This window comes from Maribacter luteus (assembly GCF_009674825.1).
In the GTDB taxonomy this organism is placed as follows: Bacteria; Bacteroidota; Bacteroidia; order Flavobacteriales; family Flavobacteriaceae; genus Maribacter_A; species Maribacter_A luteus.
The window spans coordinates 403699-519041 of sequence record NZ_WKJH01000002.1 but is presented as its reverse complement, the minus strand read 5'-3'; the positions used below and the strand labels follow the sequence as shown (position 1 = coordinate 519041).

Genomic DNA, 115343 nt, shown 5'->3' with positions numbered 1-115343 from the left:
ATCGTAATGTGGAGTACCGGGAATGAAGTACCCGACCAATATGGCCTAATTGGGGTAAAAAGGGCAAAATGGATACAGGACATTTTTCATCGTGAGGATCCAACGCGACCGGTTACGGTGGGTATGGATCAAGTACAGAATTCGATGGAATCCGGCTTTGGTGCCATTCTCGATATCCCAGGACTTAATTATCGTTTGCCGTTATACGAGGAAGCCTATGAAAAATTTCCCCAAGGGTTCATTTTGGGGTCAGAGACAGCTTCAACGGTAAGTTCACGTGGAATTTACAAATTTCCCGTGGTCGAGGCTAAAATGAAACAATACAAGGACTATCAAAGTTCTTCCTATGATTTGGAAACCTGTAGTTGGTCGAATATACCGGATGACGATTTTGTTTGGCAAGATGATAAGTCTTGGGTCATTGGTGAGTTCGTATGGACAGGTTTTGATTATTTGGGAGAGCCTACACCATATGACGAAAAGTGGCCATCGCGCAGTTCATATTTTGGCATCAATGATTTGGCAGGGCTACCAAAAGACCGTTATTATTTGTATCGTAGTCGATGGAATACCGAGGAGGAAACATTACATATACTGCCCCATTGGAACTGGGAAGGGCGTGAAGGGGAAAACACACCGGTTTTCGTTTATACTAGTTATGACAGCGCAGAGTTGTTCATAAATGGGAAAAGTATGGGTGTTCGGAAAAAGCATTCTGGAACAGCGAAGAATAGATATCGCCTTATGTGGATGGATGTTCAATACGAACCCGGCTCTTTAAAAGTCGTTGCTTTTGACGGCCAGGGTAAAGTAGCGGCGGAGAAAGAGATGGTCACTGCAGGTAAGCCTTATAGAATAATACTTGACCCCGACAGGACCGAATTGAATGCCGATGGCGAAGATTTGGCATTCGTTACCGTTTCTGTAGTAGATAAACATGGGATTTTATGCCCGACTGCTACAAACCAATTAAAGTTTAAGGTCAAGGGCGAAGGTAAGTATAGGGCTGCGTGCAACGGTGATCCTACATCCTTAGAGATGTTCCATCATCCGACCATGAAATTGTTTAGTGGAAAACTGGTCGTTTTGGTAACAACTACCGAAAAGGCCGGTTCAATTGAATTATCCGTAACAGGTAAAGGATTGAAAAGTGCTAAAATCGGTTTGTCTTCTAAAAAGCCTTTGTAATCCAAGGCCCTAACATATAGAAAGGTGTTAAACTAAAAAGAGTCCGATCAATAAAGACCGGACTCTTTTACGAGAACACTATATGAAAATGAAAAATTTTATTTCGTTTTTATTACATGGTAAATGTACCCTAAGCAACACATCATTGAAAACAAATGATGTGTACCTAGTGAAAGTTGTGGTGTATACCTGCTATTTTGTGTTTTAAGTGTAAAATTAGGTTCTAATGTGGTGTTAAAATATACCAAAACGAACCGTTTACTTATAAAACTGATAGATTCGATTGTGTTAGAACGCGGATAGTCCTGTGATATCGGCCCCTGTAATCAAAAGGTGAATGTCATGGGTGCCTTCGTATGTGATAACACTCTCAAGGTTCATCATATGCCGCATAATACTGTAGTCACCCGTTATCCCCATCGCCCCCAATACTTGTCTTGCTTCCCTGGCTATATGTAAGGCCATGTCCACATTGTTACGTTTGGCCATGGAAATTTGCGCTGAAGTTGCGCAGTCTTCATTTTTCAATTGTCCCAAGCGAAAAGTCAATAATTGAGCTTTTGTGATCTCAGTGATCATTTCGGCCAATTTTTTCTGTTGTAATTGTTTGGCGGCTATAGGTTTACCAAATTGAATACGTTCCTTGGCGTAACGCAAGGCGGTATCGTAACAATCCATCGCAGCTCCGATTGCACCCCATGCAATGCCATAACGGGCAGAATCCAAACATCCTAAAGGTGCACCAAGACCATTTTTGCCCGGTAAAAGATTTTCTTTGGGCACTTTTACATTGTCAAAAATGAGTTCTCCGGTTGCCGATGCCCTCAAAGACCACTTGCCATGGGTTTCAGGGGTGGAAAAACCTTCCATACCACGCTCAACGATCAAACCGTGTATACGGCCTTCTTCATTTTTGGCCCATACTACGGCAATGTCGGCGAAAGGGGAGTTAGATATCCATAATTTCGCCCCATTTAAAAGGAAATGATCGCCCATATCCTTGAATTTGGTTTCCATTCCCCCTGGATTGGATCCATGGTTGGGTTCAGTAAGTCCAAAACAGCCCATAAATTCGCCAGAGGCCAATTTTGGTAAGTACTTTTTACGTTGTTCTTCCGTCCCATATTTGAAAATAGGATACATCACCAATGAAGATTGTACAGAGGCCGTAGAGCGCACGCCACTATCCCCACGTTCTATTTCCTGCATAATGAGTCCGTAACTGATCTGATCCAAACCAGCCCCACCATATTCCTCAGGAATATAAGGGCCAAAAGCCCCGATTTCTGCCAAACCACCTAAGATTTGCTTGGGAAACTCTGCTTTTTGGGCATATTCTTCAATAATCGGGGTAATATCACGCTTTACCCATTGGCGGGCTGCGTCGCGAACCAACAGATGTTCTTCAGAGAAAAGTTCATCTAAATTATAGTAATCGGGAGCTTCAAATAGGTCAGGTTTCATAGCGCTTGTTTTTCTCAAATATAGATAAAGAAATATAACATATCAAAAGCATATTGTTACATATTTAAATAAAAATCTTTTGTCAGGGCAATATAATCATCAGTATACTGGTGTCTTTCCTTCTCAATTACCAGTTCATTGATTTCAATTTTTTGTTCAGAAAATGAAAACTGTAAAAGGCTCCTTTTTACATCGGTTGTTGAATTTCCTTTAACACGGGTGATTCGTGAAGGGTAAAGTCCGTTTTGCCTGGTCAAGTTTAAAAATTGGCTTTCTTCTTTAAAAGGGATAATCGTAGAAAATGAACCGTCTTTTGTTAATAATTTGGTAACACCCTCTACTAATTCATTAAAGGGTAGGGATGTATTCTGTCTTGCTGAATCCCTAGCATAATCCCCGCTGGTAACTTCTTCTTTATAGAAAGGAGGATTCGATACAATCAGGTTGTATAGTTCAGATTCATCAGGTTTTTCTTCTGTGTATTCATCAACAAATTCATCAAAACCGGCATGAAAACAAAACAACCGGTCTCCCCAAGGCGAATTTTCGAAATTCTCCGTGCATTGTTCAAAAGCGTCTCCATCTAATTCTATGGCTTCAATGTTCTCCGCGAAACTACGTTGTGCCAGCATCAATGCTATTATCCCTGTGCCAGCGCCAATATCCAAAATGTTATAAGTGTTGTTATTTATTGCTGTCCAAGCCCCTAATAGTACACCGTCAGTGCCTATTTTCATGGCACAACGATCTTGTTTTATTGTGAATTGTTTGAATTTAAAAGGCTTCATGATTTCATTGTGTTAGGTGATTCTATAAGACCTGTTTAGAGGTTTGGGTTTACCGTGATTTTAGTCAAGCCTTCCAGGTTGCCGTGTCTCGCTACCTTCCAATTCCAATAATGAGTCTCCCAATCTTGACCGCATATCATTGGCAAGTAATTTTATTTCGGTTACGATGTTAGGGTGCTGATCGGCAATATTTTGGGTCTCACTCTCATCGTTCTCCACATTGTACAACTCAATTTCTTCCAAGTCGACCATTCGGTATTCGCCGGGTTGACCATCTTTTCCGGGGTCCTGTCCTTCCATGGTTCTATAGCGATGGGGAAAGTACATTTTCCATTTGCCATAACGTACCCCGAAAAGTTCATTGACCCGATAATAAAAGAAATAGGCTTTTTGAGGACTTTTAGTTGTTTGTCCTGAAATAACCTGCCAGACATCCTTGCCATCAATGGTCAATTCTGGAAGTTTGGATTGTGTAAGTGAGGCTAGGGTAGGTAACATGTCGATGGCCATCACGGGAACGTCAACAACCTTTCCTGCCGGCAGTTTATCCGGATATTTAATTATGAAAGGTTCGCGCTGACCGCCTTCCCAGGCAGTTCCTTTGCCTTCACGGTGCGGCAATGCACTGCCCGCATGATTACCATAAGATAGCCAAGGACCATTGTCAGAGGTGAAAATTACGATAGTGTTATCTTCCAGTCCATTCTTTTTTAAAGCATCCATTATTTGCCCCACTGACCAATCAATTTCCATAATCACATCACCATATAAACCCCTTTTTGATTTCCCTTTGAATTTGTCCGATACGAACAAAGGTACATGGGGTTGCGGATGGGGTACATATAAAAAGAATGGATTTTCTTTGTTTCTGTTAATGAAATCAACGCTGCGCTCAGTAATTTGGGTAGTTAATTGTGACTGCTCGGTCAAGGTATCAATGACCGTTTCATTTTCATAAAGGGGAAGGTCCGGAAAATTGAAAATAGGACCTTGTTGGGGATGGTAAGGCCACATATCGTTGGAATACGGAATACCGAAATATTCATCAAAACCATGGCGATTTGGCATAAATTCTGGATAATGGCCTAAATGCCACTTTCCGAAAATTGCAGTTTTATACCCTTTGGTCTTTAGCATTTCCGCAATGGTGGTTTCTTCACTATTTATGCCATGGGTATTGTCTGGTCCCAAAGCATTGTGTATTCCTATTCGGTTGGGATAGCACCCTGTCAATAAACCGGCCCGTGATGCCGAGCATACGGCTTGGGCGGCATAGTAATTCGTTAATTTTACACCTTCTGAGGCCATTTGGTCCAAATGGGGTGTTTCTATATTCGGAGACCCGAATACGCCCACATCTTGGTAGCCTTGGTCGTCTGTGAGAATCAAAACAATATTTGGTGGAGTGTTGGGCCCGGATTTTTTTGTTGCCTTATTTTGGCACGAGCAAAAGCATAAAAACAGTAGAGGGAGTAGTATTCTGTACATAAGGGTTTTGGTTCGATTATACCCTAAAGATAACACTAATAAAAGCCAAACCTGATTTTTGAATTTAGTTTTAGGGTTGAATATTGACTTACCCTAAATAGAGGTCTACCAAACCTTCCGGAGTACTTACATGAATGGTCTTGTTTTCCCGATCTACTTGGGTAATGATTTCGTCATTGATGGGGATCAACAATTCCTTTCCCTCCTTATCTACTTCAAAAAGGGCCTGGGAAGTGTTGTCATTAACGCTTTTGATAATTCCGATATCTCCATGCACACTATCTATAAGTGTAAAACCGATTACTTCATGAAAATAGAATTTATCCCCGCTAAGTTTGGGAAGAAAAGAAAGGGGAAGGTAAAGTTCGGAACCCATGATACGGTCCGCATCACTTTCGGTTTTTACCTCTTCAAAATCTATACGCAGAAGACTGCTCTTGTGCAGGCGGCATTTGTCAATAAAAAATGGAACCAGATTGTTTCCTAATGAAACAAAAACTGATTCCATGTTTTCGTAAATCTCAGGCTCATCGGTATCGAGTTTAACGAGTACCTCACCTTTGAAACTATATTTTGAAACGATCTTACCTAAGTAGAAACAAGAAGACTTGTCCATCGTTTCGGGTTATTTTACTTTTCTTCTTTAGGAGCTTCTCCTTTTGCTTCTTCTACAGCAGCATCAAGGGCGGAAACTTCTTCAACTGGTGCTTCGTCAACTACAGGTGCTTCCTCAACTATTTCTTCTGGTTCAGGTAAAGCGGCAGCGGCTGCTTCAGCAGCACGTTTTTCGTTGATTTCTTTTTCAGCAGCCAATGCTTTAGATTTAGCATCTGCTTTTTCTTTATCCAATCCACTTACTTTAGATGCAACGGCCTGTTCTTTTTCAGCGATCCAAGCATTGAATTTTTCTTCAGCTTGCTCTTCTGTCAAGGCTCCTTTACGAACACCACCTAATAAATGGTGCTTTAAAAGAACACCTTTATAAGAAAGTATTGCTCTGGCGGTATCAGTGGGTTGTGCCCCATTGTTCAACCACTCTACGGAATTGTCTATTTTTAATTCAATGGTTGCTGGGTTGGTGTTGGGATTGTAGATTCCTAGTTTTTCCAAGAATTTACCATCTCTCTTTGCACGGGAATCAGCGGCTACGATCCAATAGAAAGGTTTTCCTTTTTTTCCGTGTCTTTGTAATCTAATCTTTACTGGCATATCACATTAATTTTGTAGGGTGCCCGACCCTCGGTTATTAATTCTTTTTTATTTGTCCCTTAAAATGGGCTGCAAATATACTTCAATTCTTGAAATGCACAATAGGTTTTGTTGTTATTTGTATTGAATTGGGGTGAGGTTAATAACTCATGATAACTAGATATTTGCCTAAAGCCCCTTTTTGTATATTTTTATAAGCTATTTTCTTGTTACTAAAACACACTGAATGTACCTTATTTTTGATACTGAGACTACTGGTTTGCCCAAGCGATGGGATGCACCCATTACCGACACTGATAACTGGCCACGCTGTATTCAGATTGCTTGGCAATTGCATGATGCCATGGGTAATTTGGTCGAAAGTCAGGATTATTTGGTGAAACCCGACGGATTCAACATACCCTATGATGCAGAGCAGATCCATGGTATTTCTACCGAGCTTGCCGCCCAAAAAGGGATTCCGTTGGCCGAGGTTTTGGAAAAGTTCAATGTTGCCATGTCCAAAACAAAATTCATTGTGGGGCAGAATGTAGGGTTCGATGTGAATATCATGGGGGCTGAGTATCACCGACTGGATGTTGCGAACCCCTTACAAGAACTACCGGTTTTGGATACCTGTACCGAGGAGACGGCATTACTATGCAAGATACCGGGAGGTCGTGGGGGAAAATTCAAGTTGCCTACACTGACAGAACTCCATGAGTATCTTTTTAACCAGCCATTTGCAGAGGCGCATAATGCCACTGCCGATGTGGAGGCAACTACACGGTGTTTCTTGGAATTGGTGCGCCAAGGGCATTATACCCAAGAGCAACTCGATGTGCAACCCGATTATTTTCGACAATTCTCCGAAGCCAACCCTAAGGAGATAGAGCTTATTGGGCTAAAACACATCAATCTAAAGAAGGCTTCCAAGAAAATTGCCGATGCCCTTTGGAAAAAAGATACTGGTGGTGCAACACATGAAGAAATTCAGGAAAACCTTGCATCATTGGAGTCGGCGGAGTTCGTACACCTTCACAACCATACCCAGTTCTCCATATTGCAATCAACAATCAGTGTGCCCGATTTGATCCAGGCGACAGCGAAGAACAATATGCCCGCCGTTGCCATGACCGATCATGCGAATATGATGGGTGCCTTTCATTTTGTGAACGGGGTCATTAACCACAATAAGGGGGTCGTTTCAAGAAATAAGGAGCTGAAAAGAAGGTTTGAGGCGACCCAAAACGACACTTTGGAAGAAGGGGAAGAGCCTTTGAATGAGTTGCCGAAATTGGAAAAAGAAATAACCCCTATTGTAGGATGCGAGTTCCAGGTCTGTGAAAATCACGCTGATAAAACCCAAAAAGATAACGGGTATCAAATCGTGATGCTGGCCAAGAACAAAAATGGCTACCATAATTTGGCTAAAATGTCTTCCATCGCATTTGTAGACGGGAAATACTATGTTCCGAGGATTGATAAAAAAATTGTTGAACAGTACAAGGAAGACATCATTGTACTTACCGGTAACTTGTATGGCGAGGTGCCGAGCAAGGTGCTGAATGTTGGTGAGAAACAGGCAGAAGAAGCTTTGTTATGGTGGAAAGGGACATTCGGCGATGATCTTTACATTGAGCTGATGCGCCATGGTCAAGAAGATGAAAACCGTGTTAATCAGGTATTGATCCAATTTGCCAAAAAACACGACATTAAATTAATAGCGTCGAACAATACCTATTACGCCAAAAAAGAAAATGCCAATGCGCATGATATTCTTTTGTGTGTAAAAGATGGTGAAAAGCAAGCAACACCTATAGGTCGTGGGCGTGGATATAGATACGGACTACCCAATCAGGAGTATTACTTTAAGTCCTCCGAAGAGATGAAAGAGCTCTTTAAGGATATTCCTGAAGCTATTATTAATATACAGGAAGTAATAGATAAGATTGAAACCTATACCCTGGCCCGGGACGTATTGTTACCTGCTTTTGATATTCCCGAGGAATTTCAGTTCGAAGAGGATAAAGTGGATGGAGGTAAACGCGGGGAAAATAAATTCTTGCGACATATAACGTATGAGGGTGCTAAAAAACGATATGGTGAAATTACACCTGAAATCGCGGAACGCATAGATTTTGAGTTGGAGGTCATTGAGAAAACCGGATATCCCGGCTATTTCTTGATTGTTGAGGATTTTATTCGTGCGGCCCGTAAAATGGATGTATCAGTAGGTCCGGGCCGTGGATCGGCAGCAGGTTCGGTAGTTGCCTATTGTTTATGGATCACGAATTTGGATCCTATTAAGTACGATCTGCTTTTTGAGCGTTTCTTGAATCCGGATCGTGTGTCAATGCCCGATATCGATATCGATTTTGATGATGAAGGTCGTGGGCGTGTCATGGATTATGTGATCGATAAATATGGCGCCAATCAGGTGGCGCAGATCATCACCTATGGTACTATGGCGGCAAAATCATCTATTCGGGATACCGCCCGTGCCTTGGACTTACCTTTGGGAGATGCCGATCGTATGGCTAAGTTGATTCCCAACATGTCCAAACTCAAAAAGATCATTGGGGTCGATGAAGCTGTTTTAAAGAAAAAATTCAACAGTGAAGAACTGCTCAAGATCAATGAGTTGTTGAACATATCGGAAGGTCAGGGCTTGGAGTCGGAAACCTTGAACCAAGCATTTGTATTGGAAGGCTCGGTTCGTAATACGGGAATCCATGCCTGTGGGGTGATCATTACCCCTGATGATATAACCAAGTTCGTACCCGTGGCTTTGGCCAAGGATTCTGACATGTATTGCACGCAGTTCGACAACTCGGTCGTTGAAAGTGCCGGACTGTTGAAGATGGATTTCTTGGGATTGAAGACCTTGACCCTTATTAAGGATACGGTTAAGATCGTAAAAGCCAAACATGGTATTGAGCTAGATCCGGAGAACTTTCCTTTGGATGATGAAAAAACCTACGAACTTTTCCAACGGGGTGAAACGGTAGGGGTGTTCCAGTATGAATCCCCTGGTATGCAAAAACACATGCGGTCGTTAAAGCCTACCGTATTTGCCGACCTTATTGCCATGAACGCTTTGTACCGTCCAGGTCCGATGGAATACATACCTAGTTTCATTGCCCGTAAACACGGTACCGAAGAAATTATCTATGACCTTGATGCCTGTGAGGAATATTTGGCCGAAACGTATGGTATTACGGTTTATCAAGAGCAGGTGATGCTACTTTCCCAGAAACTGGCGGACTTTACCAAAGGTGAGGCCGATGTTTTGAGGAAAGCGATGGGGAAAAAGCAGAAGCATGTGCTTGATAAGATGAAGCCTAAGTTCATTAAGCAAGCTGCGGCCAAAGGGCACCCTGAAGATGTTCTCGAAAAAATCTGGAAAGACTGGGAAGCCTTTGCTTCCTATGCATTCAACAAGAGTCACTCTACGTGTTATGCATGGATTGCCTACCAGACAGCTTATTGTAAGGCACATTACCCTGCTGAATACATGGCGGCGGTACTTTCTAACAACATGAACGACATTAAGCAGGTTACCTTCTTTATGGAAGAGTGTAAGCGAATGGGCTTGGATGTTTTAGGTCCTGATGTGAATGAATCTTACTATAAATTCGCCGTGAACAAAGAGGGGGCCGTTCGTTTTGGAATGGGTGCTATCAAGGGCGTCGGTAGGGGAGCTGTTGAAACCATAGTGGAAAACAGGAAAGAAGAAGGGCCTTACAAATCGGTTTTCGATATGGCCAAGCGAATAGACTTAAGGGCCTCGAATAAAAAGGCTTTCGAGAGTTTGGCCGTTGCCGGTGGATTCGATTCTTTCGGTACCACCCATAGGGCACAATATTTTCATCATGACGGTGATGGGGTTACCTTTCTGGAAAAGGTAATCAAGTATGGTTCAAAATTTCAGGAAAACCAGAACTCTTCACAAGTAAGTCTGTTCGGTGAAGCCAGTGAGGTGCAGATTCCCGAACCTGAGGTTCCGCCATGTGAAGAATGGGGGACCATGGAAAAACTCCGTAGGGAAAAAGAAGTGGTGGGAATCTATATTTCCGGTCATCTTTTAGATGATTTCAAGACCGAGATCAATGCATTCTGTAATGCCAGTGTGGCCAATGTCCAGAATTTAGAGGAAATCGTAAACCGTGAAATCTCAATAGCAGGGGTAGTGTCCGATGTACAGCACCGTGTATCGAAGAACGGGAAAGGATGGGCCATGTTCACCATTGAAGATTATACCGATTCTTTTGAGTTTAGGATTTTCGGGGAAGAGTACCTCAAGTTCAGGCATTTTCTTATGATCAATTCCTTTGTATATATCAAAATATTCATTCGTGAAGGATGGGTCAATAGGGATACGGGGAAAAAAGGCGATCCGAGGATGCAGTTCAATAATTTCATGTTGCTTCAAGATGTAATGGAAACCTTTGCCAAGAAACTGACCATTAAATTGAACATAGACGAGTTACGGGAGGAAAGTATAGAGGATCTAAAGAATACCTTGGTCGCACATAAAGGAAACCATCCATTGAATTTTGTCGTATATGAAATGGAGGAGGAAATAAAGGTGAACCTATCCAGCAGAAAACAAAAAGTACAGATAACCAGTGACTTGTTACATCGGTTGGAAGCCCAAGAAGTACATTATAAGTTAAATTAACGATAAATTCCTTCGATACGGCAATAGGTAAAATGTATATTACGTTAGTAAGGTTAAGGCAAAATAATTGACTAAATTTGCATAATAATTAAACATACAGACATGGCATTAGAAATAACAGATGCTACTTTTGATGAAGTAGTCTTAAAAAGTGATAAACCAGTAGTAGTGGATTTTTGGGCAGCTTGGTGTGGTCCTTGTAGAATGGTAGGTCCTATCATCGATGAGGTAAGTACCGAATATGAAGGAAAAGCCGTTATCGGCAAAGTGGATGTTGATGCTAATCAAGAGTTCGCAGCAAAATATGGGGTACGTAATATCCCGACCGTATTAGTGTTCAAAGATGGTGAGATCGTAAATAGACAAGTAGGTGTTTCACCTAAGAAAGTCTATACCGATGCTATTGATGCACTATTGTAAAAAGAAAATTTCTTGTATTTAAAGGACCCTGACGACATCGTCAGGGTCTTTTTGTTTTATATTAGAGGTACAAAAATCAAGTATGGATCTAAGATCGGAGTTAGACAAGGCAAGCTTATTCCAGAATTTGGAACTTTTGGCGCAACAAGTCGTTGAGGGGTTTATCAGTGGTATACATAAGAGTCCGTTTCACGGTTTCTCGGCCGAGTTTGCCGAACATAAGATCTATAACAAAGGGGAAAGTACAAAGCATATAGATTGGAAGCTGTTCGCCAAGACCGATAAGTTGTATACCAAGCGATATGAAGAAGAGACCAATCTACGGTGCCATATGATCTTGGATAACTCCGCCTCAATGTATTATCCAGAAATCGCGAACCCGACCATTGATAATCTGAACAAAATAGGGTTCGGGGTATTGGCCATTGCAGCGATCATGAATATACTTAAAAGGCAGCGTGATGCAGTTGGGCTCAGTGTTTTCTCAGATAGCTATAGTTTTTATTCCACGGAAAAGGGAAGCGAGCGCCACCATCAAATGCTCCTATCCAAATTAAGTGAGATCAGTTTGGATACCAAACCGGCAAAACAAACCGATATTTATACCTATTTGCATTTAATCGCCGAAAAGATAAAACGTAGGAGCCTTATTTTTTTATTTACCGATATGTTCCAGACCACTACGGATGATGAACGTATATTCGATGCGCTAAGGCATTTAAAGTACAATAAGCACGAGGTGGTTTTATTTCATCTGTTGGATGCGGATAAGGAATTGCATTTCGATTTCAGTAATGCCCCCAAGCGTTTTTTGGATGTAGAGACCGGGGAACATATAGATTTGTTTTCCGACACAGTGAAAGAAGGGTACGAAAAAGCCATAAAAACCTATTTCGATAGCTTAAAATTAAAATGTGCCCAATATAAGATAAAGTATGTTGAGGTCGATGTACGGGGCGATTTCTCAAAGGTCTTGAACACTTTTATGGGAGAACGGCAGAAATTCCTTTAATGTTGCAAAATATTTTTTAAAAAAATGTTTGTGCAATTGAATAAGCAATGTATATTTGCACTCGCTAAACGCCACGGTCTGGTAGTTCAGTTGGTTAGAATACCTGCCTGTCACGCAGGGGGTCGCGGGTTCGAGTCCCGTCCAGACCGCAAAGCTCTCAAGAAATTGGGGGCTTTTTTTATTTTGGACAAAAGAAGAAATATTACGAATGGTTCATAGATAGGGACAGTAAATCGCACTACGAAGTCTGTGACTTCGTAGTGTAGATTGTTTATGCTTTCTTTTTCCAATTTACTAACAACGTCTGGGTTGGTCCCATTTATTTATCCTCCCGGGGCGTATTTCACATCGGTATTCATCGAATTTTATGTTTCGTGCATACAGCATGGTCAAAGTGGGAAAATGGTATCAAAAATCACATATAGAGGGAGTAATACAATGGGGTGTTCATGTTCAAAAAAAGATTCTTTTTATTAAGGGAGAACTAGGTTGGTTTTCTAACCTATGAAAAATAAACGATCACCATTTAAATTGGGTAAACGGCCATTGAAACAGTGGTAGTGGTCATTCATACAAAGAGGGTGAAGTATGCTTTATTTTCTAAGTACCTTTAAATAGAATATCTTATACCAGATCTTGCTTCAATCAATAGTAACTTTGAATACAATGGCTACTTAAAAATGTATGCGTTTTAATACTAAGATTTGTATAGTACTCTTTATGCTTTCCCTCTGTGGTATAGGAGCCCAGAATAAGCCAAGGGTTTGGGATACCCGTGATGGACTTTCCAATAATTGGATTTCTGATATTTCACAGGATGATAAAGGCTACATCTGGTTGGCAACCCAATATGGTCTTAACCGTTTTGACGGCTATACCTTTGAAAGTATAACCCACAACCCTGAAGATAGCAATAGTCCCGTTGCCAATTGGGTGAAACGGATTGCCAAAAAATCTAAAAATGAACTATGGTTAGGGGTTGACTATGGGGGTCTTGATTCATACGATATAGCAAAAAATGAATTCGAACATCTGGCAATTGTTTATCAAAACGATACGATTACATCGATCAATAAACTGCTTACCGACCAAAATGGGAGTTTGTATGTAGCGACTGATGGTGGACTTTTCAAAAAAACAAGCGACACGAATGGTTTTGAAAGGGTATTTGGCGGAAAGGTCATCGACCTTTTAAAAAATACCGATGGGGATATTTTCTTTCTTTCTTCCTCGGGCATATTTGCTTTTAATGCCCAAAGGGGCAGTTTTAAAAAGGTTATCGATAATTCCAAAGAACGGATAAATAATATTTTTATCGATTCAGGGAATCGGATTTTCGGTCTGGAAAATGAGATACTCTCAATCTACGGTAATTCTAATGGTACCTACACGATTTCCAGAAAACTTGAACTTAATGCCTTGGTTTCATTGCGTTTTGCCGATAACCCGATCATTGAGGATTCGGAAAACAGAATTTGGATCGGTGGTGAAAAGGGTATTTCCATTGTGGATAAAAATAGAAATGCTATTGAATTCCACTCCTACGTTAACTTGTTTGAAAAAGATTTAGAAGGCGTTCAGGCCCTTAGTTTTTTTGAGGATATACATAAAAATATGTGGATTGGGACTAACAAGGGGTTGGCGCTGATCTCCACTTTTTCAAATCGGTTCCAATCAAAAAATATACCCCCTATTGGCACTGATTTGCATGATATCAGGGAATTTAACCAAGTGAACGGCACCTTATTGATAGCCGCCAATGAAGGTCTATTTCGCGTCAATGAAGAAAAACAGGTGCAAAGCATCCTTACTAAAAAAATCTATGGCATGCACTTATCCGATTCGGGTCATATTTATGCCATCGGGAATGGTTTTTATGAGATAGACACCACTTCTTTCAAGGTGAAAGTATTATCGTCTTCCTATTTTAAGGGAGGTTGGTCCATAGCGGAGGACGCCATCGGTGATTTATGGATGGTCACTGCAGGAAACCTGATTTGTTATCGAAAAGAGTCAGGGGTGTTCCAAACCTTTGACATCACGAAGATGCCAGCATTGCACGATGTACCGCGAATTGATCTATTGATCGATACCCAAGGCCGGCTTTGGCTGTGTACCTTGTCCTCTGGGGTGTACGTTTTGGAAAATCCGGAAGAACTAAAATCGGGGGGGGAGCCCCAATTCCGTAATATCAATTACATATCGGGAGATAAAAAAAGTCTTTCGCATCGCTTGGCCACATCGCTATTGGAAGCTTCCGATGGAACTATTTGGGTCGGTACCGATGCAGGCTTGAATGCCGTAGATCCTTTGACTTTTGAAGTCAAGAGATATCTTAAGAAAGACGGACTCAAAGATGAAAAAATTATGGCGCTGGCCGAAGATGATTTTGGAAATATCTGGGGCAGTACTGTGGGCAATGGTATCTTTCAATTGGATAATAACACGGGCGCCTTTAATTTTTTTGGACAAGAGGATGGCTTGAATAGCAGTAATTTCCTATTGTCTTCTGCCTATAAGAATGCCGAGGGGCTGCTTTTTTTTGGGACTGATGCCGGAATGGAGGTAGTCAACCCCAAACTTTTTAAGGATTTCGTTAAGCCAAAAATCGATTTTTTCTTCACCCATGCCCAATTGGTTCCACAGGCAAGTGAAGAAACGGTACGAAAAATAAATCCACAACAAGATGAAATTATTCTGGATTATGAACACAACTCATTCATTATCAATTATACAACCCTTAATTACCATTTGGCGGAAAAAACAAAGTACCAATATAGGGTCGAAAACCTTAGCGATGCATGGCAAAATAACGGTAGTGAACGTTGGGTGACCTTTAATAGTCTGCCCCCGGGAGGCTACGAACTCGAAGTTGTTGCCATGAATCCCGATCTCGATTTCATTACCGATAGACTTTGTTTGAAAATAACCATTACCCCACCTTGGTGGCAAACAAAGCTGGCCTATAGTTGTTATTTCTTGTTACTGTTATCCCTATTCTTTGGTGTACATAAATATATACTCCGTAGAAATCTCGATATCGCTGAAAAAAGAAGGCTTCAAGAACTTGATGTTTTTAAGACGACTTTTTTCAACAATGTGGCCCATGAGTTTAAAACACCCTTGGCCGTTATTTCAGGTATGGCCAATACCCTTCGGAAAAAAGGAAATAAAGAGATCGACCATTCGGCAAAAACCATAATCAGGAATAGTGATGAGCTGAATGATCTTGTGAACCAGATACTGGATCTTTCCAAACTCGATGTTGGTGCATTGAACCTTACCCTCGCCCATGGCGATATCATTGTTTATCTAAAATATATATTGGGTTCATTTGGTTCTTTGGCCGCTGCAAAAGAAATACGCCTGCATTTTCTAAGCAGCGTAGAAACACTTTATATGGATTTCGATGCCCAAAAAATAAAATATATCTTCTCCAATCTTCTTTCGAATGCCATTAAAAATACACCTGTAAAGGGGGATATTTACCTACAGATATCACATCGTGATTTGCAGGCCGAATTTGTTGTTAAGGATAATGGTATCGGTATTTCAAAAGAAGATTTAAAATTGGTTTTTGAACGCTACCATCAGGTTAAGGGGCACATGGGGGGCACGGGTATCGGTCTGTCCTTCACAAAGGAATTGGTACATCTGATGAACGGTACGATCAGCGCTAAAAGTACGGTTGGACAGGGGTCTAGCTTTAAAGTGATTCTCCCCATAGTACATAAAGCTACGGAACAGATCCTATTTGATAAGGAATACCAAACTATTCATCTGGATAGAAGGGAGCTTCGACCGAACAGTAATGAAATGGCCATCACACTTCCTATCGTTCAGATTATTGAGGACAATTTGGATATCTGTTCTTATCTGGAATCTATTTTAAAACATGAGTACCACCTGAATTTCGACCACAATGGCGATAGTGGGGTGAAAAACGTTTTTGAAACTGTGCCGGACTTGGTTTTAACTGATTTGATGATGCCTGGTAAAGATGGATTTGAGGTATGTAATGAAATAAAATCCAATCCAATTACCGACCATATTCCCATAATCATGCTTACCGCAAAATCGGATTCCGAATCGAAACTGGAAGGATTGAAGCTTGGTGCCGATGCGTATTTGGAAAAGCCCTTTGATGAAAAGGAGCTTACCATCCGCATAGCCAAATTGCTGGAACAGAGGGAAACTTTGCGTAAAAAATATCGAAATCCTGACTTTTGGAAACAGAATGATGCCAAGGTCACCCAGGAAACCGATGCGTTCATTATCAAAGCTCGGGCAATCATCGAGGATAATATCGGTGATAGCAGGTTTGGAATTCTTGAACTTTGTAGGGCTTTAGGTGTTAGTCGAAGCAACCTTCACCGCAAGTTAAAAGCCCTAACTGATTTGTCTACTAGCGCATTCATACAGATGGTTAAACTTCAAAAAGCGCGGCAACTATTGAAAATCACCGAAAAGAATGTCTCGGAAGTAGCTTATGAGGTCGGATATGACGATCCCGCCTACTTTTCACGTTTGTTTTCGAAGACGTTCGGGTATCCGCCTAGTGAAACACGTAAAAATCAGTAAAACAGCCTGTTATATTGATTTGTTTTAGGCCAAATGCAACAATACTCCAAGAATTAAAAGATCGCCGAAGGGAATAGTCCAAACATCGGCAACAATTCTACCCACCCGTTTTTTGTAATCCCAATAGTTTTGTCAACGACCGTGACAGATAGGTATTTCCCCGACCTTATCTGACCGGTTAATTGGAGTCAAATCCAACCCATACCCAGTAGGTGCCCCTTACACCTTTAATTTAAAACCAATTGGTTATGCAAGATTACAATACCTTAAGTACCCTAGAGGAAATTAGGGCTATTAGTTTTTTTTCAACCTCATTAAGCACTAAGGAATCCATTGACGAGATCCTTTGGGGCATTACCAAAAATGTGATTCACCGTTTAGGGTTTGTCGACTGTGTTATATATACTTATGACCCTAGCAAATTTGAATTGGTACAACATGCCGCTTATGGCACTAAAAACCCAAGCGATGAGCGCATTTATAATCAAATAAGACTGGACCTGGGCGAGGGTATCGTTGGTAGTGTCGCCATCTCAAAATGTGCGGAAATAATTAACGACACTTCCAAAGACCCTAGGTACATTGTGGATGACGAGCCCCGCCTCTCAGAAATATGTGTCCCCATTCTAATCAATAGCAATCTTTTTGGTATTATCGACTCCGAACATCCCGAGGCAGGCTTTTTTACGGAGAAACACTTGTGTTTATTGAATATTATAGCGGCCCTATGCGCGCAACGAATCAAAGAACTACATACGAAGTCAAAAATACAGTTCAGTACAGCCCATAAGTATTTTAAGAAATTGGAAGAGTTGATGCGTTTTAAAAAACTATATCGAAACCCATGCCTGAGCCTTTCATCGGTTGCGGACGTTTTGGGTATTTCGGCCTGTTACCTATCAAGTATGATAAATAGCCTTTTAAATAAAAGTTTTATCGATTTTATCAATGAATATAGAATCGCCGATGTAAAGCGAAACTTAAGCTCCAATGCTTTTGACCACTACACCGTTGTTTCCGTAGGTCTAGAAGCAGGGTTCAATTCCAAATCGGCCTTTTATTCCGCTTTTAAAAAACATACGGGCCTCACCCCGGTGCAATACAAGAACAGTTTATACACGATGTCTTAATTGCTTTAAGGCTAAAAAAGGCTACTGGTCCTGTTTTTTGTCCTGATTCTTTAAAATCAAAATATCTAGGACTTCCACACTTCACATAACAATTAGGTTTGCACTAATAATATTTCTAAAAAAATACAATTATGAAAACTTTTAAATTTACAAATCAATTACTTGGCTTACTGTTTATCGCAAGTCTGTTTGTCGCCTGTTCCAAGGATGATGGTGAAGATGGGGCTATAGGACCCCAAGGGCCACAAGGGGAACAGGGCATTCAAGGTGAAGCCGGTGCAGACGGGGAAGATGGTGCACAAGGGGAGCAAGGGGAAACAGGTACCGCAAATGTTATTTATTCGGAATGGTTAGACTCTCCACTAGCAGAAAATATTGCACTCGAATCAACCAATGCAGACATTGCAGCACCCAGTTTAAGCCAAGAAATAGTTGATCAAGGAGTTGTGCTTCTTTATGGAAGAATTGAAACTAACGGCAATGTATATTCTTTGCCCTATATTGGCAATCAAGGCGTTTCCTACTATTACTATCATAACCTTGAAGTTATCAATATAAGATTGACAACTATAGATGGATCGGATATTGGGAGTCCTCTTTTTTCTTCCTACAGATATATACTTATTCCTGGTGGTGTTCAAGCTAGTAATGGAATTGGGGGTATTACCGGAAAATCCTCAACGGACTATTCAAAAATGAGCTACGAAGAAATAACGGCACTGTTTAATATTCCTGAATAGTTGCATTACATCTAAGAGGCCGTCTAGAAAGTTAAGACAAGTGGTCATTACGAACGAAGTGAAGTGATCCATTACGTGATGACCATCAACTTGGAGATTGCTTCCTACCAAGCAAAGATAGCCATTAAGGACTTTTTAGACAGCCTCTTTTTTACATTATCAACCCTATATATCAAGTATGAAAACAATTAAATACATCGTTTGTCTGACTTTATGTGGCTTACTGGTATTGGCATGCTCCAAAGACGGGGACCCAGGGCCAATAGGACCACAAGGAGAACAGGGTGAACCTGGAACTGACGGGGTAGATGGAACCGACGGGGTAGACGGTCAAAATGGAGAACAGGGTCCCCAAGGTGAACAAGGGGAAACCGGTACCGCTAATGTGATTTATTCTGATTGGTTTTCTTCTCTATTTCCTGATGATATCACATCTACGAATTATACTTTTAGCGTAAATGCTCCTGATCTAACCGATGAAATTGTTGAAAATGGTGTGGTTATCGGGTATGGTCGTTACACCTCGCCCACGTCAGCCGATATTCGTGTAGTTGAACAATTACCCTTTAGTTTTTTTGAAAGAAATCAATTTTACAGCCTTAGCTTTTCAACTCCTCCGGCTACAAATTCTGAGAGAGCTTTTATTAGTCTACGGTCTATGGACGGCAGTCCTATTGGCGAACCTTTTTTTGAAGAGTATAGATATGTCATTATCCCAGGGGGTATTCCAGCGAGTGGAAAATCGTCTATGGATTATAGCACCATGAGCTATAAAGAAATCTGTACCCATTTTAATATTCCACAATAACACAATCCATGGTTCCTAATTGTTACAAACAAATTAAAACAATGCTATGAAAACATCAACCATAACAGCACTCTTTTTATATACTTGCTTATTGACCTGCTTCCCATTAATTGCACAGCAAATGCCCAATACGATCAAGGTAACCTCTAGGATAATTTATATAGACCCCGATCCCACATACAAAGCAACCATTTCCTTAAGCAATCCCTCAAATTATGATTATGACTCCGTGAGTCTTACCGAATTAAAGGAGCGTTTTAAGAAAAGAGTTGAGGAAAGTGGACTTTCATGGAGCAGTATAAAGGAACACCCCTTTACTTTTGGTTATGAAACCATGAGGTATAACAAAGAGGGAATCCTGTATCTATACGAAACAAAATCTGTAGAAGAGATGAAACAGTTCCTTACCATTAAACTGCCTATTCTTCAAGTTTTAGATATGAGTTCGGCCATTGTAATCGATGATAAAGAAGTGGAAGAAATTACTCAAATGGCGCTTGACAAATCTTTTAAACAAGCTACGTTACTGGCAAAAAATGCAAAAAAGAAATTAGGTGACATTGTTGCAATAAAAGAGAATGGGGCACTTTTTAATAAGCCTTATAAGGTGAGCCTATATTACGACAGACCACCGGGCGAATTTTATTATGACATGGAAGTGACCTATGAAATCCAATAAAGGAAATCATATGAAAAAGAAGTCAAAACATATCGTTATCATACTGCTGGCGGCCATATTGCTAGTGGCATGCTCTAAGGACAAGGATAGTCCGGCCCCTGAGGTACCGGTCAAAACCCTTACACCCATGCCCACTATTGTTTCTTTGGTATACAGTTATGGCCGAACGGTAGTGTATACCATGGATTATAATGATTCCCTTCAATTAACAACAATAGATATATCATATAAGACGGATGATGGGGAAAATGCTTTGGAAACGGAAATACACTATAATGAAACAGGCTTGATCTCAACAATAAATGTAGGGGATGTAAGTAACGATTTAAATTTTGCAACCACTTTTGACTACGACCCAAATAATGATATTTCTGATATAGAGTTCATGATAAATGGAGATGTGCAACCCACCATGTATGAATTTGACTCCGACAACCATATTTATAAACTTGACGGGGATTTAGGTAACTTTCCAATGGGTTGGGGGTTTGACTCCGATAACCAACTAACGGAAATGGTTATCAGTGACAATTATTTCCAATTGACCTCTTCAGGAAACGAAAAAGGCGTTTTCCAAAATCTAGACCCACAACCGGCATTGACCATATGGTATGGATTGCTTTTCTATTTGTCCCCCTATGAGCTTTATTTTTTCCACCAAAAAGACCTGGACCGTTTTGAGACCATCGACTTCTATTACGATTATGGGGAGAAGGTACGTGATGGCGACGGAAACCTGATCGCATTCAAAATGATTGCCGACGACCCTCTGGCCGGTACCATTAGCTACACCATTAGCTACAAGGAATATTGAGCAAAGACCCCTTTTAAACAGTAAATACAAACGTTATTACATAACTCAAATGAAAACGATAAAAACCCACCACATACTAAAAGTCAATTATGCTTTTTTTATCCTTATAGCTTCGCTACAATCTTGTAACAAGGATGATGCCCCCGTTGTTGAGGCGCCCGTACTTAGTGTTACACCAAATCTCACTGCCAGTTATTTCCAACATGGTGAAAGCCCTATACCAGAAGTACAATGGAATGGTGACCGAGGCAAGTTTGGATTGGAAAATACGATCCAAGGACTTTCAATTGATTCAGAAACCGGACAATTATCGTGGGACCCTTCATTGCCCATTGGCGTACATACCGTAATACTATTTGCATACAACGAGGCTGGTAAAGATTTGGCATCGCTCACCATCAATAACCCATTTCAAGGAACCTTTAAGGGGACCTATCTACCAAGTACTACTTTTAGCAATATAGTTAATAGAACAATGGAAATAAATTTTAATATTGATGGTACCCTAAGCGGCTATACCCAATCAGAATTGGACGATGGCACCCTATTGGGACCTAATTATTTTAGTGGCAATTATGTGCTTTTGGAAACTAAAATGGAGGGCACGTTCGAATACGAGGATGGTGAATCTACCTACCCCTTTGACGCGGACCTGGATCAACAAGGAAAACTCACAGGACAATATCCTGCCGAATTCCTAACTGTTGCATTTGAACTTAATGTTCTCATACAACAATAGATTATGCCACGGCATCGACCATTGTTCACCAAGACAAAATTTTGACATCTTCCATACCGGAAATAAAGCTCTAAAGAAAACCGCCCAAGCAAGTCCAGATTCTTTGAAACCCAAACTTTCGGGACACTAAAACGATTCCCCACTTCTATTTTTATAACACCCCGAACAAATACCTGCGGGTAAAAAATATCGACTATGAAAAAGACACTTTTTTTATCCGCTTTAACCCTTATTGGCATTCTCGTTATTGGGTGTAACAATGATGACGACAATAGAACTACAGAACCAAAAAATGAAAAGCCCGGGAATTTCACGGTGCAAGTCACTCAAATTACCGCTAATAGCGCAGTACTGACCTGGAATGCAGCCGTAGACCCCGACAAGGACAAAGTAACCTATACCGTATTTCTGGGAGACAACGAAGTGCAGGCAAATCTGGAGACCACCGAATTTCTTTTAGAAAACCTAACCGCCCAAACCGATTATAACGGTAAAGTAACTGCTTCCGACGGTAATGGAAACACCTCTGAAAACACATTTGATTTTACAACGGAAGAAGAAGATGAAGAGGGGGCCGCCGATGGCGTCTCCATAGCCTGGGAAAAATCCTTCGGGGGTTCTAAAATTGACATGGCCAATTCCTTGCAACTAACGGTCGATGGCGGGTATATCATAGCAGGCACTTCCGACTCCGATGATGGCGATGTAGGCGGCAACAATGACGCTGAAGGATATCTAGGAGGTGATTTTTGGATCATTAAATTGAACCATTCAGGGGATTTAATGTGGGAAACCAACCTTGGTGGATCAAGTGACGAGGGCGGAAATGATATACAACAAACCGCAGATGGCGGATATATCGTAGTAGGAATGACCGATTCCAATGATCAGGATATTAGTGGAGACACCTCTTCTGCCGATGTTTGGATCGTTAAACTTGATGGATCTGGAAATTTGGTTTGGGAAACCAATTATGGGGGCGGATCCGGTGACGAAGCCAATGCTGTTAGGCAAACTGTAGATGGCGGATATATTGTTGCAGGTTTCACAGGCTCTTCAGATGGTGATGTAGAAGACAATAATGGAGGATTGGATTATTGGATACTTAAGCTGGACGCTAACGGAACCTTGGTGTGGGAAACAACCCTTGGAGGCAGCGGGTTCGACATTGCAAAATCGATAGAGCAAACATCGGACGGAGGCTATATTGTTGCAGGATATTCAGAGTCTCCAGATGGTGATGTGGGAGGTAATTATGGCGAAAGGGACTATTGGGCGGTAAAGTTAGATGCCTCAGGAAATTTAGCATGGGAAACCCATCTTGGAGGTTCATTGGATGACTACGCCTATGACATTCACCAAACTTCGGACCTAGGGTATATTGTGGCCGGGTATTCAGAATCTTCAGATTTTGATGTTAGTGACAATTACGGGAATAGGGATTATTGGGTCGTTAAACTGAATACGACCGGAGAGATTACTTGGGAAGTGAATCTGGGGAGTTCATCGGTAGACGGTGCGCGTTCTATTCAACAAACAACAGACGGGGGCTATATTGTTGCAGGAAATGCGGGAGAGACCGATTTTGATGTAAGCGGTTCCGTTAACGGAGGATTTCTCGATTATTGGGTCGTTAAATTGACTCCAGAGGGGGTACTGTCTTGGGAAATAAGCATGGGAGGTCCGGAAAACGATTATGCGACCGCTATTCAACAAACAAATGACGGGTACATTGTATCGGGCTATGTTTCGGGTCCTGGCGGAGATATCAGTGGGTCGGGTAAAGGCCAGTGGGATTACTGGGTCGTAAAACTGGAGTGATCTAGATATCAAAAATGTTCGGTATAAATAGAGGTGTGTCATGTTAAATGTAGCTTGCGAAGAATACCCCATAAAATAGAAATAACGGATGGATTTTCCTTAAATCAAAGAACCGATAATCTGACCTAGATGTTTCAAGATAAATTTTGGACCTACGGGTGACCCCTGCTCGGCCGGGATACAGTTTTCAAAGCTCCACGAAAGTTGGGCTTTTTTTATGGTTTATGTTGAAAAGTCCGGTTCAAAAAAGGGGAGGCCATGGAATTTTCAGGACAAAAACGGTTTTAAGATACGGTTGGCCCGGTAAGGGCATGAACGCCATGGGAATGCAATTAATCCTGACAAACTGCACAATTCGATTCCCCAGTTAAGCGGCCATTTTTATCGAGTTCGTATTTACAGCATTCGTTGAAGTTTTTCTTTAGGATGTCTTTGGCCCTACGTATCCTTGCCTTTACATTCACATGGCTAATGTCTAATATTTCGGCTGCGTCATGCTGTTTTTTTCCTTGGATATAAACAAGTTCGATCACGTCTCTGTAGATTTTTGGCAAATCGGTTATAAACTTATCAAAACAACAGATATGTTGGTAATTTTGCAGGGGTGTGTCGGTATCGGTATGGGTTTTTGCCACATATAACGATTCTTTATTGAAATGGTTCGCTATTTCGTTCCGGGCAATCTGAAAGACCCACGCCCTTAGTTTCGTTTCGTCTTGAAGCTGCGACCGGTTTTTATGGACCTTTAGGAAAGTGTTCTGGAAAATATCGCCGGTAGCGGTTTTATCATTCACCTTTTTAAGAATGAAGAAATAGACTTCATTGTTGAAACGATCCCATATTTCTTGTGTTTCCATGATTAAAAATAACAAAAGGTTAGCTTTTGGGGCTAACCTTTATGGGGTTTAACAACAGTCACATTTGTCGCATTCGCATTTGTCACAAGGACAGTTGTTTGTTGAACAATTGCCGCAATTGCATTTGGTGCAATCACAGTTGGTGCATGTACATGTATTCATAGATGTATGATTTTATGGTTCATTAGGTAGACCCATAAAGAGGGAAAAAGATACATGAAATCCTGTTTTTTTTGATTATGAGTGGCACTAAAAAAGTCCAACCAAAGCAAGACGAAAGGTTTTCTGGAGTAATTGGGCGCTATGCGCATAACGCTATGCGGTTTTTATTTGTTTTTGAAATACTTATCAAGTTTCATTTCTATAGATTCTTCCCTACGTAAAAGATAGATTGCCGCCCATAATCTGTTTTTAGGAATATCGAAATCAAATTTCTTATGGTTTCTGACAAACCATTCCGATGAATCTTGCATCAGGTTTCCAACTCTTTCAAACTCCTGCTGCAGGAATTTGTAATATGGATCATCTTTCCCTATTTCCTTTAAGTAATCCATGTATTTACTAAATGGTTTTAATTCCAGTATGGTTATAAAGTCAGGATTTCTATAAATACTATCTCGATATTTAATGACTCCAGCGTTTTGGCTGAAATTCCATAGCATGGCGAATTGTGTAGAATCCAAACTTTTTAAGAACCGATACTTGACATTTTCTTCAAACGGAACCATGTATTCTGGAGTTTTTGAAATTTTTTCAAAATACAGATGGTAAGCTTTGTTGGGGTTGTCTTCATTCGTGCTTTTCTCCACCATGTTGTCCACAAATTGAACCATCGATTTTAAACCTTCGATTTCTTTTTGGTTAAAAATTTTATTCAGTGATTTATCACTATTAAAATCGATCTCTTTTTGACCTGAAATATGCGGAGTTGCCACTAAAAACATGACGATAACCATAAATTTATTCATGACGATATTCTTATTTAAGTGTCTTGACTTATGATACGGCTACGGATTACCATTGAATGTAACCGGCATCTAGATGCCCGTAATTAAGGGTTTTGTAATCTAAAGATAAAAGTAATCGTATACTGTTGTACGGCTTGATTGCATTTTTTGTTCGCTTTTTTAGCAGGATCCACGCCCGTAAATATAATACCGCCCGTTATTTATTCTTTTACATAGGTCAGAAAGAACAGGATTCTTACACGGTCATTATTAGCTATAATTCTAAGAGGGTAGTACTTTTGCAGTAGAAATAAATAGTTATGATCAGACAATTGTTCTTGATACTCGTATGTCTTGCCCTGGGCGAGGTCGTGGTCTATTTTACGGGTATTAAGATTCCCTCGAGTATCATAGGCATGCTGTTGTTGACGGCAGGCCTTCATTTTAAAATCATCAAACTTAAATGGATCCAAGGTATTGCCGATTTCCTTTTGGATAATATGGTGTTCTTCTTTATTCCACCGGGCATCGCCATTATGTGTTATTTGGATTTGATCTCCAAAGAATGGATACCCATACTGGCATCGGTTATCGGAAGCACGGTCTTGGTATTGATAAGCACGAGTTTTACCCATCAGGTATTGCGAAAAACAAGATCCAAGAAACCAAATACCGATAAATAATGAAACTGATTTCAGAACCTTATATCCTATTGACCATCACAATTGGGATTTATTGGTTGACAAAGTATCTCCAAAATAAAACCAACTCGGTTTTTCTAAATCCCATATTGATCACCATAATCGCGGTAATAGCCATTTTAAAAGCTGCCGGAATCTCTTATGACACCTACCACGAAGCGGGAAAGTATATCGAGTTTTTTCTAAAACCTTCGATTGTGGCCTTAGGTGTGCCATTATACCTTCAAATAAATAAAATAAAGAAACAGGTGATACCTATTGTTATTTCGCAATTGGTGGGTGCCGTGGTAGGCATAATTTCGGGGGTGTTTATCGCGAAATGGTTGGGCGCTTCCGATGCGGTCATCATTTCAATAGCACCCAAGTCGGTAACAACGCCCCTGGCTATTGATATTTCTACCTCAATAGGGGGTATACCATCACTTACGGCCTCAATGGTCGTAATGGTAGGGATCTTTGGGTCTGTAGCGGGTTTTAAGATCTTGCAACTCTTTAAAGTGAAAAACCCCATGTCTAAAAGTCTATCTATGGGCACCGCAAGCCATGGTCTTGGAACTGCCCAAGCTATGGCCATAAGTCAACGGTTTGGTGCATATTCCAGTATGGGACTTATTTTGAACGGACTGTTTACGGCCCTATTTACGCCTATTATCTTGGCGCTTCTTGGGTTTATTTAGCGGTTGTTTATTTCATTTTTGATGTAAATATATTCTTAATTGTATCTAATTCTTTTTTGTATTTCAAATCTGTTCTTGATGCAAAATATAAGGTGTTTTCCGTTTTAACTTTTCCTTCCCAAACTAAATTTATTTCCTTTCTTAAAATTTGTTCTTGACATAAAAAATCCGGAACTAATGCAAGTCCGTTCCCATTGTTTAAACATCTTATAATAGAAGTAATATTCGGTAAAATATAGTTGGGTTTAAAAGCAGGTTTCTTATTAAAATTCTCAAACCAAAAACGTCTAAAATGTTCCATTTCGTTTGATGAACTATACCAAACATTTTGAAGCAATTCTTCTTCTAACTTACTTAAATCTTTTGATTTTAGGTGTTCTTGTATTTTGGTTGTATCTGTTTTATTGCCAGCTATTAAAACGATTCTTTCTTTTGAAAACGGAATATACTCAACCAATGATTTTTTTTCATTCTGTTTTTTAGGTGTTATTACTAAATCTAAAATGCCATTGTTTAGGTCTTTTATTAAATCTGTATGTGCTCCAAATCTAGCGACTAGGTCAAAGTCTAGTTTAGGGATTTCGGGTTCAATAATGAGTTGAAACATTTCTGAACACATTCCAATGTTCAGGGATGGATTTTTTTCTTGCGTTGTTTTTTTAAAATGCTGTTCTGCTATTTCAAGTTTTTTTAAAGAGTCAATAATATATTCATATAAAAATTTCCCATCTTCTGTTGGTATCATTTTTCTCGAAGTACGTTCAAATAGTTTTTTGCCAACATAAGCTTCCAAAGCATTTAAGTGTACACTAACTCCGGGTTGGGAAGCATATAAAGCAATAGAAGCTTTTGTTAAGGTTCCGTTTTCATAAATTTCCTTAAATGTTCTGTACCATTCTAAATTTACCATAGCTATTAAAATATTGATACAAAGGTATGATTAGTATTATTTTTACAATAACAAATATCGATTTAATTTTGTCTCAAATAAAATAAGGGATAAATGAAAAATATATTTATAATTAATGGAAGTCATCCATTTGCACATTCTGGTGGAAGATTTAACGAAACACTTTTTACTAATACGATTTCATATTTTGAATCTTTAAAAGGATTTGAAGTTAAGGCTACACAAGTAGGTGACAATTATAATACAAAGGAAGAAGTTGAAAAATTTAAGTGGGCCGATATCGTGATTTACCATACTCCGATTTGGTGGTTTCAAATACCTTTTGGATTTAAAAAATACATAGATGAAGTTTTTACCGAAGGTCATCAAAATGGAATTTATGCAAGTGATGGAAGAAGCAGAAAAAATCCAGACATCAATTACGGGACTGGTGGTTTAATGCACGGAAAAAAATACATACTTACTACAAGTTGGAATGCTCCTAAAACCGCATTTACTTTAGAAAATGAATTTTTTAATCAAAAAAGTGTAGATGAAGGTGCTATGTTCGGGTTTCACAGAATGAATGCTTTTACAGGAATGGAATTATTGGCAACACATCATTTTCACGATATGGAAAAAAATGCGGATGTTCCTTTTGAGTTGAATAATTACAATACTTTTTTAAATGATTTAGTGATTAATTTGTAATTATCTGGTTTCTTTTCGAAAATGCAGTATAACGCAGCACTTTATAAAGCGCACATTATTTAAAGGAAATATAGTAAAAATCATCAAATGTTTTCGGCGATATGGTAATAAATCTCCTGTACCACCGAACAAAACGACCGATGAACACCCGTAAATAAACAAGCAACGGCGCATACATTGCATATAGCGGGTTCATATGCTACATTGTTGAGCCGTAGCGGTGAGTAGGATGCACGGGCCAGCGGGGGATTGCCTACAGCCTGAAGAAATACCTGAATTTCATTGGAAAACACTCAAAAAGCTGGGCGGGAATACTTGTTTCGGCATCATTGGTGGGGATTGTCTTCTACGACTTTTTTTAGCCTTGGTTCGGTCTCGATAACGACTTTTCAATACTGAAACACAATAAAAAAGCCCCTTGAAGAGGCTTATATGAATCCGCTTGTCTAGGAATTAAGGGCTTGTGCAACGGTAACCGTTGTTGGCAATTGTTATTTATATTTCCAGTTGGTTAAAATATGAGTAACTTCTTTTCCAACTTCTTTTTCCAATCGAGTTGATAATTCCGAGTCAGTAAGGGCTTTTGTATTACTTAAGTCCGTATTTATTAAAAACTCTCGAAGTTTTATTAAAATGTCAGTTTTATTTGAATCTAATATTGACTTTGCGTTTTTATAGAATTGCATTTGAAACCATTCATAGTTTTGAGGTGTTAGCTTCTGAACATATTTTTCTTCAAAATCTTTGAGAGTTTTAAATTCGGCCATTCTATCTCCAGATTGTATTACAAATTCGGGATACGTATTCATCAACTGGTAAGATAGATTTGCTTTTTCTTTTATGAAAGAATACATACTCATTGTCGCAAATAATTCTTGTAACCACTTTCTTTGAGGTTTAGTTCCTTCTTTAAAATGATAAAGATGTGCTAATTCGTGAATTGATAAAGTCTCTCGATAAAATAAGTCTAAATTTATTTTTGCCCCATAAACAGGTTTTAATGAAGCCAAATATTGTTCAGGTAATTGGGAAATCATTTTTTCCACTTCCATTGAAACTATTGATTTATCCAGTCCAAGTATTACATTTCCTTTTCCAGCTTGAGGTAAACCAGGGGGTGGAAAATAAGCATGTTTATACCACTCTCTATTTTCTATGAATAGGACAGCAAAATCTAAATCAGTCTGAAAAATTTTGTCAAAATATAGTTTAGCCGTATTAAGGTTCTTAAGAGTTTCTGTTGTGGTTTTAATTGAATCATTAGAAACCAAGGTTTTAAAAGTGTAGTCTGTTTTCAATTCTATTAATCCACTATGGATAGAAGTGTCAATCCAAGATTCTTGACCTTGTACATGGGTTGTTAAACAACATAGTAAAATTGCAATCAGATTCGTTAAAGTCGATTTTTTCATAGTTCTGTTTAATTGTTGTAAACGTTGCGCTATGTAAAGTCCATATTATTTAAAGGAAATATAGTAAAAATCATCGAAGGTTTTCGATGATATTGGGAATAAATCTCCTGTACCACCGAGCAAAGCGACCGATTAATACTCAATAAACAAGCAACGTTGCATACATTGTATATAGCGGGTTGATATGCTAGATTGTTGAGCGTTGCAACGAGCAGGATGCTCGCGCCAGCGGGGGGTTACTGTTGTTGACTACAGTATTTTTAAAAGGAAGTCTAGATTATGCTATTTAAATCTTGCCTTCCTATGACTGCCATAATTTCAACGGTCTCTTCATTTATTCGGTAGTAAATGCTGTCTGACCCGCAAACACATCTTCGATATCCGTTTTTTATAAAATCCACTGACTCGAATGAAAATGGTCTTTGCGCAATGATTTCAAAATACTTGAAAAAGGAGTCGAAATATTTGTCCGCTTGGGCCAACCCAAATTTTTTAACTCCGTAGTGATGAATCCTTATTAGGTCTTCTTTTGCTGAATTGCTTAATCTGTATTTAGCCATTAAGAGTGGCTTTAGACTGCTTTAGGATTTCAGATTTGGTATCGTTTGTAAATCCACTTTTTTCGGCTTTTTCCAATTTCGCCTTGATCCAGTCGATTTGAACTTGCTGGTTTCGCGCCTGTCTGATTAAATCGTTTACAAGCTCACTTTTGCTGGAGTACTCTTGATTGTCCACTTGTGATTTTAACCATTCGTCATTTGGTTGTGTGAAAGAAATGCTCTGTCGTGCCATGATATATTTTGGTGCTAAAATACACCAAAAACGAATCAACTGCAAATTTCCTTGATATTGTTATCAACGCTACAGCTATAGTTAGTGCGGGATAAAGGAAACATTTTTGTTTCCGGCTTCGCACATAGCCGAAGCTTTTTGTTTGTATTTATTTTTTTTCATTTTAAAAGCCAGATTCAAAAGAATTGACCGCCTCAATAAATACAACCAAGCCATTAAGCATAACACTTTTTGCCCTATTTGCTATAACCATTTCTAGCCTACGTATATTTCCATTCCTTTATTGTACGTATAATGATTTCAATGTAAGTCTCCCTGGTTTGAGAATGACCTAAAGGTTTGTCTGAATCAGTTATGCGTTTTATTATTGTTTGTTTTAAATTCGGATTCATATGTTTTCCTTTTCCCCCTAATAACTGATGAATTTCATCCAAATAACGTGATAAAGTATCAAGTCTGGTATGGACTGCATACTTCATTAATTCTTCCGTAACTTTCTCGTAATCTTGAGGTTCTATTCCGTATATACTTTCCGAACTAAAACATGTATTAAAGTATGCTTTTTTTTTAAATTGTTCTGTGTTATAAAAATTTAGGCTAATACCTTTTAGATGATTTTTCTTGAAATAAAAGAAAAGTAAATATTCATCTATAATAAGTGAATATGGACGTTCATATGTTGGAGACCAATGTAACCAAGTTCCTTTTTTTTGAGAGAAATTCGGTGCTCTTAATAGTTTGTAACCAATGTTAAGTAAATCTGAATCCAGCGAATCAGGTTGAATTTGGTCTGACTCCAATTTTAAATATTTGTTTAATATCCGTCCTAGTTTGTTTTCTTCTTTTTGTTTTAGTTTAAAACCGCTTTCTTCTTGAATAGAAAGACGCCAAATGATTGACGCCCAGAATAAAAAACATAAAAAAGGTCTTTTTTCACTTATGTAATTCGATTTTGTAGAAGTTGATTGGGTTAAGGTTTTTGCATATTCACTTTCTATTGTTCCGAAACGCTTTTCACAATTAGTACAGAAATAATTGTCAACAATTGCATCATCGGTATTGTTTTCTATTAAGTCCTCTGTAACCTCTCCATAAATTTCTTTTAGCTTTTCTGGTTGCACCGCTCTTCCAAAATGTGAAGTTGTAACATCCTTTTTTAAAATAAAGGCAACTTCTTTATCTCTTCCTTTTTCTCCAAGATCATTTAATATTCTTTTTAAAAGGAAGTGAGGAACAATGTGCGAGCCTTTTTTATCCGCTACATTTATCTTACAAAGTTGACAGTTTTTCATTTGTAGGCTAACAATCGGCTAAACGTACCAAGGTACGTTTATTCCTTTTTTACTAGTATAAATTTAATGGGTTCTTGATTTTTTCAAAGTTTTTGCTGAGAGGTATTTATACTCCTAAATTTAAAAAACAATTATTAAATAGAGATGGTCTTTAGGCTTTTTAATAGGGTTTGTTTGCCGTTATATAAATAAAATGTTATGGGCTGTTTGTATTAATCCGTGAATTCTACAATATGTCCCGAAACCGTTACTTTATAAAGTCTTACGAAAGGAAAAAAGGAGTGTTTTACTTCAACTGTCTCGTTAATAATTGCTTTTGAACTGCCAATAATATCAGCATTAGAAAGCATCTTCGCTTTAGCTTCGGCTACTAAAGCTTTTTTCGATAACCCTCCAATTCCTAGGATATATCTTGTTTGGGCCTCTCCTTGTACACGTTCGATAATTTTGTAGTTCTTTTTAGATAAAACGACTTCCGTGGTATGATTGTTCCTGTTTGTCGTTAATCCGTTGTGTGAAGCACAACTTGTAAAAAGAAGTGTTGCTAAGAATATTAAGCTTATTGATTTTTTCATTTTTTATGTATTATTTTCTTATTTATTTGGCTTTTTTGTTTTGCCGTGTTTGGTATAGTGGTAACTGGTACCACATTTAATTTTTTGTAAGTTGAAATTGTATTTCAAGAAGTGTCGTGGAGCATTGGTTTTTTTTCTTTTGTTTCATTTTTCAGTTCTTAATCTCGCCCATAACATTTAGACAATATGTTTCTAAATTGATGTTTTGCAATTAGTTTTTTGTGACTACGATGAATAGTTTTTTGGAGCATGGTCATTCGATAGAAATGGCTACATTTTCATCCCATTATACCAGCATTATACTTCCTCAAAAAAGAACTCGTGCAGTTCAATAAGGCTGCCCCGTTTGATCTGTACCAGGTCTTTGGTGGCTTTTAAGAATATACCAAGGGAGCGTTCGTTGTAGATAAACTTCATGTCATCGGAATAGTCGGTTACCACGTACATATCGCCAGAGAGTTTGTAAAAGGGTATCGCCATCTTACTTTTTACCTTTACCCCTTTGTTTACTATTTTGCCTTGGGTCAATGTTTCCTCGACATGTGTGTTCACCCATTCCCCGGAGGCCACCCGTACGTAGGCGACCATCATTCTCGTCCATTCGGGTTTGTCGATCAAGAACCATTTGATCTTATTGAAATCGATACCGTATTCATTGATCCAACCATGACTGGTAAAGCCCAATAACACCTGTTTTTTGCCATCCAATTCCGGATTGTCGGCGGGTACGAACTCCTGTATTTTAAAGGTAATGACAGAGGTTGAGGACATGTCTTTCAATTTTTTGCCATCAAAATCCATGGTTTTTAGGGAAAAACTGTTCATTTCAGGATTGTTGGCCAATAACCATTCGGTAGCGGTAAGTTCAGCGCGCTCTTTCATCTGTTCTATCGCCGCAACACCGGCACCAATGGCCGCCAAGGCACCAACAGCGCCTGCGACCACGGCACCTTTGTCCTGGGCATGGTTGTGTTTAGGTAGCAATAGAAATAAAATCGTAAGTAGTATAATCGGTTTTTTCATGGGTTGGGTATTTGGTTTTAATATGTTTTAATCGGTACTGTCCCGGTGGTCTATATAATCTATCATTTCCTTGTTTCGCTTTATTTGTTGCTCGATCTTCCACCTTTTGCCCAGTTCCAATATTTCGGCATAGGTCATGGTTTCCAATTCCTTTTCCTCGATCTTTAATCGTACCAAAGAACCGCCGAGTAGTCGAAAATCTGCGGAATCAAGATGTTTTTCTATGGCTTTTAAGTCCTTATGGGAGGTGTTTTCATTGAATTTCCGGTCTAATGGGGAGGTGCAGGACAATAGCAGTGCGGCAAAGGCACTTGTTAAAATATGTGCTTTCATAGGGGGTCAATGTAAATTCCAGTATAAAGCTATGGCCATAAAAAATGAATTCCTTACAGATTTCCGTAAGGGATTTAACTTTTTTTGTTTTTGGACTTTTAAAAGGGGATCGGTTTATGGTCTTTTTGGTTCTTTGCCCATGGCCAGGAAGCAAATACAGGGCCGCATTACGGAAAACCGTAAAGCGTTATGGCAGACATTGGTTAAATTTGCGATGTTGGTAAACCATGGGTATGTATAGAAAGGCGATTCTCTTATTATTTCTGTTTTTTTCAATGGCAACCTTTTCACAAAAAGAGGGCCTGGAACTTATTTCATGGAATATCCAGGATTTTGGGAGAACCAAAAATTCGGCGGAATTGGAACAGATTGCCGAAATTGTCAGGGATGCCGATATTTTGGTGATACAAGAGGTGGTTGCGGGTTATGGTGGTGCCCAGGCCGTGGCCAAACTTAGCGATATCCTTAACCGAAAAGGGAGCAAATGGGATTATGTGATCAGTAACCCCACGAACAGTCCCAAATATGTTACCGAACGTTATGCCCTAATCTGGAAAACCAAGCATATAAAAATAAAAAACAGGGGTTACCTGATTCAGGAGTTGGATGCCCTTATAGATCGGGAACCTTTTTTGTTGGATGTCTTTATAGATGGAAAAAAAGTTACTTTGATCAACTTCCATTCCAGACCGCACGACCATGACCCGGAGACGGAAATTGCCGCCCTGACCGATTATATTGTTAGTAATGACACTACGCCCATTATTCTGGCGGGCGATTTTAATGTTAATGAGAACCATCCCGTTTTTGATGGTTTTAAACATAAAGGGTTCATGGCGGCCCTAACCGACCAAAAAACGACCTTGAAAAAGGCATGTAATGGGGAAGGCTATTTAAACCACGCCATTGACAATATCTTTTACTCTAAAGATATTCGAAAGGTCGATAGTGGGGTGTTGGATTTTGTGCGTTTTTGTGATGATTTGGATACGGCCAGGAAACTCTCGGATCATTTACCCGTTTATTTAAGGTTTGGGTTGTGATAGTGAACTAAATATACCTTTTGTACTTTGAAAAAAGGCCATGCTTACCAAATTGATGAAACCCCCTATTACCTTTTCGGTAAGCCGGCCAGTATAACTTTCGTTGTTTATCGTTTTACAAATTGAATGAACATTTATTCTGCCCCCGCTATCCATATGCAATCCGCACTTAAGACGAATGACATTTTTTTGAGCAGGATCTACAACCATTTGCAGAACTTGGATAATAGTCCATCGCTTTTACAACGGCCGCATGGCAATCTGTAAACACCCCTAATTCTTTAGTATCCAAAGCAAGGGAAAGCCAATAGCAGCCTTCTTTATGAACCTCATGGTCCCCATTGGGCTGGGCGGTCATGTTTACGAAGTACTTTGTCATTCCGTTAGTATTGAAATTAACCATGCCAAACTTATGACCATTAAAAAAGAATCCCTTACAGATTTCCGTAAGGGATTTAAAATTTTTTGTTGTTGGGGATGATAGTGAGGGGTGTAGTTTTAGATCCTACCCTGTTTAATGAGCTTGGCGATCAGGTGGTGGGTGTTCTTGGCCCCGAATTCATCGAACAACCGACTTATTTTTTTATCTATGGTACTTTCGCTATTGGGTGAGATTTTGTTCTTCTTCAATCTTTTTGAAATCTCTTTCTTGGTAAGTCCGTCGGCAAGGTCTTTAAGGATCATAATGTCGTACTTGTCCATCTCAATAACATTATTGGCACTGTTCAAGTTGATCTGGGGAGAAACAAAGGTTCTGTTCTGCCGAACTTCCTCCATGGCCATTATCAGTTCATTAAGGCTATTACGGCCCTTGCATACATAACCATTTATCTTGAATTCAGTAAACAACGGATTTATTTCTATGGGGTTGTCTATCATGGAGTTTACGATGATCTTAATATCGGGGTCTATACTCCTGACGGCCTGGATAAGTTCTTTGCCAGAAGTAAGCCTTCGCTCTACATGGCTTTCCTTAAACGAAAGGTCGGTAATAAGAAGATCGTACGGTTCCCCTTGGGCATGGGCTACCTTAAAACGGTTAAAAGCCTTGTCGCAATACAATTCTTCTTGAATGTTCTCTATTTGGAATCTATTTTCCAGGGCATCTACGATTCCTTTATTGGTATCTTGAAAATCTTCGGCAAGCAGTATTTTTTTGAACATGGTCTGTACTTTTTAATTCGGAATTTCGATTAGGGCCTTAAAACCATCACCCTTCTCCGATTCAAAATTAATACTTCCATTTATGGCATCAATACGCTTTTCTGTATTCCAAAGTCCATTTTTATTTTGTATGGCCTCTTTTGATGCACCGACGCCATTATCCATATATTCGACCCGGAATATCTTCTTGGTCTGTTCAAAATCTATAGAGACCATGGTGGCCGAACTATGTTTTTGCATATTGGTCATTAACTCCTGAAGTACCTTGTACAGGGTTTTCTTGGTCAGTGCCGAAATTTGGTCCCAGTTGATTTCCTTGCTGCCCGTAACGATCAATTGGGCATTTTTACAATAGGTGCCCAACATTCCGAATAAAGATTCCTTAAAAAGTGGTCCGGTATCCACATCATTGATCTTTCTAGAGAAATTTCGACTTTGGTTGTATAAAACCTCTACGATATCGAGGACTTTATCGGGGTCGGACCCATTTTGGAGCAAAAGCATGGCGTGGTTGAGTTTACCCCCAAAATCGTCATGTAATTTTCTGGAGAGTGCAGCTTCGGTTTCATAAGTGGCCTGTAAAACGGCGATTTTGTTTTTCTGTTGTATACGTCTGCCCCGTTGTATTAAAAAATAACCTATAAACGTTGAGGATAGTAGAACGAATATCAACCCCGCATAGGACATGATCTTTTTGTTCCGTTCTTCGGCAACCTCCAAGGCACGTTCCGCATTTTCCTTTTCCAGACGTAAGATGGATTCCTGTTTTAAGGTATCATCGTACTTGTATTTGGCAAATTGGGTTTTTACCTTAAGTTCCTGTTCATAAAGACTGTCCTGTAGAAAAACATAGCGGTCCCGAAAGTTTACGTTATCGGGTTGTAGCTGTATTAAATGTTTTAAGGCATCCTGTTCCGCCCTGGGAATGTTCATGGTCTTCGACAATTGAATAAGGGAATCAAAATACAGGCTTGCTTTTTGACGGTCAATCGGGAGATAATATTCCCCTAAATGGGTGTAACTGGCCAATTGTCCCCTATGGTCCTTGTTTTTCTTGCGTATACCCAACGGATGAGTGAATGCCTCCGCCGTTACCTCTTCCTTGGCCAACCAACGGGCATAGGCAAGATTGTCGAGTACCCGGGCATATTCGGTTTTGTTCTTTTGCAATTCGGGGACGTTCAAAATTTCGTTCAGTAAACCAATGGCCTCCTTGGGTTTGTTGAAATCGATATAAGTAGCGGCCAAATTGTTTTGATAGATCAATCTGTCCTTGTCCGATTGCGTGCTGGAAATGGCCTTTAAATGATATTTTATCGCTTCCTCATGGTTCAATAACTTCCGGTGATCAGTGGCAAGCACATCATAGGATGAAGAAATATATTTGGTGTCCTTATTTTCATTTAAATATTGAAGTGCCTCGGTAATGGTTTCCTTACTCCCAAAAAAGTCGTTGTGGGTCTTTTGGATGATGGCCATATTATACAGGTTTTTACCTACCCAACTGCTATCGTTGATCCGTTTCTTATAGTTTTTGGCGTTATTGTATTCGTAAAATGCCTTTTGTGGCTTTTGGGCGATATAATCATAATAATAGCCCATTAAATAGTATTGCCTGCTTAGGATGGCATCGTCATTGGTTTTTAAGGCATGGTCGATAAGTAGATCGCTGTATACCTGGAGGCTATCAAATTCTTTCAATGAAAGGTGAATCAGGTTTTTTTGATATAGGGTCAAGGTGTATAACGTGTCTTTTTCGCGCTCTTTTTGGAACCCCAAAGATTTGTTTATGGCCGTATATCGCTTCTTCAAAGGATTGTTCTTAGCCTTTGCTGAGATATAGTAAAAAAGGGCGCTATCGTTGGCCACTTCTGTATTCGAAGTGTTTTTCCCGTGATCGGTAGTACAGGAAATAAAAAGTGAGATACAAGCTAAAATCAATACCCTATTCAAAAGAAATACTTTTGCGATAAAAGTATTCAAAAATGGGCTATACCCGAAGGTATGGCCCAAATAAAAATTGAATCTTTCTACTCGTCTTCTGGTGGCGGTGGTGGAACATTACCATCATCACCTTCGACTGCCTGTAGATTGTAAAGGGCATCCGATTCGGCAACGGAATCAGGGTTACAGGAAAACAAGACGGTATTCATTACGATGACCAGTACGGCTATTAAGATTTTTTTCATGATTATTGTTTTAAAATCGGGCATACCAATGGCTGTCCGAATTATTGTTTCAGTGAATTTTGCGATGATCGGTCGCTCTTGATTTTAAAGGGGATATCCCTTCTGTCCAGGAAGGGGAAATCTAGATGCGGCAGGTTTCAACCTACTTCCCGGTCGGGTCGAACCCTGTCCACATTGTCGATTTCCATAAGAATGGTTTTCTAGAATTACGATGTTAGCAAAGCATCGCTGTAACCATTCGTTGAACAAAGTAAATAGAAGGGCGGCTTTTGATTATAGACAAAGGGCCGACTTGTGTTAGACAGTTTTTCGACACCCATAAAATCAACGGTTCAGAGCTCTTATCCCGGTAATTTGTCGACAGGAAATTTGTACTTTTAAGGCGATGGATGAGATAAGGATAGAGGAAATTGTTCGTAGGGTATTCGATAAGGCGAAATTCGGATGTGTTTCGCATTCCCGATATGCGTTGTCAAAGTATGTAAGCGATGCAACCGGACTCAGTTCCAAAACCTTGGAAAGGGCCTATGATCGCTATATAAACGGGGATTTGGAACAGGGTAGTCCAAATGCGGACAGTGTTGATCTTTTATGCCGGTACCTAGACTATGAAAACTATGCCGAATATGTGAGCAAGAATGCTTTACCGACCAAGGAAGAGGACAGAGGGGTATCTGATAAGGGTGGCGTTCAAATGAAATGGATACTGTACTTGATCGGTATGACCATCGGGGTATTCTCAATAACATCCTTAGTGCGGATGAACCAAGAACCGAAGTGTATGGTATGGGACCAAACCCATTATAAGGAAGTATCATGCAGTGCGGAACCCTCCTCCCTAAACGGAATGGCCGTAGTACCTTATGACAAATCAAAATTCGTGAATTTGAAAAAGGTTGAGGTAACCATGTCAACCCCATTTTTTTCCGAAGTAAACCAACGGCCCCTAATCTGGTACCATAAAACCAAAGAAGGCGAAATAGAATATTTTACGGCTCCCGGACTTCATCCTGTAACCGGGAAAACGCTCGATGAGATTACACCTTATATTATCCAGAAATATGTGCCCATGCATACGAATCATGAGGATTCTTTTTTAAAGTAAGATGCATCACTAGATGGGTAACGCTATTAGGCACAAGATTTTGGCCTGTGAATGGCGAGGCCACCTCTGGGGCATATTTTTTTGGTGTCTACGGCTTTTTTTGAATAGCAGTCAATTCTATTTGGGATGCTTTTAATCCATCGGATTCCATCGTCACTGTGATTTTCCCGGTTTTCCCGGCAATGGAACGTACGACAACCAAGGCCAAACCATTAAAGGCCTTGCGTTGGGTTGAAGGGAATTCGGTCATATCGGTTGGATCTCCATTATCAGTGGCAATGATCTCTCCTGGTCCTTCCACCTCAAATACTATGGTATTATCGGCTGTCGGTACGATTAAGCCATCGGTATCGGTTAGTTGTATGGTGATAAAGGAGAGGTCTTTTCCATCGGCATAGATTTCATTCCTATCGGCAAGAGCGGCTATTTGGGCAGGTTCCCCTGTGGTTTTTACGGTTGTCTGGGACCAAAAACTCCCTTTTTTATAGGCAACTGCTTTTAATTCCCCCGGCTGGTAGATGACATCGTCCCATCGTAAGCGATAGGTAAAAGCTTCTTTTTTCTTACGTCCCAACGATATTCCATTCAGGAACAGCTCAACTTCATCCCCTGAGGTAAAAACATGTACAGGGGTGGTCTTACCGATACGATCAGGCCAATTCCAATGGGGTAATATATGCACCATGGGCAGATCGGGACGCCATCTAGATTGGTATAGGTAATAGCGGTCTTTGGGAAAGCCTGCCAAATCAATGATCCCATTATACGAATTCCTGGATTCATAATAGGGGGTAGGTTCGCCGAGGTAGTCAAAACCGGTCCATACAAATTCACCCGCAGAGTAGGGGTGCTTGTCCAGGGAGGCAAAGACTTTGTCGGCACTTGAACCGAAATCAACGGCATAAAGTTCGTAGGCACTGACCTGTTTGATGTTGGAGTCACCTCCCATACCATCGCGGATCGGGGAACTGGTCATGTCCGACACGGGAAACAAGTATACCCCACGACTACTCGCGGCAGAAGCTGTTTCGCTACTTAGAATGACTTTGTTGGGGAATTTTTCGTGAAATGGTCCGTATTGGGGTTTGGTCTTTATCCGATCGGTTACGGTGTCAAAAATAGGGTCTTGCCGAATGCCCTCCCCTTGGTAATTGAGACTGATGACATGCATCGCCGAGGCGAACGGCATATCTGATTTTGCCCAATTCATGGCACTGGTCGTTGGCCGGGTGGGGTCCTCGTCCTTGATGATAGCTGACAAGGTTTTTCCAATTGTAGCACCTTCAACATCGGTATATTGCTCTCCCACTTCATTGCCGTAACTCCAAATTACAATGGAAGGGTGGTTTTTATCCCTGCGTACCATGGCCCGGGCATCTGCTTCGTACCAATCGGGGAAAATCAAATGGAAATCGTGGGGTGTCTTTTTTCTCTTCCAGGAGTCGAACACTTCATCAATCACCAAAAACCCCATTTTATCGGTTAATTCCAACAGCTCTGGCGCTGGAGGATTGTGGGCCATTCTGATGGCATTGACCCCCATATCCTTTAAAATACGGAGTTTACGTGCTGCGGCACTGACATTGAAGGCGGCACCGAGGGCACCTAGGTCGTGATGCTCATTGACCCCTTGAAGCTTGATTAATTCGTTATTGACCATAATCCCTTGATTGGGGTCAAATTTTATGTCCCTTATGCCGAAATCGGTTGTATAGGTGTCAATGTCGACCCCATTATGGGAGATATGGGTAATGGCCCTGTAAAGATGGGGTGTCTGTGTAGGTAAAGGCCCCCAAAGTTTTGGGTTTTCCAAGGTGGTAGTAGTGTTTATCGTCGCAGTGTTTCCTGCCTGGATCTTGGTCGTTACCTTTTCCATGACAGCCATTTGCTTCCCAACGGTTCCGTGGTTAATGGTGTATATTTTGGTTATGGTCTCGATTTCGGTATCGAAACCCGAACGATTCTCTACTTGAACCTTTAACCCTATTCTTGCTGATGCCTTGGAAACCTTTGAAGTGGTTACCGTAGTTCCCCAGTGGGCAACATGCACTTTGCTCGTTTTGGTCAGCCATACATTGCGATATAGGCCACCGCCAGGATACCAACGGGCGGAGTGGTTGGGATTGTCCAATCGTATGGCCAATTGATTGATGCCTTCGAAATTGATATGGGGTGTTAGGTCTAATCGAAAGGAATTATAACCATAGGGCCAGCCGCCCACTAAATGTCCGTTTAACCAGACCATGGCATAGGACATGGCTCCGTCGATGTCTAAGTAAATAATTTTGTCCTTATCTGTCTTGTAAATGTCTATTTGTCGTCTATACCAAGCAATGCCGTTACTGGGCAAACGCCCCATGCCACCACCGACCTCGGTGTTAGGGCCCTCTTGAAACGGACCTGCAATGGCCCAATCGTGGGGTAGGGTTACGTTTTCCCATCCATTGTCATCAAAATTGGATTGCAGCAAGGGGAAATCGGTACCGGGATGTCCTTCGGGGCGTGTATGATGTTTTGATGGGTCTTTTATAAAAGCGTTGGCCGTGGGTAAGATGTAAGGTTTTAAGGCTTTTTTAGAGGCTTGAAGTTTCTCGGCTTCCGTGGCAGGGGTATCCGCTGCTTTGCTGTCATTCACAGTGAGAACTTCAGGGCGCAAATCATAAAATAGGCTATCCGCAATTTCCGGTGAGTCATACTTCATGAATTTCCAACCTTCATTTATAGAAATGCGCTCACGATTGAACGATTCGGTAGAGTCTTTACAGCTCATGAACAAAAAACCTATGAGGAATAATAGGACTAAGGGTTTTCTGTTAGGTTTATATCGGTTTTTCATCTTTCTTTTATGCTTATGTATTCTTTTTTCCTTTTCTATGAAGAATATTTAGAAATCAAGTTCCACTAAGATATTGTTTCCCGACCATTTGTAACAATCGGTTGCTTAAAGAATTAAATTTTTTTATATTAAGAAATGGAACCCCGTCATATAATATTGAATGTAACCTAAGCGCAGCCCTGACTTTTGTAGTGGATAGGACGTTTAAAGTTAAATTATAATTTGTTTTAAAGCTGTATATTTGGATTTTACTTTAATCATTTATGGCTTGGTTTTGATTCGAAAAAGAATGACTTTCCAAAAAAAATACTGCATTGCCTAAATTGAATTATTGAATACGATGAAAAAGCCAAAGAAGGAAGTTACCATATATGATATTGCCGAAAAATTGGGTCTAGCCACATCAACAATTTCCAGGGCGTTGAAAGACCATCATAGTATCGGTAAGAAAACTACTGAGAAAGTAAAAAGAACTGCGGAGGAAATGGGTTTTCGTCCCAATATAATGGCCGCTAGTTTGCGTAACAAAAAAACAAGGACCATCGGCGTTCTGATTCCTAGGATCAATAGACCGTTTATGGCATCATTGGTTAGTGGCATCGAAGGGGCCTTACAGAAACAGGGTTATAATGTGATCATCATCCAATCCAACGATTCTTATGAAAATGAGGTAGAGATGATGAAAGTCCTCTATAACAATAGGGTGAGCGGAGTTATTTGTTCCGTAGCCATGGAGACCCAAGAGAATGACCATTTTCAACAATTTTTGGAAAATGGGGTTCCGATAATTTTTGTGGATAGGACACCTAAGGATATTGCTTGTACCCATATCACCATTGATAATTATGCGGCGGGGTACGAGGCTACCGAACACTTAATTGAACAAGGGTGCAAACGCATCGCCCATTTTTCGGGATCTAAATTCAGAATGGTGTACAGCGAACGGGAAAGGGGATATATAGATGCCTTAAAGGATCATGGTTTGAAGGTCGATGCCGATTTGATAATACCCTTTAAAACCTTGAGTTACGAGGAAGCCGAAACGATAACCAGTGACTTGCTTGATTCCAAAAATCCGCCAGACGGAATTTTCGCATCCAATGATACAACGGCAGTGGCTGCGATTCAAGTGGCTAAGAAAAAAAACGTGAAAATACCTCAAGATCTGGCAGTCATCGGCTTCAACAACGATCCTATTTCGAAAATCGTTGATCCCGCCTTATCAACGATTGACCACCCTGCATTTAAAATGGGGGAAACAGCGGCAGAGAAAATCCTAAATCAGCTACAAACCAAGGTGAAGAGTGATTTGAAGGAGTTCACGGTATTGAATACCAAATTGATCATACGGGAATCCTCAAAGCGCAAATAACCCCCCCTATATATTTAAATGATCTCTGTTATTTGGGCACAATGGTCACAATGATCCTTTTGTACCGTGTTAGGGCCGGAGTTCCCTTATCGGTCAACTTAAGGATAAAATGTGCTGTCTCTTTCTTGTCCACTACAGGGGCCGTGATATATGCTCCATGTGCATTTTCTGCCCCATTGATCTTAATCTCTTTCTTGTAAGATCCAGCCTCTGGATAGTTGAACCACAGGAAACTGAGATTGTCCCCATCGGGATCGGTTGACTGACTGGCATCCAAACCAAAACCTTCGCCGGATTTTACCGTTATGCGATCGGGATGGCTTAGTACAGGTACCGGTGCATGGTTGGCTTCGTTGTAAGAACTTAAGCACCAATCCATACGTGCGGCAAAATCATTCTGGAAGTCCTCACGCCAGCGGGCAAGGGTTATTTTAAAATCGTCGAATGTAACGGTATCCTTTTTTACCGCCCTACCATATGCGCTGGGTATATATGGGGTGTAATGGTCGTTGGCATTCGTATATATCTCCCTTGTCTCCGGTGCAATTGGGACAATGGAGCCCCCTTTTTTCGTTTTTGAGAAATCGGGTTTATACAATTCGTATCGTCCTCCCCAAGCCCCCCATTCCGGATGTTCCGGACTGTTGAGTCCGTTCGGTATCAACGATAGGAATGAAGGTGTGTCACCTTCAACACCCCAAGATACATCTGGATATTCAGTACCTAGGGGGCCATGACCCTGTTGTATGTTATCGGCTATCCAAGTGTTGGTAATCACCTCATTGTTCAAACCCTTGAAGAAGCTATTGATGCCCGTCCATGTGGCACTGGCATAATGATCGCCCGGACTTACAACAAAGAAGAGATCGGGAAAATTGTCGCGGATCCAAATACCACTGTCGTCCTGGTCGGAAATTGTGTAAACCCTCAGTTTTGAGATCAGTTTGGCAGCTTGCTTTTTAGACTTTGTCTTTTGGATCTTGTAAAGCGATTGTGCTAGGGTGTTCGCACCGCCCCACGCTGATATCCATAGGGGTCGATCATCATCTTCCTCTAAGACTTTAATGATCCAATCCGACCCTTCGGAATCTTGGTCTTTGCCAACGCCGAGCATTCCATATTTGGGCAGGCCACTTTTTACTAGGGATAGGAGTTCTTTCTCCGACGGAAATCCCTTTTCGTGTTTTTCAAGGTTGGGGTGCACTTTTCCGTAAGCGTGTATGACCTTTTCAATAAATTTTGGGTCAACACTTGTTTTATGCCAGCAGGATGTTGTGGCGACCATCCCTTTGATATCTATTTGGTTCGAATACAATAATAAGCGAACAAAAGATTGGGTATCATCGGGGTCAGCTTCGATATCCGATAGAATAATGACCCTATTTTTCTGAGGGGTCTGGGCCGTAAGGGATTGTACGAAAGACAATCCAATGATTGCGGTAAAAACGAAAAGAATTCTCATGAATATGGTATTTGTTTTATTATTTCCTTATTGTTCCTTAATGCAAAATGGTGATGCCGGTAAGCCTTCCTTGTTATATAAATTAGGATTGTCCGGATTGTCTGCCCAAGCATAGCGAACGTACTTCGGTGTGGGAATGTCATCATTCCACACTACGACCTTATCGCCTTCTATTTTGGCCTTTGCCCAAATAAATTGCCCGTCTTCTCCGGCTATGGCGAATTCACTCAAGGCTTTGTTGTCATTCGTGGTTAACCCACTGCCGGTATGATCGAATGTAATGATTACTTTATTTTCTTTAATTTCATGTTCCTTGTACAGAGGACCCGAGTATACAAGGTCTTCGTTGTAGGCCAATTTTAATCCGGCTAATGCCATGCGCTCCCCGACATCCTTTTTATTGTCCGGGTGGATATCGTTCCATTCCCCTAAATCGATATTGACCGTCATGGCCGTGTTGGGAACCGAAAGCGCCTTGAATTGTGATTCCCTCAGCTCGGCCCAATCGCTTTCACAAGGCAAGTAGGATACCTCCATGAAATTTGGAAGCTGTGCATAGATAAAGGGTAGGTCAGGGGAATCGAAGACCTGTCGCCAACTTCCTATCAAAGCGCGCATATAACCTTCGTATCTTTCGGGTTGTCCGGCATTACTTTCTCCCTGATACCAAAGAACACCTTTTAGGGGGGATTGAGTAAAGGGCGCCACCATGGCATTGAATAGGGCAGTAGGTTCGTTCTGTGGGTTTATTTTTCTAATCGTAGGGTCCTCTGTATTTTTTGGAAAGGTAGATTCTTGGGGTTTGAATACCTCCCCAACTTTATAATCCCAATACCCTTTTAGGTCTACCGTATCCTTGTCAGTGAAAATACAGTAAGGTTTAACGGTAACAAAACCGCCTTTATGATTATAGTTGGTTACTCGGATCACAAACGTATTTTTACCGGCTTTCAGAAGGTTTTCAGGAACGGTATAGCGTCTTTGCGGATATTGATAGGTCGTTTTTCCGACCATTGTGCCATTAATGTACAGCTCATCCGCATCAACGATCCGACCTAGAAATACACGTGCTTTTTTCCCTACCATGGATGGGGGAATCTCGATTTCCCTGCGATACCAGACCACGCCATTCAGGTCTTTGATACCTTGGTCTTCCCAATAACCGGGAATATTGATCTTTCGCCAGTTTTTGGGTGTAAAAGTAACATCGTACCAGGTTTTCTCCCCGCTTAAACCCTTGTCCAATGGTATTGGGGATGATTCCTTGTCCTGTTTAGGGAATGCTATTTTTTGACGATTAACAAAGGCCGTATCCTTATTTTCCGCAATTATTTTCTGGATATCGGGGTAGGTCTTGAATCCCTCTTCAGCGATCCAGGCTTCAATAGGTGTGCCCCCTACACTGGCGTTGATCAACCCAATCGGAATATGGTATTTTTCATATATTTTTTTGGCAAAAAAGTAGGCAACTGCCGAGAAAGGCCGTACTTCCTTTCCAAAGGCCTTTTGCCAATTACCGCCTTCCAGATCATCCTGAACCCCCGATAAACTGGTTGCCCTAGGTACTGCGTAATGCCGTATTTCTGGATAATTGGCCGTCTTTATTTCATCGGCATATCGCACATCATGGATATTCAATTGATGTACCATGTTCGATTGCCCAGAGCACAACCAAACATCCCCGATCAGGATATCCTTGATTTCTATACGGTTCTTACCGGAAACGATCATGGTATATGGTCCGCCAGCTTTCATTTTGGGCAATTTCAAATTCCATGTGCCATCATTCGTAGTCTTGGTCTTATATTGCCTGTTGTTGAAATGAACGGTTACTTTTTCATTGGGACTGGCCCAACCCCATACCGGGATTTTTGTATCCCTTTGTAATACCACGCCATCACTTATTAATTTAGGGAGTTTGATCTGGGCAATTAGCGTATGGGATAGTAAGAATGTCAATGCGACAATAAAAACCTGTAATCTGTTCATTATACTATAATTAGTTTATGGTAATTGTTGTTTTGGCCATTGTTGGGGCACCCAATTCAGAACTTCGTTCCATCGGACTTGAACCCCCGATGAATATGTTGAACTCACCCGATTCTATACTGCGTGAGCCATCATTATGAACGATCATGAAATCTTCCGGGGTCAATTCAAATGTCAGGTTGGTAGATATGCCGGGTTCCAATTTGATTCGCTTGGTATGTATAAGTTGAAAATTGGGAACGGCGACCGTTGCTTCCAAATCCGATATATATACCTGAACCACTTCATCGGATGCTATGTTGCCTGAATTGGTAACCTTGACCTCGACAGTAAGGTTTTCCGTTTTGACGATTGAAGGGGACGACGCTTTTATGCCATCATAGGTGAATGTTGTATAGCTTAAGCCAAATCCGAACGGGTACATGGGATCCTCATCCATATATTTATACGTTCTTCCCTTCATGGAATAATCATCAAAAGCAGGTATCTGGTCCAAGGATTTAGGGAATGTAATAGGGAGTCTTCCTGAAGGGGATATCTTTCCGAAAAGAATATCCGCAACCGCCGTACCTCCCTCTTCACCGGGGTACCAGGCAAATAGGACAGCATCGGATAAAGCCTCCACTTCTTGAAGGTTTATGGGACTTCCGCTTGTTATTACCGTTACGATCGGCTTTTTGTCCTCAGGATTTTGGTCTGCTCTTTCCCTTAATTCCCTTAAATACGCAATCTGGTTCTCCGGGAGGTCATAATCCAATCTATCTCCGGCGGTGTTGGAATCCAAGGAATCCCCTTCTTCACCCTCGATTTGACTGGAAACTCCCAAGACCACTATGGTCACATCACTGTTCCCTGCATGTCCGGTAGCGTAGTTAATGGGGTTTATCGATGGTTTATTGAGCATGGCCCCCAGGCGATACTGCAATTGACTGGTGGGACGTATCGCGGCGCTAATTCCCTCTAAAATGGTAACCATATTGGGGTTGACACCATAATAATTACCTAAAAGTATTTCCACACTTGCGGCATTGGGACCTGTTACGAAATATTTTGATAGGTCGTTTCGTAAAGGCAGCACACCATTATTTTTTAAAAGCACCATGCTTTTTTGGGCAACTTCCTTGGACAAGGCCCTATGGGCTTCACTATTGACCACATCAAATGGGATGTTATCATAAGGATTGCTTCCTTTGGGATCGAACAAGCCCAGTTTAAACCTTGTTTTTAAAACGATGGCCAATTGCGCATCAATGTCCGCTTCGGTTATCAATCCTTCCTTAACGGCATCACCCAAAGAGGAATAGGTACTTCCACAGTTAAGGCTAATACCGCTTTTTATGGCCAAGGCGGCGGCTTCGGCGGGTGTTTTAACCCGGCCATGCCCCCCTTCGTTGGGTTGTTTGTATAAATCGACCAAAGCACCACAATCAGTGAGCACATGTCCTTTAAAATTCCATTCATTCCGTAAAACATCGGTAATGAGATAGTTGTTTGAACAGCAAGGTTCACCGTTTGTACTGTTATACGCGCACATAACTGCTTCAACATCAACATCGACCAATGCCTTAAAGGCCGGTAGATACGTTTCCCATAAATCTCTCGGACCCACTTCCGCATTGAATTGATGCCTCATTTTTTCCGGACCACTGTGTACGGCAAAATGTTTGGCACAGGCAGCGGTTTTTAAATAATTCGGGTTGTCACCCTGTAGCCCTTTTACAAAGGCTTGTCCTAATATTGCCGTCAAATAGGGGTCTTCCCCGTACGTTTCTTGGCCGCGCCCCCATCTAGGATCCCTAAAAATATTGATGTTGGGGGTCCAAAAGGTTAATCCATTATATTGTATGTTGTATCCTTTTTCGTTCGTGGCATTGTATATGGCCCTCGCTTCATCAGAAATGGCCGAAGACACCCTAAAGGCTAAATCGGTATCAAAAGTGGCCCCTAGGCCAATGGCTTGCGGAAAAACCGTTGCAGCCGTAGAGCGGCCGACACCATGGAGGGCTTCATTCCAATAGTCATATGCCGGAATACCCAAGCGCTTTATTTCAGGTGTACCATTCATCATTTGGCCGATCTTTTCTTCAAGCGTTAATCTTGACAGTAAATCCTGTACCCGTTCATCCAAGGAAAGCGAAGTATTGCGAAAGGCAAGGGTGTCACTTTGTAAAACATCTGCGTCTGGGGTTGTTGCCGAGGGATTGTTCTTTTTATTCCCACAAGCGCCCATACCTAAAATGAGTAGGGCATAAAATATGGTTGTTGCGATTTGTTTTTTCATGATTGTTGGTTGTTTTGGTTACGATGTGATCTTGATTTATAAAGTTAATTCACTCAAATATTTTTAATTTTAAATGGATTGTTATAGTTTTACGCAACCGATTGCAAATTATGTATTATTTCTTATTTCCACAATTATTATGGAAAATATTATGAAATAATCATTTATGGTCAGAATTTGTTTAAAATTGGTAATAGGTATAAAATTAGCTGAATTGGTTGTTATGAAGAAATTGGATTTTATAAAGTATTGTTTCGTTTCATTATTCTTGCTTTTATCTGTTTTAAATACCTATGCCAATGATGGTTATAAATTGTGGTTGCAGTATCGTTTGATAGAGGGCGAGGGCTTGAGAGAATCGTATCGATCCAATATTCAGGAATTGGTTCCGTTAGGGGATTCCAAAACCATAGAAATCGCTTTGAATGAATTGCAGGTGGGATTAAAGGGTATGTTGGGGCAGGAGTATTTGTCCGTCGAAAGGGAATCTATAAAAAACAGTCTGGTATTCGGACGAAAGGAAAATCTACCCCAAACGATCATCGGTTTCTTTGATAAGGGGTACCATCAAATAAACCAGGAAGGTTTTATCATTAGATCCATTACTGTAAAAGGGAAGAAACAGCTAGTGATTACAGGGAAAACCGATGTGGGCGTATTATATGGGGTGCATCATTTTTTAAGGTTGTTACAGACAAATCAGGCTATTGGAAAACTAAACATCGTGGATTCCCCAAAACTTAAGGTCAGGGTACTGAATCATTGGGATAATCTGGATAGAACCGTAGAAAGGGGGTATTCCGGTGGCTCCATTTGGGATTGGCATCGCTTACCCGATTTTATCGACCAGCGTTATATCGATTATGCACGGGCCAATGCATCAATAGGTATCAATGGAACCGTTTTAACGAATGTGAACGCCAATGCACTCATTTTAACGCCCCAGTATATAGAAAAAGTAAAGGTCTTGGCCGATGTGTTTCGGCCCTACGGTATCAAGGTGTACCTTACGGCCCGGTTTTCGGCCCCTATCGAGATTGGTGGGCTGAAAACGGCGGACCCCTTGGATGCCGAGGTTATTTCCTGGTGGAAGGGTAAAGCAGCGCGTATTTATGCTGAAATTCCCGACTTTGGTGGATTTTTGGTAAAGGCAAATTCAGAAGGACAACCAGGACCCCAAAATTATGGGAGAAATCACGTTGATGGGGCCAATATGTTGGCCGATGCCGTAGCCCCCTTTGGAGGGATTATTATGTGGAGGGCCTTTGTATATGCCGAAAATTCATCGGATGATAGGGCCAAGGAAGCTTATTCCGAATTTGTCCCGTATGATGGTCAGTTTAAGGATAATGTTCTTGTGCAAGTAAAAAATGGTCCCATCGATTTCCAACCTCGGGAGCCTTTTCACCCCATGTTCGGGGCCATGCCCAAAACGCCTTTAATGATCGAGTTTCAAATCACACAGGAGTATTTAGGTTGTAGTACACATTCCGTGTTTCTTTCCACCCTGTTTGAGGAGGTGTTAGCATCGGATACGGACAGAAAATGTAAAGGTTCTACGGTAGCCAAGGTTATTGATGGGTCACTTTCTAATAAGAAATTAACGGGAATGGCCGGAGTGAGCAATATCGGTACGGATAGAAACTGGACCGGGAATGTGTTTTTACAGGCCAATTGGTATAGCTTTGGCCGTTTGGCATGGAACCCATATATGAAATCCGCCGACATAGCGGATGAATGGATAAGAGCTACTTTTTCTAATGACAAAGCCTTTGTGCAGCCCGTAAAAGCCTTTATGCTGCAATCAAGGGAAGCCACGGTAAATTATATGACGCCATTGGGCTTACACCATATTATGGCGGCAGGGCACCATTATGGCCCGGGACCATGGGTCGATATTTTCGAGAGGGCGGAATGGAATTCGGTTTATTTTCATAAGGCCGACACTTTGGGTGTTGGATTTGATAGAAGTACTACAGGAAGTAATGCCGTAGGCCAATATGCCCCTGAAGTGGCCCGTATGTTCAATGATATCAATACCTGTCCGGAAGAATATTTATTGTGGTTCCACCATGTACCTTGGAATTATAGATTAAAGAACGGGCAATCGCTCTGGAATGGGATGGCATTAAAATACCAAGAGGGTGTTGATACGGTGGCGGCTATGGTCAAAACATGGAGTAGCCTAGAGGGTTATGTGGATTCCCAACGTTTTAACGAAATGAATATGTTATTGGACATTCAATATAAAGAGGCAAAATGGTGGCGGGATTCCTGCTTGTTGTATTTTCAGCGATTTTCCAAAATGGAATTGCCCGAAGGGGTCGAAAAACCAACCCGGACATTGGAATATTTTCAATCCCTGGAGTTTCCTTTTGCACCAGGACATCACTAAAAAAATAAAGTTTACAATAGAATAATTTATAGAATAGATGGGTAAAACAGCAATAGTCACCGGAGGAGGTTCTGGTTTAGGTTTTGCAACTGCAACAAAATTTTGCAAGAATGGTATTAAGACGTATATCGTTGGTATGAATGAGGAACAAACCAAGGAAGCTTGTCTTGAACTTGGTAAGAACGCCGTTCCTGTAATTTTCGATTTAACGAATCTGGAAGGTATTCCTGCGATGATCCAGGAAATAGCCACGGATGGTGCCATAGATATATTGGTGAACAATGCGGGTATTAATATGAAAAAAGAATTCATTGATGTAACCGATGAGGAGTTTTTTAAAATCATCCAATTGAATGTCTTGAGCATTTTTGCCGTAAGTAGGGAGGTTGTCAAGGTGATGAAAGAACATAGTGGCGGGTGTATCGTTAATATTAGCTCTATGGCCTCACAGTACGGCATTCCAAAAGTAATCGCCTATACCGCAAGTAAGGGCGCCATTGAGGCAATGACCAGGGCCATGGCCGTTGATTTGGCAAAATATGGTGTACGGGTGAATTGTGTGGCACCTGGATTTATAAAAACCAAAATGTCAGAGAAGGCATTCAGTGATGAACCCCAAAGGAGGGATAAAGTATTGGATAGGACACCGATGGGCATTTTAGGGACCCCATGCGATATTGCGGATGCCGTCTATTTTTATGCCAATAATGAATCAAAATTCGTTACCGGTACCATTCTTCCTGTAGATGGGGGAAATAGTATCGGATTCTAAATAGCGGAAAAATGAAACACATGCAACAAACAATGCGCTGGTTTGGTCCTAATGACGCTATATCCCTAACGGATATTCGGCAATGTGGTGTTTCAGGAATCGTAACGGCCTTACATGAAATCCCTGTTGGGGATATTTGGACGGTAGATGCGATTCAAGAACGCCAGCAGACCATAAGGAATGCAGGTATGGAATGGACGGTAGTCGAGAGCCTGCCGGTGCACGAAGACATTAAAAAAGCAAATGGGGCAAGTTTAAGGTATATCGAAAATTATAAAATCAGCTTAAACAACCTGGCCGCTTGTGGCATTAAGGTGGTGACCTACAACTTTATGCCCATTTTGGATTGGGTGCGTACCGATCATGCGTTTAAGAATCCCGATGGCAGTAAAGCGTTGCGCTATGATCAAGTTGCTTTTAACTACTTTGATCTCTTTTTGTTAAAAAGGCCCGGGGTTGAAAACGATTATTCCGATGAGGAAAAACAAATGGCCCTTGACTACGGAAATACCCTTTCACAAGATGACAAGGATTTGTTGTTTAAAAATGTACTTCTTGGGTTGCCAGGCAGTAAAGTGAATTTTACTAGGGATCAAATTTTGGAATTGCTCGAAAATTACAAGGATATTGACAACCATGCGCTAAGGACCAACTTAATCCATTTTTTGTCCGAAGTTGCCCCAGTTGCCGAGGTGTTGGGTATAAAACTGGCCATTCACCCAGACGACCCACCATTTTCGGTTATGGGACTACCTAGGGTCGTTAGTACCCAGGAGGACTTAAATCGTATTTTTAATGCTGTTCCCTTGAATGCGAACGGACTATGTTATTGTACAGGTTCTTTGGGTGCGGAACCCCATAATGATTTGGAGAAGATCATTGATGACCATGGAGACCGAATTCATTTCTTGCATCTGAGAAACGTAAAAAGGGATTCCAAGGATATTTTTAGGGAGGCCGAACATCTCAATGGGGATAATCCGATTGAAAGCATCATGGAAAAATTGGTGCTACTGATGCAAAAAAGGAATGTTGCCTTGCCACTTCGCCCCGATCATGGATTTCTGCATACCATAGAGGAAGGAAAAGAACAATACCCCGGCTACTCACTAGTGGGAAGACTTAAAGGACTTGCTGAATTGAGAGGTTTGGAAATGGGGATTCAATATAGATTGAAACACACGCAAAATTAGATTGAAAACTACAAATGATGGCTTTAAAAAATACATGGATTTCCGTCTCGGCATTCTTACTACTTGTTGTAACACTAGGTAATGCCCAAACCATTGATTCCCAAAAATATGTTGTCAACACAGCTTCCTCGGAACGTTTTCCATTGGCGTCCAACGAAAACGTAGCATCAATAGTGGTCGATCAAGATGATTTCCCAGGGGTAGTACGTGTTGCCGGTCATCTTCAGAATGACCTTCAAAAAGTCACAGGTATTTTACCTACGGTCTTTAACGGTATGGCACAAACCGAAGATTATTTGGTCATTATCGGGACACTGGGAAAAAGTGCTATCATCGATCAATGGGCAAAAGAAGGTAAAATAGATGCCGCCCGACTTCAGGGAAAACGGGAAAAATTCACCACCCAAATTGTTGACAATCCTATGGCCGGTGTGCAAAAAGCCTTGGTTATTGCCGGTTCGGACAAACGGGGAACCATTTATGGCATATATGATCTTTCTTCCCAAATTGGGGTCTCACCCTGGTATTTTTGGGCGGACGTTCCTGTTCGAAAGCAATCGGAATTACACGTGCTTCCCGGTGTGCACACCTTAGGGGAGCCTAAAGTCAAGTATAGGGGGTTCTTTATCAATGACGAGGCACCTGCATTGACAGGGTGGGTCTATGAACGCTATGGGGACTTTAATGCCAAATTCTATGAAAAGGTTTTTGAACTTATTCTTAGGATGAAAGGGAATTATTTGTGGCCGGCCATGTGGCCCCCAAGAAAGTTTAATGTGGATGATCCCCAAAATGCCATTTTAGCGGATGAATACGGCATTGTTATGGGAACATCCCACCACGAACCTTTAACACGTGCCCATGCTGAATGGAATACATCTTTAGGGAAATGGGACTATGCTTCCAATGCCAAAGGATTACAGGAATTCTGGAAAGGCGGTATGGAACGTATGGGGGATAAGGAGACCCTTGTGACCATTGGAATGCGCGGTGATGGTGATGAGGCTTTAAGTGAGGAAACGGCAACAGATCTACTGGAAACGATCGTCAAAGACCAGCGTAAGATCATTGCTGAGGTTACCGGGAAACCCGCAGAGGAAACACCCCAGATATGGGCGCTATATAAAGAGGTCCAGGATTATTATGATAAGGGGATGCGGGTGCCAGACGATGTAACATTGCTACTTTGTGATGATAACTGGGGAAATCTCAGAAAACTTCCGGGGTTGGATGATGCACCGCGTAAAGGGGGTTATGGTATTTATTATCATTTCGATTATGTGGGGGGTCCCAGAAATTATAAATGGTTGAACACCAACCAAATTGAACGCACCTGGGAGCAGATGCACCTAGCTTATGAACATGGGGTGGATAAGGTCTGGATCGTAAATGTGGGGGATATCAAGCCCATGGAATTTCCAATACAATTCTTCTTTGACTATGCTTGGGACCCTGATCGATGGAATGCCGATAACCTACAGGATTATTACCGTATTTGGGCAAATGATGTATTCGGGGGAATTGAGACCGATGCTATTGCCGATATCATGAAAAAATACACCAAATACAATGCTAGACGAAAGCATGAGTTGATCGATCCCTCGACCTATAGTTTAATCGATTATCGAGAGGCCGATGCCATTGTTGAAAATTATAAGACACTTGGAAGGAAAGCACAAGGCATATACGATCAACTTCCCGAGGAATATAAGGACGCCTATTACCAGTTAGTGCTTTTTCAGGTTTTGGCAAGTGCCAATCTTAACGAACTTTACGTAGCAGCTGCCAAGAACAATTGGTATGCCGAACAGGGTAGGGCATTGACAAATGAGTATGCGAATAAGGTAAAAGCGTTGTTTGATAAGGATATGGAACTGACCGACTATTACCATAATGAAATGGCGGATGGTAAATGGAACCACATGATGTCACAAACCCATATCGGTTATAAAATTTGGCAAGAACCGAAAACCAATGCGATTCCGGAGACCAAGACGATTGACATACCCAAAACATCGGATATGGGTGTGGCTGTGGAAGGTTCTAAAGAATGGTGGCCAAATGCATCCGATGAAGCGATTCTGCCCACTTTTACTTCCTTTGAAAACAACACTTTTTATGTCGATGTCTTTAATCGGGGAACTGAGCCTTTCAATTATAAAATCAAGTCCAAATCGGATTGGATTGTCTTTTCCCAAACAAAGGGTAGTGTTGATAAACAGCAAAGGATAGAAGTAAACATAGATTGGGAAAAAGCACCAAAGGGAACCAACAAAACATTCTTTACGATAAAGGCGAATAAAAAATCCATCCCGGTTTATGTGCAAACAAATAATGTGGATATCGATGGAGCAAAAGGTTTTATCGAGGGTAATGGTTTTATAGCTATCGATGCGGATCATTTTTCAACTACCTATGAGCCTGAACCTTTCTCGTGGAAAGTGGTCGATAATTTAGGTAAGACCGGGTCGTCTATAATTTCGTTGCCCATTAAAAAAGGAAGGGTTGTTTTAAGTGAAACCTCCCCTAGGGTGTCTTATGACGTGCACTTTAGGACGAAGGGAAAAGTGAAGGTGCATGTGCTGTTTTCACCGACCATCAATTATGCCACACGGGAAGGTATGTATTATGGCCTGTCATTCGATGGGGAAGATCCCGTGCGTATCAATTACGACTCAGATCCTAATATTTTTAATTATAACGGGAAGGTCCCCAGCAATTGGCATGCGAATGTCGCTGATAATATTAAAGTGATTACCACGGAATTTGAAATCAATGATGCGGGTAACCATACTTTGAATTACTTTAGGGTTGACGAAGGCTTGGTACTTCAAAGGATTATTATAGAAACAGAGAACAGTCAATTGAAAGAGACTTATTTAGGTCCACCTGAAAGTTTCAGGGCTCAATAAAGCTATTATAGGTTGGGAGCCTATAAAAACACACAGGAATATAAACAGCACTGTAAAAGCCACTTATGTTGAATAAGAAAACAGTATTTAAAATCATTGCTATTTTACTTCCCTTGTTTCTGATTCTAATTGTAGAATTGATGCTGAGGTTTTTTGGATACGGTGATACTTACCGGCTTTTCAATAAAGTTACTTCAGAAAACAATACGGAGTATCTGGTCATGAATTCCAGTATTTCCAAAAAATACTTTAAGCATACAGGCTTCCATTCCGATAATCAATCGGACTTGTTTCTAAAGAAAAAAACCGACAATACTTTTAGGGTTTTTGTCCAAGGTGCGTCAACGGTAGTTGGTTTTCCTTTTTACAAAAACGGTTCTTTTCCTCGAATGCTAAAACATAGACTGGCCTTAACCTTTCCGGATAAGAATATTGAAATAGTAAACACGGGAATTACGGCTGTTAATTCATATACCCTGTGGGATTTATCCGAAAAAATAATAGAACAGGAGCCCGATCTTGTCATTATCTATGCAGGACACAATGAATATTATGGGGCATTGGGTGTAGGGTCCACGGTTTCTATCGGTAATTATCCATCCTTGGTAAGGACTTATTTAAAGTTGAAGGATTCACGCTTTTTTCAATTATTGGAAAATGGGTATTCCATGGTTTTTAAATCAAAGGCAAAAACAAACTATACCGTTGAGGAAACAACCTTAATGGAGGTAATGGCCAAGGAACAGCAAATCCCTATGGACTCCGAGGTATATAATGCCGGGATTGATCAATTTAAAGACAATCTTGATAAAATCCTGAAAAGATATCAAGACAAAGGCATTCCCGTGATTATTTCCACTGTTGTGTCAAACGAAAGGGATATCAAACCCTTCATAAGTGCTGATTTGAATGAAGATGGATTTGAAGACGCATTGAAAAACAATAGAACAGAAGTTTATAAAATTGCAAATGAAAATGCCCTTGCGGCTTATAAATTGGGACAATTTTATAGGGACCACCAACAAGATTCAGCATGCAAGTACTTTCATATTGCAAAGGAATTGGATTTTCTTAGGTTTCGGGCTCCGGAGAAAATCAATGATGTAATTATTGAATCATCACAAAGGGAAGGTGTTCATCTGGTAGATGCCAAGAAAGCATTGCGTGCACATTCCAACAGTGGTTTTATCGATAGTGGATTGCTGACCGAGCATGTACATCCAAATGTAAAAGGTAATTTTATTTTAGCCGATGCTCTTTATAACAAAATCAAAGAACTGCAATTATTGGATGATTGGGATAATTTCATTGCTTATGAGGAAGCAATCAATGATATTCCCATAACACGTATAGATTCCATTAAAGGGAAGTTGATCATAGATGATTTAAAACAATCATGGCCATACAATTTAAAAATGTCCGGAACCAATCCGGTTGCACTGTATAATTCAATCAAAAGTCCGACCTACGAAGAGAGGAAGGCGATTGACCTCTATGCGGGCAGGGAAAAATGGCAGGATGTTATGCGGGAAGCTTACCATACCTACGAACGTGATGGTGATTTTGAGAATGCCCTTAAAGTGGCGCAATCTTTAATTTCTGAATTTCCCGAGCAACCAAAAGTATATGAAATGGCGGGGAATATTTGCTTGAAAATGAATAGGGTTGCTTATGCGGATTATTATTTTGAAAAAGGGAAACAACTTAATTGAAAATAGCTACCAAGGGTTTTTGATATCCTCTTTGGTGAAAACGTGGTCTCTTTTTTGAAAATAGGAATTTGATTTTTCCTTTTTGAGGATTTGATTTGCACCGAACAATCGTTGAAAAAAAGATAAGGGAACCAAGAAAAGAAAAAAACAAATGAACAGTAAGGCATGGTTCATTACCAATCCAAGATAATTGGAGAAGGTGTGCCAAATTTTAGCTATGGCTAAAGCAATTTTCATCGAGATCAACGGAACGATCAAGAACACCATAGAAAGGTAAATAAGCCACTCGGTATGGAATAAAACATATAAAACCAGTGGTGCCAACGCTAAAACGACAAGGGTCTCTAAGACTTTTTCTTTTCTCATTAGAACAAACTGTAAATAAATGGCGCCAAGGCAGAGCCATTGGTTAAGAATATCAAACCACCTAAAATCACGAAAATTATAATCAATGGGATTAACCACCATTTTTTACGTTCCTTCAAAAAAAGGAAAAACTCTCTAATAAATTCCATCTACTTTACAATTAAATAATTTTCCAAAACCAATATATCAATTCCTGAGTTTATAAAACAACGGTAGGCATTTTCAGGCGTATTGACAATAGGTTCATCCTTAACATTGAAACTTGTATTGATAAGCACACCGATTCCTGTAAGCTTCTTATAGGTTTGTATTAGGTTCCAGAACCTAGGGTTCATTTCCTTTTTTACCACCTGAACCCTTGCGGAATAGTCGATGTGTGTAACAGCCGGTAATTCCGATTTGGGAATATTCCGTTTTTCTTCAAGACTGAGTTCATTGAAATTGCTTGGCAATTCATGTCTTAAGGATTGTTTTACTTGGTTGGTAAACAACATATAATGGGAATGTTTTCCTAGCTCAAAATAAGTGTCATAATCTTCTTCACATACGGCAGGGGCAAAAGGCCTAAAACTTTCCCTGAACTTGATCTTTAAATTTAGTTGGGACTGCATATCCGTATCAGTGGCATCTGCTAGGATACTTCTATTCCCCAATGCCCTTGGGCCAAACTCTGTTCTTCCATTAAACCAGCCAACCACCTTTTTATTGGCAATATAATTGGCTGTGATTTTCAACAATTCTTCCGTGGATTCAATATATCGGAAACTACATTTATTTTTTCGCAGTGTCCTTTCAATTTCAAGATTTGAAAAATTAGGTCCCAAAAAATTATTAAAAGGTTGTTTTAAGCCGGAAAAGGATAGATCTGACTCTAGATAATCGGTAATCAGTGCGGCTCCTATGGCGCCACCAGCATCACCTGCAGCAGGTTGAATGTAAATATCCTTAAAGATGTTCTGATTGTATAACACCGAATTCGCCACACAATTTAGGGCTACGCCACCTGCCAAACATAAATAATCTGCATGGGTGACCTGCTTTACATGCGTAATCATCCTCACCAAAATTTCTTCTGAGACTTTTTGGGCGGCCAAAGCCAGATCGGCATGCAGCTGTGTCAATTTTTCGGCAGGATCTCTTTTTTCAAAACCAAATAGTTTTTGCCATTTTCTTGGATTTACCATTCGTAAGCCTACGGCATATTCAAAATAGTCCTTGTTTAGCTTAATGGAACCATCTTCCCTTATATCCAGTAATCTTTCTTTGATCGTTTGTATGAATTGGGTTACTTGTTCCGATTGCATAGTGCCGTATGGTGCAAGGCCCATCATTTTGTATTCCCCTTTATTCACTTCAAATCCCAAGAAATAAGTGAATGAAGAATAAAACAAACCTAATGAATCAGGAAAATGTAATTCCCCCAACACTTTTATTCCTTTTTCGCCACAAGCGGTACCATACGAGGTGGTGGTCCATTCCCCGACACCATCAACCGTTAAAAAAGCACTTTTTTTAAATGGCGAAGTGTAGAAGGCGCTGGCAACATGGGATAAGTGATGCTCTGGGAAGACAATAGGGACTTTCGACAGTTTTCTATCTTCATTTAGTTCTTTCAATCTTTTCCTTATGATCTGCTTTGTGAATAGTTTTTCCTTAAGCCAAACAGGCATGGCCTTGGCGAATGATTTAAACCCTTTTGGGGCAAAGGCATAATAAGTTTCCAAAAGTCTTTCAAATTTCAGGAAAGGCTTGTCATAAAATGCAATTGTGTCGATATCCTCAAGATTGAATCCAGATTCCCGCAGACAGTATTTTATGGCTTCTTCAGGAAAGGAAGCATCATTTTTTATTCTGGTAAAACGTTCTTCCTGAGCGGCGTACATGACTTTTCCGTCTAAAATAATTGCGGCGGCCGAATCGTGATAATATGCGGAAATACCAAGTACTTTCATTTGGGTTAGGGTATTCTTTATCAAGGTTGAATTTATAAATAAAAAGGTTGTCTAATGTTTCAAGACAACCTTTTTAAATAAACTAAACTAACTCAACTTTTCACATAATGCCGATTGTCTGCAATAAGTATTATGTTAAATGTTTTGATCTATTAATATCCGGGATTTTGATAGGCTGTTTTTTCAGCTTCGGTCATATCCAATCCGTCTATTTGAGATTGAGGTATCGGTCTTAAATAATGGTAGGCTTGAATGGTCCTGGTTGTTGTTACTGGACTATGGTCAGAAGCGTCATTACCCGCAATTTCATATGAAGCTGCGTATTCAGCCCATTTTTGGGTACGAACCAAATCAAACCATCTAATGCCTTCACCAAAGTACTCTCTGGATCGCTCTGCCAATACATAGTCTATGTCAATAACACTTGGGGTAGCAGCTACCAATGCGGCACTGTTGTCCTCAATTCGTTCTACCTGTTCGCCATTATCAAAGCGCCATTTACCTGCACGTGCACGGATAACATTGATTAAATCACGGGCAGTATAACTACCTGATGCACCTTTCACGGCCGCTTCAGCTGCAACTAAGTAGAATTCGGAAAATTTAGCTATTGGAAAAGGACGTGTAATAGCTCCATTTGGCGATCCCAATTCGGTTTCTACATCATGATCGGTACGGTAGGTTCCTATTTTCCATAATCCTGGGTAGAATCTTCTGTTTATTTCATTTAGGTTTATAACATAGTCAGATCTTCCTGCTACTTCACCGCCGCCAAGATTACCGCCATTCACACTATAATCAACGCTTGAATCGTATTCATCCAAGAATGTGATAACAGCATCACCGGGCGCTATTTGCATACCATTTGCCGCGGTCAAAGTCGGTGTGGTATTTCCACCCTTGTTCCAGTTGCCCCTATAACTGGTTACGAAAGTACCATCATAACGGGAATCCAATTCTTTTTCGGCAAACGTTTCTTCAAAAACATTGATGGTGGGAGCCATACGTGTCCAAGGACGGCCATAACTTTGGGCTGCCTCACGCAATACGGCTGAAGTACCGTCTACACTAATACTTGTATAATTTGATGTTACCATCCATGCAGCAGTATTGGCACTATTATCCGTACTGCTCCATCCTAAACTGGCTTCATTGTAAATTTCACTTTCCTCGGTACGATCGGCATACAACATCATTTCGCTATGTCGGTCGTTGGAGCCTTCATGAACATCATAAAAATAATCAAGTAACTTATAGGGTCCTGGATTATCAATACCCTCTACAGCTAAATTGTAAGCTTGCTGATAGTAATAGCTAGCCCCATTGCCATCAGGGTCTGTTCTGTTGGTGTCTGGATACGTTGGGATATTGTTGGGGTTCTCTAACCACCACGCATACGTCAAATAAGCTTTAGCTAAATGTAAACGAGCTACATTCTTGGTTGCGGAACCTGTTAAACGGGGGGAATCGGGTAGGTTATTAACGGCATCAATCAAATCAGGAAATATGGCTTTTGTATAAACCTCTGGTACTGTATTACGTACTGAGGCCCTTACAGCGGAATTATTGAATGCTAATTCCCCTGAACCTAGATCCAATGGTACTCCACCATAGGTTTGAACTAACAGGAAGTAGTAAAATGCCCTAAAAAACCTGGCCTCGGCAATTACGGAATCGTCCAAGCCTACAGCGGCGGCATTTTCAATAATGCCACTAGCGGTGTTGATGGCAGGGAAGCAGGTATTCCATGCAATACTTGTGGTATAGGTGTCCGGTATTATTTGACCTTCACCAGATAAATCGGCATCCTTAAAGTTATTATCTGCACTTTGGGCAAAGGCATATTCATCTGTCCCTGTTTCTAGGGAGTTGTAATAATATGCTTGTCCATATAAGTATCTTAAATGTTCATACAAATAGGTTAAACCTCCTTCAACACCAAGTTCGGTTTGAAAGAAATCTGGCGTGAATACACCCCTTGTTTCCTCTTCCAGTATATCTTCTGTACAAGAGCCTATTAACAATGCAATAGAGAGAATTGCTATTGATATAGATTTTATTTTAATTTTTCTCATTATGATCTTTTAAAATGTTATGTTTAGTCCTATCATATAATTCCTTGTTGTAGGAGCATTAGCCCCGACTGTTGGAATTCCGTCGGAGATATTGGTGGTATTTACGGCAACGTTTTGACGATTTCCATTGGAATCGACTCCAGAGTTGGTTTCTGGATCTAAACCGGATTCCCTATGAAATGATGAAAACATTACGAATGGGTTCTGTGCAGTTGCATAGATTCGAAGTCTTTCAACCCCAAGATCCTCAATGATTTTTTGATTAAAGTTATATCCTAATGTTATGGCACGTATCTTAAGGTATGAGCCGTCAAAATAACCCAAAGTACTTCCGTATTTTGGATTGTCACCACTTTGTATTCCTCCTGGTGCGGGATATCTGGCATCTGTATTATCCGGTGTCCAATAATCCACGTCCACATTGTTTCTTCTACCGGTCAGTAGATTAACATACCCATTGGAAGAATGTAAGGTGCTTACTATCGTACCACCACTTTGGAAAGTACCAACCATGCTTAAATCTAAATCCCTATAAGCTAAACGAGTGTTGAAACCACCTTGGAAATCAGGGGTGGGATCCTGTATAACCCTATCATCTGAATTTATGGATCTTGTTGGTGATCCATCAGCATTGTAGTCTCCGGTGTACTTTACCTTAATCATACCCACATTGCCTCCTGGCTCATAATCTTGTAGATATTGGTAATCCGGATCGGATTCATTCCAAAGCCCGATTCTTTCGTAATCATAGATAACATTGATCGGTGAGCCTACGAACCATAGTTGTCCAACATTTTCATCCTCTCCGGTCGCTAAAGAAACGATTTTGTTCTTGTTGGAGTAAAGGTTGATTCCAGCGTCCCATGTTAGACCATCTGGATTGTCTAAAATAGTAGCATTTAAGGCCACTTCTATACCTTTGTTCTCTGTTTCGCCAATGTTACTGGTTACACTGCTAACCCCTGAAGATGCTGGAAGACTAAGGTCGTATAATATATCGTTGGTTTTGGTAACATAGTATTCTACAGTACCAGACAAACGATTGTTGAACAACCCAAAATCAAGACCATAGTTAAAGGTTTGTGAAAACTCCCATCCCAATTCCGGATTCGGCAATTCGCTCACATAATAACCTGTGGCAAAGGTGCTGCCGTAGTTGTAGTTTACTGTGGATAACCTTCCTTGTGTCGAATAAGGGTCAATCGCCTGATTTGAAGTTTCACCATAACCTACACGTAGTTTTAATTGGTTGATGAACTCTTGCGTCTCCATAAACGATTCATTGGCAATATTCCATCCAACGGAAACAGCAGGGTATGTTACCCATTTATGGCCCTCGGCCAATCTAGACGAACCATCAGAACGTATTGTACCTGTTATTAAATAGCGGTCATCATATTGATACATGACCCTCCCCATGTATGATAGTAACCCAGTAGCGGAATAACCGGTGTTGTAACCAGTAATGTCTTCCGAAAGGGCAGAGTCCAGATTGTACCATAAGGAGTTTTCATCCGGAACATTTCGAACCTGTAAATAAGAGCTGTCATAATTGGTTTCTTGGGATGAGAACAAGCCCACAAAATTAACTCGGTGCTTATCGGCAAATGTTCGATCAAAGATCAATTGGTTTTCAATAATATAATCCCTTGTTATTGAAGTACCGTAACTGGCGGAAGACGGATTACTTTCGTTATAGCTGAATACGCCTTCACCTGTAAAATTCCCATCTCTACTTGAACGAAAGTTCAGACCAACATTAAGTCGGTATTTTAGCCCTTCGACCCATGGAATTTTAACTTCACCGTAGATGTTATTATAAGTACCAAAATCCAGTTCCTCATTTTTTTTACGGTCCCCGATTCGGCTAATCTCATTTCTAGTAGGAATCCAACTGTCGTCAGCTATAGTTTGAAGACGAACGGACTCAAGGAAATTTCCGGCATCATCATATGGACTCAAAAGAGGTGATGCGGCCAAGGCATCATAAATACCGACAATACTAGAGGTTTTGTTGAAGTTTGTTACTGAATTAATTCCAAATCGGAACAATTCGCCCACTTCTTGATCAACTTGGGCTCTAATTGAATATCTCTGAAAGGAATCTCCAGGTATAACGGAAGTTTCCTTAAAGTATCCCATTCCGATATTGTAGGTTCCTTTTTCAGTACCCCCTTGAACACTCACATCATGGGAGGTCTGGAGACCTGTACCAAAAAGTAGGTCTTGCCAATCCGTGTCATTGGCCAAATCTTCATCACCACCTATGGCGTAAAGAGGTGTGCCACCATTATTGGCGGCAACATCGGCACGTAATTGGGTAAGTTGGGCCGCATTCATCATAGGAAACTTGGAAAAGACTTCCTTGGTCGCGTAGTACGAATTATAGGTGAATTTGGCCTTTTGACCTTTTTTACCACTCTTGGTCGTAATGATGATTACACCATTTGCACCTCTGGAGCCGTAAATTGCGGTAGCGGATGCATCTTTTAATATGTCTAGGCTTTCTATATCATTTTGATTGATATCACTTAGACCACCAGAAAAAGGAATACCGTTAAGTACGATTAGAGGGTCATTACTTCCCGAAAGGGAACGTGTGCCACGAATACGAATGGTTGGGGCGGCTCCAGGCCTGGTGCTTGTCGTTGAAATGTTGACACCGGCTGCCCGTCCTTGAAGGGCCTGTTGGAAGTTACTTGCTTGTACTTCCTGTAAATCATCGGCCTTAATGGAAACAACCGATCCTGTCACCGATTCTTTACTTTGGGTACCATAACCGATAACCACAACCTCTTCCAATGCATTTTCATCGGTTTGCATTATTACATTGATGGTGGTTTGACTATTTACCGAAACTTCCAAGGTTTTGTAGCCTATATAGCTAAAAACCAATATACCATCGGATGGTACATTACTGAGAACAAAATTGCCATCAAAATCAGTGGCCGCTCCATTCTGGGTTCCTTTGAGGACAACATTGGCACCAGGAATCGGGCCATTGGTATCTGATACATTTCCAGATACGGTTACTTGGGCACTTGCCCCTGCAAAGAACAAAAGAAGCATGACCGTAGCCCACTTCGTTTTGTAATATTTGCTTTTGAAAAATAAAAAATTCATCATATTGATTAAGGTTAGAAATAATGTGAGTTATAAATGAGTGTTTGATTACTTACTTGATTTGAGTTCTGTTCTATATTGTCTATAAAGTGTGTTATTTTATCAAAAGTATAAAATACAATTGTACAAAACAACCGATTGTGTTAATAATTTACTAAAATCAATAAAATATGTTTACAATGCGTTTTTTGTATTAAGGTGTGGATAGGCTTTTTTCTTCTTTGATCATATGTGTTTGCGGCAGTGTTGTCCCTTTAATGTGTATAGAGATTTAAGAATAGTGTGTTTTAAATATGTGGTAAATAGTGTAGTATGTAGGTGTGTTGTAGTGTATTTTTGATAATTGGGGTTCTATGATGAAAATTGCATTTTCGATTTATGTTTGCTGATTAATGGGGCTATTATTGTTTTTAAATAGTTTTAGTGGTTTGTTTTGTTCACAAACGGTTGTTTTAAAAAATTTTTAAATGTGGTTAGGGTTGATAAAAGTCGGCACCAATGAATATGGGGATTAGCTTATTTGATCAATGAATGTTCTGGGCTTCAATTACCCTTGATTCCTTAATTGTGCAAATCCTATTTTTCCGGAAATAGTTTGGTGATTGAATGATACGCTCAAGAACTCCAAAAGTCCCTAAATGGTCGGGCAGTGGTTTTATATTTAATTAGGGAATAATGAAGGTTAAAGGTAATACCCTAACCGTTGAGGAGCCCTATATTTTCATATGGGCAGTAGTGACGTATACCCCTTGCTACTGCTTGGAATAATGAACGTCTGAAAGAGCCTTGATGGTATTTGCAGCTTGTTCGGCGGTAATATCCCTTTGTGGATTGGCGAACATCTCATACCCGACCATGAACTTTTTCACCGTTGCGTAACGAAGTAATGGCGGGTAAAAGGACATATGAAAATGCCATTCAGGATGTTCCTTACCGTCTGTTGGTGCTTGGTGTATTCCCGCGGAATATGGGAATGAAGTTTCAAAAATATTGTCTAGACGTATAGTGGTTTTTCGTAATATTTCTGCAAATGCCTTTTTCTCTTCGGTTGAAAGTTTCCCGATATGGGCAATCTTTCTTTTGGGAGCGATTATGGTTTCATAAGGCCATACAGCCCAATAAGGTACTAAGGAAACAAAATGTTCATTTTCGATAATAATGCGTTCATCCAATGCCAGCTCTTGTTTAATATAATCCTCTAGGATACTTTTTTGGTGTTTGTTCCAATAATCCAATAACCTATCCGATTTTTTCTGTACCTCTTGGGGTATACTCCGCTGCGCCCATATTTGTCCATGCGGATGCGGATTGCTGCACCCCATGATGTCACCTTTGTTCTCAAAAATCTGAACATGGTTTATCCCATCCATAGCCCCAAGTTCATTATACTCCTGTTGCCATAGTGAAATGACATCGGTTATTTCTTCCTTTGACATTAAAGGTAGGGTGAGGGAGTGGTCCGGGGAAAAGCATACGACCTTACATATGCCCGACTCGGATTGCGCATGTAAAAGTCCGTTTGTATAGGTTTCCTCCTTAACATCTTTCAATAGGGCCGAAAAATCGTTCACGAAAGAAAATGGTTTTTTATAATCCGGATTTACCGCTCCACCCATTCTCCCGTTGGTCGGACACAAATAACAATTAGGGTCGTACTTTGGTTTGGTATCCAAGGATTGTTTTTCGGTCTTTCCCTGCCAAGGTCTTTTGGTTCTATGCGGAGAAACCAATATCCATTCCCCTGTTAAAATATTGAACCTTCTATGTGGATTTTCGTTGAATTCGGTATTCATTTTATTCGTTTAGGATAGACGTTCCTTTACTTGGACTGGCCTCGAACCAGGTTAATTCTAAATTACAGGCTTTTTTATAGGCTTTTGATGCTGCTGCAACAAAATCGTCAATAGCATCTTCGTGTATTAAATTAATGGTACACCCGCCAAAACCACCACCCATCATTCGGGCTCCCAAGACAGCTTCGTGGTTTTTTGTGAACTCTACCAGGAAGTCGAGTTCCGGGCAACTTACCTCATACATGGTGCTCAACCCTTCATGGGTTTCATAGAGTAGTTCGCCCACCCTTTTCAGATTGTTGGCCTTTAGGGCTTCAACGGCTTCTAAAACCCTATCTTTTTCTTGAATGACATAGGCACATCTATTGTAGACAGTGCTATCGAGGGTGTCCTTGATGTCATTCAACATATCCATAGTGGCATCTCGCAACGATTTTACCCCTGGATGGTTCTTTTTTAGGGCGGAAACCCCCGTCTCGCATTGGGCCCTTCTTTTGTTGTATTCCCCAGAAGCGAGGTTGTGGGATACATTGGTGTTCAGGAGTAGAATCTTGTAAGGTTGTATTTGAATGGGAATATAGGAATACTCCAAAGACTCGCAATCCAATAGGATCACATGTCCTTCCTTACTCATTACCGAGGCAAATTGATCCATAATACCACATTTGGTGCCCGCATAGGTATGCTCAGCGGCTTGTGATAGCTCCACGATATCCATACGGCTGAGCCCAAGCCCGAACATTTCGTTGAGACCGAATGCCAAACCACATTCCAGTGCAGCGGAGGAACTAACTCCCGAACCAATGGGTACGTGGCTTTCCAAGACACAATCGAACCCCCTAAGTTTATCGGTTCGTTTGGAAATTTCATTCAATACACCTAAGATGTAATTTTCCCATTCTACATTACTTATCGCAATGTTATCCAACGATAGTTCAAATCCGGTATCATATCCTTTACTGTGCACATGACAGATTTTGTCCGATCCGTTTTTTTGAAATTTAAAGGTGATTTTCTTTTCTATGGCCGTGGGGAGTACGAATCCCATATTATAATCGGTATGTTCACCGATGATGTTAATCCTACCTGGTGATTCAATCGTAAGTTCAGGTTTGAAATAATTTAAAAATTGCATGCCTTTTCGGTGTTTATGCGATGATTTCCAGTCGTTTTCATTTTACTTTTGATGACAAACGAAAGGCCTCCAAATTGGAACTATAAAGGTAGTGATATTGAAAATGATTTATCTAAGTTGATTTTAACCAAAGCATAACTTTTTTTACCCTATTGACTGTTCTGATTAGGTGTTTATGGTTGAATTTTCTAAGTATGGATTTTAAGGTTTTACTTCGAAATTTCCCTTGATGAATCGTATTACAGACCAACTAAGCGATTATTCATATCGCAAAGCATCGATTGGGTTTAGTTTCGCTGCTTTTTTTGCTGGGAAGTATCCAAATGCCACACCTACCAAGGCTGCGAATCCAAAACCAATGGCGATAGAGTAAAAGGCCGTTGGAATGAAGAAATCGGTCACTTTATAGATTATCTGGTTTCCGATGACACCAAAAACGATTCCCAGCAATCCACCTACTAAACTCAATACTATAGCTTCAATCAAAAACTGGGTAAGAATATCACTTTCCCTTGCCCCAATGGCCAGTCGGGTTCCAATTTCCCGTGTACGCTCGGTTACCGAGACCAACATGATGTTCATAATTCCGATACCGCCGACGATCAAGGAGATACTGGCAATGGCGCCCAATAGAATGGTTAAGATACCCGTGATATTTCCTGTGATTTCCTGAAGTTCAATTTGGGTCATGATCTCGAAATCATCTTCTTCCCCATCTTTGATCCGATGTGATTCGCGCAATAGTTCGGTAGCCTCAACCTTGGCATTGGTTATATGGTCTTCACTCAAGGCGCTGGCCATGATCATGGTATAACCTCTATGGTGACCATAGAGTCTATTTTGTATGGTCGTGTATGGTGCCAGGATAATATCGTCCATATCCTGCATGCCACCGGTACCTTCTTCGGTCAAAAGTCCCATAACGGTAAAAGGGACCTTATCTATGCGAATTTGTCTACCTATGGGATCTTGCCCTGGAAAAAGTTCTTCTCGAATGGTCTCTCCGATAACGCAATATTTTTTTGCGGTACGTACGTCTTCCTCGGTAAAGAAATTACCTGCCTGTAGCTCTCGACTGGTTATATAAAAATAGTCATAGGAAACACCATATACCATTGTAGATTTATATCCGCTGGGACCAATGGCTTGTGCCCCAATGGCCAAGAGGGGGGAGAGATTGGGCATGTACACGGAGTTTTTCTGCAGTACATCAAAATCTTTCTTGTCCATGGGTCTGCCCATGCGAACGTTGATTCCGGCTTTATGCTCCGATTTCGTTTGGATCATCAATAAATTTGTGCCTAATCCCGAAATTTGGTTCTCTACCGCCATAGTGGCCCCTTCACCTGCTGAAATGGTCATGATGACCGCACCTACCCCAATGATGATGCCCAGCATGGTCAGTAGGCTACGTGTCCTATTTTTATAAATGGAATGGAAAGCGACCTTGAATATTTTTAGGAATCTTCTCATAATGCCCAATTAGGTAGTTACCGGATTTTCCAATGCCTTAATGGCCGATTCTTTTGTACTCCTGTCTTCGATTAAGGAATCGGTAAGTACGCGGCCATCCCTTAAATAGACCATTCGTTTCGCGAACTGGGCAATATCCGGCTCATGGGTGATCATGAGTATGGTCTTGCCTTCATTGTTCAATTGTACAAAAAGGTCAGCTATTTCAATACTGGTGGTACTATCCAAATTTCCGGTAGGCTCATCCGCAAGTATAAGTGCAGGATTGTTTACCAAAGCCCGTGCTATGGCCACCCGTTGTTGTTGACCTCCCGAAAGCTCATTTGTTCTATGGTAAATACGATCGGCCAATCCCACTTGTTCCAATGCTTTTTGGGCAAGCTCTTTCGAATTTGTAAATTGTCCGGTCCTGTTATAAATGAGGGGAAGTTCTACATTTTCCAAGGCCGTGGTACGCGATAACAGGTTATAACTTTGGAATATGAATCCGATTTTTTGATTTCGTATATCGGCCAATTGGTTTTTATTCAATCCATTGACGTCGACACCGTCCAAATAGTACTCACCTGAGGTAGGCCTATCCAAACAACCGATAATATGGAGTAAGGTTGATTTGCCCGATCCCGATGCACCCATTATGGCCACGAACTCACCTTCTTCAATGACCAAATCTATATCGGTGAGCGCACGCACTTCTATTTCGCCGTTTTTGAATATGCGGCCAAGTTGTTTAGTCTCTATGACTTTTTTAAGGGGCATATCTTTTATTTTTTTGTTTTTATTCCGTTGATGACCCTTGTGTTTTCCGTTACAGGGGAACCATCTAAATGGCGTTTGATCTCTGAATAGATGCCAGATTTGATTCCTATTTCAATAAATCGGAAATCTAACTTACCCTGGTTATCCTTAAAGAAATAACCATCTATGTGCGAAGGCAAAGTTTTCTTGAAATTGGCCGGAGTATAAAGTTCTTCGTGATTGATGGTATTGATGAACTTGTTTTTTATGGAATCGGGAAGCACGGTTTGGGCCTTGTTTTCCAAAATAGGTTTTATTTCTTTCAACATGGTTTCGTTTGGTCGGAAGCGTAATGCTGAATTGTTGATCAAGATCACATCCTTGGCGGCATTTATGATGAACTCCAGATTAGCGGTCATACCTGGTAACAACAACCCTTTTTCATTGTCTACATCGACCACTACTTGGTAGTTGACCACATTGTTTATCTCTATGGGTTGTAGTCTTATCTGACTTACCGAGCCATAAAATTGTTTATCGGGATAGGTCTGTACGGTAAAGCGCACTTGCATCTGGTTTTTGATGTATCCGATGTCACTTTCATCCATATCTGCCAGGATCTGCATTTTCGATAGGTCTTCGGCAATAATGAACATGGTCGGTGTGGCGAATGAAGCGGCTACGGTTTGCCCTTCCTCCACGCTACGTTCAATTACGGTACCATCTATTGGGGAGGTAATGTGGGCATATCCAATGCTCACTTCAATATTTTCCACCGCAGCTTTGGCGGCTTTTTGTGAACTCAATGCTTGGTTGTAGGAATATTTGGAATCGTTGAATTCTTTGGTGGAAATGACGTTTTTTTCATAGAGTGACTTGTTACGGTCGAACTCATCCTTGGCTTGGTATAATTGGGCCTCGCTAACCCCTAAATTGGCTTTTGCACTGGTAAGGCTGGTACTTAACAGTTTTAGGTCCATCTCCGCCAATATCTGTCCGGCTTTGACCTTATCATTATAATCCACATATATCTTTTTTATGGTTCCCGAGATTTGGGTGCCTATTTCTACCGTATTTATGGCTTCCACAGTACCAGTGCTTGATACATCGGCCTCAATATTACCTTTTTCCAAAAGTGTATAGTTGAAATCCAGTTTTTTTGTGCTGAGTTTAGGCCTTAAAAACAGATAGCCTATAACGGCGATAGCCAAAATCACGATAACCACCCATTTGTATTTTTTCATCGGTATTGTATTTTAAAGACAGATCCATTGCTTTAAAATTAGGGTGTAATACCCATAATCCTAATGATTTATATCAGTAGGGAAATAGGTTGGCCGATAAGGGGTCAAAAAATAACGAAGTCATGACCTAGGTCATTTAGAAAGGGCGAAGGCCTACTTAATTTAGCCCCGAATAAAAAAAAGGATTGTTTAACCTAATTACACATTGTTATGTCACTTGTAAAATTTAAAAGAAGGCCTTTCGGAAATCTTGTAGGACATGATTTCTTTGACATGGATGATTTTTTCGATAATCGTTCTTGGGTCAGGGATATGTTGCCCGACACCTTCTGGAATGGCAAAACCACCGAACCTGCGTTAAACATTAAAGAGACCGAGGATAAGTTTGAAATTGAGCTTGCTGCACCCGGTTTCGCCAAGAAAGATTTTGAAATAACCATAGAAGATGGTTGCTTGAACATTTCTGCTGAAAAAACGAAATCAGAAGAAGAAAAAGAAGAAAACTATTCCCGTCGTGAATTCAGCTATAATGCTTTTGAGCGTTCATTGCAATTACCCAAAAGTGTAAAAGAAGAAGCAATCAAAGCCAGGTATAATGATGGTATACTAAGTTTTGATCTAATGAAAAAGGAAGAGGCTAAGAAAAAACCACCAAAAGTGGTAGAGATAGCCTAAAGACCATCGAAAAACGCAAAGCCCTTTCGCCTTAACCGAAAATACGTCCATGTGATTAGGTTTGGCCTTAGGGCTTTTTCGTTTAAAGAACTTCATAAAAACATAGTGTGAATTATCCAATTGGGAATTCTTTATGGGGATACTATTGGGGTCTTGGTCCTCGAAATTGCCTCCCCTGTTTTTTAAAAATTGTCAGCGATATTTTGTAAACGCTCTTTGTCCAAAAGCATTATTCTTCTGGCATGCCCCATGGTAATTAGTCCTTCTTCCCTAAAATCTGACAATGTTCGTATGGCGGTTTCCGTGGCCGTACCGATCATACCGGCAAAGTCTTCCCTAGGTATATCCAATCCTTCATAATACGAGTCTTTTATAACCCCTTTCTTGTGTAGGCTTAAAAGTGCTTTAGCCACACGTTGTCGTACGGTAGAATAGGCCATATTAACCAGTTGGTCCTGAACCTCGATCAGGTTGGTCGAAATGATATCCATGAATTTATGGGAAACGTCCTTGTTGTCATTGATCAGATGGATAAAATCCGATTTAGGAATCGCATAGGCCTCGGTATTATCAATTGCTACGGCTGTTTCCAAGTAGGTTCCCTCAGGGTTCAATAAGGATAACTGCCCTACGAAATCGCCGACTTTATGTATGCCCGTAACGAATTCCTTACCGGATTCGGTCGATTTATAGGTCTTTACACTGCCCTTTTCAATGAAAAACAGGGTATGGGCACCATCCCCTTCCCTAAAAATGAAATCTTTTTTGTCAAACAGTTTGGGGCGATATTCTTTTTCGATATGTTCCAAGTTCAAATAATTGTAGGCTTCTTGGAAAAATTCGTTGATACCCTCAATGTTCTTGGAAAATTCTTTTCTTAGAAAATCATTTTTCCTGACACGCGTTTTAATGGCCTCGATCAGTTCGTGTTCTTCGAAGGGTTTGGTAAGGTAATCGTCAGCACCAAGATTCATTCCTTTTCTAAAATCGGTGCGATCGGATTTTGCCGTTAGGAAGATAAAAGGTATCCCTTTTGTTTTCGTTGTATTGCCAAGGTCTTCCAGCACATCATATCCATCTTTTAAGGGCATCATAATATCACAGAGGATAAGATCGGGTAGGTGCTTTTTGGCCATTTCTATACCTGTAAGACCATTTTCTGCGGTAAGTACTTCAAAGTTATGAAGTTCAAGAATATCCGCCGTGTTCTCGCGAACATCTTTGTTGTCTTCGATCAATAGTATTTTTTTCATGGCTTTTCAGGGTTACATTGTTAGTGTACAATCTTACGGTAAAAGCCTAAAGTAGGATAGACCTTGTTCAGTTCATTTTATGGGCCTTCGCATTCTTGTTATTGATGTTTAAGGCCTATGTATCTTGGTTTTTTCTTATATCATTGCTATTCGTGTTATGTTGACTTAATTATTTACAGGAGTTCTCGATGTTTTTTTGTTTTAAAAGTAACCCAGAATGTGGCGCCTTTGTCTTGCTCGCTGTCCAACCCGATCGTTCCGCCCATTAATTCGGTGTATTGTTTTACGATGTTAAGACCGAGCCCCGTTCCTTGAATGTTTGTACTGTTCTGCGCTCTGAAGAACCTTTGGAAGAGCTGGTCCTGTTCCTCTTTGGGAATACCAATACCATGATCCAAAACTTGTATGGTCACCTTTTCTTTTTCTTTGGTCAGGGTCACCAATATTTCTTGTCCTTCTGTCGAGTATTTAATGGCATTACTTAATAGATTGGTCAGTATATGGTGCATGAGTTTAGGGTCGAGATAAGCCTCTATGGGTTTTTCATTTGTATGAACCTTGATATGTTGCCCTCTTTTTCGGTTGGGTTCAAATTCCGTTACGATATTTTTAGTGAAAGAAACCAAGTCCATGATTTCGGGATTGGGTCGTACCCGGCCTTCCTCTAATTTGCCCAAAGAGAGAAAATCGTTTAGGATCACTACTAAGGCCTTTACATTTTGTTTGATCTGTTTTACATATTTTTCCCGCTTGGCCTCTTTGCCCGGCATATTCTGTTTTTCAATAAGTATGGCCGAAGAGTGAATGGCACTTAGTGGGGTCCTGAATTCGTGTGAAGCCATTGATATAAAGCGCGATTTCAACTCGTTGAGCTCTTGCTCTCGTACGAGTGCCTTGCGCATTTCGGTTTCTGCTTGCTTAAGTTTGGTAATATCGTTGTAAACAAAAAGGGTCCATTTAGCTTCATCGTTTCCATCCATCAGAGGAGAGGTATTTACGGTAAAATACTTATTCCTGAACCGGGTTTCAAAAGAAAGGAACTCACCTCCTATAGTCCTTTTTATATCTTCTTTGACACGGTGTAGGCGTTGTTTGGAGAAAATATCGATATCATCAATGCATTTTCCTTCAAATCTATTTTTGTCCATTCCCATCCTATGCATTTCCCCTCCATCTATATAAACGATTTCAAAAGCACTGTTAAAAACGATTATGACCCCTTTGGGAAAATTTTTTGCTATGGCCGTAAACATGGCCTGACTCTCCAGTGCCCTGTTCTCCGCAGCTTTGGTTTCCTTGATCTGGTCTTCAAGGTTAAGGTTGGCTTCCACCATTTTTTGAACAGTTGCCTTCAACTCATTGGTACGTTCATTAACGGTTTGCTCGAGCTCTTTGGCATAATCTTCCAATAACCAATGGCTTTTTGCCAATTGTTGACGGGTTTGGTGTTCTTCAAATGCAATGCTGATCAGTTGGGTTAAATCAGTAATAATATCCCTATCGGCTTTATTCGGTTTTTTTGGTTTTTTACAGTACACACCGAATATGCCCAATACTTTTTGGTCAGATGAAAATATGGGATAGGCCCAACATGAATTCAGTCCGTGTTCAAGTGCTGCGGCGTTGTACTCTTTCCAAAGAGGGTTGGTGGTTAGATCGGTAATGATCACTTCCTTTTTTAAATAGGCCGCAATCCCGCAAGAACCCATATCCGGTCCTATGGGAACATCTTCGATGATGTCGCAAAAGCCTTTGGGAAGGTTGGGTGCCGCCATTTTATGTAGTGTTTTCTTTTTGGGATCCAATGCATAGATCGTGGCAACACAGCAAGGTAAATTACTCTCAAGTACCCCAACGATCGTTTTGCTTATTTCTTCTATGGAATCTTGTTTGGCGATCCTCTCGAGTACCTGGCGTATCTGATCTTTTATCTGCACTTCCCTGATACGTTCGGTCACATTGTTCTGGACGCCTATAAAATGCGTCAATTGGCCATTTTGGTTTCGAACGGGCGTAATAGTAAGTTCGTTGTAAAAAAGTGTGCCGTCCTTTTTGTAATTGCGTAGTACGGTCTGGGCCGTTTCTTGGGCTTCAATGGCCTTTCTTATGATTTTGACCCCTTCTTGCTCCCGATCATCTTTTTGTAAAAACCGACAATTTTTACCTAAAACCTCGCTACGGTCATATCCTGTAAGGGAACAGAATGCATCATTGCAATAAATAACGGGGAGGTCCGGTAGTTGGGCATTTACGATGATGATACTGTTACGGGCAGCTTCCAAAGCACTGTTGCGGATATTCAATACATCTTGTATGGCCTTGGTCTTGGTAATATCACGTAAAACGCATAGGAAGGTCTCGTTATCAAGAGGTACGAAGCGTATTTCAAAATCGGTAGGGACATCATCAATAGGTAAGGTAATGATCTTTAAAACCGTGTTTTTGGTTTCCTGCACCTCTGTAAGGGCATTTAAAATCAAGACGCTGGTCTTTGGGGGTAAAATGTCTTTGAAATTCTTGCCTATAAGACTCTCTATAGGCCCAACTATGGGGGAAAAATCAGAAGCGTTCACCTGAAGAATGTTGCCCATTTTATCATGTACGAAAATAAGATCGGGCAGTGCTTCCAAAATCGACCTGTTTTTGGCCTCACTGTTTTTCAATTCTTCTTCGGCTCTTTTCTTGGAGGTAATATCGCGTACGATTGTCAATAGCTTATTTCCATTTAGCAGAACGGTCCTAGACTCAAAATCAACCATCTTGCCATCTAGTTTCAAGGAATATTCCCTTATTTGGATTTTCTTGGTTCTAATAGCCTCGTTATGGGTTTTCAGTATCTTTTCCGATATTTCCGGAGGAACTATTTCCTTTATGTTCTTACCTATGATTTCCGATTTATCAACTTTTACCACAGTCTCTTCGGGAGCGAAGAAATCAACGATGTTTCCTTCGTAATCCTGTATAACCGTAATATCTGGTAAGGCATTTAAAAGGGCTTTGTTCTTGGCTTCTTTGGCTTTTAGTTTATGTTCTGTTTTTTTTTTGTTTATAGTATCCCTAATAAAGGCGATGGTTACTTGTTCATCATTGAATGATACAGGATTCAGACTAATTTTCAATGGGAATTCAGTTGCATCTTTCTTTATACCCCATAGGTCCATTTCATGATCAATAGGTCGTTTTATGGGCTTTTTTGTAAATTCTAAAAAGTGTGTTTTGTGGGCTTTTCTGAATTTCTGTGGGAGTAAGACCTCGATTTTTTTACCCAGTAGTTCATTATGGTCATAGCCGAACATCTCTTCACAGGCTGAGTTTACTTTAATGATTTTTTCGTTTTGGTCAACTACGAGAATGCCTTCGAGGGAAATATCGAATATTCGTTCAAAAAGGGTAAGGTCTTTCAAGGTGTTTTTCATTATGGATCATTGATGCTTGGTCGACTAAATTTAAATATAAATCACCAACATGTTTTTTCAAATGACATTTATCATATCGAATTTAGGCTTGATAAAACGGGAGGCTTGAGAAATAGTCGTATAAATTTTGATATTATCATTCCGGATTGATGTATATCATTTCAACAATTTGTGTTTAGGGCTACATTCATGCCCGGACAAGGTAGATTGTCTCTTTTTACCTAGAATATTATTATGTACGGATTATGATATCGAAGACTATTGAAAAAGATAAACCCTCTATTTTCTTTAAAACAACCGCCCAATTATCACATGTTGAAAAATGGGTTGAATTCATACAGGAAAATTCAAGGAATACCCAATTGACCGTAATGTTCAAACTTGGGAAATATTACCAAGGGGAAGGGGATTTAGAGGTGTTGAGACCTGGATTCAAGGATTATTGGAAGAACTTATTGGGGCCAAAGGCTCTATTCGGATTATTCTTTAATCAAGATATCGGAACTGTTTTTGTCGCCGGACCATATTCGCCGGTGTTTTTACAAGAAGTTGACGGGAAAAAACTTGGGGCAATGTCCGAGGGGATTTATGGTATTCTAAGGGGCTTGGGGCTCAATGATAATGAAACTACCCTGGCCATAACTAAATTAGCCGAGGGTAGGTTTCTTCTTTTATGTAAAACATGGGTTACAAAAGAAGATCACACAAAATATTTTAATGTTAATCCAAATAGGATCTTATAGTAAAAAGCCTTTAATCCTCGGTCCCAATCAGATTCTGCATTTTCTTTTTGGGACTGCTCAAGATCACTGCATTTTGTTGAAAGTCTTTCCAAGGGTCTTCGACTTTCATAATTCTTTTAAAAATGGATTTGATGGTAAAAGCTTGGGAGCTTTTTATTACTTGTAATTCGGCCCATGAAACCGGGAGGGCTATAGGGGCATTTTCAAAAGCACGTACTGAAAAAGGACATATAGCGGTTTGTGCATAGGAATTTCGGAGGTAATCTATAAATAATCGCCCTTGGCGTTGGTCTTTTCTCATGGCAATGGTGAAGTCTTCAGGATACTTTTCTGCCAAATAAAACGCTATTTGTTTTGTAAAGGCACGAACTTCATCAAAATTTTCAACACACATCAAAGGAACTACCACATGCACTCCTTTGGATCCCGTTAGCATAAAATAGGTTGGGAGGTTTAGGGTTTCGCCCAACAATTTTCTAAGAACCTGTGCACCATTCATTACTTGTTCAAAATCATTTCCCGAAGGGTCAAGGTCAAAAATCAATCTGTCCGGGTAGTCAAGCTTGCCCAATCTACTTAAGGTAATATGAAAACTTATAGTGCCTTGGTAGGCCAAATACGTCAGGGTGTCTTGGTCATTACAAAGAACATGGTTTACCCAACCATCTTTCTTTTTGATCTTCACGGTTTTTATCCAATCGGGAAAATAATCCGAGGCATGTTTTTGAAAGAACCCTTTTTGTGCTATGCCATCAGGGAAACGATGCAAGGTCAATGGCCGATCTATTAGGTAAGGGAGCATAAAGGGAGCTATACGTTCGTAGTATTGGATCAGCTCTCTTTTCGTAATGCCGGATTTCGGAAAGAAAACTTTGTCCTTATAGCCTGTTTCTGAAAATACCATGCTTTTAATAGTTTGGGACCGTATATTTTGATTTTTATCCTCAATTATCGACGTTAAGTAAAATCTGCTTATGTTCTAAAGAGAGCAAAAAAAGTAGGTAAAAATACCCTGTTGTGATTGTTTCGACAATGATATGTATCATTGATGTTAATTACGTTTGTAAAGACCCACAGCCTGATGCAGATCATTTTGCGACCAAGTGTAAGTTCGCATTTTTGTGGTAGCGAAAAAACACTGATTGCGATATTAAAATTAATTACCATGAATACGATTATATCAAATCCCAAAACAGAATTATTGTTGGGTGCAAGTCTTACTGTATTACATCAAGAAAGTCGAGAATGGTTGGATACTGTTGATTTTTGGAGGGATGAAGTCAAGTTTTTTGCCACAATCCTCGATAAGCGGGAAGTTAAAAAGTCGGAATATGGACGAATGTTGAACCATCTGGATAAAGTGCACGAAAACCTATTCGATTACCTGACCGAAGATATAAAAAGACATGAAAATCTATTGGCTCGTTTAGAGAGAGGGGAAAAGGGAATTTCCGATGGGGAATATAGGGAAGAGCACAGAAGATTGCATGACAGTATGGTTCTTTTCGAAAATGACATCAAAGAATTCAAAAAGATGGTCTTCGGGTATGTAAAGAAACTATGAAGTAGTGAGGTACATTACCGTTTTATACCTCAATCTCCAACCCGACCGGACAGTGATCGGAACCGAATATATCGGAATAAATCCGTACATCCTTAATTTTGTCCACCAACGAATCACTTACCAGAAAATAATCGATACGCCAACCGGTATTCCGTTCCCTTGATTTAAAACGGTAACTCCAATAGGTATAAGCAACCTCTTCCGGGTATAAATGCCTATAGGCATCTACGAACCCTGAATTGATGAAATTATCCATGCCATCGATTTCCGTTTGGGTGTATCCTGCGGTTTTATTGTAGTTGGATTTGTCGTTCTTTAAATCTATCGCCCTATGCGCCACATTGAAATCCCCACAGGCGATCACCGGTTTTTTCTTTTCTAGATTCTTAAGATAGGCCAGAAAATCGGCATCCCATTGTTTGCGATAATCCAACCGGTCTAATTTTTGGCCTGAGTTGGGAACATATACGTTCACTAAATAAAATGCTTCAAATTCCGCACATTCGATCCTGCCTTCGGTATCGTGTTCCGGGATTCCCATATTCAAGGCAAAGCTTTTTGGTTCGGTCTTGCTTATGATAGCCGTACCCGAATATCCTTTTTTCTCTGCGGAATTATAGGCTTTATTGTACCCTTCCATCGGAGATAATGCTTTCTTTACCTCATTATCTTGCGCTTTGGTTTCTTGAATACAGAGAATATCCGGATTCATTTTTTCGATAGATTCAAAAAAATCTTTTTTGACCACGGCCCGTATGCCGTTCACGTTCCAAGAGATAATGTTCATTGTCTGGGTTTTATTGATTCAAATATAAGATTTATATATCTCGGGGACCAATTCTTCGCTTATACACTTTAACGAATTCATACCAGATCACTGCTAAAAAACCAATTCCGGAACTTATGAAAACCTGGTTCAGTGTCAACGTTGAAAAATCGAAAAACCGGGTAAGGGGAGGAATTAATAATAGAAGTGAGGTTACTATAATCGTAATCGTGATAATCAAAGGAACCAGTTTATTCGTGTACTTTAAGGTGGTAAAGACGGAAAAGTAGAAAGACCGGTTTACAAGGGTCAATATAATATTAGCAGAAATCAATGTTACGAAAACCATGGTCCGGGTCGTAGCCTCGTTAAAACCGGAATGAACCGAAATCTGATAGGTGGCCAAAGTACCCACTGTGATCATTAAACCTTGAATGACACTTGTGGCCAATTCTGACCAATTAAAAAAAGTGGATGTCAGTGGTCGTGGCTTCATGATCATGGTGTTTTTTTCCATAGGTTCGTTTTCATAGATGATACTGCAGGTGGGGCCCATGATCAATTCTAAAAAGATAATATGCACTGGAGTAAAGATATTGGGGTACACCCAGCCTAAGACCAAAGGGAAAAATACGGTTAAAATTATGGGGATATGGATCGAGATGATGTACTGGATGGCTTTTTTCAAGTTAGTGTAGATTCGCCGGCCCATGGCTATGGCATCCAACATTCGGGATAGGTCATCTTCGAGTAATATGACCGAAGCGGCTTCTTTAGCGGTTTCCGTTCCCTTTTTTCCCATGGCAACACCAATATTTGCTGCCTTAAGTGCCGGTGCATCATTTACACCATCACCGGTCATGGCCACAATTTCCCCATTTGATTTAAGCGCATTGATGATTTTTAACTTGGCGTCAGGGAACATTCGGGTGAATACACGTTTTGAACTTACGGCCGTGCTAAGTTGTGACTCGTTCAAAGTCATTAGGTCCGAACCTGAAATACTTTTTTGGTAACCCTTAAAACCGATTTCCTTGGCAATGGCAGCAGTGGTCAATGCATTGTCGCCTGTAACGATCTTTACTTTTATACCAGCAGAATCAAAACCATGTAAAACCGCTTGGATATTCTTTTTCGGAGGGTCATAAAAAGCCACAAGCCCCATAAATTCAAAATTGAATTCCTGTTGTTTTTTAGGATAGGAGGTGCCGTGAAAATCAGATTTCCCCACACCCAAGATGCGATACCCTTTATTGGCCAGTGCGGTGATAGCGGAATTTATACGTTGTATATCCGTTTCTGAAATAGAGGAAACAGCAATCAAAGCTTCAGCTGCCCCTTTCGCGGCAATGATTCGATTACCTTTACTATTCTCGAAAATATGGGTCATCATGGGTGGTTTTCCCCCCAACGGATATTCGTGAACCATTTTATATGTGGGTCGAGCATCAAAGGAAAAATTTTCCCGGTAAGATGCGTGTAGGGCTATTTCCATAGCGTCGAAGGGTATGGGCTCACTGGCCCACATAGCTGTTTCTATAAGTTCTTTCTCAAAAGGATCCAAAAGGCCTTTTGCATCGGTTACTTTTTTTGAAGATAAAGCAAAGATCTTGGCCAAGGTCATTTTGTTTTCGGTAATGGTACCTGTTTTGTCCGAGCAGATTACGGTGGCACTACCTAGGGTTTCAACGGTTTTCATCTGTTTAACGATAATTCCCAGTTTCATTAATCGATACGAGCCCAAGGCCATAAAAGTGGTGAAGGCCACGGGAATTTCTTCTGGAAGAATAGACATGGCTAAGGTCAATGCCTTTAGAAGGCTGTCCAAAATATCACGGGAGTTATAAAAATTAATTCCCCATACAATGATGAAAACGATGGCACCGACAATGACCATCTTCTTAACGAAATTGTTTATTTGCCGTTCAAGAGGGGTTTTCTCCTCTTGAATACTTTCTAAGCTTTTACCTATTTTCCCCAATTGGGTTTTGTTGCCGATCGCCGTAACAGTTGCGATGGCAAGGCCGCTAGCAACGGTAGTGCCTTTATAAACAGTGTTGTCTTTGTTTTGCGGGTCTTTATAGACGGATAACGATTCCCCGGTCAGCAGGGATTCGTCCACAGAAAAATCATTGGAGTGAACAATTGTACCGTCAGCCGCAATGGTAGTACCTTCCTCGACCATTAAACTATCGCCCAATACAACATCCTCACTATTTATTTCTACGACAACCCCATTTCTGATAACGTTGCATTTGGGTTGTGTAAAAGAACGTAGTTTTTCAATGGCATTGCGACTACGCCCATCTTGGTAAAGGGAAATAGCGGCGACCAGTATGATTGCCGCAGCGAGGAAGATACCATCCCCATAATTTCCTGAAACGAAATAGATGATCGATGCAACCAGTAGTAAAAGGACCATGGGTTCTTGTACCAAACTCTTAAGGGCTTTAAGAATACCGATGTCCTTTTTTTCTTCCAAGGTGTTTTTTCCATATGCGGACCTGGCTTTATTTACTTCCTCCGAAGTCAATCCCTTTATGTCGAAATGGTCTATGGACATAGGCGTTTTTGAATAAGAAATTAAAAGTTGCAACAATTTACGAATTGCATTCGGCACTGATTCAATACACAAAGAGCAGCATCAAAATTGTTTGTTTCTAAATATGGATATGACCACATAGAATCCTAAAAGGGCCGATATAACAAACCCAATGGCACCCAAAAGTGGAACACCATTGATCAAAGGGGGCATTTGGGCCAAGACTAAAATGGAACTACCAATTGATAAGGCGGCGATGATAACTGCGAATACCAATCTATTGATAGCTTTGTTCGATGCTACCTGAAATTCCTTTAGACCCTTGTGTTCATGTATGACCACAAGTTTCCCTTCTTTGATTTTTTTTAGGATGGCATTGAGGTCCTCGGGAAGATTGTCTATAAGCGTGTTATAGTCCTTAAAACGTAGCATATTTTTTTTGACCAACCGTTTTAGACTATATTTTTTTCGGGCCAATTGGGATACGTAAGGTTTAAGGTTTTCCGTAATATTGAATTCAGGATCCAGTTTCAGTCCGACTCCCTCAATAATAATCAATGCCCTGATTAGTAAGTAAAGGTTATGGGAGAGAATAATGTTATTTCGAAATAAAACACTTTTGAATTGTGAAAGGGTCTCACCCAATTTTATATTTCTAATGGAGGTATCACTTATACTTTGTACCAGGTCGTAAAGGTCATCTTCCAATTTAGTGTAGTCCGGAATCTCGGTTTTGACCGCTATTTTTTCCAGAACAGGTATCAGTTTTTTTATGTCCTTTTGTGTAAAATAGAGTAATAGTTCTTCCAGGGCCTCCTTGTCTTTGGGCAATAGATAGCCCATCATCCCATAATCGATAAAGCAGATGCGGCCTTGTTCCGGTAGTACGAAAATATTACCGGGATGTGGGTCTGCATGAAAGAATCCGTGTTCCAATACCTGTTGCAAATAAAGGTCAACTCCTACTTGGCCAACCGATTTGCAGTCTATATTCCATTTTTTTAACGTGTCTGTTTCGGATATTTTTATGCCACTGATGAATTCCATACAGATGATACTGTCGGTCGAGTATTCACGGTACACCTTGGGAACATACATAATTCCATTGTTTTCGAAATTCTTGGCAAAGCGTTCCATATTGTCTATCTCGCGCAAGAAATGGAGCTCTTGGTGAATACTCTTTTCAAATGTGGTGATGATACGCATTGGTTGAAAGGCCTTTGCTTGGGCACTGTATTTTTCCAAGCTTTTGGCTACCTGTTTCATTACCGCAATGTCCGCATTTATGGTTTCCAGGATATTGGGCCGTTGTATTTTAAGTGCGACCAGTTTCCCGTTCAGCAACTGTGCTTTATGTACCTGTGCCAATGAAGCTGCTGCTATGGGTTCGGCCTCTATGAATATGAAATGGTCCATGCCTTTGATCTTAAGGCCATTTTCTATGGCTTCGTAGACGTCAAAATCCTTAAGTTTAGGTACATGATCTTGTAGTTTTTCGAGCTCTTTGATAAGTGCGGGCGGCAACATATCTTCCCTATTGCTGAAAATCTGTCCAAGTTTAACATAGGTAGGTCCCAGTTCCTCCAAAACCATGCGTATACGCTCATATGCGGAAAGGGATTCGGTTTTGATGGTTTTTTCGTTTCTTTTTTTGAAATATGCTTCTGGAAACATTCGTCTAATTCCGCTATTGGCCAATACTTGATCAAAGCCATATTTGGCCAATACATTAAAAAGTCTGTTATATCTTTTTAATTTACGGTTCTTTGAAAGTTTCAAGTCTTGCATTTTCTACATGTATTCAGAAAGGAACCGGAAGAATTCTTTCTTCAGGTCGGCATATTTCTGTCTCTGTTTTTCCATTTTCTCCCTAAGTTGCATATGTGTTTTTACAAGTGTTACGTTCAAAGATTCCGAATTCATTTTACTTCGATTGGCAAGCTTGGTTTCATGCTTATCTATAGTTTCCATGAAATCATCGATTACCGCTCCGTGCAATACGAATTCATTCTGAAAATGTTCCAATTGTTCTAGTATCTCATCATTGGTCCATCGGGTAACCAGTTCACTCAAACGGTTGGTAAAGGTTTTTAGTTCATCGTCCCAAAAATCCAATTCCGATTTCCAGTTTTCATGTTCAAAATGTAGATTTTCATCATACAATATTTCCTTGATCTTTTCCATTTGAAATAATTTTATATGTATATTATTGAGTTTTAAGTTTCAACCGTTTGGGAAGGGGTGGTTGGGTAATGAGGTTTCCTTTTTCCCAATAGTTCTTCCAATTCCTCTTTTTCAACAACCTCTTGTGTAAGGAGTAATTGGGCCAGTTTTTTCAATTCCGTAAGATGATCGGTCAAAAGTTTTCGGGTCCTTTCATAAGCGGTATTTATTAAATTCTGAACTTCTTTATCTATTAATTGTGCCATGTGTTCACTATAGGGTTTGCCCAACAATCGTTCATTTTGGCCAGAAGAGTCATAGAAACTTAATGGGCCTATTTCTTTATCCAGCCCATAGTATGAAACCATGGAATAAGCTTGTTTGGTAACCTTTTCAAGATCGTCCAAAGCGCCGGATGATGCTTCGTTGAATATGATTTCTTCTGCGACACGCCCACCTAATGAGGCACATATTTGATCCATAAACTGCGATTTGGTCACGATTTGCCTTTCTTCGGGCAGGTACCAAGCAGAACCCAAAGATTTACCCCTAGGGATGATGGATACTTTTACCAAAGAATCTACATGTTCAAGATACCAGCTAACAACTGCATGCCCTGCTTCATGGTGTGCTACGATTTCTTTTTCCTTGATTGAAATGATTTTGCTTTTTCGTTCCATACCACCGATTACGCGGTCGCGGGCTTCCATAAAGTCTTCTTGTTCCACTTTGTTCTTCTTCTTTCGTGCAGCGATTAGGGCAGCCTCGTTACAAATATTGGCAATGTCGGCTCCCGAGAATCCAGGACTCAATCTTGCCAATACCTCTTTATCAACATTTTTCGAAAGTTTAAGTGGGCGTAAGTGTACTCCGAAAATCTCTACGCGTTCTTCTTTGGTAGGTAGTTCCAGATAAATATGGCGATCAAACCTTCCTGGACGCAAAAGGGCCTTGTCCAATACATCGGGGCGGTTGGTAGCCGCAAGAACTATGACTCCGGTATTGGGCCCGAATCCGTCCAATTCGGTCAATAATTGGTTTAAGGTACTTTCCCTTTCATCATTGGCCTGGAAGGCGTTTACCTTGCCACGGGAACGACCTACGGCATCTATCTCGTCAATAAATATTATACTGGGCGATTTCTCCTTGGCCCTCTTGAACAGGTCACGTACCCGTGAGGCCCCAACACCTACGAACATTTCTACGAATTCTGAACCAGACATGGAGAAAAACGGTACATGTGCCTCACCGGCAACGGCTTTTGCCATTAATGTTTTTCCTGTGCCTGGAGGACCGACCAGCATAACGCCCTTGGGGATCTTGGCTCCTAGTTTGGTGTAGCGTTCAGGGTTTTTAAGAAAATCAACAACCTCCATAACTTCGGCCTTCGCCTCTTTGAGACCTGCGATATCGTTGAAGCTTACGGGACTTTTGGTGCCCTTTTCGGTAAGAACGGCCGTAGATTTCCCAAAATTGAACAACGGATTTGAGCCTTTACCGCCCCCTCCAAGTTTACCGAGCATATACATCCAAAATAGGATGATGAGCCCAAAAGGTAAAAGCCACGAAAGAATACCGAGCCAACTCCCTCGGTTTTGATATTGTACGTTAATTTTTTCTGAAGAGGTAATATCTTGTTGGGCACGGTCTAATTTGGACTCAAAGTTGTCAACAGACCCAATGGTAATACTATATTCGGGTGCTCTTGCTAATTGAAACCATTTCTCCGAAAAATCTTTGTTACGCTCGTTATTGGTATCTTCGGGAGTTAGGAATATCTCTGCATATTCCTTGTTGACCACAATGATTTTTTGGATTTTATTTTGTGTGATAAGGGAATCCTGGATAAATGCCCAACTTATTTCTTTAGTAGTGGTAGTAGGGTTGGAAAAAAAAGTAAATAGCAATAAAAAGGCCAATAAAAGAAGGTATAACCAATTGAAACCAGATCCCCCGGAGGGTGGTTTTTGAATCTTATCTTCTTTAAGGCCTTTTTTATCCTCTGTATTAGAAGGTTGCTTCATTTTCCTCAAGTATTCCGAATTGTTTTAGGGCATCCATGGCTTCACATCCATAAACCACTGATGGTCCGCCGCCCATAAGAACGGCTACACCGATAGTTTCCATGATTTCCTCAGATTTTGCCCCAGCTTGTAAAGAGTCATGTACATGGCAGGCAATACAACCTTCACAACGTACGGTTATGGCAATGCCCAAGGCTATCAATTCCTTGGTTTTTGAAGAAAGGGCACCATCGGCAATACTGGCATGGTGTAAATCTGAAAAGCCTTTCATGGTATCGGGTATTTCAATGCCCAATTCTTTCATTTTTTCGTTTAAATCGTTGAATTTTTTTGAATAATCCTGTAACATTTTCTTAGAATTTAGATTATAATTGGTTTTTAGAATACATTCTATCATTTTGGGAATATCAAAGCTAAATGACCTAGATATGAATTCGAATGATTTAGATCATGCCCATACGAAATTAGTGGGGTTAAAGTCATGTTTTCTAAGCTTTTGGCATGGTGAGCCCATGATGTAGATCATTGGCAAAAAGAAGTGGGCTATGTAGCTTTGGTTTAAACCAAAACATAGCATTACATTGAAAACTATCCTATACGTTACCGATTATTCGACCAATTCAGTGGCTGCCTTAAAATATGCCTATAATATGTCGATTCATATGGGAACCCGTTTAGTGGTTGCCCATGTTTTCGATTACCCTACCGTACTTGGTACAGAGGGGTTGGATGAACCTTTTCCCCATCTAGAGGAAAATGCCCATAAGATGCACCGTTCCAAGTTAGAGGCATTTTGTGAAGAGCATTTGGGAAGAGGGTACGAAAAACCAAATGTACAATTAGAGCCCGTAGAAAGTAATTCAGTGATTAAAGGGATTATGGCCGTAGCTTCTGAATGGCATGCCTATTTGATCGTAATGGGAATGAAAGGCGGAAGTGCCTTTCGGGAAATACTTATGGGAAGTACCACAAAACAACTGATAGAGAAGGCCCCTTGTCCAGTACTTTCCATTCCCGCAGGAACAAGTTATAGGTTGCCCAAAACTATTGTTTATGCAACGGCTTATGAAGAGGAGGATGTATATGCGATACGTAAGCTTGCCGAAATGGCCGAACGGTTTAAGGCCGAAATCAAGGTGGTCCATATTGCAGCAAAAGCAGAGAGCAAAGGTGAAACACAGATGGAGTGGTTCAAGGAAATGCTACAGGAGAAAGTGACATACGGGGATATGGATTTTGAAGTCCTTTATTCCGAGAATATTTTTGAATCCCTTAGAATTTACCTCGGAAAAACCAATGCCGATTTGGTGGTGATGCTAGAGAGGGAAAAGGTAGGTTTTGTTAAAAAATGGTTCGGTCAGGACTTGGTTAAAAAAATGGAATCTTATGGTAAGGTACCTCTATTGAGTATGAGGGGAAGCAACCATCAACTATTTTATTTTAAAAAAGCATTGTAAAATTCATCACCATGTCTAAAAGGGTTTATAGTATTTTGATCATTGTGGCTTTAGGGTTGGGATTTTATCTTTACGGTATTAGGGAAACACAGACCAATGTGTTTTTGATTATTTCCTCTGGGTTGATTTTTACTTTTTTAAGTATGGGAATCCACGGTTTGATCGCACATTCACTTAACCCGAAAGTTAAAGGTGGAATTATTTTGTATCCGCTTTTAATGGGGGTACTTTGGGCATTCCTGTTCTTCTTGTTCGTGTTTTTCATATTGCCCATATTTTGTCCGGACTTTATGCTGGGCTAGGAATGTAAAATGGTTTTCTGTTAAGATTATCATATTTCCACTTTTTTTTTCACAAGAATGACGTAGGTCATTTTCATGGATAACCTGCTATGTTATATTGTTTTTGAACCCTAAAAACATATCAATGAAAGCTTTGGCAAATATCAAAAACCTAAAATGTGAGAAAGGTAAAAACACAATCTTAAGAAATCTTAGTAGGATAATGGACATCTGTGTTATCGATATAGATGTAGAAAATGGGATGTTGAATTTTCTATATATAGATTCCATGGGATTGAACAATGTAAAACAAGAAATGGCCCGTATAGGGTTCCCTATTCAATCCTTTACTGCACCGACTTCACCTCCTTTGAGGAGCGAGCAAGATTCTATGTACACCACGGCGTTTTAAAGAACTAGCTACTTTGCGGAAATACCATAAATGGGACTTCTGTATTGAATACGATCTTGCGAATTACCGGTTCGCTCAATAATTTATGTAGGAAACCGTGTTTTGTCTTTAGTAAGGCCACCATATCCATTTTTGAATGCTCTTTTTCGAACCTGACCAAAGAGGATGTAACAGAGACATCCATTTGAACCTCATGGAAAACCGTTTTTATTTCCTTCAAGATGTTTATTAGCACTTCTTTGTTCAGTTTTTGGTCTTCATCGAGTTCTTTCTTCGAGTATATATGGATAATGGATACTGTAGCATTCCATAGTTTCGCCATTTTTATTAAGGGAGATAATTCCTCAGGGATAAAGCGATGTCTAAAATTGTTCGCAAAAGCTATTTGTTTTGGCGTGGTATTATCAAAATCTAAAGGAATGGCTATGATCGGGCAGGCGTGTACCTGTTTAATGGCCCTAACGGTATTACTTCCCATGAAAACATTCATAAGGGAAGTTGAACCTTTGGTGCCCATAAAAATATAATCAATGGCGTTGTCGATCGCAGTAACGTTCAAGGCGTTCACAACGGAGTCGACCATAAAAACAGATTTAAAACGGTGTTTCGGATGCTGTTCGTTTATACGCATGTTCTCGACCAATTGCTCCAGTTCCTTTTCCAGGTCGGTTCGGCTTTTAGGGGCCGATGGGGCATCATGATAGGCATGCAGCACGTAAAATGTACATTCTTCCTTTTTGAATAACTGAAACGCATAGTCAATCGCCTTTTGGGCATTGGCAGAGAAGTCGGTGGGAAGTAGGATTTTCAACATCTATCAATCTATTTATTCATCAAAATTAATGGGAATGCCATTCAATTTACATGATGTATGTCAGGTTCAATAAGACCGATTGTTTTTGGCCATGCACTTTGGTGTTCGGTATAGTATAAGATCTAGTCCAATAAACCAAATAATGTAAAGGACGAATGTGATTTTTTGGATAACCGGTAGCCAAGAAATATATCTGCCGGACTCATAAATGTAGTAGTTCGTAAGAAAGACAAAAAGACAAATTAGGCCTAGAAAGAAAATTTTGCCGTAACCCGCCTTAAAAAGTTCGATTAAAGTTGAGGTAAAGGCAATAACACCAAAAAAACCGGCTATTCTAACAATGGTATCATGGCTGCCCAAGGCCAAGAAAAATATCGTGGCTAAGGCCAATAGGCCAGATACCTTCATTACTCGTAGGTTCGGGCTTTTTCTTATGAACAACGCAGGTAGACGAATCCATAATGTGAATAAACCAAGACATAAAGCCAATAAGGCTGATATAGCATAGGGTCTAGCTGAATTTTCTTCGCCATTTATAGCTTGGCTATCCAATAGATCACATAAGTAATTATGCCATATGCTAAAACTTTCATGATCGGGTGAACTCCAATTGCCACCAGGGTAATTTAATGTAGCCAGAACATAACAGATGACGAAAACGCCAATCCCTATCAAAGGGGTCAGTGCCGGTATACCGATCTTTGTTTTATGATTGGTTTTTTGGTTCATTTTTTCACATAAAAAAAGACTGGTATATCGAAACACGCCAGTCCTTTTCTGATATCACTTTATTTTTGGCCGATAGCCTAACTGAAACATAATACATGTCCTTGGGGTTTTAACCCAAGATTTTCAAGTGACATCACTCTATAGCTGCTAAGACATCACTACTTAGCGGTCTTAATGATTAGTGTCAAAGAGAAAAAAACAGGTAAACATTATGTTTACCTGTTCTTCCATAGAGAACTTGAATTCATCAATACTGTTCTTCAACCTGTTAAATCACTTTATCGCTAAAATGGCCTAAGCGATTGTCAACAGCTCAATTTCATTCTCATCCCTACTATGACCATCTTTATCTTACGATATTGATGATCGTTTTTTTAAAAGAATCCGGAATACCCAAATATCCCGGATTCCTTGAAGATGTTTTTTTGTATCGATTTTTTCCTAACACTGACCTTTACTGAAATTTAAACCTAAATCTTTTCATGGTTCTAATAGTCTATCGCTACGCAAAAAACTCTTCTTTTATGTTGGATTTTCGTATCCCCACGACCCAAAAACCCAAATTTTATTTTCAATGAACTTATTCTTTGACAAAAGTAAACTGTTCAATTACGTTTTGAAATGATCTGTATCAGTTTGATACTTTTTTTTAAGGAAAAAGAACCGGAACACCTAAATGCCCCGGTTCCTCAGAAGATGCTTTCTTATTTGATCTACACTTACACTGACCCTCTTTAAAATTTATTTCTAAACCCCTATTAGGATTCAAATGGTCTATCAAATGTTTTGCCTCTCCTTTTTTTTAAGGGTCTTAAATTCCCCCCGAAAAAGACCCGATTTCCTTGTCAATGAACTAACTCTCTTTTAAACTTGGGGCTAAAGTAAAGTATATGTAACGTACTGGAAATGACCTAGGTCAGTTTGGAGGTTTTTATTCTTTTTTAACAGAATGGTGTTTTACCCATTCAAAGAGTCGGTCCGCATCTTTTTTGGTACAGAGTTGTGTTCCAGGGTGCAAAGTGGCGGCCGTACCACAGGCTACACCATATTTAATGGCCTCGCTTAGCGGTTTTCCCAAAGTAAGGTAAAGTACCATGCCCGCGACCATACTGTCTCCTGCCCCAATTGTGCTTTTTTGTAGTACTGTTGGTGCGGGTATATGTTCAAAACTATCCTTATGGGCCCAAAAAGCCCCTTTGGCACCTAAAGATACCACGAGGATCTTACATTGGAATGTTTTCAGGAATTTTTTGGCAAGGGTTTCAAGTTCCGTGGCAGCTATAGAGGTGATGCCCATAATGGTACTAAGTTCCCCCAAATTGGGTTTCATTAAATATATGTTCGATCGCATACTGGGAAGCAAGGCGGTACCAGAGGTGTCCAGAATGAATTTCGCATTTTTCCTGTCAGTGATTTTAGATATTTCAACATAAAAATCGGGAGCCACATCTTGGGGTAGTTTACCACTAACGATCATAAAATCATCAGTAGCCAAAGTTTCTTCCAAATAGGTGAGTACCTCTTGTAATTCTTCTTCTTTGACTTTTGGGCCGGGAACCCCGAACCTATATTGTAATTGGGTGTTGGTGTCGGTAACGGATAAGTTTTCGCGTGTCCAACCTTCAATAGGTATAACCTTTTGTGCCATATGTTCCTCGGTAACCAATTGTTGTAAATGGGTGCCTGGTGGTCCGCCCGCCAAGTACATGCAAAGCGACTGGCCACCAAGTTTTTTCAAGGCGCGGGAAACATTGATGCCACCTCCACCTGCATAATAGTTGGGGGTGGCACAACGGAGTTTTTTATTGGGTACTATACCGGCGACATGGGTGTCCTTGTCAACAACAGGATTCATCGTCAAGGTGATGGTCTTTTGCATTTGATATAAATTTTAATGTCATTTTTTTATATGAGGATGATAGGGTTAAAAGTTCCTGGGCATGAATCAAAGTTCTTGGCATTTTATGTTTTTCACAATGATGCTTATCAGTTGTTGGGCTTCGAAGGTATTTGGTGTCAAGGCCTTACTAAGTTGTATTGCTGATTCATATCATTCCGGATTTATGGTGATATGGATATCTTAATCCATCTTAAAAAAGGAGAAATGAGAGGAGTATTGAAACTTGGTAAGGTATTCGGTATTAGTATCGTGGTACATTGGACATTTTTGTTCATTCTATTTTGGGTGGCCTTTTTGGAAATTCAGAGAGGAGGGAATATGGAATCCGTTTTGTTCAATATTGCCTATGTGTTGGTTATTTTTATCTGTGTGGTGCTACATGAACTGGGGCATGGGTTAATGGCCAAACGTTTTGGGATAAAGACCAAGAAGATAACCTTGTTGCCTATTGGCGGAGTTGCCAGTTTAGATGAGATTCCGGAAAATCCTAGACAAGAACTAATAGTGGCCATTGCGGGTCCAATGGTGAATTTGATCATAGCCGGGATTCTATATTTTTCAATTCCCGTTCACGGACTATTGAGATTGCATATCGTTGAATTGCTCCAAGAGCTCAGTAAACTAACCTTGGGTAATTTTTTATTCTACCTTTTTTTGGCAAATTCAGCACTGGTGGTCTTTAATCTTATCCCCGCATTTCCTATGGATGGCGGACGTGTACTAAGGGCTTTACTTGCGATGAGTACCGATCGGGTAAAGGCAACGCAGATTGCTGCGGGTATAGGGCAGTCCATCGCTATCGTTTTCTTATTATTGGGTATGCTCTTCAACCCATTCTTGGTTTTGATAGCCTTGTTCATTTTTATCGGGGCTTATGGGGAAAATAAGATGGTACAACAATCAGAACTTTTAAGAGGGCATATCGTAAAAGAAGCCATGTTGACTGATATTAACCTTTTACATCCCGAGGATACCATGGAAAAGGTGGTTGAGCTGATCCTTTCAGGTACGGAAAAGGATTTCGTTGTTGTCAACGCAGGTAAACCCGTAGGAATTTTGAAAAATGCCGATATCATTAAAAATTCAAAAAATAGGACTTTGGAAGTAAGGACAATCATGAAAACTTCCTTCAAGGAAATATATGGGCATACACCACTTAAAGAGGTATTGCGGTCTGTTGAGGTTCACAAGGAATACTTTTTTCCTGTGGTAAACCATAATGGCGTTTTGTTGGGCGCAATTGATATGGCCAATATAAATGAATTTGTTCTGTTGCAATCCAAATTGGAATATTGATTTAGGTTTCGATTCATTCAATCTGGATAAAAATAAAACGGGTGATGTAGATCATTTGAAATACTATGCTTTCAAAGTACATTGTCAGATGTAATTAATCATAAAATATAAATATCATGGCAGTATTGAAAGTTATCGAGATTTTAGGGAATTCTACAGTTAGTTTTGAAGATGCCGTACAGAACGTTGTCGAAGAAGCTTCAAAAACGGTAAAGGACATCAAATCTGTTTATATCCAAGATATGCAGGTTTCCGTAAAGGACAATCAAGTCACCGAATATAGGGTGAATACGAAAGTTAGTTTCGGTATTATGCAAGGTTGATGATCCGGTCTTATTTGTACAATTGTTTTTCAAAGGCATGTTTCAGTTCTGAATATGCCTTTTTTCTATCTTCTACTTATTTGTGATTTACATGAGCCTTTACTTGTTTTTTTGGTTTCTGGTTTGTTCTAGCCATTGTATGGCTTGCTTATCCGAAACCTGCGGAAACGTTTCATAAAATTGACCTACTGCCCTAAAATTCATTGGGGCCAATAGGCAAATGATTTTATCTACACCGGGCGTTGTCTCCAAAACTTTTAGTGTGGAATTCGGGGCAACGGGAATGGCCACAATTATTTTTTTCGGTTTTTGTTTTTTCACCAATGCAATGGTAACCAAAAGGGTATTACCCGTGGCGATACCATCATCAATGATAATGACGGTCTTGTCCTTTAGGTCGGTCGGCACCTTATTCCTGTAATACTGCTTGTATCTGTCATTAAGTATTTTCCGAATACGGGAGGTTTCATTATCGATGTATTCTTGGGAAATTCCGTTGGTTTCGGTGAGCACTATGTTTTCAAGGCTTACGGCACCAATGGCGTATTCTTTCTGGTTGGGGTGTCCTATTTTTTTGGTCAAAACAATATCCAACGGGGCATTCAATGCCTTTGCCACTATGGCTCCAATGGGCAGTCCGCCACGGGGAATGGCCAAAATGACCAAGTTCTCTTTTTTAAATTGCATTAATCTGCTCGCTAATTGAATGGCGGCATCGATTCTATTTTTAAACACTATGTTTCATTTTTTGGGGTACTAGGTATTTGGCAAACCAATTTGTGGTTAAGAGGGCAACTTCCTGTAATTTGCCTGTTTCTTCAAATAAATGTGTGGCCTGCGGAATTATTTCCAATTTTCGTTCACAGGTCAATTTTTCAAATGCTTTTTCATTTTTTCCAATAACCGCTTCATCCCGACCACCAACGATCAAAAGAGTCGGGGCCATAACCTTGCTTAGGTCTTGTATGGCCATATCCGGCCTTCCTCCTCTTGATACAACAGCGGCTATTTTTGGACCTAAAAATGCAGCGGCCCTTAAGGCAGAGGCAGCTCCCGTACTTGCTCCAAAATACCCTGTCGGCAAGTTGCGGGTTTCTTTTTGTTGCCCTACCCATAGGGTTACTTGAACAAGGCGTGTGGTCAGTAATTCAATATTGAACCGATTTTCATAATCCCGGTCTTCTTCCTCGGTCAAAAGGTCGAAAAGAAGAGTGGCCAAACCTTTTTGCTGAAGTAATACCGATACGAAGTTGTTTCGGGGACTGAGTCGGCTGCTTCCACTGCCATGTGAGAAAATAACCAACCCGATCGCATTTTCCGGTATGGTAAGGTTTCCTTTTAAATTGGTGTCTTTTAACTCGATGGTCACCGATTTGTTTGTTTTGATCTTGTTTAACATTGTGTATTGTTTTATTACAATGGCTATATGGATTCGGGTAAAATGATCAAGACAATCACATGGGTAAATCCATGATAACCAGGATTCTTTTTTAGAATTAGTCCATGATGTTTTTTTTGTGATAACTAAGAAGGGGAAAATGGCCTTCCGACCTCATTCTTTTTACCAAATCCCTGTGGGTGAGATTTTTGATAAGACTAAGTCCTTCGCGCTCTAACATCGCTACCAAATCGGGTTCTACTTCATGAACGTACTGTTGTAGTGTTGAGAATACGTCTTCCCCATAGCGCAGGTCAAAATGTATGTTTTCGTGTTTTACCTTATGCCGTAGCATGTTTTTGAACCATTCCAATTGGTTCTCACTGGTTTGAACGTCTCTTGAAGAAACATGAACCAGGTGCAAATCGATATTCAGTGGTTTGGAAAGGTGAATCAGTTTCTCGATGGTGAAAATATCGGCTCCCTCGAAATCTGTCGCGTAGACCATTTTGTTTAAACCATGAAAATCTACATCACTGGGTATGGCCAGGACAGGACAAGGGGCACTGTCGATCAAGGCCGTTGTGGTGCTTCCTAAGAACGTTTCCTTGATTTTATTGCCGCCTTTTGCCCCAACAATAATAAGGTCTGCCTTATATTCTATGGCATTTTTAACGATGATTTCATCCGCAGGTTTTCCTTCGTCTATGCTATAGGTTATATTCAAAGATTCAGATTGTCCCCTTAAATATTCGGAACAAAAGGCAAGTAGCCTTTCGCGTTGGTCTGCAAAAGCCCTTACTTCCCTTCGGGAATAGGTATGCGAAACCGTACTGGCCAATGTTATCGGCAATTCAAAAACATGCAATACCACAAGTTTGGCCTTAAGTTCTTGGCTAAGCGCACTTGCAAAATGTAATGCAGCAACTGAATTTTCAGAATAATCCGTGGCATATAAAAAAGTTTTCATCGGTAATTTATTACGACTCTAAAATAGTATGATCTAAAGGCCAGCGAAATGATATGCATCAGTCAGCCTTAAAACCTCAGGATGATCTAGGTCATTTAGCAAATAAGAAGGTCGCGATATATTTGTTCACGGCATGAAAATCATCTCTTTGTGAATATTTAGTTGCTAAAAGAAATAACATGCTCCGATTTTGAATAATTAAATCTTGAACGATGAACAATCCACAGAACATACTTACTCGAATTGCTGAATTGACTACAAAAATAGAAACAGAATATCCGGAACTATATCATTTTTTGGATGAGAACCCGGTCACCTTGCCGTCAGAAATACATCCGGAAGTACATATGAAAGAACTTCAGGATTATTTGGACAGTTTACAACAGCTTTTGGACAAGCATATGAAAACACATACCAAGACTAACTTAATCACGTAATATAATGGGAGAGATAGCCACATCGGAAAGACAGATTACCTTATTCATACATCCACATTCCAGCAGGGCAAAACAGACCATGGCTTTTGCCAAGGCAGAAGGGTTGCCCATTTTAGCCGTTGATATATTGAAAACACGTTTAACGGGTATGCAAATTGTGGAATTGGCCGATAGGTTGGGTATTATGGTAGAAGAATTGGTGAACCAAGAGCACCCGTCATATAAGGTGAAATTTGAACAACACGATTTTTCCTCCGAAGATTGGATAAAGATGATTGTTAAAAATCCTGAAATAATGAAGCAGCCTATTGCCCTACGAGGTAATATAACAATACTCGTAGAAACTCCATCGGACATTATTAGGATTTAAGCCCAAGTATTTGCCAAATGTCATGAGTAATGAAGTTAAACTTGAAAGGGTATTTACTGATTTAGGTCATTGGGTAAATGAATAATATAACATAGCTTGTTCTGTCAAATTTAATTTAAAACCAGTGATTATGACCATTTTAGAAGCCTATGAATCTGGGGAACATGAAAGTAATATATCGCACTTTGCCGCCATGGTGAAATTAGCAAGTATTGACGGGCCAATTAATGAGGAAGAACATATGGTCTTGAAACGTTTGGCCTTTAAACTCGATGTGTCCGATGAGGAGGTAATGGTTGTTTTGAAATCGCCAATGAACTATCCTTTAATGCCCCCGTATGCTTTGGAAGATCGTATTGAAAGGTTGCAGGATCTGTTCCAGATCATTTATGCAGACCATATAATAGATGGGGAAGAGCGCGCGTTGATCTATAAATATGCCATAGGTCTCGGTTTTTCTTCCCAAGATGCACATGCTGAAATTGAAAAATGTATGTCGTGCTTCACTAGTGAGAACGTTGATTGATCTTGTCTTCAACAATTACAGCGTTTTATTCATTAGATTTTAAAATGCTTATTTTGATGCTACTTATTGGAAGTGTTTTGTACTTTCTTTTTTGATCCTTTTATGTCTTTAACTTCGTTATTGATTATAGAATCGGTATTTTTCGTAAGGTGCTTCTACCTGTGTGATATGCCATTGCCTATTTATATATGGGGTCTTTGGGTAGATAGGTCATGGAATTATTTTGTACGTACGAAGGAAGTCATGCCTTTTGTGTTACTAAAATTTTCGTAGGTCACATTGTGTATTTGAATGCTTTTTGCTTCCAAATACAGGAATAACATAAAAATAGGATTGTTTTTTTTATGATTATGTCATTTATGGTCTTATTTCTAAATTATTTACGAAATCGCTTTCGAAAATTTTAGTAAGTTGGGGTTAACCTCAAAACCCCAATAAAACGGAGCTTTTCCAAAGTACTTCGCAATTAGTCAAAACTATCGGAAAAGTGTGGTGGAGATTTCAATTTCGAATAGGTTTCGTTTCGAATGTACTTTGTAATACATTTGATAAAAGGAGGTCGTCATTTGCCGTCTTTCTGAAATAAAAACCTCATTAACATAAACTTACTATGTATTATTTAGGATTGGATATCGGTAGTTCTTCGATAAAGGCAGCTTTGGTCAATATGGACACTGGAAAGAGTGTCGGCGTTGTACAGGAGCCCGAAACGGAAATGGGTATGTTGGCCGTAAAAAACGGTTGGGCGGAACAAGAGCCCAATGATTGGTGGAAACACATCTGTGCTGCAATTACAAAACTGAAGGATATTCATAAAATAGCACAATCGGAAATCAAGGGTATCGGGATTTCTTATCAAATGCACGGACTTGTACTGGTAGATGAAAAGGGCAATCCCCTTAGACCTTCGATTATTTGGTGCGATAGTCGTGCCGTGGGGATCGGAAATGATGCTTTTGAGTCCATTGGGGAGGATAAATGTAATGCCCATCTCTTGAACTCGCCTTCTAATTTTACCGCTTCAAAATTAAAATGGGTCAAGGATAACGAACCGGAAATTTATGAAAAGGTTCATAAGTTCATGCTTCCCGGTGATTATGCCGCCTTTAAGCTTTCCAATAAAATGACCACAACCATATCGGGACTTTCAGAAGGTATTTTCTGGGATTTCAAAAACGATGAAATCGCCGATTTTCTGCTAGGGGAGTACGGTATCGAAAAATCAATGGTTCCCGAAATCGTTGAGACCTTTGGTCTTCAGGGCAGTGTAAGTGAACAGGGAGGTAAGGAAAGTGGCTTGGATGTTGGTACGCCCATTTATTATAGGGCCGGTGACCAACCCAATAATGCACTTTCCTTAAATGTGTTCAACCCAGGGGAAGTAGCGGGGACCGGAGGTACTTCTGGGGTGTTTTATGCGGTAACCGACAGTCTATCGGTAAAGGAAAGTTCACGTGTGAATAATTTCGCCCACGTAAATTATGTAAAAGGAGAGGCCCCTAGGATTGGGAAGTTGTTGTGCATTAACGGTGCAGGTATACAGTATCGTTGGTTGTTGAATAATCTTGCCGTTGGGTCTTATGCTGAAATGAACGACTTGGCATCTGAAATTCCTGTAGGTTCGGACGGCGTTTGTCTAATTCCGTTTGGAAATGGTGCAGAGCGAATGTTGAACAACAAAGAAGTTGGGTCAAGAATCCTGAATATAAATCTTAATAACCACGGTATTGCCCATATGTGCAGGGCCGCTTTGGAAGGAATCGCTTTTTCATTCGTTTATGGCATGGAGATCCTCATATCCGACGGAATAAAAATCGATGTGCTAAGGGTGGGGAACGACAATTTGTTCCGTTCAGAGATTTTTTCGAATACCATAGCTACATTGATAGAGCATGATATTGAAATATACAATACCACTGGGGCGATCGGTGCCGCTAGGGCAGCCGGACTGCATGATGGTGATTTCGAAAAATTCGGGTCTTACATCATGGAGAACGATTATGTAAAGACCTTTAAGCCGGTTAAGGATAAAGCCCCTTATTTAAAGGCATATCAAGAATGGAAAAAAGAATTGGAACTAATAATTAATAAATAAATTAAATAGTATCATGGCGTTGATAGGTAATAAAGAATACTTTAAAGGAATCGGGGAAATCAAATTCGAAGGAAAAGAATCTGATAACCCACTAGCTTTCAAATATTACAATCCTGACCAAGTAGTGGCTGGGAAAACCATGCGCGAGCATTTTAAATTTGCCATTGCATATTGGCATACCTTCTGTGGACAAGGTTCGGATCCCTTTGGTCCAGGAACCCAGAATTTCGCATGGGACCAGTCGAATGACCCCATTCAGGCCGCTAAGGACAAAGCAGATGCGGCTTTTGAATTCATAACCAAAATGGGGTTTGATTACTTCTGTTTCCATGATTTTGATTTGGTTCAAGAAGCACCTACTTTTTCCGAATCGGAAAAAAGATTGGTAACCATAACTGAATATCTTAAAGAAAAGAAAGCGGAGTCAGGCGTTAAACTTCTTTGGGGAACGGCGAATTGCTTTTCAAATCCAAGATATATGAACGGTGCATCCACAAATCCTGATTTTGATGTAGTCGCAAGAGCTGGCGGACAAATAAAATTGGCCATGGACGCCACTATTGCCCTAGATGGTGAAAATTACGTATTTTGGGGTGGTCGTGAAGGTTATATGTCTTTGTTGAATACCGATATGGGCCGTGAGTTGGATCATTTGGGACAATTCTTGACCATGGCGAGGGACTATGCACGTAGCCAAGGATTCAAAGGAACGTTCTTTATTGAGCCAAAACCTATGGAGCCAATGAAACACCAATATGATTTTGATTCGGCTACAGCTATCGGTTTTTTAAAGGAATATGGATTGGATAAGGATTTTAAAATCAATATAGAGGTGAACCATGCAACCCTTGCGCAACACACTTTTCAACATGAAATGGCAGTGGCCGCAAAAGCAGGTATGTTAGGTAGTTTGGATGCCAACCGAGGTGATTATCAAAACGGATGGGATACCGATCAATTCCCTAACAACGTTCTTGAAACGACTGAGGCTATGTTGGTGTTCCTTGCTGCAGGTGGTTTACAAGGTGGTGGAGTTAATTTTGATGCCAAAATCAGAAGGAATTCTACTGATTTGGATGATGTTTTCCATGCGCATATCGGTGGGGCAGATACCTTTGCCAGGGCACTTATGGCCGCTGACAGGATCATGACTTCCTCTGATTACACCAAACTTCGTCAAGAAAGATATAGCTCTTTTGATGCAGGTAAAGGGAAAGAATTTGAGAATGGTAAATTGAGCCTTACCGATCTTTATGATTTGGCCCAGAAGAATGGAGAGCTTAAATTGCAAAGTGGTAAGCAAGAATTATTAGAGAATATTGTAAATCAGTATATCTAGTTTTCTTGATTCTGGCTACTACCAATGGATTTTTAACTAAATTTTTGTGAATTGAAAAAGATAACCTTAAAAGATATAGCTGCCGAGTTCGGTGTTTCCGTTTCGACAGTTTCGAAGGCGATCCATGATAGTCACGAAATTAGTACGGAAGTAAAAAGTAAGATTCAAAAATTCGCGAAAGCGCATCATTATAGGCCTAATAAAGTAGCCTTGAATCTTCTGAACCGAAGTACAAAATCCATTGGTGTAGTTATACCCGATATACTGAATTATTTCTTCGTTCAAGTCCTATACGGCATTGAAAAGGTGGCCAATGAGCGTGGTTACAGCATAATAAGTTGTGTTACCGACCATTCCCTTAAAAAGGAGGCTATGACCTTGGAAATGCTAAGTAGTGGTTCTGTTGATGGACTTATTATTTCTTCGGTTGCCTCAGAACGGCAAACAAAAAAGCATTTGGAGAACATTAATAATGTTGTCGACTATCAAATTCCTCTGGTCATGTTCGATCGCGTCATGGATGCTATTGAATGCGATAAGGTCATCGTAGATGATTTTGAGGCGGGGTATAAGGCTACCAAATATTTGTTGGATACCGGTTGTAAGACCATTGCAATAATAAATCCTATGAGCAAGACCAAAATTGGTAGGTTGCGAATAGGGGGCTATAAACGGGCCTTAAAAGAAAGGGATATTGATTTTGACGAAAAATTGATTACCCCCATAGAGCCCCAGGATGATCTCGACTTTATCTTATCGTTCATTTTAAATGATAAGAATATCGATGGAATTTTGGCCTTGGATGAAATTACTGCAGTGAAAACCATGGGAATCATAAAAGCAAGAGGGTACCATGTACCTAATGATATTGCCATTATCGGGTTTACGAATGGTCAATTGTCAAAATATGTCACACCGGCTTTGACCATGGTAAGTCAGCATGGTTCCTATATTGGGGAAACCTGTGCCAATCGACTGATCGATCGCATAGAAAGTATCAGTTCCCCTGGTATTTTCGAGGCCAAAGTGGTGAAGACCAGTTTAATAGTTCGTGATTCTACCCGTAAGATAACTTTGGGTTAGATTGTCTGTTATTGGGTCAACCCCATAAAATGGCCATATTTTAAAGTTTCAATTGGTCTATTGAATATTTGAATAAGGATTTTGCTCCTTTAAAACCGAACAAAAAAAATCTGGAATGTTCTACGAAGTGTAGGGTATTCCAGATTCTTTTTTTTAAACGGCAGTAAATATTAATTACTTTGGTTTAATTCCATAATGGGGATTTGTACCCACCTTCTTTGGCCATTTTCTTTAAATCTGCCATGGCTTTTTCTTTATCACTGGCATATGTAATTCCAAACCATTCACCACCTGAAGGAATGACTTTTACACCTATTTTATTGTTTTCCAACATTTCTTGGATAACAAAAGGTAAATAGATTTCACCACTGGCGATATTGGAATCATCTTTAAGGAATGCTTTAAAATCCTCTTCGATACTTGTAAAGATAGAAGGGTTGCATACCCAGAAATTCATGCTGGCTAGTTCATCTCCGGTAAATTCAAGTCCGGAGTCCGCATCTTTGATCGTGTCCGATATTCTTTCTATTTTGGTGCGTTCATTTACGGATAATAAGTTGTTGGCATCATCCATTTTACAAACCCCTCTAGAGACCGATCCATGCTCCGATAAGGTGTCTTTTAAGGTGTAACCGGCCAAAGCATAATCAGTGGTGTTTGCCTTGATGAAATCAGCAGCTTTTTTATAGGCCGATTTACCGTAATAGTCATCGGCATTGATAACCACGAAAGAGTCGTCGATAACTTCTCGGGCAGACCAAACGGCATGGGCCGTGCCCCAAGGCTTTTCCCTTTCGCCATTGAAAGTGCTTCCTTTAGGTAGGTCGTTCAATTCTTGGGCAACAACGTCCAATTTAATGTTATTTGGTAGTCTTGTCGAAAGATGGTCGGTCAAGAACCCGACATTGGTTTTTTGGGTAATGACCACAATGTGGTCAAAACCGTTTTCGATAGCATCGTACATACTGAATTCCATTAGGAATTCCCCATTAGGGCCCAATGCATCGAATTGTTTTAGTTTTCCATATCTGCTTCCTCGGCCAGCGGCCATCAATAGTAGTGTCATGATTAAATTTTTAATTGGGATAAAAATAAGTCTTTTGGGTGCGAAATTTGGTCAATTTTCGATATAACCTTGATTTTTAGGGTTTAGTTAATGGCGTAAGGTCCGGTTTGCTTTCCTGTTAAATGTATACTTGAAAATAGGTTGGTCCAGTATTATTCGGTGTTGGATGTTTATGGGATATCGGCCTAAAAAACATTAAAAAACGACCGTAAGCGCAAGAGCCCATTCTGATAATTGTCATGTGTTTTTGACCCTATACATCGTATATTTGCGGTACACAAATTTTTTACATGAGCCATTTGATCCAGAAATATAATATTCCAGGACCGCGATATACCAGCTACCCAACAGTGCCTTATTGGGATCAGGAAACCTTTTCCAACGCGGAATGGATGAATACCCTCAAGAAAAGTTTTGACGAGAGTAACGAAGAGGAGGGGATAAGCCTCTATATTCATTTGCCGTATTGTGAAAGCCTTTGTACGTTTTGTGGATGCCACAAGCGCATAACGAAAAGACACGATGTAGAATCACCCTATATTAGTGCTGTGTTGAAAGAGTGGGCACTGTATTGCGATTTCTTAGGTTCAAGACCCAAGATTAAAGAAATGCATTTGGGTGGCGGTACCCCTACATTTTTCTCCCCTCAAAATCTTAAAAGATTGATCAACGGAATATTCGAATTGGCCGATAAGGCCGATGCGTACGAATATAGTTTTGAAGGTCACCCGAATAATACGACAAAAGAACATTTGCAGGCATTGTTTGATGTAGGTTTCCGTAGGGTTAGTTACGGGGTGCAGGATTATAATGAAAGGGTTCAAAAGGCAATTCATAGGATTCAACCTTTTGAGAATGTAAAAAAAGCGACCGAAGCTGCCCGGGAAATCGGGTATACATCCGTAAGCCATGATCTTATTTTTGGTCTACCACACCAAACGTTGGAGCATGTTGAGGAAACCATTTTAAAGACCAAATCCTTGCGACCCGACCGATTGGCGTTTTATAGTTATGCCCATGTGCCTTGGATAAAAGGGAACGGTCAACGTGGTTTTAAGGACGAGGACTTGCCAAGTCCCAATGCAAAGCGTCAGCAATATGAGGAAGGTAAGAAATTGTTGACCAAAGTCGGCTATAAGGAAATCGGAATGGATCACTTTGCTCTGGAAAGTGATAGTCTTTACCAATCTATGGTATATGGTAAGCTTCACAGGAATTTTATGGGTTATACGGCTTCCAAAACACAGGTTATGGTCGGTTTGGGCGCATCCAGTATTAGTGATAGTTGGTATAGTTTCGCGCAAAATGTCAAGAGTTTGGAAGAATATGAGCGATTGGTCGTGGATAATGTTATTCCGATATATAGGGGCCATATCCTAACGGAAGAAGATAGGGTCATAAGAAAGCATATATTGAATTTAATGTGTCGTTTTAAAACCGTATGGGGGACTGAAGAAAGTTATTTTCCCGAGATTTCATTGGCCAAGGACAAGCTTGCCGAAATGGAACAGGACGGTTTGGTGGTATTTGGAATAGATGAATTAAGGGTCACAGAAAAAGGCCAGCCCTTTATTCGTAATATTTGTATGGCTTTTGACGTTCTATTACATAGAAAAGAACCTGGAACAAGGTTGTTTTCTATGACAATTTAAAATTTGAACTAAGTTATTAAACCTACATTATGAAAAAAATAGTAGTACCCGTTGATTTTTCCGAACAATCAGAGTATGCTTTAAGAGTGGCAGCATCATTGGCTGAAGAACATGGAGCTGAGATTTTGGCTCTGCATATGTTAGAATTGAACCAAGCTATTGTCACCTCATCAGAAGCTTTTCATCCCGAACAGACCGTTTTTCTGATAAAATTGGCAGAAAAAAGGTTTACTGAATTTCTGGATAAACCGTATCTCGATGGAATAAAGATAACACCAATCGTAAAGCATTTCAAAGTGTTTAGCGAGGTAAACGATGTGGCTACTTCCAATGAAGCCGATTTGATCGTAATGGGTTCCCATGGGACTGATGGTTTAAAAGAGATTTTTGTCGGTTCCAATGCCGAGCGTGTGGTTCGTAATTCTGACATACCTGTATTGGTGATCAAAAAAGAGCAAATTAATTTCAAGGCACGTAAGTTCTTATTTGCAAGTGGCTTTAAAGAAGAAAGTATTGAAGCCTTTCATAAAGCCAAAAATTTTGCAGGTTTGCTTTCAGCAGAATTGAAATTAGTTTATATCAATACGCCAGGTGATGATTTCTTGAGTACCAGCGATGCGAATGAAAGAATTTCGAAGTTTTTAAGTAAAGCCGGTGTAGATATCAAAGTTGATATTTACAATGATTATAGTGTCGAAAACGGAATCTTGAATTATGGGGATGAAATAGCCGCGGATATCATTGGTATTCCTACACATGGTAGGCAAGGCCTGTCCCATTTCTTTATGGGTAGTATCGGTGAGGATATTGCCAATCATTCCAATGTGCCCGTTGTTACCTTTAAAATATAGAGAATTCTTCAATTTATTGAAATAAATACGGGGAAATCAAGTTATTGGTTTCCCCCCTTTTTTTTATTCCTTTTTTTCAGCCTTTGAATAGTTATGAATCGGTGTTTCAGGTTTCGGGACAAAGCTTGTTATATTTCTATTTGAGTAATTAAACACATTAAAGATATAAATATCTTTAATTATGACATTTATCATATGTTTTGATTGATGTCTTCAATTATCTTTGGCCACATGAAAGCCCATATAATTGTTTTCGTTGCTTTGATAATGTTGGCCAAACCTATATGGCCAATAGCCGAGTACGTAATCGATTATGATTATATCGCCAACGTTCTTTGTGAAAATAAAGAGAAGCCTCAATTGCATTGCGATGGTAAATGTTATTTGGCCAAGCAATTGGCAAAGGAGATGGATCGTAATGAGGATAATCCGTTCGGGGAAAAACAGTCAAAGGCCGAAGTTCAGCCTATTCTGTTTTTTCAATCTTTCTTGCAGATTAACCTAAAAATGAATACGTTCATAGTTCGGCAAGAAAATTATAGTGCGGCGCAGACTTTTATTTCAAACCTTTTTACCATTGATATAGCACAACCACCGGAATTCTGCTGATTTTGTCTTACATATCTACTTATTGAAACTTCTTTTCAATAGAGTATCGGTATCCTTCAATCAATCAGTTAGTTTAAAACAAATCAAATGCGAATTGTAATTGGTGGTGGGTCGCATTGTCAAATGCCGACCTTTCAGAAACGGTTTCCATATTCCATTGGCATATTATTCTATGCGCTATTTATGGCCATTGGGTATTCCCAGGATGTGAAAGTGGAAACTATAAGTGACAGTATTTTGCTTATTAATTTGGGAGAGGTCATTGTGATTTCTTCCTTTAACAAGGCCCTTGAGCACAATGCCCAGAACAAACCTTTGTCTACCTTGGATGAGTATCTGGAATCTTCAAGTGTGGTGAATATGATTAAAAGAGGGGCTTATGCTTGGGAGCCTGTGCTGAATGACATGTCTTCAGAACGCCTGTCGGTCACTATTGATGGTATGAGGGTTTTTGGTGCATGTACCGATAAAATGGATCCAGTTACGTCCTATGTTGATGTTTCCAACTTATCAGAAGCCCATGTAACAAGTGGGCAACAAGGTGCGGAGCAGGGTTCAACCATCGGTGGGGCTATCGATTTAAAATTGGAAAAAAGCAATTTTAAACCAAAGGGCTGGTATGGTTCTGTTGAAGCAGGAGGTGAAAGTAGCAACGCAGCAAGAATTTTCGGTGGAGAACTCAATTATTCAAATTCCGAATTCTATTTGGATACCGATATTATTTATAGAAAGGCAGATAATTATACTGCTGGGGGAGGGGGAGAAATTGAATATTCCCAATTTGAGAAGTATAATGTTTCTGCTAATGTTGGCTTTAGGGTAAGTGACGATAGAAAATTGACCGCTACCTTTATTTTTGACGAAGCCCGCGATGTTGGTTATCCTGCCTTACCTATGGATGTATCTTTGGCCCAAGCTTATATTGGCTCGGTCGGTTGGTTTCAGGATACGCTTTTTGGCTCATTTACTGATTGGGAAACCAAATTATATGCCAACAAGGTTACGCATGTGATGGACGATTCCAAAAGACCCGATGTGCCCATACGGATGGATATGCCCGGATGGAGCGATACCTATGGGTATTTTTCCCGAGTGAACCTAAGGCAGGGGGCACATAGGTTGTTGCTTAAATTGGACGGTTATTACAACCGTTCATTGGCCGAGATGACCATGTATCCGAATGATCCTGATGAAAGCCCTATGTTCATGCTTACTTGGCCTGATATACGAACATTGAATTCCGCCATTTATGCCGAAGATGTTATCGATTTTAAAGGAAGTTCCTTAAAACTCTCTACACGTTTGGCCGTTCAAAACAGCAATGTGGCCGATGAATTCGGGTTGAGCAGTTTAAGGATATTTTATCCCGATATGTCACGGCATAAGACACGATTCCTTAAAAGTGTTGCCTTGCAATATAATACTGATATGGGTGCGTATCAATTTAACGGCGGAATATCTTATGGGGATAGGGCTCCTTCGGTTTCTGAGGCCTTTGGGTTTTATCTGTTCAATAGCTTTGATAACCATGACTATATAGGTAATCCCAATCTAGAGAATGAGAAGGCCTTAGAGGCGAATGCCAAGATTTCGTTTAAGGATGAAAAGTTAACGATCGACTTGGAAGGAAACTATTTCTATATGATTGATTATATCATTGGGGAGGTAGATCCAACGCTTAGTGCAATGACCATTGGTGCCGACGGGGTAAAAATCTATAAGAACTTGGATCATGCCCATTTATATAATATTTCTTGTAATGCGGAATACGATATTCTTCCTGAGCTAAAATGGACAGGAGTTTTGACTTACCATAGAGGTGTGGATGGTGATGGGCGTAATTTACCTTTTATCAGCCCGTTGGCATATGGTTCCAGTATTCGATATGTAGATGGTAAATTTTCCGGTTCCATATCAATGAGGGGGGCAGGAAAGCAAGTGGATTATAATCCGGATTTCGGAGAAGATCAAACCGATGCTTATACGGTTTTCTCCCTTTCATTGGGAAGAACATTTTCAATCAACTCAAATGAGCTTTACCTTAAACTGGGTGTTGAGAATGTTTTTGATGAATACTACTCAACCTATACCGATTGGAAGAATATCCCCCGAATGGGCCGTAATTTTTTCATGACCGTTTCTTATTCTATCAATTAATTATATGCTTACTAACACTATTATTTCAACAACAATTAAAAACAATACAATGAAAACTTTCAAATTACTATTAGCGATAATAATTATAACCTCAAGTTTTTTTTCATGCAGCGACGATAATGATGATGTTATCATGGATGAAAATCCATTGGCAGAATTTACTATGCTGACTACCTTAACGGCCAATTCCCATGCCATTGAAATATATGCTGAACAGGATCAGTTTACGGTCGGTTATAATGAGTTGTCCTTAAGAATCAAGGATAATGACACCAATAGTTATATTTCAGGTGCGGAAGTTTCTTGGATGCCATTGATGCATATGGCCGAAATGCAACATTCTTGCCCAAGGTCAAGTGTACTCCAAGGAGGGGATGATGCGGTTTATACCGGTTTTGTCATATTCCAAATGGCAGGGAACGAAACGGAGTATTGGGAGATGACCATTAATTATACCATTGGCGGTGTTGAATACTCTGCAAGTAAGGAATTGGAGGTAAACATGCCTTCCGACAATAAAAGAAGGGTGAATGTCTTTACAGGTAGTGATGATTCCCGTTATATTTTGGCCATGATGCCTATGGAGCCTGAAGTTGCAGTAAATGATTTTTCTGCCATGCTTTATAAAATGGATAGTATGAAGGCTTTTTCCCCTGTTAGGGATTACGGAATATTGATCGATCCCAGAATGCCCAGTATGGGAAACCATACTTCCCCGAACAACGTAGATTTAACTTATGACGAAGTTTCTACCATGTACACAGGCAAGTTGTCATTGACCATGACAGGGTATTGGGTGGTGAATCTGCAAGTATTGAATGCCACAAGTGAGGTATTAAAAGGGGAAGAAGTTACCGATGAAAATGAGGCTAGTAGCCTGTTTTTTGAAATGGAGTTTTAGAAGAAGCATTGAAAAATATGCAATAAAAAAGGGAAGTCCGTAGTGGCTTCCCTTTTTTTAAAACACAATTATGAACAGCAATAAGAATTAAGGAGGTATTGGGGTAATAAAACTGGTTGGTTAATTGGTACTTAAGTTTATTGGTTTATTAAAAAAAGGTTTTTTTTACATAATCGTGTTATAATATTTGTGATAAAGCCGTTGGTTTTATTTTTGTTTATTAGTTATTCTCGTTGGAAGGTATTACCGAAAAATTTTCTATTTTTTTTCCCTTTTTGATCGATTTTAATTTTCTATAAAGAACGGGTGCGAATGATACGGCGACCATCATGGAACCCAATAGAACCAAGTTCAAAGCTGGAAGGAAAAAATCACTGAAAGAGAAAACCCCGATAATGAGCAACGTTGAAAAAGGTAAAGAACAAGCCAGTATATTCACGCCAAAGTTAATATCGAAAGTCGGTTCTTTCTGTTCGTCTTTATCCTCCATTGCACTTACCGTACTCATATGGGCATAAGGCCAAAAACTGCATGAGCTCTGTGGAAACACCACCAAGAGTAAAATCATGGCAGGGGCAAGGCTCGGCACTAATAGAACAAAGATTCCTGATAATAAAAATGCGATTCCGGCGCGCCTGACCAATAAAGATAAGATCATACCGAATTCCCCTGGGTTGATGCGCACGGCCATACCAATGAACAATAATACCAAAGGCGTCATCAAAACTTTCATACTCAGTACGGTATTTTGAAGAAAACCGGGTAATGAGGTCAGGTTTAACCCAAAGCTTAACATTATCAATCCTAAGATGATCACTATGTTGATCGGTTCGTTTATCAAGGACATCACTAAACTTTTAAGTTTACCACCCGTAGAGGAATCAGCTTCTTTTATGGATCGTTTGTGGTACCAATGCATTGCCAGCAGATACAGGAGAATAAGGCCAAATACCTTATTGCCTACATCTGCAAGGGCAGCCAAAGCAAGGGAGTCTTCCCCAATATAAACAACAAGAAATGGGAAACATGATAATCCGGGTGCTAAGGAGGGCAATAGCATCATTAAAGTTCTTTTTTTGGCATTTTCCTCTGTAGGCAATGTGCTCGCAAGAACATATTTTGAAGCCAGTAACATTAAAAGGTTAAAACAGAGCGCCAGTAAAGGAAATACCAGTAGTGTTCCCTTTAATTCAATTTTAAGTAAAGCGGCGAAAATTGTTGCAGGTAAGGCAACGCTAAGAACTAGGACTTTAACTCCCTTTAAATCCTGTTTTGCGACTTTTTTCTGCAAAAATATTCCCAAACCTATTATAATAAGGAGTTCCAGGGTTTTTTGTAAGGCAAAATTCATATCTAATTAAGTTGTGTTTTAAATTTTTTCATCAATTGCCGGTAATAAAGGCCCGAAGCTAGATTTAATGTTCATCTAGCTTCAAGCACTTATGGCTACGAGCATTTTAAACTTAATCTAGACTAGAACTTTGTCCAACGCAGCTGTAAATAGTTTCATTTCGTCCATGGTACCCATACTTACACGACACCAGGTTTTGTCCATGAATTCGAAAGCCCTGACGCCTACTTTTTCAGCGGTCATTTTTTCTAAAAAGGCCTTGCCTTCCATTTCAATAGGGAAAATCATGAAGCTTGTATAGGATTCAACTGGTTTATGTCCCATTTCCTTCAGTGCTTCAAAGACATATTTTCTAGAAGCGGTATTCAGGTCTCTCGATTTTTTTTGGAATTCAATGTCGTCCATACTGGCCAACGCGGCAAAGATCGAAGTGAACGATATTCCCATACCACCTCTTGTTATTTTTTCGATTCTTGCCAAGGTTTCAGGTGTTGCCAAACCGTATCCTACCCTAAGGCCGGCCATACCGTGTATTTTTGAGAAGGTTCTAGCTACGATAACATTCTTGCCTTCTTTTACCAGTGGCGCCATGCTATGTACTTTATGTCCGTCTTCCAAAAAGCCTAAATAAGCTTCGTCTACGAAAACCGGGACTTTTTCAGAAACCCGAGAACAGAAATCCATTAACTTTTTAGAATCCGTGATGGTTCCTGTTGGATTGTTGGGGTTACATATATATACCAGTTTGGTGTCTGCGTCAATGGCCTTTTCCATGGCGTCCAAATCGTGGGACCAATCATCTTTTAAGGGAATGGCTTTCCATGTACCGCCTGTTGCCTGTGCAACTTTGATCAACGACATATATGAGGGATCGGCAGAAACCACATTGCCTCCATCCTTGAAAAATACCATGGCTGTTTTTTCCAAGATATCCGATGAACCGGGACCCATGATAATGTTCTTGGATTCCAGGCCTTCATACTTGGCTATTTTATCCATAAGGTCGAAGAGTTCTTGCCAAGCATAACGATTACCTTTATAGGCCACTTTCTGTAATGCCTCAACGGCCATTGGTGATGGTCCGTAGGGATTTTCATTGGCATTCAGTTTTGCGGCAAGATCTACGGAATTGGTTACGTTATAGGGTAGGTACTCTTTGAAAAAAGGAGTGTAAGGAATATTGCCTTCTGCATCTATCGTTATGGGGCGGGAGGAAAATGCACCATGTGATAAGTAAGGTGCGGCCATTACACCGGCTGCGGTTAGCATGCCTTTTTTTAACCATTCTCTTCGGTTCACTGTTGTAGTTTTCATAATATGTGTGTTTTAATTTATTATTCTGTTAATTCGATTCCACGGGGTCTGCATTGCTGCCAATGTCGCCCGCTGCTAAAATCGTACCTGTGCTGTCATATATATTGATATGGGCATCCAACGTCATTAGGGAATCATAAAAAGAATCATCGGTGACCACATAGAATTTACTTTCACCAAGTTCACCCGTACTTCCATCTACATCATAAGTAGAGAATGATACTGAAGATTCATCACCGATTGCACCATTGAGTATACTGACGGGAAGCATTTCCGAATCAGGTGTATTGTATAGGGAAACCTGGATAAAGGTTTGTGAAAGGGTTGGTTCGTTCCAGAAAACCACTCGCCCGTAAACATCGGAATCGACATCGACCGAGCTAATGGTGTAGGCCATGTAGCTCGTTAAAGTTCCGCCACCTTCAGCAGCTTCCAATTCGGGCTCCAAACGGTCTTGTTCGCAAGAAAAAAGACCAACACCAAGGAGTATTATAAATATATTTCTTAAGGATATTTTCATAGTTGTGATATTTAAATTCATTTATTGACAAATCTTATAGGCTAAAAGTTAACCTTCCAAAGTAGTAGGCTCCGTTAGATCCTTGCTGATAGTTGGAGTATAGATAAAACCCTCTATTTTCATTCCTTTGAATTTCTGGATATTGGTTGAAGATGTTATTTCCACCAACGGTTAAACTAAGTTTGTCCGAAAACGCATAGGTGACACCAAGGTCAACTGTGAACTCAGGTGTATAAAATTGATCGGCATAACCATAGCTGCCATCTGACAAAGTACCTTCGTAGGAATCCAGGGCGGTAACACCTCCCCAACGAACACCTGTAAGCATGGTAGACCATTTTCCTATTTTGTAAGTCAAGGTTCCCAAGTATTTGGAACTTGGCGTTCCTTTTTCGAATTGGCCAATGGAACCTCTGGTAATATACTTGTCAATAAGTTCTTCTTCTGTCAATACGGTATTCAATTCAGGAACAACGGCTTGGTCAAACTTATTCTCCCTTAATGTTGCTGATAAAGTAAAATCCAATTTACCGGTCCCTATTTTGGTATCGTAGTTTGCCACTATTTCAACACCTTTGGTGCTAATGTCTCCTCCATTGATTCTGAAACTGGCTTGCCCAGCGCCGATAATCGGTTCTAAAACAGGGGCATCGCTTGAAGTGAATTGGGAGGTTGTGAAAATCCTATCCTTTATCTTGATTGAATAAGCATCGACTGTCAAGTTGAAGTTATTGGTAATCTTTGCCGTAAAACCAACACTGAGGTTTCCTGAGGTTTCTTGATCCAATATGTCCAATCCTATCGCTTTGGCGGCAGCACTACCATTACGATAAAGAACGGCATCGTAGGGGATCTCATCAATAAAATAGGTATAACCTTGAGAGTAGTTAAGCTCTTGTAAAGAAGGGGCCCTATAACCAGAGCTATAAGAACCTCTTATAGAAAAGTTATCTCCGATTGAATATCTTGTAGCTATTTTTCCTGTCATTACATTTCCAAAATCAGAGTAGTTTTCTATACGCAACGCGCCACCTACGAAGAAATCTTCGGTAACATCAAGTTCTACATCTAAATAACCAGCAATGACCGAACGCCATGTGTCACTTTCATTTATTGGTGAAAAACCATTGAAACACTGGCATCCCGGAGAATATCCTTTTACTTGGTATTGGCTTATACCGGCGTACTCCAACTCTATCGGGTCACCGTTTACATCAACAATCTGGTTTCCTCCAAGATCTTCCAAAGGAAAACCATCAGGACCGATTAATGCTTGGTTATCTTCAGTTGCAGTGGTAAAACCTGCATCTCCTGAGGTGTAACTTTCAACCTGTCCGGCTTCGATGGCATAGTTTTCAACCCTGAATTCTATTCCTCCGGCAACGTTTAGTCCTTCTAAAACATCATCATAAAACTTTGAAACATCAAAATTGCCCGTATTCTGTAAGAAGCTGTGTTTACCTACGTTCATATCAGTAGGTGAACTATCCCCGAGACTTGCATTCCAAGTGTTGAACATTCCTATGTTCATAGTGTTCTTTCCGAATGTGTTACTAAAATCAAAATCGTAATCACCTATTTTACCTGAAACCCCTGCGGTTAGGCCTAAGTTGGTCTGGTTGGTGTACATTTGAGGTCTGAAACCATTTGGGTACAAGTAATAACTTGTTCTATCTGATTGGTTTGCCCTTCTGTAGTAGCAACTGAAACCTTCGGTATATTTAAAACCTAAATCACCATAAGAATAGAAATTTACATCATCGTTTACCGGGATTTCAAGATTGAATCCTAGTCCGCCTTGGTTGATCAATGGGTTACCGGCATAGGTTGCAACATCATATTGCTCCAGTCCCCTGGCATCCATTAAACCAGACACGGTTCTGAGCTCATCGGCCAAAGCGGTGTTACCAGCGGCAAGTGCACTTACCAATTCTGGGTTAGTTATGATTACATTACCATCGGTAGAGGTGGTTTGGTTATTCAAATAATCATCGCTATATAGTGTAAACCTGTCTTCTGGGAGTACACTGGCCCTAATGGTTCTGTCCGCTTGTTTAAACATTCCGGTAATATTCAAGTACCCTCCATTGTCAAAGGAAAATCCGTAATTGCCATCGAATTGGTAATTAAGTCCGTCTGGATCACCCGTACCGGCTTCAATAAGGCCAATTTCTTCGTCTGAAAGATCGGAATAGCTAAAATCTGGAGATTGGTTGGTGTACCCGCCAGCGGTTAAGGTTCCGGTAAATTTGTCGGTTCCTTTCTTAAGGATAATGTTAATAACCCCTG

Annotated in this window: 95 protein-coding genes and 1 tRNA gene (2 of these 96 only partly in view); 43 read left to right on the top strand and 53 right to left on the bottom strand. The window is 40.2% G+C overall.

Annotation, left to right across the window (positions count from 1 at the left end; translation table 11 throughout):
* Positions 1 to 1188, top strand: partial view of a glycoside hydrolase family 2 TIM barrel-domain containing protein gene (locus tag GJ691_RS05445; protein WP_154364575.1) — the 3' end only. It extends 1254 nt beyond the left edge of the window; only the last 1188 of its 2442 coding nucleotides appear in the window; its start codon lies beyond the left edge, outside the window; it ends in the stop codon at positions 1186 to 1188.
* A 288-nt stretch (positions 1189 to 1476) separates the two neighbouring features.
* On the opposite strand, the gene GJ691_RS05440 is transcribed toward GJ691_RS05445, so the two are convergent.
* The 5 genes from GJ691_RS05440 to GJ691_RS05420 form a co-directional block, all read right to left on the bottom strand.
* Positions 1477 to 2652 (bottom strand): acyl-CoA dehydrogenase family protein, encoded by a 1176-nt coding sequence (locus GJ691_RS05440; protein WP_154364572.1) that lies wholly within the window; start codon positions 2650 to 2652, stop codon positions 1477 to 1479.
* Positions 2653 to 2708: 56 nt separating this feature from the next.
* A complete protein-coding gene (locus GJ691_RS05435) occupies positions 2709 to 3443 on the bottom strand; it encodes a tRNA1(Val) (adenine(37)-N6)-methyltransferase (protein ID WP_282055621.1) in 735 nt (244 codons plus the stop codon).
* A 57-nt stretch (positions 3444 to 3500) separates the two neighbouring features.
* A complete protein-coding gene (locus GJ691_RS05430) occupies positions 3501 to 4829 on the bottom strand; it encodes a sulfatase family protein (protein WP_246200121.1) in 1329 nt (442 codons plus the stop codon).
* Between the two features lie 187 nt (positions 4830 to 5016).
* On the bottom strand, positions 5017 to 5544 hold the full coding sequence (gene rimM / locus GJ691_RS05425; protein WP_154364566.1) for a ribosome maturation factor RimM: 528 nt from the start codon (positions 5542 to 5544) through the stop codon (positions 5017 to 5019).
* Between the two features lie 14 nt (positions 5545 to 5558).
* Entirely contained in the window at positions 5559 to 6137 is a 579-nt protein-coding gene (locus GJ691_RS05420; protein ID WP_154364564.1) for a 30S ribosomal protein S16, read from the bottom strand.
* 226 nt (positions 6138 to 6363) lie between these two features.
* Between GJ691_RS05420 and dnaE the strand changes: the two genes are divergently transcribed.
* The 12 genes from dnaE (at position 6364) to GJ691_RS05360 (ending at position 23544) form a co-directional block, all read left to right on the top strand.
* A complete protein-coding gene (gene dnaE / locus GJ691_RS05415; protein ID WP_154364562.1) occupies positions 6364 to 10800 on the top strand; it encodes a DNA polymerase III subunit alpha in 4437 nt (1478 codons plus the stop codon).
* 102 nt (positions 10801 to 10902) lie between these two features.
* On the top strand, positions 10903 to 11220 hold the full coding sequence (gene trxA, locus GJ691_RS05410) for a thioredoxin (RefSeq protein WP_109651383.1): 318 nt from the start codon (positions 10903 to 10905) through the stop codon (positions 11218 to 11220).
* A gap of 82 nt (positions 11221 to 11302) precedes the next feature.
* Complete coding sequence (locus tag GJ691_RS05405; RefSeq protein WP_154364560.1) at positions 11303 to 12232, top strand: DUF58 domain-containing protein; 930 nt, start codon at positions 11303 to 11305, stop codon at positions 12230 to 12232.
* A gap of 75 nt (positions 12233 to 12307) precedes the next feature.
* A tRNA-Asp gene (locus tag GJ691_RS05400) sits at positions 12308 to 12381 on the top strand.
* 535 nt (positions 12382 to 12916) lie between these two features.
* Positions 12917 to 16813, top strand: coding sequence for a hybrid sensor histidine kinase/response regulator transcription factor (locus GJ691_RS05395; RefSeq protein WP_154364557.1), 3897 nt, complete (start codon positions 12917 to 12919; stop codon positions 16811 to 16813).
* A gap of 248 nt (positions 16814 to 17061) precedes the next feature.
* Positions 17062 to 17943, top strand: a complete 882-nt coding sequence (locus GJ691_RS05390; RefSeq protein WP_154364556.1) for a helix-turn-helix domain-containing protein — start codon at positions 17062 to 17064, stop codon at positions 17941 to 17943.
* A 131-nt stretch (positions 17944 to 18074) separates the two neighbouring features.
* Entirely contained in the window at positions 18075 to 18683 is a 609-nt protein-coding gene (locus tag GJ691_RS19475; RefSeq protein ID WP_179955032.1) for a collagen-like protein, read from the top strand.
* A 178-nt stretch (positions 18684 to 18861) separates the two neighbouring features.
* On the top strand, positions 18862 to 19491 hold the full coding sequence (locus GJ691_RS05380) for a collagen-like protein (RefSeq protein WP_154364554.1): 630 nt from the start codon (positions 18862 to 18864) through the stop codon (positions 19489 to 19491).
* A 46-nt stretch (positions 19492 to 19537) separates the two neighbouring features.
* On the top strand, positions 19538 to 20170 hold the full coding sequence (locus tag GJ691_RS05375; protein ID WP_154364552.1) for a hypothetical protein: 633 nt from the start codon (positions 19538 to 19540) through the stop codon (positions 20168 to 20170).
* A 10-nt stretch (positions 20171 to 20180) separates the two neighbouring features.
* Positions 20181 to 20984: a hypothetical protein gene (locus GJ691_RS05370; RefSeq protein ID WP_154364549.1), complete on the top strand. Its 804-nt coding sequence runs from the start codon at positions 20181 to 20183 to the stop codon at positions 20982 to 20984.
* Between the two features lie 49 nt (positions 20985 to 21033).
* The gene (locus tag GJ691_RS05365) at positions 21034 to 21723 is read left to right on the top strand and encodes a hypothetical protein (RefSeq protein ID WP_154364547.1); all 690 of its coding nucleotides are present in this window, start codon (positions 21034 to 21036) and stop codon (positions 21721 to 21723) included.
* A gap of 195 nt (positions 21724 to 21918) precedes the next feature.
* Positions 21919 to 23544, top strand: coding sequence for a fibronectin type III domain-containing protein (locus GJ691_RS05360; protein WP_154364545.1), 1626 nt, complete (start codon positions 21919 to 21921; stop codon positions 23542 to 23544).
* A 332-nt stretch (positions 23545 to 23876) separates the two neighbouring features.
* Here GJ691_RS05360 and GJ691_RS05355 read toward each other — a convergent pair whose 3' ends face one another.
* Together GJ691_RS05355 and GJ691_RS05350 are read right to left on the bottom strand one after the other, a co-directional pair.
* Positions 23877 to 24401 carry a sigma-70 family RNA polymerase sigma factor gene (locus tag GJ691_RS05355; protein WP_154364543.1) on the bottom strand — a complete coding sequence of 175 codons (525 nt, stop codon included), beginning with the start codon at positions 24399 to 24401 and terminating at the stop codon, positions 23877 to 23879.
* A gap of 326 nt (positions 24402 to 24727) precedes the next feature.
* A complete protein-coding gene (locus GJ691_RS05350) occupies positions 24728 to 25369 on the bottom strand; it encodes a hypothetical protein (protein WP_154364540.1) in 642 nt (213 codons plus the stop codon).
* Positions 25370 to 25668: 299 nt separating this feature from the next.
* On the opposite strand from GJ691_RS05350, the gene GJ691_RS05345 reads away from it, so the two are divergent.
* Together GJ691_RS05345 and GJ691_RS05340 are read left to right on the top strand one after the other, a co-directional pair.
* Positions 25669 to 26031 (top strand): CidA/LrgA family protein, encoded by a 363-nt coding sequence (locus tag GJ691_RS05345; protein WP_154364538.1) that lies wholly within the window; start codon positions 25669 to 25671, stop codon positions 26029 to 26031.
* Positions 26031 to 26726, top strand: a complete 696-nt coding sequence (locus GJ691_RS05340; RefSeq protein WP_154364536.1) for an LrgB family protein — start codon at positions 26031 to 26033, stop codon at positions 26724 to 26726. The genes GJ691_RS05345 and GJ691_RS05340 overlap by 1 nt, the downstream gene beginning before the upstream one ends.
* A 7-nt stretch (positions 26727 to 26733) precedes the next feature.
* Here GJ691_RS05340 and GJ691_RS05335 read toward each other — a convergent pair whose 3' ends face one another.
* The gene (locus GJ691_RS05335; protein WP_154364534.1) at positions 26734 to 27636 is read right to left on the bottom strand and encodes a LysR family transcriptional regulator; all 903 of its coding nucleotides are present in this window, start codon (positions 27634 to 27636) and stop codon (positions 26734 to 26736) included.
* Between the two features lie 93 nt (positions 27637 to 27729).
* On the opposite strand from GJ691_RS05335, the gene GJ691_RS05330 reads away from it, so the two are divergent.
* Complete coding sequence (locus GJ691_RS05330) at positions 27730 to 28326, top strand: NAD(P)H-dependent oxidoreductase (RefSeq protein ID WP_154364532.1); 597 nt, start codon at positions 27730 to 27732, stop codon at positions 28324 to 28326.
* Between the two features lie 491 nt (positions 28327 to 28817).
* Here the strand turns inward: GJ691_RS05330 and GJ691_RS05325 are convergent, their stop codons facing one another.
* The 7 genes from GJ691_RS05325 to GJ691_RS05295 form a co-directional block, all read right to left on the bottom strand.
* Complete coding sequence (locus GJ691_RS05325) at positions 28818 to 29738, bottom strand: hypothetical protein (protein ID WP_154364530.1); 921 nt, start codon at positions 29736 to 29738, stop codon at positions 28818 to 28820.
* A 272-nt stretch (positions 29739 to 30010) separates the two neighbouring features.
* Complete coding sequence (locus tag GJ691_RS05320; RefSeq protein ID WP_154364528.1) at positions 30011 to 30298, bottom strand: type II toxin-antitoxin system RelE/ParE family toxin; 288 nt, start codon at positions 30296 to 30298, stop codon at positions 30011 to 30013.
* Complete coding sequence (locus GJ691_RS05315) at positions 30291 to 30530, bottom strand: ribbon-helix-helix domain-containing protein (protein ID WP_154364526.1); 240 nt, start codon at positions 30528 to 30530, stop codon at positions 30291 to 30293. The genes GJ691_RS05320 and GJ691_RS05315 overlap by 8 nt, the downstream gene beginning before the upstream one ends.
* Positions 30531 to 30790: 260 nt before the next feature.
* Positions 30791 to 31822, bottom strand: a complete 1032-nt coding sequence (locus GJ691_RS05310) for a hypothetical protein (RefSeq protein ID WP_154364524.1) — start codon at positions 31820 to 31822, stop codon at positions 30791 to 30793.
* 212 nt (positions 31823 to 32034) lie between these two features.
* Positions 32035 to 32397, bottom strand: a complete 363-nt coding sequence (locus GJ691_RS05305; RefSeq protein ID WP_154364522.1) for a DUF6567 family protein — start codon at positions 32395 to 32397, stop codon at positions 32035 to 32037.
* A gap of 297 nt (positions 32398 to 32694) precedes the next feature.
* Positions 32695 to 33420, bottom strand: coding sequence for a hypothetical protein (locus GJ691_RS05300; RefSeq protein ID WP_154364520.1), 726 nt, complete (start codon positions 33418 to 33420; stop codon positions 32695 to 32697).
* A 27-nt stretch (positions 33421 to 33447) separates the two neighbouring features.
* A complete protein-coding gene (locus tag GJ691_RS05295) occupies positions 33448 to 33753 on the bottom strand; it encodes a hypothetical protein (protein WP_154364518.1) in 306 nt (101 codons plus the stop codon).
* Between the two features lie 233 nt (positions 33754 to 33986).
* Between GJ691_RS05295 and GJ691_RS05290 the strand changes: the two genes are divergently transcribed.
* Positions 33987 to 34796 (top strand): endonuclease/exonuclease/phosphatase family protein, encoded by an 810-nt coding sequence (locus GJ691_RS05290; protein ID WP_154364516.1) that lies wholly within the window; start codon positions 33987 to 33989, stop codon positions 34794 to 34796.
* A 169-nt stretch (positions 34797 to 34965) separates the two neighbouring features.
* Here the strand turns inward: GJ691_RS05290 and GJ691_RS05285 are convergent, their stop codons facing one another.
* From GJ691_RS05285 to GJ691_RS05270, 4 genes are all read right to left on the bottom strand, one after another.
* Positions 34966 to 35175, bottom strand: a complete 210-nt coding sequence (locus GJ691_RS05285; protein WP_154364514.1) for a hypothetical protein — start codon at positions 35173 to 35175, stop codon at positions 34966 to 34968.
* A 119-nt stretch (positions 35176 to 35294) separates the two neighbouring features.
* Positions 35295 to 35960 (bottom strand): DNA-binding response regulator, encoded by a 666-nt coding sequence (locus tag GJ691_RS05280; protein WP_154364512.1) that lies wholly within the window; start codon positions 35958 to 35960, stop codon positions 35295 to 35297.
* A gap of 12 nt (positions 35961 to 35972) precedes the next feature.
* A complete protein-coding gene (locus GJ691_RS05275; protein WP_154364510.1) occupies positions 35973 to 37913 on the bottom strand; it encodes a tetratricopeptide repeat-containing sensor histidine kinase in 1941 nt (646 codons plus the stop codon).
* A gap of 77 nt (positions 37914 to 37990) precedes the next feature.
* The gene (locus tag GJ691_RS05270) at positions 37991 to 38149 is read right to left on the bottom strand and encodes a hypothetical protein (protein ID WP_154364508.1); all 159 of its coding nucleotides are present in this window, start codon (positions 38147 to 38149) and stop codon (positions 37991 to 37993) included.
* Positions 38150 to 38534: 385 nt separating this feature from the next.
* Between GJ691_RS05270 and GJ691_RS05265 the strand changes: the two genes are divergently transcribed.
* Positions 38535 to 39254 carry a hypothetical protein gene (locus GJ691_RS05265; RefSeq protein ID WP_154364506.1) on the top strand — a complete coding sequence of 240 codons (720 nt, stop codon included), beginning with the start codon at positions 38535 to 38537 and terminating at the stop codon, positions 39252 to 39254.
* Positions 39255 to 39342: 88 nt separating this feature from the next.
* Here GJ691_RS05265 and galB read toward each other — a convergent pair whose 3' ends face one another.
* A complete protein-coding gene (gene galB / locus GJ691_RS05260) occupies positions 39343 to 42024 on the bottom strand; it encodes a beta-galactosidase GalB (protein ID WP_246200120.1) in 2682 nt (893 codons plus the stop codon).
* A 406-nt stretch (positions 42025 to 42430) separates the two neighbouring features.
* On the opposite strand from galB, the gene GJ691_RS05255 reads away from it, so the two are divergent.
* Positions 42431 to 43462 carry a LacI family DNA-binding transcriptional regulator gene (locus GJ691_RS05255; RefSeq protein WP_154364501.1) on the top strand — a complete coding sequence of 344 codons (1032 nt, stop codon included), beginning with the start codon at positions 42431 to 42433 and terminating at the stop codon, positions 43460 to 43462.
* 28 nt (positions 43463 to 43490) lie between these two features.
* Here GJ691_RS05255 and GJ691_RS05250 read toward each other — a convergent pair whose 3' ends face one another.
* The 3 genes from GJ691_RS05250 to GJ691_RS05240 are packed head-to-tail and all read right to left on the bottom strand — an operon-like array spanning position 43491 to position 49194.
* Positions 43491 to 44924 carry a nucleoside hydrolase-like domain-containing protein gene (locus GJ691_RS05250; protein ID WP_154364499.1) on the bottom strand — a complete coding sequence of 478 codons (1434 nt, stop codon included), beginning with the start codon at positions 44922 to 44924 and terminating at the stop codon, positions 43491 to 43493.
* A 27-nt stretch (positions 44925 to 44951) separates the two neighbouring features.
* Positions 44952 to 46913, bottom strand: coding sequence for a sialate O-acetylesterase (locus GJ691_RS05245; protein WP_154364496.1), 1962 nt, complete (start codon positions 46911 to 46913; stop codon positions 44952 to 44954).
* A gap of 10 nt (positions 46914 to 46923) precedes the next feature.
* Positions 46924 to 49194, bottom strand: coding sequence for a glycoside hydrolase family 3 C-terminal domain-containing protein (locus GJ691_RS05240; protein ID WP_246200119.1), 2271 nt, complete (start codon positions 49192 to 49194; stop codon positions 46924 to 46926).
* Positions 49195 to 49417: 223 nt separating this feature from the next.
* Here GJ691_RS05240 and GJ691_RS05235 point away from each other — a divergent pair, with 223 nt between their 5' ends.
* The 5 genes from GJ691_RS05235 (at position 49418) to GJ691_RS05215 (ending at position 58178) form a co-directional block, all read left to right on the top strand.
* Positions 49418 to 51589, top strand: a complete 2172-nt coding sequence (locus GJ691_RS05235) for an alpha-glucuronidase family glycosyl hydrolase (RefSeq protein WP_154364494.1) — start codon at positions 49418 to 49420, stop codon at positions 51587 to 51589.
* A gap of 37 nt (positions 51590 to 51626) precedes the next feature.
* The gene (locus GJ691_RS05230; protein WP_154364492.1) at positions 51627 to 52361 is read left to right on the top strand and encodes an SDR family NAD(P)-dependent oxidoreductase; all 735 of its coding nucleotides are present in this window, start codon (positions 51627 to 51629) and stop codon (positions 52359 to 52361) included.
* Between the two features lie 20 nt (positions 52362 to 52381).
* A complete protein-coding gene (gene uxuA, locus GJ691_RS05225) occupies positions 52382 to 53554 on the top strand; it encodes a mannonate dehydratase (RefSeq protein WP_154364752.1) in 1173 nt (390 codons plus the stop codon).
* 14 nt (positions 53555 to 53568) lie between these two features.
* Positions 53569 to 56466 (top strand): glycosyl hydrolase 115 family protein, encoded by a 2898-nt coding sequence (locus GJ691_RS05220; protein ID WP_154364491.1) that lies wholly within the window; start codon positions 53569 to 53571, stop codon positions 56464 to 56466.
* A gap of 65 nt (positions 56467 to 56531) precedes the next feature.
* On the top strand, positions 56532 to 58178 hold the full coding sequence (locus tag GJ691_RS05215; RefSeq protein ID WP_154364488.1) for an SGNH/GDSL hydrolase family protein: 1647 nt from the start codon (positions 56532 to 56534) through the stop codon (positions 58176 to 58178).
* A gap of 6 nt (positions 58179 to 58184) precedes the next feature.
* On the opposite strand, the gene GJ691_RS05210 is transcribed toward GJ691_RS05215, so the two are convergent.
* From GJ691_RS05210 to GJ691_RS05170, 10 genes are all read right to left on the bottom strand, one after another.
* Positions 58185 to 58544, bottom strand: a complete 360-nt coding sequence (locus GJ691_RS05210; RefSeq protein WP_154364485.1) for a hypothetical protein — start codon at positions 58542 to 58544, stop codon at positions 58185 to 58187.
* Positions 58544 to 58693 carry a DUF5989 family protein gene (locus tag GJ691_RS19680; RefSeq protein ID WP_246200118.1) on the bottom strand — a complete coding sequence of 50 codons (150 nt, stop codon included), beginning with the start codon at positions 58691 to 58693 and terminating at the stop codon, positions 58544 to 58546. Before GJ691_RS19680 ends, GJ691_RS05210 begins: the two co-directional genes overlap by 1 nt.
* The gene (locus tag GJ691_RS05205; RefSeq protein ID WP_154364483.1) at positions 58694 to 60496 is read right to left on the bottom strand and encodes a carbamoyltransferase family protein; all 1803 of its coding nucleotides are present in this window, start codon (positions 60494 to 60496) and stop codon (positions 58694 to 58696) included.
* A 152-nt stretch (positions 60497 to 60648) separates the two neighbouring features.
* A complete protein-coding gene (locus GJ691_RS05200; RefSeq protein ID WP_154364480.1) occupies positions 60649 to 62571 on the bottom strand; it encodes a RagB/SusD family nutrient uptake outer membrane protein in 1923 nt (640 codons plus the stop codon).
* A gap of 9 nt (positions 62572 to 62580) precedes the next feature.
* Positions 62581 to 65697 carry a SusC/RagA family TonB-linked outer membrane protein gene (locus tag GJ691_RS05195; protein ID WP_154364477.1) on the bottom strand — a complete coding sequence of 1039 codons (3117 nt, stop codon included), beginning with the start codon at positions 65695 to 65697 and terminating at the stop codon, positions 62581 to 62583.
* 749 nt (positions 65698 to 66446) lie between these two features.
* A complete protein-coding gene (locus GJ691_RS05190) occupies positions 66447 to 67487 on the bottom strand; it encodes a UDP-glucose--hexose-1-phosphate uridylyltransferase (protein ID WP_154364475.1) in 1041 nt (346 codons plus the stop codon).
* Between the two features lies 1 nt (position 67488).
* Complete coding sequence (gene galK / locus GJ691_RS05185) at positions 67489 to 68622, bottom strand: galactokinase (RefSeq protein ID WP_154364473.1); 1134 nt, start codon at positions 68620 to 68622, stop codon at positions 67489 to 67491.
* Positions 68623 to 68880: 258 nt separating this feature from the next.
* Positions 68881 to 70095, bottom strand: coding sequence for an ABC transporter permease (locus GJ691_RS05180; protein ID WP_154364471.1), 1215 nt, complete (start codon positions 70093 to 70095; stop codon positions 68881 to 68883).
* 9 nt (positions 70096 to 70104) lie between these two features.
* Positions 70105 to 70854: an ABC transporter ATP-binding protein gene (locus GJ691_RS05175; protein WP_154364469.1), complete on the bottom strand. Its 750-nt coding sequence runs from the start codon at positions 70852 to 70854 to the stop codon at positions 70105 to 70107.
* 5 nt (positions 70855 to 70859) lie between these two features.
* Positions 70860 to 72077: an efflux RND transporter periplasmic adaptor subunit gene (locus GJ691_RS05170; protein WP_154364467.1), complete on the bottom strand. Its 1218-nt coding sequence runs from the start codon at positions 72075 to 72077 to the stop codon at positions 70860 to 70862.
* Between the two features lie 210 nt (positions 72078 to 72287).
* On the opposite strand from GJ691_RS05170, the gene GJ691_RS05165 reads away from it, so the two are divergent.
* On the top strand, positions 72288 to 72752 hold the full coding sequence (locus tag GJ691_RS05165; protein WP_154364465.1) for an Hsp20/alpha crystallin family protein: 465 nt from the start codon (positions 72288 to 72290) through the stop codon (positions 72750 to 72752).
* A gap of 182 nt (positions 72753 to 72934) precedes the next feature.
* Here the strand turns inward: GJ691_RS05165 and GJ691_RS05160 are convergent, their stop codons facing one another.
* The gene (locus GJ691_RS05160) at positions 72935 to 74005 is read right to left on the bottom strand and encodes a response regulator (RefSeq protein WP_154364463.1); all 1071 of its coding nucleotides are present in this window, start codon (positions 74003 to 74005) and stop codon (positions 72935 to 72937) included.
* A gap of 173 nt (positions 74006 to 74178) precedes the next feature.
* Positions 74179 to 77421: a PAS domain S-box protein gene (locus GJ691_RS05155; protein WP_154364461.1), complete on the bottom strand. Its 3243-nt coding sequence runs from the start codon at positions 77419 to 77421 to the stop codon at positions 74179 to 74181.
* A 245-nt stretch (positions 77422 to 77666) separates the two neighbouring features.
* Here GJ691_RS05155 and GJ691_RS05150 point away from each other — a divergent pair, with 245 nt between their 5' ends.
* On the top strand, positions 77667 to 78164 hold the full coding sequence (locus tag GJ691_RS05150) for a hypothetical protein (protein WP_154364458.1): 498 nt from the start codon (positions 77667 to 77669) through the stop codon (positions 78162 to 78164).
* A gap of 10 nt (positions 78165 to 78174) precedes the next feature.
* Here the strand turns inward: GJ691_RS05150 and ligD are convergent, their stop codons facing one another.
* The gene (ligD, locus tag GJ691_RS05145; RefSeq protein WP_154364457.1) at positions 78175 to 79068 is read right to left on the bottom strand and encodes a non-homologous end-joining DNA ligase; all 894 of its coding nucleotides are present in this window, start codon (positions 79066 to 79068) and stop codon (positions 78175 to 78177) included.
* Between the two features lie 261 nt (positions 79069 to 79329).
* Here ligD and GJ691_RS05140 point away from each other — a divergent pair, with 261 nt between their 5' ends.
* Entirely contained in the window at positions 79330 to 79728 is a 399-nt protein-coding gene (locus GJ691_RS05140; protein ID WP_154364455.1) for a hypothetical protein, read from the top strand.
* Between the two features lie 22 nt (positions 79729 to 79750).
* Here the strand turns inward: GJ691_RS05140 and GJ691_RS05135 are convergent, their stop codons facing one another.
* The 6 genes from GJ691_RS05135 to GJ691_RS05110 form a co-directional block, all read right to left on the bottom strand.
* The gene (locus tag GJ691_RS05135; RefSeq protein WP_154364453.1) at positions 79751 to 80515 is read right to left on the bottom strand and encodes an exodeoxyribonuclease III; all 765 of its coding nucleotides are present in this window, start codon (positions 80513 to 80515) and stop codon (positions 79751 to 79753) included.
* Positions 80516 to 80546: 31 nt separating this feature from the next.
* Positions 80547 to 83057 carry a cation-translocating P-type ATPase gene (locus GJ691_RS05130; RefSeq protein ID WP_154364451.1) on the bottom strand — a complete coding sequence of 837 codons (2511 nt, stop codon included), beginning with the start codon at positions 83055 to 83057 and terminating at the stop codon, positions 80547 to 80549.
* Positions 83058 to 83138: 81 nt separating this feature from the next.
* Positions 83139 to 84824, bottom strand: a complete 1686-nt coding sequence (locus GJ691_RS05125) for an ABC1 kinase family protein (protein WP_154364449.1) — start codon at positions 84822 to 84824, stop codon at positions 83139 to 83141.
* 3 nt (positions 84825 to 84827) lie between these two features.
* Positions 84828 to 85220, bottom strand: coding sequence for a hypothetical protein (locus GJ691_RS05120; protein WP_154364447.1), 393 nt, complete (start codon positions 85218 to 85220; stop codon positions 84828 to 84830).
* A gap of 32 nt (positions 85221 to 85252) precedes the next feature.
* On the bottom strand, positions 85253 to 87223 hold the full coding sequence (gene ftsH, locus GJ691_RS05115) for an ATP-dependent zinc metalloprotease FtsH (protein WP_154364445.1): 1971 nt from the start codon (positions 87221 to 87223) through the stop codon (positions 85253 to 85255).
* Positions 87207 to 87572, bottom strand: a complete 366-nt coding sequence (locus GJ691_RS05110) for a carboxymuconolactone decarboxylase family protein (protein ID WP_154364443.1) — start codon at positions 87570 to 87572, stop codon at positions 87207 to 87209. The genes ftsH and GJ691_RS05110 overlap by 17 nt, the downstream gene beginning before the upstream one ends.
* Before the next feature lie 232 nt (positions 87573 to 87804).
* Between GJ691_RS05110 and GJ691_RS05105 the strand changes: the two genes are divergently transcribed.
* The 3 genes from GJ691_RS05105 (at position 87805) to GJ691_RS05095 (ending at position 89373) form a co-directional block, all read left to right on the top strand.
* Positions 87805 to 88680 (top strand): universal stress protein, encoded by an 876-nt coding sequence (locus GJ691_RS05105; protein WP_154364441.1) that lies wholly within the window; start codon positions 87805 to 87807, stop codon positions 88678 to 88680.
* A gap of 11 nt (positions 88681 to 88691) precedes the next feature.
* The gene (locus tag GJ691_RS05100; RefSeq protein WP_154364439.1) at positions 88692 to 88982 is read left to right on the top strand and encodes a hypothetical protein; all 291 of its coding nucleotides are present in this window, start codon (positions 88692 to 88694) and stop codon (positions 88980 to 88982) included.
* Between the two features lie 124 nt (positions 88983 to 89106).
* Positions 89107 to 89373 (top strand): hypothetical protein, encoded by a 267-nt coding sequence (locus GJ691_RS05095; RefSeq protein ID WP_154364437.1) that lies wholly within the window; start codon positions 89107 to 89109, stop codon positions 89371 to 89373.
* Between the two features lie 4 nt (positions 89374 to 89377).
* Here GJ691_RS05095 and GJ691_RS05090 read toward each other — a convergent pair whose 3' ends face one another.
* The 3 genes from GJ691_RS05090 to GJ691_RS05080 form a co-directional block, all read right to left on the bottom strand.
* Complete coding sequence (locus GJ691_RS05090; protein WP_154364434.1) at positions 89378 to 90187, bottom strand: universal stress protein; 810 nt, start codon at positions 90185 to 90187, stop codon at positions 89378 to 89380.
* Between the two features lie 66 nt (positions 90188 to 90253).
* On the bottom strand, positions 90254 to 90916 hold the full coding sequence (locus tag GJ691_RS05085; protein WP_154364433.1) for a hypothetical protein: 663 nt from the start codon (positions 90914 to 90916) through the stop codon (positions 90254 to 90256).
* A gap of 931 nt (positions 90917 to 91847) precedes the next feature.
* On the bottom strand, positions 91848 to 92795 hold the full coding sequence (locus GJ691_RS05080) for a 1-phosphofructokinase family hexose kinase (protein WP_154364430.1): 948 nt from the start codon (positions 92793 to 92795) through the stop codon (positions 91848 to 91850).
* Positions 92796 to 93020: 225 nt separating this feature from the next.
* On the opposite strand from GJ691_RS05080, the gene GJ691_RS05075 reads away from it, so the two are divergent.
* The gene (locus tag GJ691_RS05075) at positions 93021 to 94112 is read left to right on the top strand and encodes a site-2 protease family protein (RefSeq protein ID WP_154364428.1); all 1092 of its coding nucleotides are present in this window, start codon (positions 93021 to 93023) and stop codon (positions 94110 to 94112) included.
* Positions 94113 to 94228: 116 nt separating this feature from the next.
* Positions 94229 to 94435 (top strand): dodecin family protein, encoded by a 207-nt coding sequence (locus GJ691_RS05070; RefSeq protein ID WP_154364426.1) that lies wholly within the window; start codon positions 94229 to 94231, stop codon positions 94433 to 94435.
* A gap of 99 nt (positions 94436 to 94534) precedes the next feature.
* On the opposite strand, the gene GJ691_RS05065 is transcribed toward GJ691_RS05070, so the two are convergent.
* The 3 genes from GJ691_RS05065 to GJ691_RS05055 form a co-directional block, all read right to left on the bottom strand.
* Complete coding sequence (locus tag GJ691_RS05065; RefSeq protein ID WP_179955030.1) at positions 94535 to 95170, bottom strand: phosphoribosyltransferase; 636 nt, start codon at positions 95168 to 95170, stop codon at positions 94535 to 94537.
* Positions 95163 to 95834: a dienelactone hydrolase family protein gene (locus GJ691_RS05060; RefSeq protein ID WP_154364424.1), complete on the bottom strand. Its 672-nt coding sequence runs from the start codon at positions 95832 to 95834 to the stop codon at positions 95163 to 95165. Before GJ691_RS05060 ends, GJ691_RS05065 begins: the two co-directional genes overlap by 8 nt.
* A gap of 97 nt (positions 95835 to 95931) precedes the next feature.
* A complete protein-coding gene (locus GJ691_RS05055; protein WP_154364422.1) occupies positions 95932 to 96783 on the bottom strand; it encodes a universal stress protein in 852 nt (283 codons plus the stop codon).
* A 212-nt stretch (positions 96784 to 96995) separates the two neighbouring features.
* Here GJ691_RS05055 and GJ691_RS05050 point away from each other — a divergent pair, with 212 nt between their 5' ends.
* The 6 genes from GJ691_RS05050 (at position 96996) to GJ691_RS05025 (ending at position 102633) form a co-directional block, all read left to right on the top strand.
* On the top strand, positions 96996 to 97220 hold the full coding sequence (locus GJ691_RS05050; RefSeq protein ID WP_154364420.1) for a hypothetical protein: 225 nt from the start codon (positions 96996 to 96998) through the stop codon (positions 97218 to 97220).
* 4 nt (positions 97221 to 97224) lie between these two features.
* Entirely contained in the window at positions 97225 to 97590 is a 366-nt protein-coding gene (locus GJ691_RS05045; protein ID WP_154364418.1) for an arsenate reductase family protein, read from the top strand.
* Between the two features lie 130 nt (positions 97591 to 97720).
* A complete protein-coding gene (locus GJ691_RS05040; RefSeq protein ID WP_154364416.1) occupies positions 97721 to 98116 on the top strand; it encodes a tellurite resistance TerB family protein in 396 nt (131 codons plus the stop codon).
* A 610-nt stretch (positions 98117 to 98726) separates the two neighbouring features.
* A complete protein-coding gene (locus GJ691_RS05035; RefSeq protein WP_154364414.1) occupies positions 98727 to 100211 on the top strand; it encodes a xylulokinase in 1485 nt (494 codons plus the stop codon).
* A 13-nt stretch (positions 100212 to 100224) separates the two neighbouring features.
* On the top strand, positions 100225 to 101550 hold the full coding sequence (gene xylA / locus GJ691_RS05030) for a xylose isomerase (RefSeq protein ID WP_154364412.1): 1326 nt from the start codon (positions 100225 to 100227) through the stop codon (positions 101548 to 101550).
* A 51-nt stretch (positions 101551 to 101601) separates the two neighbouring features.
* Positions 101602 to 102633 (top strand): LacI family DNA-binding transcriptional regulator, encoded by a 1032-nt coding sequence (locus GJ691_RS05025; RefSeq protein WP_154364411.1) that lies wholly within the window; start codon positions 101602 to 101604, stop codon positions 102631 to 102633.
* A 184-nt stretch (positions 102634 to 102817) separates the two neighbouring features.
* Here GJ691_RS05025 and GJ691_RS05020 read toward each other — a convergent pair whose 3' ends face one another.
* Positions 102818 to 103699 (bottom strand): nucleotidyltransferase family protein, encoded by an 882-nt coding sequence (locus tag GJ691_RS05020; protein WP_246200117.1) that lies wholly within the window; start codon positions 103697 to 103699, stop codon positions 102818 to 102820.
* Positions 103700 to 103989: 290 nt separating this feature from the next.
* On the opposite strand from GJ691_RS05020, the gene hemN reads away from it, so the two are divergent.
* From hemN to GJ691_RS04995, 5 genes are all read left to right on the top strand, one after another.
* The gene (gene hemN / locus GJ691_RS05015; RefSeq protein ID WP_154364409.1) at positions 103990 to 105351 is read left to right on the top strand and encodes an oxygen-independent coproporphyrinogen III oxidase; all 1362 of its coding nucleotides are present in this window, start codon (positions 103990 to 103992) and stop codon (positions 105349 to 105351) included.
* A gap of 29 nt (positions 105352 to 105380) precedes the next feature.
* Positions 105381 to 106202 (top strand): universal stress protein, encoded by an 822-nt coding sequence (locus GJ691_RS05010; RefSeq protein WP_154364407.1) that lies wholly within the window; start codon positions 105381 to 105383, stop codon positions 106200 to 106202.
* Between the two features lie 231 nt (positions 106203 to 106433).
* Positions 106434 to 106811, top strand: a complete 378-nt coding sequence (locus tag GJ691_RS05005) for a hypothetical protein (protein ID WP_154364405.1) — start codon at positions 106434 to 106436, stop codon at positions 106809 to 106811.
* 87 nt (positions 106812 to 106898) lie between these two features.
* Complete coding sequence (locus GJ691_RS05000; protein ID WP_154364403.1) at positions 106899 to 108968, top strand: TonB-dependent receptor; 2070 nt, start codon at positions 106899 to 106901, stop codon at positions 108966 to 108968.
* Between the two features lie 49 nt (positions 108969 to 109017).
* Positions 109018 to 109869, top strand: coding sequence for a hypothetical protein (locus tag GJ691_RS04995; protein WP_154364401.1), 852 nt, complete (start codon positions 109018 to 109020; stop codon positions 109867 to 109869).
* 220 nt (positions 109870 to 110089) lie between these two features.
* On the opposite strand, the gene GJ691_RS04990 is transcribed toward GJ691_RS04995, so the two are convergent.
* The 4 genes from GJ691_RS04990 to GJ691_RS04975 form a co-directional block, all read right to left on the bottom strand.
* Positions 110090 to 111220 carry an AEC family transporter gene (locus tag GJ691_RS04990; protein ID WP_179955029.1) on the bottom strand — a complete coding sequence of 377 codons (1131 nt, stop codon included), beginning with the start codon at positions 111218 to 111220 and terminating at the stop codon, positions 110090 to 110092.
* Between the two features lie 117 nt (positions 111221 to 111337).
* The gene (locus GJ691_RS04985) at positions 111338 to 112534 is read right to left on the bottom strand and encodes a pyridoxal phosphate-dependent aminotransferase (RefSeq protein WP_154364400.1); all 1197 of its coding nucleotides are present in this window, start codon (positions 112532 to 112534) and stop codon (positions 111338 to 111340) included.
* A 28-nt stretch (positions 112535 to 112562) separates the two neighbouring features.
* Positions 112563 to 113054 (bottom strand): hypothetical protein, encoded by a 492-nt coding sequence (locus GJ691_RS04980; RefSeq protein ID WP_154364397.1) that lies wholly within the window; start codon positions 113052 to 113054, stop codon positions 112563 to 112565.
* Between the two features lie 34 nt (positions 113055 to 113088).
* On the bottom strand, positions 113089 to 115343 hold the 3' portion of the coding sequence (locus GJ691_RS04975) for a TonB-dependent receptor (RefSeq protein ID WP_154364395.1). 700 nt of this gene lie beyond the right edge of the window; the window shows 2255 of its 2955 coding nt (coding positions 701-2955); its start codon lies off the right edge, out of view — the gene reads right to left on this strand; its stop codon occupies positions 113089 to 113091.

Coding starts and splice junctions, on each gene's coding strand:
- GJ691_RS05440 (WP_154364572.1), bottom strand. CDS start 2,652: ATGAAACCTGACCTATTTGAAGCTCCCGATTACTATAATTTAGATGAA.
- rimM (WP_154364566.1), bottom strand. CDS start 5,544: ATGGACAAGTCTTCTTGTTTCTACTTAGGTAAGATCGTTTCAAAATAT.
- GJ691_RS05420 (WP_154364564.1), bottom strand. CDS start 6,137: ATGCCAGTAAAGATTAGATTACAAAGACACGGAAAAAAAGGAAAACCT.
- dnaE (WP_154364562.1), top strand. CDS start 6,364: ATGTACCTTATTTTTGATACTGAGACTACTGGTTTGCCCAAGCGATGG.
- trxA (WP_109651383.1), top strand. CDS start 10,903: ATGGCATTAGAAATAACAGATGCTACTTTTGATGAAGTAGTCTTAAAA.
- GJ691_RS05405 (WP_154364560.1), top strand. CDS start 11,303: ATGGATCTAAGATCGGAGTTAGACAAGGCAAGCTTATTCCAGAATTTG.
- GJ691_RS05395 (WP_154364557.1), top strand. CDS start 12,917: ATGCGTTTTAATACTAAGATTTGTATAGTACTCTTTATGCTTTCCCTC.
- GJ691_RS05390 (WP_154364556.1), top strand. CDS start 17,062: ATGCAAGATTACAATACCTTAAGTACCCTAGAGGAAATTAGGGCTATT.
- GJ691_RS19475 (WP_179955032.1), top strand. CDS start 18,075: ATGAAAACTTTTAAATTTACAAATCAATTACTTGGCTTACTGTTTATC.
- GJ691_RS05380 (WP_154364554.1), top strand. CDS start 18,862: ATGAAAACAATTAAATACATCGTTTGTCTGACTTTATGTGGCTTACTG.
- GJ691_RS05375 (WP_154364552.1), top strand. CDS start 19,538: ATGAAAACATCAACCATAACAGCACTCTTTTTATATACTTGCTTATTG.
- GJ691_RS05370 (WP_154364549.1), top strand. CDS start 20,181: ATGAAAAAGAAGTCAAAACATATCGTTATCATACTGCTGGCGGCCATA.
- GJ691_RS05365 (WP_154364547.1), top strand. CDS start 21,034: ATGAAAACGATAAAAACCCACCACATACTAAAAGTCAATTATGCTTTT.
- GJ691_RS05360 (WP_154364545.1), top strand. CDS start 21,919: ATGAAAAAGACACTTTTTTTATCCGCTTTAACCCTTATTGGCATTCTC.
- GJ691_RS05355 (WP_154364543.1), bottom strand. CDS start 24,401: ATGGAAACACAAGAAATATGGGATCGTTTCAACAATGAAGTCTATTTC.
- GJ691_RS05350 (WP_154364540.1), bottom strand. CDS start 25,369: ATGAATAAATTTATGGTTATCGTCATGTTTTTAGTGGCAACTCCGCAT.
- GJ691_RS05345 (WP_154364538.1), top strand. CDS start 25,669: ATGATCAGACAATTGTTCTTGATACTCGTATGTCTTGCCCTGGGCGAG.
- GJ691_RS05340 (WP_154364536.1), top strand. CDS start 26,031: ATGAAACTGATTTCAGAACCTTATATCCTATTGACCATCACAATTGGG.
- GJ691_RS05335 (WP_154364534.1), bottom strand. CDS start 27,636: ATGGTAAATTTAGAATGGTACAGAACATTTAAGGAAATTTATGAAAAC.
- GJ691_RS05330 (WP_154364532.1), top strand. CDS start 27,730: ATGAAAAATATATTTATAATTAATGGAAGTCATCCATTTGCACATTCT.
- GJ691_RS05325 (WP_154364530.1), bottom strand. CDS start 29,738: ATGAAAAAATCGACTTTAACGAATCTGATTGCAATTTTACTATGTTGT.
- GJ691_RS05320 (WP_154364528.1), bottom strand. CDS start 30,298: ATGGCTAAATACAGATTAAGCAATTCAGCAAAAGAAGACCTAATAAGG.
- GJ691_RS05315 (WP_154364526.1), bottom strand. CDS start 30,530: ATGGCACGACAGAGCATTTCTTTCACACAACCAAATGACGAATGGTTA.
- GJ691_RS05310 (WP_154364524.1), bottom strand. CDS start 31,822: ATGAAAAACTGTCAACTTTGTAAGATAAATGTAGCGGATAAAAAAGGC.
- GJ691_RS05305 (WP_154364522.1), bottom strand. CDS start 32,397: ATGAAAAAATCAATAAGCTTAATATTCTTAGCAACACTTCTTTTTACA.
- GJ691_RS05300 (WP_154364520.1), bottom strand. CDS start 33,420: ATGAAAAAACCGATTATACTACTTACGATTTTATTTCTATTGCTACCT.
- GJ691_RS05295 (WP_154364518.1), bottom strand. CDS start 33,753: ATGAAAGCACATATTTTAACAAGTGCCTTTGCCGCACTGCTATTGTCC.
- GJ691_RS05290 (WP_154364516.1), top strand. CDS start 33,987: ATGTATAGAAAGGCGATTCTCTTATTATTTCTGTTTTTTTCAATGGCA.
- GJ691_RS05285 (WP_154364514.1), bottom strand. CDS start 35,175: ATGACAAAGTACTTCGTAAACATGACCGCCCAGCCCAATGGGGACCAT.
- GJ691_RS05280 (WP_154364512.1), bottom strand. CDS start 35,960: ATGTTCAAAAAAATACTGCTTGCCGAAGATTTTCAAGATACCAATAAA.
- GJ691_RS05270 (WP_154364508.1), bottom strand. CDS start 38,149: ATGAAAAAAATCTTAATAGCCGTACTGGTCATCGTAATGAATACCGTC.
- GJ691_RS05265 (WP_154364506.1), top strand. CDS start 38,535: ATGGATGAGATAAGGATAGAGGAAATTGTTCGTAGGGTATTCGATAAG.
- galB (WP_246200120.1), bottom strand. CDS start 42,024: ATGAGCTGTAAAGACTCTACCGAATCGTTCAATCGTGAGCGCATTTCT.
- GJ691_RS05255 (WP_154364501.1), top strand. CDS start 42,431: ATGAAAAAGCCAAAGAAGGAAGTTACCATATATGATATTGCCGAAAAA.
- GJ691_RS05250 (WP_154364499.1), bottom strand. CDS start 44,924: ATGAGAATTCTTTTCGTTTTTACCGCAATCATTGGATTGTCTTTCGTA.
- GJ691_RS05245 (WP_154364496.1), bottom strand. CDS start 46,913: ATGAACAGATTACAGGTTTTTATTGTCGCATTGACATTCTTACTATCC.
- GJ691_RS05240 (WP_246200119.1), bottom strand. CDS start 49,194: ATGAAAAAACAAATCGCAACAACCATATTTTATGCCCTACTCATTTTA.
- GJ691_RS05235 (WP_154364494.1), top strand. CDS start 49,418: ATGAAGAAATTGGATTTTATAAAGTATTGTTTCGTTTCATTATTCTTG.
- GJ691_RS05230 (WP_154364492.1), top strand. CDS start 51,627: ATGGGTAAAACAGCAATAGTCACCGGAGGAGGTTCTGGTTTAGGTTTT.
- uxuA (WP_154364752.1), top strand. CDS start 52,382: ATGCAACAAACAATGCGCTGGTTTGGTCCTAATGACGCTATATCCCTA.
- GJ691_RS05220 (WP_154364491.1), top strand. CDS start 53,569: ATGATGGCTTTAAAAAATACATGGATTTCCGTCTCGGCATTCTTACTA.
- GJ691_RS05215 (WP_154364488.1), top strand. CDS start 56,532: ATGTTGAATAAGAAAACAGTATTTAAAATCATTGCTATTTTACTTCCC.
- GJ691_RS05210 (WP_154364485.1), bottom strand. CDS start 58,544: ATGAGAAAAGAAAAAGTCTTAGAGACCCTTGTCGTTTTAGCGTTGGCA.
- GJ691_RS19680 (WP_246200118.1), bottom strand. CDS start 58,693: ATGGAATTTATTAGAGAGTTTTTCCTTTTTTTGAAGGAACGTAAAAAA.
- GJ691_RS05205 (WP_154364483.1), bottom strand. CDS start 60,496: ATGAAAGTACTTGGTATTTCCGCATATTATCACGATTCGGCCGCCGCA.
- GJ691_RS05200 (WP_154364480.1), bottom strand. CDS start 62,571: ATGAGAAAAATTAAAATAAAATCTATATCAATAGCAATTCTCTCTATT.
- GJ691_RS05195 (WP_154364477.1), bottom strand. CDS start 65,697: ATGATGAATTTTTTATTTTTCAAAAGCAAATATTACAAAACGAAGTGG.
- GJ691_RS05190 (WP_154364475.1), bottom strand. CDS start 67,487: ATGAATACCGAATTCAACGAAAATCCACATAGAAGGTTCAATATTTTA.
- galK (WP_154364473.1), bottom strand. CDS start 68,622: ATGCAATTTTTAAATTATTTCAAACCTGAACTTACGATTGAATCACCA.
- GJ691_RS05180 (WP_154364471.1), bottom strand. CDS start 70,095: ATGAGAAGATTCCTAAAAATATTCAAGGTCGCTTTCCATTCCATTTAT.
- GJ691_RS05175 (WP_154364469.1), bottom strand. CDS start 70,854: ATGCCCCTTAAAAAAGTCATAGAGACTAAACAACTTGGCCGCATATTC.
- GJ691_RS05170 (WP_154364467.1), bottom strand. CDS start 72,077: ATGAAAAAATACAAATGGGTGGTTATCGTGATTTTGGCTATCGCCGTT.
- GJ691_RS05165 (WP_154364465.1), top strand. CDS start 72,288: ATGTCACTTGTAAAATTTAAAAGAAGGCCTTTCGGAAATCTTGTAGGA.
- GJ691_RS05160 (WP_154364463.1), bottom strand. CDS start 74,005: ATGAAAAAAATACTATTGATCGAAGACAACAAAGATGTTCGCGAGAAC.
- GJ691_RS05155 (WP_154364461.1), bottom strand. CDS start 77,421: ATGAAAAACACCTTGAAAGACCTTACCCTTTTTGAACGAATATTCGAT.
- GJ691_RS05150 (WP_154364458.1), top strand. CDS start 77,667: ATGATATCGAAGACTATTGAAAAAGATAAACCCTCTATTTTCTTTAAA.
- ligD (WP_154364457.1), bottom strand. CDS start 79,068: ATGGTATTTTCAGAAACAGGCTATAAGGACAAAGTTTTCTTTCCGAAA.
- GJ691_RS05140 (WP_154364455.1), top strand. CDS start 79,330: ATGAATACGATTATATCAAATCCCAAAACAGAATTATTGTTGGGTGCA.
- GJ691_RS05135 (WP_154364453.1), bottom strand. CDS start 80,515: ATGAACATTATCTCTTGGAACGTGAACGGCATACGGGCCGTGGTCAAA.
- GJ691_RS05130 (WP_154364451.1), bottom strand. CDS start 83,057: ATGTCCATAGACCATTTCGACATAAAGGGATTGACTTCGGAGGAAGTA.
- GJ691_RS05125 (WP_154364449.1), bottom strand. CDS start 84,824: ATGCAAGACTTGAAACTTTCAAAGAACCGTAAATTAAAAAGATATAAC.
- GJ691_RS05120 (WP_154364447.1), bottom strand. CDS start 85,220: ATGGAAAAGATCAAGGAAATATTGTATGATGAAAATCTACATTTTGAA.
- ftsH (WP_154364445.1), bottom strand. CDS start 87,223: ATGAAGCAACCTTCTAATACAGAGGATAAAAAAGGCCTTAAAGAAGAT.
- GJ691_RS05110 (WP_154364443.1), bottom strand. CDS start 87,572: ATGTTACAGGATTATTCAAAAAAATTCAACGATTTAAACGAAAAAATG.
- GJ691_RS05100 (WP_154364439.1), top strand. CDS start 88,692: ATGTCTAAAAGGGTTTATAGTATTTTGATCATTGTGGCTTTAGGGTTG.
- GJ691_RS05095 (WP_154364437.1), top strand. CDS start 89,107: ATGAAAGCTTTGGCAAATATCAAAAACCTAAAATGTGAGAAAGGTAAA.
- GJ691_RS05090 (WP_154364434.1), bottom strand. CDS start 90,187: ATGTTGAAAATCCTACTTCCCACCGACTTCTCTGCCAATGCCCAAAAG.
- GJ691_RS05085 (WP_154364433.1), bottom strand. CDS start 90,916: ATGAACCAAAAAACCAATCATAAAACAAAGATCGGTATACCGGCACTG.
- GJ691_RS05080 (WP_154364430.1), bottom strand. CDS start 92,795: ATGCAAAAGACCATCACCTTGACGATGAATCCTGTTGTTGACAAGGAC.
- GJ691_RS05075 (WP_154364428.1), top strand. CDS start 93,021: ATGAGAGGAGTATTGAAACTTGGTAAGGTATTCGGTATTAGTATCGTG.
- GJ691_RS05070 (WP_154364426.1), top strand. CDS start 94,229: ATGGCAGTATTGAAAGTTATCGAGATTTTAGGGAATTCTACAGTTAGT.
- GJ691_RS05060 (WP_154364424.1), bottom strand. CDS start 95,834: ATGTTAAACAAGATCAAAACAAACAAATCGGTGACCATCGAGTTAAAA.
- GJ691_RS05055 (WP_154364422.1), bottom strand. CDS start 96,783: ATGAAAACTTTTTTATATGCCACGGATTATTCTGAAAATTCAGTTGCT.
- GJ691_RS05050 (WP_154364420.1), top strand. CDS start 96,996: ATGAACAATCCACAGAACATACTTACTCGAATTGCTGAATTGACTACA.
- GJ691_RS05045 (WP_154364418.1), top strand. CDS start 97,225: ATGGGAGAGATAGCCACATCGGAAAGACAGATTACCTTATTCATACAT.
- GJ691_RS05040 (WP_154364416.1), top strand. CDS start 97,721: ATGACCATTTTAGAAGCCTATGAATCTGGGGAACATGAAAGTAATATA.
- GJ691_RS05035 (WP_154364414.1), top strand. CDS start 98,727: ATGTATTATTTAGGATTGGATATCGGTAGTTCTTCGATAAAGGCAGCT.
- xylA (WP_154364412.1), top strand. CDS start 100,225: ATGGCGTTGATAGGTAATAAAGAATACTTTAAAGGAATCGGGGAAATC.
- GJ691_RS05020 (WP_246200117.1), bottom strand. CDS start 103,699: ATGACACTACTATTGATGGCCGCTGGCCGAGGAAGCAGATATGGAAAA.
- hemN (WP_154364409.1), top strand. CDS start 103,990: ATGAGCCATTTGATCCAGAAATATAATATTCCAGGACCGCGATATACC.
- GJ691_RS05010 (WP_154364407.1), top strand. CDS start 105,381: ATGAAAAAAATAGTAGTACCCGTTGATTTTTCCGAACAATCAGAGTAT.
- GJ691_RS05005 (WP_154364405.1), top strand. CDS start 106,434: ATGAAAGCCCATATAATTGTTTTCGTTGCTTTGATAATGTTGGCCAAA.
- GJ691_RS05000 (WP_154364403.1), top strand. CDS start 106,899: ATGCGAATTGTAATTGGTGGTGGGTCGCATTGTCAAATGCCGACCTTT.
- GJ691_RS04995 (WP_154364401.1), top strand. CDS start 109,018: ATGAAAACTTTCAAATTACTATTAGCGATAATAATTATAACCTCAAGT.
- GJ691_RS04990 (WP_179955029.1), bottom strand. CDS start 111,220: ATGAATTTTGCCTTACAAAAAACCCTGGAACTCCTTATTATAATAGGT.
- GJ691_RS04985 (WP_154364400.1), bottom strand. CDS start 112,534: ATGAAAACTACAACAGTGAACCGAAGAGAATGGTTAAAAAAAGGCATG.
- GJ691_RS04980 (WP_154364397.1), bottom strand. CDS start 113,054: ATGAAAATATCCTTAAGAAATATATTTATAATACTCCTTGGTGTTGGT.